This is a genomic window from Amycolatopsis echigonensis, assembly GCF_014174495.1.
GTDB lineage: Bacteria > Actinomycetota > Actinomycetes > Mycobacteriales > Pseudonocardiaceae > Amycolatopsis > Amycolatopsis echigonensis.
In genome coordinates this window covers 114,847-228,127 of record NZ_JACJHR010000003.1, presented here as the reverse complement: position 1 = coordinate 228,127, position 113,281 = coordinate 114,847, and the positions used below count along the sequence as shown (strand labels likewise).

104 protein-coding genes and 1 pseudogene (1 of these 105 cut by a window edge) are annotated in these 113,281 nt (G+C 69.9%); 63 read left to right on the top strand and 42 right to left on the bottom strand.

Going from position 1 to position 113,281, the window contains the following annotated elements; translation table 11 throughout:
* The first annotated feature begins 172 nt into the window (after positions 1–172).
* Positions 173–3,184 (top strand): helix-turn-helix transcriptional regulator, encoded by a 3,012-nt coding sequence (locus H5411_RS03975; RefSeq protein WP_183122982.1) that lies wholly within the window; start codon positions 173–175, stop codon positions 3,182–3,184.
* Between the two features lie 321 nt (positions 3,185–3,505).
* Here the strand turns inward: H5411_RS03975 and H5411_RS03970 are convergent, their stop codons facing one another.
* Entirely contained in the window at positions 3,506–5,116 is a 1,611-nt protein-coding gene (locus H5411_RS03970) for a succinic semialdehyde dehydrogenase (RefSeq protein WP_183122981.1), read from the bottom strand.
* A 67-nt stretch (positions 5,117–5,183) separates the two neighbouring features.
* Positions 5,184–5,792 carry a TetR/AcrR family transcriptional regulator gene (locus H5411_RS03965; RefSeq protein ID WP_183122980.1) on the bottom strand — a complete coding sequence of 203 codons (609 nt, stop codon included), beginning with the start codon at positions 5,790–5,792 and terminating at the stop codon, positions 5,184–5,186.
* 98 nt (positions 5,793–5,890) lie between these two features.
* On the opposite strand from H5411_RS03965, the gene H5411_RS03960 reads away from it, so the two are divergent.
* Positions 5,891–7,042, top strand: coding sequence for an acyl-CoA dehydrogenase family protein (locus H5411_RS03960; protein ID WP_183122979.1), 1,152 nt, complete (start codon positions 5,891–5,893; stop codon positions 7,040–7,042).
* 28 nt (positions 7,043–7,070) lie between these two features.
* Positions 7,071–8,213, top strand: a complete 1,143-nt coding sequence (locus tag H5411_RS03955) for a CaiB/BaiF CoA transferase family protein (protein WP_183122978.1) — start codon at positions 7,071–7,073, stop codon at positions 8,211–8,213.
* A gap of 113 nt (positions 8,214–8,326) precedes the next feature.
* Here the strand turns inward: H5411_RS03955 and H5411_RS03950 are convergent, their stop codons facing one another.
* Entirely contained in the window at positions 8,327–8,848 is a 522-nt protein-coding gene (locus H5411_RS03950; RefSeq protein ID WP_101434785.1) for a GNAT family N-acetyltransferase, read from the bottom strand.
* A gap of 196 nt (positions 8,849–9,044) precedes the next feature.
* Here H5411_RS03950 and H5411_RS03945 point away from each other — a divergent pair, with 196 nt between their 5' ends.
* The 5 genes from H5411_RS03945 to H5411_RS03925 all read left to right on the top strand — a co-directional run bounded on the left by H5411_RS03945 (position 9,045) and on the right by H5411_RS03925 (position 12,525).
* Complete coding sequence (locus tag H5411_RS03945; RefSeq protein WP_167441848.1) at positions 9,045–9,212, top strand: hypothetical protein; 168 nt, start codon at positions 9,045–9,047, stop codon at positions 9,210–9,212.
* A 339-nt stretch (positions 9,213–9,551) separates the two neighbouring features.
* Positions 9,552–10,034, top strand: coding sequence for a hypothetical protein (locus tag H5411_RS03940; protein ID WP_037356257.1), 483 nt, complete (start codon positions 9,552–9,554; stop codon positions 10,032–10,034).
* 442 nt (positions 10,035–10,476) lie between these two features.
* Positions 10,477–11,388 (top strand): lytic transglycosylase domain-containing protein, encoded by a 912-nt coding sequence (locus H5411_RS03935; RefSeq protein ID WP_101434784.1) that lies wholly within the window; start codon positions 10,477–10,479, stop codon positions 11,386–11,388.
* Between the two features lie 370 nt (positions 11,389–11,758).
* Positions 11,759–12,148, top strand: coding sequence for a hypothetical protein (locus tag H5411_RS03930; protein WP_376772089.1), 390 nt, complete (start codon positions 11,759–11,761; stop codon positions 12,146–12,148).
* 26 nt (positions 12,149–12,174) lie between these two features.
* Positions 12,175–12,525 (top strand): DUF3817 domain-containing protein, encoded by a 351-nt coding sequence (locus H5411_RS03925; protein ID WP_101434783.1) that lies wholly within the window; start codon positions 12,175–12,177, stop codon positions 12,523–12,525.
* A gap of 56 nt (positions 12,526–12,581) precedes the next feature.
* Here H5411_RS03925 and H5411_RS03920 read toward each other — a convergent pair whose 3' ends face one another.
* Complete coding sequence (locus H5411_RS03920; protein ID WP_101434782.1) at positions 12,582–14,183, bottom strand: solute symporter family protein; 1,602 nt, start codon at positions 14,181–14,183, stop codon at positions 12,582–12,584.
* Positions 14,180–14,620: a DUF485 domain-containing protein gene (locus tag H5411_RS03915; protein WP_101434781.1), complete on the bottom strand. Its 441-nt coding sequence runs from the start codon at positions 14,618–14,620 to the stop codon at positions 14,180–14,182. Before H5411_RS03915 ends, H5411_RS03920 begins: the two co-directional genes overlap by 4 nt.
* 992 nt (positions 14,621–15,612) lie before the next feature.
* Here H5411_RS03915 and H5411_RS03910 point away from each other — a divergent pair.
* From H5411_RS03910 to H5411_RS03895, 4 genes are read left to right on the top strand one after another with little or no spacing between them, the layout of a single operon-like run.
* Positions 15,613–19,758, top strand: a complete 4,146-nt coding sequence (locus H5411_RS03910; protein WP_312877534.1) for a sensor histidine kinase — start codon at positions 15,613–15,615, stop codon at positions 19,756–19,758.
* Positions 19,755–20,207: a roadblock/LC7 domain-containing protein gene (locus tag H5411_RS03905; protein ID WP_037809909.1), complete on the top strand. Its 453-nt coding sequence runs from the start codon at positions 19,755–19,757 to the stop codon at positions 20,205–20,207. Before H5411_RS03910 ends, H5411_RS03905 begins: the two co-directional genes overlap by 4 nt.
* 7 nt (positions 20,208–20,214) lie before the next feature.
* Complete coding sequence (locus H5411_RS03900) at positions 20,215–20,988, top strand: DUF742 domain-containing protein (RefSeq protein WP_183122977.1); 774 nt, start codon at positions 20,215–20,217, stop codon at positions 20,986–20,988.
* The gene (locus H5411_RS03895) at positions 20,969–21,583 is read left to right on the top strand and encodes a GTP-binding protein (protein ID WP_093574469.1); all 615 of its coding nucleotides are present in this window, start codon (positions 20,969–20,971) and stop codon (positions 21,581–21,583) included. The genes H5411_RS03900 and H5411_RS03895 overlap by 20 nt, the downstream gene beginning before the upstream one ends.
* A gap of 169 nt (positions 21,584–21,752) precedes the next feature.
* Here H5411_RS03895 and H5411_RS03890 read toward each other — a convergent pair.
* The 3 genes and pseudogenes from H5411_RS03890 to H5411_RS03880 form a co-directional block, all read right to left on the bottom strand.
* Positions 21,753–22,402 (bottom strand): annotated as a pseudogene (locus H5411_RS03890) (DUF899 domain-containing protein).
* 186 nt (positions 22,403–22,588) lie between these two features.
* A complete protein-coding gene (locus tag H5411_RS03885) occupies positions 22,589–22,798 on the bottom strand; it encodes an SRPBCC domain-containing protein (RefSeq protein WP_246368706.1) in 210 nt (69 codons plus the stop codon).
* Positions 22,795–23,127: an ArsR/SmtB family transcription factor gene (locus H5411_RS03880; protein ID WP_101434777.1), complete on the bottom strand. Its 333-nt coding sequence runs from the start codon at positions 23,125–23,127 to the stop codon at positions 22,795–22,797. Before H5411_RS03880 ends, H5411_RS03885 begins: the two co-directional genes overlap by 4 nt.
* A 123-nt stretch (positions 23,128–23,250) precedes the next feature.
* Between H5411_RS03880 and icmF the strand changes: the two genes are divergently transcribed.
* On the top strand, positions 23,251–26,490 hold the full coding sequence (icmF, locus tag H5411_RS03875; protein WP_183122976.1) for a fused isobutyryl-CoA mutase/GTPase IcmF: 3,240 nt from the start codon (positions 23,251–23,253) through the stop codon (positions 26,488–26,490).
* A gap of 3 nt (positions 26,491–26,493) precedes the next feature.
* Here the strand turns inward: icmF and H5411_RS03870 are convergent, their stop codons facing one another.
* On the bottom strand, positions 26,494–27,198 hold the full coding sequence (locus H5411_RS03870; RefSeq protein WP_183122975.1) for a class I SAM-dependent methyltransferase: 705 nt from the start codon (positions 27,196–27,198) through the stop codon (positions 26,494–26,496).
* A gap of 108 nt (positions 27,199–27,306) precedes the next feature.
* Between H5411_RS03870 and H5411_RS03865 the strand changes: the two genes are divergently transcribed.
* A complete protein-coding gene (locus H5411_RS03865; RefSeq protein WP_101434774.1) occupies positions 27,307–28,143 on the top strand; it encodes an LLM class F420-dependent oxidoreductase in 837 nt (278 codons plus the stop codon).
* Between the two features lie 59 nt (positions 28,144–28,202).
* Here the strand turns inward: H5411_RS03865 and H5411_RS03860 are convergent, their stop codons facing one another.
* Positions 28,203–30,203, bottom strand: coding sequence for an acyl-CoA dehydrogenase family protein (locus H5411_RS03860; protein WP_183122974.1), 2,001 nt, complete (start codon positions 30,201–30,203; stop codon positions 28,203–28,205).
* Positions 30,204–30,367: 164 nt separating this feature from the next.
* On the opposite strand from H5411_RS03860, the gene kstR reads away from it, so the two are divergent.
* The 4 genes from kstR to H5411_RS03840 all read left to right on the top strand — a co-directional run bounded on the left by kstR (position 30,368) and on the right by H5411_RS03840 (position 35,752).
* Positions 30,368–30,997: a cholesterol catabolism transcriptional regulator KstR gene (kstR, locus tag H5411_RS03855; RefSeq protein ID WP_183122973.1), complete on the top strand. Its 630-nt coding sequence runs from the start codon at positions 30,368–30,370 to the stop codon at positions 30,995–30,997.
* A 248-nt stretch (positions 30,998–31,245) separates the two neighbouring features.
* Positions 31,246–33,981 (top strand): DEAD/DEAH box helicase, encoded by a 2,736-nt coding sequence (locus H5411_RS03850; RefSeq protein WP_183122972.1) that lies wholly within the window; start codon positions 31,246–31,248, stop codon positions 33,979–33,981.
* A complete protein-coding gene (locus H5411_RS03845; RefSeq protein ID WP_183122971.1) occupies positions 33,981–35,147 on the top strand; it encodes an SWIM zinc finger family protein in 1,167 nt (388 codons plus the stop codon). The genes H5411_RS03850 and H5411_RS03845 overlap by 1 nt, the downstream gene beginning before the upstream one ends.
* A gap of 227 nt (positions 35,148–35,374) precedes the next feature.
* Positions 35,375–35,752 carry a hypothetical protein gene (locus H5411_RS03840; protein ID WP_183122970.1) on the top strand — a complete coding sequence of 126 codons (378 nt, stop codon included), beginning with the start codon at positions 35,375–35,377 and terminating at the stop codon, positions 35,750–35,752.
* Positions 35,753–35,870: 118 nt separating this feature from the next.
* Here the strand turns inward: H5411_RS03840 and H5411_RS03835 are convergent, their stop codons facing one another.
* On the bottom strand, positions 35,871–36,581 hold the full coding sequence (locus tag H5411_RS03835) for a helix-turn-helix transcriptional regulator (RefSeq protein WP_183122969.1): 711 nt from the start codon (positions 36,579–36,581) through the stop codon (positions 35,871–35,873).
* A gap of 141 nt (positions 36,582–36,722) precedes the next feature.
* On the opposite strand from H5411_RS03835, the gene folE reads away from it, so the two are divergent.
* On the top strand, positions 36,723–37,325 hold the full coding sequence (gene folE, locus H5411_RS03830; RefSeq protein WP_101434767.1) for a GTP cyclohydrolase I FolE: 603 nt from the start codon (positions 36,723–36,725) through the stop codon (positions 37,323–37,325).
* Here folE and H5411_RS03825 read toward each other — a convergent pair.
* Positions 37,289–38,527, bottom strand: coding sequence for an alpha/beta hydrolase (locus H5411_RS03825; protein ID WP_183122968.1), 1,239 nt, complete (start codon positions 38,525–38,527; stop codon positions 37,289–37,291). The two genes, folE and H5411_RS03825, sit on opposite strands and share 37 nt — an antisense overlap.
* 59 nt (positions 38,528–38,586) lie before the next feature.
* Here H5411_RS03825 and H5411_RS03820 point away from each other — a divergent pair, with 59 nt between their 5' ends.
* Positions 38,587–39,981 (top strand): WS/DGAT/MGAT family O-acyltransferase, encoded by a 1,395-nt coding sequence (locus H5411_RS03820; RefSeq protein ID WP_101434765.1) that lies wholly within the window; start codon positions 38,587–38,589, stop codon positions 39,979–39,981.
* Positions 39,982–39,988: 7 nt separating this feature from the next.
* Here the strand turns inward: H5411_RS03820 and H5411_RS03815 are convergent, their stop codons facing one another.
* Both H5411_RS03815 and H5411_RS03810 read right to left on the bottom strand, forming a co-directional pair.
* On the bottom strand, positions 39,989–40,228 hold the full coding sequence (locus H5411_RS03815) for a hypothetical protein (RefSeq protein WP_101434764.1): 240 nt from the start codon (positions 40,226–40,228) through the stop codon (positions 39,989–39,991).
* 44 nt (positions 40,229–40,272) lie between these two features.
* Complete coding sequence (locus tag H5411_RS03810) at positions 40,273–41,916, bottom strand: TIGR04141 family sporadically distributed protein (RefSeq protein ID WP_101440669.1); 1,644 nt, start codon at positions 41,914–41,916, stop codon at positions 40,273–40,275.
* A 501-nt stretch (positions 41,917–42,417) separates the two neighbouring features.
* Between H5411_RS03810 and H5411_RS03805 the strand changes: the two genes are divergently transcribed.
* Positions 42,418–42,957 carry a Uma2 family endonuclease gene (locus H5411_RS03805; RefSeq protein WP_101434763.1) on the top strand — a complete coding sequence of 180 codons (540 nt, stop codon included), beginning with the start codon at positions 42,418–42,420 and terminating at the stop codon, positions 42,955–42,957.
* A gap of 51 nt (positions 42,958–43,008) precedes the next feature.
* Here the strand turns inward: H5411_RS03805 and H5411_RS03800 are convergent, their stop codons facing one another.
* Positions 43,009–43,950: an alpha/beta fold hydrolase gene (locus H5411_RS03800; protein WP_183122967.1), complete on the bottom strand. Its 942-nt coding sequence runs from the start codon at positions 43,948–43,950 to the stop codon at positions 43,009–43,011.
* A gap of 127 nt (positions 43,951–44,077) precedes the next feature.
* On the opposite strand from H5411_RS03800, the gene H5411_RS03795 reads away from it, so the two are divergent.
* The 5 genes from H5411_RS03795 to H5411_RS03775 are packed head-to-tail and all read left to right on the top strand — an operon-like array spanning position 44,078 to position 48,789.
* The gene (locus tag H5411_RS03795; RefSeq protein ID WP_183122966.1) at positions 44,078–45,145 is read left to right on the top strand and encodes an acyl-CoA dehydrogenase family protein; all 1,068 of its coding nucleotides are present in this window, start codon (positions 44,078–44,080) and stop codon (positions 45,143–45,145) included.
* A gap of 2 nt (positions 45,146–45,147) precedes the next feature.
* Complete coding sequence (locus H5411_RS03790) at positions 45,148–46,320, top strand: acyl-CoA dehydrogenase family protein (protein ID WP_183122995.1); 1,173 nt, start codon at positions 45,148–45,150, stop codon at positions 46,318–46,320.
* Positions 46,317–47,225: a bifunctional MaoC family dehydratase N-terminal/OB-fold nucleic acid binding domain-containing protein gene (locus H5411_RS03785; protein WP_183122965.1), complete on the top strand. Its 909-nt coding sequence runs from the start codon at positions 46,317–46,319 to the stop codon at positions 47,223–47,225. The genes H5411_RS03790 and H5411_RS03785 overlap by 4 nt, the downstream gene beginning before the upstream one ends.
* Complete coding sequence (locus tag H5411_RS03780) at positions 47,222–47,620, top strand: MaoC family dehydratase (protein WP_101434758.1); 399 nt, start codon at positions 47,222–47,224, stop codon at positions 47,618–47,620. Before H5411_RS03785 ends, H5411_RS03780 begins: the two co-directional genes overlap by 4 nt.
* A complete protein-coding gene (locus tag H5411_RS03775; RefSeq protein WP_183122964.1) occupies positions 47,617–48,789 on the top strand; it encodes a lipid-transfer protein in 1,173 nt (390 codons plus the stop codon). The genes H5411_RS03780 and H5411_RS03775 overlap by 4 nt, the downstream gene beginning before the upstream one ends.
* On the opposite strand, the gene H5411_RS03770 is transcribed toward H5411_RS03775, so the two are convergent.
* Positions 48,777–49,337: a dihydrofolate reductase family protein gene (locus tag H5411_RS03770; protein WP_101434756.1), complete on the bottom strand. Its 561-nt coding sequence runs from the start codon at positions 49,335–49,337 to the stop codon at positions 48,777–48,779. The genes H5411_RS03775 and H5411_RS03770 overlap by 13 nt on opposite strands.
* 150 nt (positions 49,338–49,487) lie before the next feature.
* Between H5411_RS03770 and H5411_RS03765 the strand changes: the two genes are divergently transcribed.
* Positions 49,488–50,045 carry a DUF5134 domain-containing protein gene (locus tag H5411_RS03765; RefSeq protein ID WP_183122963.1) on the top strand — a complete coding sequence of 186 codons (558 nt, stop codon included), beginning with the start codon at positions 49,488–49,490 and terminating at the stop codon, positions 50,043–50,045.
* 1 nt (position 50,046) lies between these two features.
* Here H5411_RS03765 and H5411_RS03760 read toward each other — a convergent pair whose 3' ends face one another.
* Genes H5411_RS03760 through kstD form a run of 6 tightly spaced genes read right to left on the bottom strand, consistent with a single transcriptional unit; the run spans position 50,047 to position 55,561 of the window.
* Positions 50,047–50,514 carry a riboflavin kinase gene (locus H5411_RS03760; RefSeq protein WP_183122962.1) on the bottom strand — a complete coding sequence of 156 codons (468 nt, stop codon included), beginning with the start codon at positions 50,512–50,514 and terminating at the stop codon, positions 50,047–50,049.
* 27 nt (positions 50,515–50,541) lie between these two features.
* Positions 50,542–51,402 (bottom strand): MaoC/PaaZ C-terminal domain-containing protein, encoded by an 861-nt coding sequence (locus H5411_RS03755; protein WP_183122961.1) that lies wholly within the window; start codon positions 51,400–51,402, stop codon positions 50,542–50,544.
* 11 nt (positions 51,403–51,413) lie between these two features.
* Positions 51,414–52,448, bottom strand: coding sequence for a ferredoxin--NADP reductase (locus tag H5411_RS03750; protein WP_183122960.1), 1,035 nt, complete (start codon positions 52,446–52,448; stop codon positions 51,414–51,416).
* A complete protein-coding gene (locus H5411_RS03745) occupies positions 52,441–52,707 on the bottom strand; it encodes a hypothetical protein (RefSeq protein WP_183122959.1) in 267 nt (88 codons plus the stop codon). The genes H5411_RS03750 and H5411_RS03745 overlap by 8 nt, the downstream gene beginning before the upstream one ends.
* On the bottom strand, positions 52,704–53,888 hold the full coding sequence (locus tag H5411_RS03740) for a Rieske 2Fe-2S domain-containing protein (protein WP_101434750.1): 1,185 nt from the start codon (positions 53,886–53,888) through the stop codon (positions 52,704–52,706). The genes H5411_RS03745 and H5411_RS03740 overlap by 4 nt, the downstream gene beginning before the upstream one ends.
* The gene (gene kstD / locus H5411_RS03735; RefSeq protein WP_183122958.1) at positions 53,885–55,561 is read right to left on the bottom strand and encodes a 3-oxosteroid 1-dehydrogenase; all 1,677 of its coding nucleotides are present in this window, start codon (positions 55,559–55,561) and stop codon (positions 53,885–53,887) included. Before kstD ends, H5411_RS03740 begins: the two co-directional genes overlap by 4 nt.
* Before the next feature lie 100 nt (positions 55,562–55,661).
* Between kstD and H5411_RS03730 the strand changes: the two genes are divergently transcribed.
* The 5 genes from H5411_RS03730 to hsaB are packed head-to-tail and all read left to right on the top strand — an operon-like array spanning position 55,662 to position 60,769.
* Complete coding sequence (locus H5411_RS03730; protein WP_183122957.1) at positions 55,662–57,248, top strand: FAD-binding protein; 1,587 nt, start codon at positions 55,662–55,664, stop codon at positions 57,246–57,248.
* Between the two features lie 32 nt (positions 57,249–57,280).
* Complete coding sequence (gene hsaA, locus H5411_RS03725) at positions 57,281–58,450, top strand: 3-hydroxy-9,10-secoandrosta-1,3,5(10)-triene-9,17-dione monooxygenase oxygenase subunit (RefSeq protein ID WP_101434747.1); 1,170 nt, start codon at positions 57,281–57,283, stop codon at positions 58,448–58,450.
* A complete protein-coding gene (gene hsaD, locus H5411_RS03720) occupies positions 58,450–59,295 on the top strand; it encodes a 4,5:9,10-diseco-3-hydroxy-5,9,17-trioxoandrosta-1(10),2-diene-4-oate hydrolase (RefSeq protein WP_183122956.1) in 846 nt (281 codons plus the stop codon). The genes hsaA and hsaD overlap by 1 nt, the downstream gene beginning before the upstream one ends.
* Positions 59,295–60,194 carry an iron-dependent extradiol dioxygenase HsaC gene (gene hsaC, locus H5411_RS03715; RefSeq protein ID WP_183122955.1) on the top strand — a complete coding sequence of 300 codons (900 nt, stop codon included), beginning with the start codon at positions 59,295–59,297 and terminating at the stop codon, positions 60,192–60,194. The genes hsaD and hsaC overlap by 1 nt, the downstream gene beginning before the upstream one ends.
* Positions 60,191–60,769, top strand: a complete 579-nt coding sequence (hsaB, locus tag H5411_RS03710; protein ID WP_183122954.1) for a 3-hydroxy-9,10-secoandrosta-1,3,5(10)-triene-9,17-dione monooxygenase reductase subunit — start codon at positions 60,191–60,193, stop codon at positions 60,767–60,769. Before hsaC ends, hsaB begins: the two co-directional genes overlap by 4 nt.
* A gap of 18 nt (positions 60,770–60,787) precedes the next feature.
* Here hsaB and H5411_RS03705 read toward each other — a convergent pair whose 3' ends face one another.
* On the bottom strand, positions 60,788–61,042 hold the full coding sequence (locus tag H5411_RS03705; RefSeq protein WP_009075408.1) for a Smr/MutS family protein: 255 nt from the start codon (positions 61,040–61,042) through the stop codon (positions 60,788–60,790).
* 79 nt (positions 61,043–61,121) lie between these two features.
* Between H5411_RS03705 and H5411_RS03700 the strand changes: the two genes are divergently transcribed.
* Together H5411_RS03700 and H5411_RS03695 are read left to right on the top strand one after the other, a co-directional pair.
* Complete coding sequence (locus H5411_RS03700) at positions 61,122–61,715, top strand: PadR family transcriptional regulator (protein ID WP_312877489.1); 594 nt, start codon at positions 61,122–61,124, stop codon at positions 61,713–61,715.
* On the top strand, positions 61,712–62,890 hold the full coding sequence (locus H5411_RS03695) for an FAD-dependent oxidoreductase (protein WP_220816459.1): 1,179 nt from the start codon (positions 61,712–61,714) through the stop codon (positions 62,888–62,890). Before H5411_RS03700 ends, H5411_RS03695 begins: the two co-directional genes overlap by 4 nt.
* On the opposite strand, the gene H5411_RS03690 is transcribed toward H5411_RS03695, so the two are convergent.
* From H5411_RS03690 to H5411_RS03680, 3 genes are all read right to left on the bottom strand, one after another.
* Positions 62,887–63,936: an MBL fold metallo-hydrolase gene (locus H5411_RS03690; RefSeq protein WP_183122951.1), complete on the bottom strand. Its 1,050-nt coding sequence runs from the start codon at positions 63,934–63,936 to the stop codon at positions 62,887–62,889. The two genes, H5411_RS03695 and H5411_RS03690, sit on opposite strands and share 4 nt — an antisense overlap.
* Before the next feature lie 10 nt (positions 63,937–63,946).
* Complete coding sequence (locus H5411_RS03685; RefSeq protein WP_183122950.1) at positions 63,947–64,981, bottom strand: fatty acid desaturase family protein; 1,035 nt, start codon at positions 64,979–64,981, stop codon at positions 63,947–63,949.
* A 239-nt stretch (positions 64,982–65,220) separates the two neighbouring features.
* Positions 65,221–66,102 (bottom strand): NAD(P)-dependent oxidoreductase, encoded by an 882-nt coding sequence (locus H5411_RS03680; protein WP_183122949.1) that lies wholly within the window; start codon positions 66,100–66,102, stop codon positions 65,221–65,223.
* A 218-nt stretch (positions 66,103–66,320) separates the two neighbouring features.
* Here H5411_RS03680 and H5411_RS03675 point away from each other — a divergent pair, with 218 nt between their 5' ends.
* From H5411_RS03675 to H5411_RS03660, 4 genes are read left to right on the top strand one after another with little or no spacing between them, the layout of a single operon-like run.
* The gene (locus tag H5411_RS03675) at positions 66,321–66,518 is read left to right on the top strand and encodes a hypothetical protein (RefSeq protein WP_183122948.1); all 198 of its coding nucleotides are present in this window, start codon (positions 66,321–66,323) and stop codon (positions 66,516–66,518) included.
* A gap of 2 nt (positions 66,519–66,520) precedes the next feature.
* Complete coding sequence (locus H5411_RS03670; RefSeq protein ID WP_183122947.1) at positions 66,521–67,954, top strand: sodium:solute symporter family protein; 1,434 nt, start codon at positions 66,521–66,523, stop codon at positions 67,952–67,954.
* Positions 67,951–69,153 (top strand): metal-dependent hydrolase family protein, encoded by a 1,203-nt coding sequence (locus tag H5411_RS03665; protein ID WP_183122946.1) that lies wholly within the window; start codon positions 67,951–67,953, stop codon positions 69,151–69,153. The genes H5411_RS03670 and H5411_RS03665 overlap by 4 nt, the downstream gene beginning before the upstream one ends.
* A gap of 35 nt (positions 69,154–69,188) precedes the next feature.
* Positions 69,189–70,355, top strand: a complete 1,167-nt coding sequence (locus tag H5411_RS03660; RefSeq protein ID WP_183122945.1) for a low temperature requirement protein A — start codon at positions 69,189–69,191, stop codon at positions 70,353–70,355.
* A gap of 9 nt (positions 70,356–70,364) precedes the next feature.
* Here the strand turns inward: H5411_RS03660 and H5411_RS03655 are convergent, their stop codons facing one another.
* On the bottom strand, positions 70,365–71,180 hold the full coding sequence (locus H5411_RS03655; protein ID WP_183122944.1) for an alpha/beta hydrolase: 816 nt from the start codon (positions 71,178–71,180) through the stop codon (positions 70,365–70,367).
* 82 nt (positions 71,181–71,262) lie between these two features.
* Here H5411_RS03655 and H5411_RS03650 point away from each other — a divergent pair, with 82 nt between their 5' ends.
* The gene (locus H5411_RS03650) at positions 71,263–71,775 is read left to right on the top strand and encodes a pyridoxamine 5'-phosphate oxidase family protein (RefSeq protein WP_101434734.1); all 513 of its coding nucleotides are present in this window, start codon (positions 71,263–71,265) and stop codon (positions 71,773–71,775) included.
* Between the two features lie 476 nt (positions 71,776–72,251).
* On the top strand, positions 72,252–72,629 hold the full coding sequence (locus tag H5411_RS03645; protein ID WP_101434733.1) for a VOC family protein: 378 nt from the start codon (positions 72,252–72,254) through the stop codon (positions 72,627–72,629).
* 130 nt (positions 72,630–72,759) lie between these two features.
* Here H5411_RS03645 and H5411_RS03640 read toward each other — a convergent pair whose 3' ends face one another.
* Positions 72,760–73,890 carry a steroid 3-ketoacyl-CoA thiolase gene (locus H5411_RS03640; protein ID WP_101434732.1) on the bottom strand — a complete coding sequence of 377 codons (1,131 nt, stop codon included), beginning with the start codon at positions 73,888–73,890 and terminating at the stop codon, positions 72,760–72,762.
* A gap of 255 nt (positions 73,891–74,145) precedes the next feature.
* Between H5411_RS03640 and H5411_RS03635 the strand changes: the two genes are divergently transcribed.
* From H5411_RS03635 to H5411_RS03625, 3 genes are all read left to right on the top strand, one after another.
* Entirely contained in the window at positions 74,146–75,372 is a 1,227-nt protein-coding gene (locus H5411_RS03635; protein WP_101434731.1) for a cytochrome P450, read from the top strand.
* A gap of 66 nt (positions 75,373–75,438) precedes the next feature.
* Positions 75,439–76,224, top strand: coding sequence for a transglutaminase-like domain-containing protein (locus H5411_RS03630; protein ID WP_183122943.1), 786 nt, complete (start codon positions 75,439–75,441; stop codon positions 76,222–76,224).
* 43 nt (positions 76,225–76,267) lie between these two features.
* Positions 76,268–77,299: a YhjD/YihY/BrkB family envelope integrity protein gene (locus H5411_RS03625; RefSeq protein WP_101434729.1), complete on the top strand. Its 1,032-nt coding sequence runs from the start codon at positions 76,268–76,270 to the stop codon at positions 77,297–77,299.
* 32 nt (positions 77,300–77,331) lie between these two features.
* Here the strand turns inward: H5411_RS03625 and H5411_RS03620 are convergent, their stop codons facing one another.
* The 3 genes from H5411_RS03620 to H5411_RS03610 are packed head-to-tail and all read right to left on the bottom strand — an operon-like array spanning position 77,332 to position 80,534.
* A complete protein-coding gene (locus tag H5411_RS03620) occupies positions 77,332–78,495 on the bottom strand; it encodes a thiolase domain-containing protein (RefSeq protein WP_101434728.1) in 1,164 nt (387 codons plus the stop codon).
* Positions 78,492–79,544, bottom strand: coding sequence for a thiolase domain-containing protein (locus H5411_RS03615; protein WP_101434727.1), 1,053 nt, complete (start codon positions 79,542–79,544; stop codon positions 78,492–78,494). Before H5411_RS03615 ends, H5411_RS03620 begins: the two co-directional genes overlap by 4 nt.
* Positions 79,545–79,550: 6 nt before the next feature.
* Entirely contained in the window at positions 79,551–80,534 is a 984-nt protein-coding gene (locus H5411_RS03610) for a Zn-ribbon domain-containing OB-fold protein (protein WP_101434726.1), read from the bottom strand.
* Between the two features lie 81 nt (positions 80,535–80,615).
* On the opposite strand from H5411_RS03610, the gene H5411_RS03605 reads away from it, so the two are divergent.
* Positions 80,616–82,145, top strand: coding sequence for an acyl-CoA synthetase (locus tag H5411_RS03605; RefSeq protein ID WP_183122942.1), 1,530 nt, complete (start codon positions 80,616–80,618; stop codon positions 82,143–82,145).
* 229 nt (positions 82,146–82,374) lie between these two features.
* On the opposite strand, the gene H5411_RS03600 is transcribed toward H5411_RS03605, so the two are convergent.
* Positions 82,375–83,163 carry a crotonase/enoyl-CoA hydratase family protein gene (locus tag H5411_RS03600; protein ID WP_101434724.1) on the bottom strand — a complete coding sequence of 263 codons (789 nt, stop codon included), beginning with the start codon at positions 83,161–83,163 and terminating at the stop codon, positions 82,375–82,377.
* Between the two features lie 65 nt (positions 83,164–83,228).
* Here H5411_RS03600 and H5411_RS03595 point away from each other — a divergent pair, with 65 nt between their 5' ends.
* Positions 83,229–84,824, top strand: coding sequence for an acyl-CoA synthetase (locus H5411_RS03595; RefSeq protein ID WP_183122941.1), 1,596 nt, complete (start codon positions 83,229–83,231; stop codon positions 84,822–84,824).
* An 8-nt stretch (positions 84,825–84,832) separates the two neighbouring features.
* Positions 84,833–85,939: an NAD(P)H-dependent flavin oxidoreductase gene (locus H5411_RS03590; protein WP_101434722.1), complete on the top strand. Its 1,107-nt coding sequence runs from the start codon at positions 84,833–84,835 to the stop codon at positions 85,937–85,939.
* A gap of 3 nt (positions 85,940–85,942) precedes the next feature.
* On the opposite strand, the gene H5411_RS03585 is transcribed toward H5411_RS03590, so the two are convergent.
* Entirely contained in the window at positions 85,943–86,836 is an 894-nt protein-coding gene (locus tag H5411_RS03585; protein WP_183122940.1) for an alpha/beta hydrolase, read from the bottom strand.
* A 61-nt stretch (positions 86,837–86,897) separates the two neighbouring features.
* Here H5411_RS03585 and H5411_RS03580 point away from each other — a divergent pair, with 61 nt between their 5' ends.
* Positions 86,898–87,359: a MarR family winged helix-turn-helix transcriptional regulator gene (locus H5411_RS03580; RefSeq protein ID WP_183122939.1), complete on the top strand. Its 462-nt coding sequence runs from the start codon at positions 86,898–86,900 to the stop codon at positions 87,357–87,359.
* A 491-nt stretch (positions 87,360–87,850) separates the two neighbouring features.
* Here H5411_RS03580 and H5411_RS03575 read toward each other — a convergent pair whose 3' ends face one another.
* The gene (locus H5411_RS03575) at positions 87,851–88,657 is read right to left on the bottom strand and encodes a S1 family peptidase (RefSeq protein WP_246368703.1); all 807 of its coding nucleotides are present in this window, start codon (positions 88,655–88,657) and stop codon (positions 87,851–87,853) included.
* A gap of 986 nt (positions 88,658–89,643) precedes the next feature.
* Here H5411_RS03575 and H5411_RS03570 point away from each other — a divergent pair.
* The 10 genes from H5411_RS03570 to H5411_RS03525 all read left to right on the top strand — a co-directional run bounded on the left by H5411_RS03570 (position 89,644) and on the right by H5411_RS03525 (position 98,148).
* Positions 89,644–90,420 (top strand): GntR family transcriptional regulator, encoded by a 777-nt coding sequence (locus tag H5411_RS03570; protein WP_183122938.1) that lies wholly within the window; start codon positions 89,644–89,646, stop codon positions 90,418–90,420.
* A gap of 226 nt (positions 90,421–90,646) precedes the next feature.
* Positions 90,647–91,765, top strand: a complete 1,119-nt coding sequence (locus tag H5411_RS03565; protein ID WP_183122937.1) for a TIGR03364 family FAD-dependent oxidoreductase — start codon at positions 90,647–90,649, stop codon at positions 91,763–91,765.
* Positions 91,759–92,451 (top strand): phosphonatase-like hydrolase, encoded by a 693-nt coding sequence (locus H5411_RS03560; protein ID WP_183122993.1) that lies wholly within the window; start codon positions 91,759–91,761, stop codon positions 92,449–92,451. Before H5411_RS03565 ends, H5411_RS03560 begins: the two co-directional genes overlap by 7 nt.
* A complete protein-coding gene (locus tag H5411_RS03555; protein ID WP_183122936.1) occupies positions 92,448–93,482 on the top strand; it encodes a 2-aminoethylphosphonate ABC transporter substrate-binding protein in 1,035 nt (344 codons plus the stop codon). The genes H5411_RS03560 and H5411_RS03555 overlap by 4 nt, the downstream gene beginning before the upstream one ends.
* Positions 93,479–94,546 carry an ABC transporter ATP-binding protein gene (locus H5411_RS03550; RefSeq protein ID WP_183122935.1) on the top strand — a complete coding sequence of 356 codons (1,068 nt, stop codon included), beginning with the start codon at positions 93,479–93,481 and terminating at the stop codon, positions 94,544–94,546. The genes H5411_RS03555 and H5411_RS03550 overlap by 4 nt, the downstream gene beginning before the upstream one ends.
* The gene (locus H5411_RS03545) at positions 94,543–95,406 is read left to right on the top strand and encodes a 2-aminoethylphosphonate ABC transporter permease subunit (protein ID WP_183122934.1); all 864 of its coding nucleotides are present in this window, start codon (positions 94,543–94,545) and stop codon (positions 95,404–95,406) included. The genes H5411_RS03550 and H5411_RS03545 overlap by 4 nt, the downstream gene beginning before the upstream one ends.
* A complete protein-coding gene (locus H5411_RS03540; RefSeq protein ID WP_183122933.1) occupies positions 95,384–96,181 on the top strand; it encodes an ABC transporter permease in 798 nt (265 codons plus the stop codon). Before H5411_RS03545 ends, H5411_RS03540 begins: the two co-directional genes overlap by 23 nt.
* Before the next feature lie 74 nt (positions 96,182–96,255).
* Complete coding sequence (locus H5411_RS03535) at positions 96,256–96,747, top strand: hypothetical protein (protein ID WP_183122932.1); 492 nt, start codon at positions 96,256–96,258, stop codon at positions 96,745–96,747.
* 44 nt (positions 96,748–96,791) lie between these two features.
* On the top strand, positions 96,792–97,298 hold the full coding sequence (locus H5411_RS03530) for a hypothetical protein (RefSeq protein WP_220816453.1): 507 nt from the start codon (positions 96,792–96,794) through the stop codon (positions 97,296–97,298).
* A gap of 412 nt (positions 97,299–97,710) precedes the next feature.
* On the top strand, positions 97,711–98,148 hold the full coding sequence (locus H5411_RS03525) for an SRPBCC family protein (RefSeq protein ID WP_101434710.1): 438 nt from the start codon (positions 97,711–97,713) through the stop codon (positions 98,146–98,148).
* A 21-nt stretch (positions 98,149–98,169) separates the two neighbouring features.
* Here H5411_RS03525 and H5411_RS03520 read toward each other — a convergent pair whose 3' ends face one another.
* The 4 genes from H5411_RS03520 to H5411_RS03505 all read right to left on the bottom strand — a co-directional run bounded on the left by H5411_RS03520 (position 98,170) and on the right by H5411_RS03505 (position 103,902).
* Positions 98,170–99,831 carry a fumarate hydratase gene (locus tag H5411_RS03520; protein ID WP_183122930.1) on the bottom strand — a complete coding sequence of 554 codons (1,662 nt, stop codon included), beginning with the start codon at positions 99,829–99,831 and terminating at the stop codon, positions 98,170–98,172.
* Between the two features lie 834 nt (positions 99,832–100,665).
* Positions 100,666–101,697: a sigma-70 family RNA polymerase sigma factor gene (locus tag H5411_RS03515; protein WP_101434708.1), complete on the bottom strand. Its 1,032-nt coding sequence runs from the start codon at positions 101,695–101,697 to the stop codon at positions 100,666–100,668.
* Between the two features lie 277 nt (positions 101,698–101,974).
* Positions 101,975–102,400, bottom strand: coding sequence for a D-aminoacyl-tRNA deacylase (dtd, locus tag H5411_RS03510; protein WP_183122929.1), 426 nt, complete (start codon positions 102,398–102,400; stop codon positions 101,975–101,977).
* Positions 102,397–103,902 (bottom strand): DUF7782 domain-containing protein, encoded by a 1,506-nt coding sequence (locus H5411_RS03505; RefSeq protein WP_376772087.1) that lies wholly within the window; start codon positions 103,900–103,902, stop codon positions 102,397–102,399. Before H5411_RS03505 ends, dtd begins: the two co-directional genes overlap by 4 nt.
* A gap of 19 nt (positions 103,903–103,921) precedes the next feature.
* Here H5411_RS03505 and H5411_RS03500 point away from each other — a divergent pair, with 19 nt between their 5' ends.
* Entirely contained in the window at positions 103,922–105,214 is a 1,293-nt protein-coding gene (locus tag H5411_RS03500) for an amidohydrolase (RefSeq protein ID WP_101440664.1), read from the top strand.
* Positions 105,215–105,222: 8 nt separating this feature from the next.
* Positions 105,223–105,567, top strand: coding sequence for a DUF3099 domain-containing protein (locus H5411_RS03495; RefSeq protein WP_101434706.1), 345 nt, complete (start codon positions 105,223–105,225; stop codon positions 105,565–105,567).
* A 265-nt stretch (positions 105,568–105,832) separates the two neighbouring features.
* On the opposite strand, the gene H5411_RS03490 is transcribed toward H5411_RS03495, so the two are convergent.
* From H5411_RS03490 to H5411_RS03480, 3 genes are read right to left on the bottom strand one after another with little or no spacing between them, the layout of a single operon-like run.
* Positions 105,833–106,702 carry a carbohydrate kinase family protein gene (locus H5411_RS03490; protein WP_183122927.1) on the bottom strand — a complete coding sequence of 290 codons (870 nt, stop codon included), beginning with the start codon at positions 106,700–106,702 and terminating at the stop codon, positions 105,833–105,835.
* The gene (locus tag H5411_RS03485; RefSeq protein WP_101434704.1) at positions 106,699–107,613 is read right to left on the bottom strand and encodes a pseudouridine-5'-phosphate glycosidase; all 915 of its coding nucleotides are present in this window, start codon (positions 107,611–107,613) and stop codon (positions 106,699–106,701) included. The genes H5411_RS03490 and H5411_RS03485 overlap by 4 nt, the downstream gene beginning before the upstream one ends.
* A gap of 9 nt (positions 107,614–107,622) precedes the next feature.
* The gene (locus H5411_RS03480) at positions 107,623–108,279 is read right to left on the bottom strand and encodes an HD domain-containing protein (protein ID WP_101434703.1); all 657 of its coding nucleotides are present in this window, start codon (positions 108,277–108,279) and stop codon (positions 107,623–107,625) included.
* A gap of 84 nt (positions 108,280–108,363) precedes the next feature.
* Between H5411_RS03480 and H5411_RS03475 the strand changes: the two genes are divergently transcribed.
* Positions 108,364–108,606, top strand: a complete 243-nt coding sequence (locus H5411_RS03475; RefSeq protein WP_020657970.1) for a DUF3039 domain-containing protein — start codon at positions 108,364–108,366, stop codon at positions 108,604–108,606.
* Between the two features lie 128 nt (positions 108,607–108,734).
* Positions 108,735–109,583, top strand: a complete 849-nt coding sequence (locus H5411_RS03470; RefSeq protein ID WP_167441847.1) for a hypothetical protein — start codon at positions 108,735–108,737, stop codon at positions 109,581–109,583.
* Between the two features lies 1 nt (position 109,584).
* Here the strand turns inward: H5411_RS03470 and H5411_RS03465 are convergent, their stop codons facing one another.
* A complete protein-coding gene (locus H5411_RS03465) occupies positions 109,585–110,847 on the bottom strand; it encodes a YihY/virulence factor BrkB family protein (RefSeq protein ID WP_167441846.1) in 1,263 nt (420 codons plus the stop codon).
* Between the two features lie 212 nt (positions 110,848–111,059).
* On the opposite strand from H5411_RS03465, the gene H5411_RS03460 reads away from it, so the two are divergent.
* Positions 111,060–112,805 (top strand): DEAD/DEAH box helicase, encoded by a 1,746-nt coding sequence (locus tag H5411_RS03460; protein ID WP_183122991.1) that lies wholly within the window; start codon positions 111,060–111,062, stop codon positions 112,803–112,805.
* Between the two features lie 359 nt (positions 112,806–113,164).
* A protein-coding gene (locus H5411_RS03455) for a sugar ABC transporter substrate-binding protein (protein WP_101434701.1) crosses the window boundary here: on the top strand, positions 113,165–113,281 show its start. It continues 1,020 nt past the right edge of the window; the window shows 117 of its 1,137 coding nt (coding positions 1–117); it begins with the start codon at positions 113,165–113,167; its stop codon lies off the right edge, out of view.

The window sequence follows — 113,281 nt, the reverse complement described above, 5'->3', positions numbered from 1 at the left end:
CCAGAAGCTCGCCGCGGTCCGTGCGCCGATCAGTCTCGGGACCAACCGGCCGGACCGGCTCCGGAAAGCGCCGCACGGCACCCGCTTCGTCCGTCGACCAGGACGGAGATCACTGGCCGATCCGGCCGCCACGAGGAAATCCATGTCGGAACTGTCGGGGGTGTAGGTGAGAATGCATCTCGTGCCTCGTCTCGGTTCCGGTATTCCGCTCGTCGCCCGCACGCAGGAGATGCGGCGGCTGCGAGCGGCCTTCGCGCGCGCTGAACGCGGAGAGGCAGGTGCGGTGCTGATCGCGGGCGACGCCGGGGTCGGCAAGACCCGCCTGCTCACCGCGCTCGGGGAGCATGTCGCCGCGTGCGGAGGGCTCGTGCTCACCGGCCGGTGCATCGACGTGCGCGACGGCGGTCTGCCCTATCTGCCGTTCGCCGAGGCGCTGGCTCCGCTCGGGTCGTCGGCCGATCCGGCGGTGGCGGCCGCGGTGCGGGCGCGCTCCGCGCTCGGGATGCTGCTGCCGCAGGGCGGCGATCCGCGGCCGGCGGTCACCGGCGACCACGGGCAGGTTTCGGAAGGGGAACGCGAGGGCGTCCGCCGGGTCCGGCCTGAACAGGACCTGGGCCAGCTTCAGCTGTTCGACGCGGTGCTGGGGATGCTCACCGAGGTCGGCCAGGAGCGGCCGGTGGTCCTCCTGCTCGAAGACCTGCACTGGGCGGATTCCTCCACCCGCAACCTGCTGTCCTTCCTGCTGAGCCGGTTGCGCGCGCAGCGGCTGCTGGTCGTCGGCAGCTATCGCGAGGAGGACGTCCACCGCAGGCATCCGCTGCGCGGCCTGCTGTCCGAACTGGTCCGGCTGAACACCGTGGAACAGCTCACGCTCGCCCCGTTCGGACCGGCCGACGCGCGGGCGTTCGTGGCGGCGCTGGCCGAAGAGCCGCTTTCGCCGGACGTGGTCGCGGACATCGCCAAACGCTCCGAAGGCAACCCGTTCTTCGTCGAGGAACTCCTCGCCACTGGCGCCGATTGCCAAAACCTCCCCGCCGGGCTCGCCGAAGTCCTGCTGGCCCGGCTCGAACGCTTCCCGGCGGAGACGCGCCGGGTGCTGCGCGTCATTTCGGTCGCCAACGAATCGGTGTCGCACGCCGCGCTCGCGCAAGTGGCGGGGCTCGGCGATCTGGAGCTGGACGAAGCGCTGCGGGAAGCCGTGCAGCACCACGTCCTGGTCATCGAGGACGGTTTCTACACCTTCCGCCACGCCTTGCTGCAGGAAGCGGTGTACGCGGACCTGCTTCCCGGCGAGCGCACGCGGATGCACGCGGGGTACGCGGCGCGGATCCAGTCGATGCCGCAAGGCCGCGGTCACGACGCGAAGCTGGCCTTCCACAGCCTGGAAAGCCGGGATTTCGAAACCGCCCTGCCCGCCTTGCTGCGTGCCGCCGACGAAGCGGAAAAACTCGGCGCGCCCGGCGCTGCTCTGCGACACATCGAGCAAGCACAGTCCATTTGGGACGCCGTGGCTCCGGAGAAGCGCCCGGAAGGCGTCGACGAACTGAAACTGCTCAGCGAGGCCTCGTACTTCGCGGGCACGTCGGGCGAGCCGGAGCGCGCGGTGGCGTACGCGCGATCGGCGACCGAAGCGCTCAAGCCGGACGCGTCGCCGGAACACGCGGCGAAGGTCTGGCGTCGGCTGGCCGAAACGCTGCTCACGCTGGAAGGCACGTTCGACGAGGCGGTGCGGGCGATCGAGCGGGCCTGGGAACTGGTCGCCGACCGGGAGCCGAGCGGGGCGCGGGCCTGGGTGCTGGCGTCGCGGGCCGGATTCCAGCGGCTGCTCGACCAGCCGGACGAAGCGTTGGCCAGCGCGCACACCGCAGTCGCCGACGCGCGCGCCGTCGGGGCGGTCGGTGCTGAGGCGTCGGCGCTGGTCACGCTGGGCACGTTGGCTGACACCGCAGGCGATCCGGTCGAGGCCCGCGAGCGGTTGTGCGAAGCCGAACGCAAGGCGCACGACGCGGGCGCCTTGAACGTCGAGATCCGCGCGATGTACTTCCTCGCCCTCAGCTACGACGACCAGGCCGAGATGGACCTGGCGCTGGCCCACGCCGCGCGCGGGGTCGAGAGGGCCGAGGCGGTCGGGCTGACTTGGAGCGCGTACGGGCTGGAGTTGCGCGCCCGCCTCCTTTATCTGCGCTACCTCAGCGGAGACTGGCCGAAGGAGGACGCCGCGGGCCGCGCGCGGCGAGGCGTGTCGAGTGCGGTCGCCGCGCGGATCTTGGCCAATTGGGTGCTGTTCCTGGTGGGACGCGGCCGGTTCGCCGAGGCGGCCAAGGCGTTGCCCGGACTCCGGCAACAGTGGATGGCGGACCTGCAGATCGCCTTGGCAGCGGGCGATGCCGCGATCGAACTGGCTGCCTGGCGCGGCGAGCACGCTGAAGCGCTCCGGATCACTGAGGAATTGGTGTCGTGGCTGGAGAAAGTCGAGCCCGGGCTGCTCGGCGGGATCCGGATCGTGACGCTGGCGATTCCGTCGGCCGCCGCGTTGGCCGCCGAGGCCCGGGCCAAGGGGGACCAGGCCGCGGCGGAAGCGTTCGTGGCTGCTGGGCGACGGCTCTTGGAGCACGGTCGCCGTTGTGCTGCTGAGGGGCATCCCCGTTCCGGAACCATGGGGCCGGAAGGGCGGGCGTGGCTGGCCCGGTTGGAAGCTGCCGCGTCGGGGCTGGAAGGACCGGCGGATCCGGATCTGTGGGCTGAGGCAGCCGAGGCGTATTCCTACGGTGCGGTTTACGAGCAGGCCGTATGCCGGTGGCGGCAGGCGGAAGCGTTGCTGGCCACTGGACGGCCGGGGGCGGCGGAAGCGTTGGAGGCCGCGCATGCGGTCGCGGTGAAGCTCGATGCCGTGCCGTTGCGGGACGCGGTAAGGGATGTGGCGCACCGGGCTCGGGTCGAGCTGTCGGGGGTGCTGGCGCCGGTCGTGCGGCCGCAGGTGAATCCGTTGACGGACCGGGAGCGGGACGTGCTGGAGCGGGTCGCGCTGGGGCGGACCAATCGGCAGGTGGGGGAGGAGTTGTACATCAGCGAGAAGACGGTGAGCGTGCATCTTTCCCGGGTGATGGCGAAGCTGGGGGCCAGCCGGAGGGCGGAGGCGGTGGCGATTGCTTATGACCGGGGGTTGTTGAGCGCGCCTGAGTGAGGGGGGCGGCTCGTCGCCCTGGCGGGCGACATTGCGGTCCTCGCGTGGGGCACCCCGAAGCCCAAGTGTGCTGACGGTCTGGGGGTGCTTGTCAAGGCGGGAAAGATGCCTTGACAAGCACCCCCAGACCGCAGAGGAGGCTTCGTATCGGGGTGCGGGGGTGGTGTGTGTGCCTCGATTGTTGGGTGCGCTGGTGCGGTTTTGGGGTGGGTTGCGCGGGTTGGGTGCATCGCGGCGGTGGGGGCGGCGGGCGGTGCACTGTGGTCCGTGAAGGGGTCCTTGAGGGAATCTATGTCCCTGAAGGGGCCCTTGACGGACAGCTCATCGTCCGGGGAGGCGGCGCAGCAGTTTCATGCTCAGCGTCATGAAGCGGGCCCACAGCGATCCCGGCACTCGCTTCGGCGGGCGCAGGGCCAGGCCGCGTTGTACGGCGATCGATTGGGGTTCCGTGTACTTCAGGAGGCCTTCTGCGCCGTTGCGGCGTCCGGCGCCGGAATCTTTCATGCCGCCCATCGGGACGCCGACTGTTCCGAAGGTAGCTGCGTAGCCCTCGTTCACGTTGACCGTGCCCGCCTTCAGACGCGCGCCGATTTCCCAGCCTGCTCGGCCGTTTCGGGTCCAGACGCTTGCGTTCAGTCCGAACGGGGTGTCGTTCGCTCGCTCGATCGCGTCGTTGACATCGCTGAACCCGTAGATCGACACCACCGGGCCGAACGTTTCCGACGCGAACGGCGTCATTCCCGGGCGCACGTCTGTCAGCACCGTGGGCTCATAGAACAACGGCCCGAGGTCTGGCCGAGGTCGTCCGCCGGTCAGGACGCGGGCGCCCTTTGCTCGGGCGTCCTCCACGTGCGCTGTCACGGTTTCCAGCTGACTCTGTGAGGTCAGCGAACCCATTCCGGCGTGGTAGTCCAGCGAGCCGCCGAGTCGCAGGGCTGCCGTTCGCGCCACGAATTCGCGGGTGAATTCCTCGCGGATGCTGTCGTGCACGTAGATCCGCTCCACCGACACGCACAGCTGGCCCGCTGACGAGAAGCACGCCGTGACCGCGCCGGCGGCGGCCTTGGCGATGTTCGCGTCCGGCAGGACGATCATCGGGTTCTTGCCGCCCAGTTCCAGCGAATAACTGGTGAGCCGCTGCGCGATCCGGCCCGCCAGGTCCTTGCCGGTCGGCGTGGAGCCGGTGAAGCACAGGTAGTCGCATTCTTCCAGCAGCGCGGTGCCGATCCGCGAGCCTCGGCCCAGCACGATCTGCCACAACCCAGCGGGCAGCCCGGCCTCCTCGGCCAGTTCCTGCAGCCACAGAGCGGACAACGCGGTCTGGTTGTCCGGCTTCTGCACGATCGCGTTCCCGGCGACGAGCGCGGGGAAGACGTCCATCGCGGTCAGTGCCAGCGGGTAGTTCCAGGGGGAGATGATCCCGACGACGCCCTTGGGATGCCGCAGTTCGCCTGCCCGGGTCAGGCCCGGGATCACGCCGGGTGCGCGCCGCGGCGAGAGGATCTTCGCGCTGTGCTTGCCGTAGTAGGCCGCGACCAGCACGGTGGCGCTGACCTCGTCGAACGCGTCGATCCGGGCCTTTCCGGCCTCCACCTGAACGAGGTCGAGAACTTCCGCCTGTCGCGCGAGCACCAGGTCGTGCAACCGCACGAGGAACTGCTGGCGCCGGGCCACCGGCAGCGCTGCCCACTCGCGCTGCGCCTCGCGCGCGGAGGCGAACGCGGCGCGTACTTCGGCGTCGTCGGCCTGGGGGAGCGAGGCGATCGGCTGCCCGGTGAACGGCGCGGTCATCTGCACCGGCGCGTTGTCGGCGCCGCCGGTCACGCGGGCCACGAGCGCGGCCGCGCGGGCCGCGGACGGAGCGCCTGCCACGCCGCCCACTGTCGCGGGCAGGGGCTGGCCGGTGAGGTTCGCCGGGGTCGTACTCGTCATCGAGCGCACCTTCTTCCGTGCGGGGCCGGGTGTTACCGACGAGTACACCATACCGGCGGTATGGAAACTAGTCGCCCGAGTACAGCAGCACGGCGATCCGCTTCCACTCCTCCAGCAGCTGACGGCGACGGCGGGGGTCGCCGCCCAGTTCGGCGTCGAGGGCGAGGCCCCGGGTGAGGTTCACGGTGAGCCAGAACAGCATCTCCGCACGCTCTTTCGGCAGGTCGCCGGCGACTTCGCTGATGTTTTCCAGCGTCGCCCGGCCCAGTGCGCGGTCCACCGGCCGGATCGCCGCGCGCAGCTCCGGGTCGGTGCGGGCGGCCACCCACAGCTCGGTGACCGCGGTGGACAGCGTGCCCGAGTAGCCCTCCCAGAGCAGGTCGATCGCCGCCGCGACGCCGGACGCGCCGCCCGGCAGCGAGCCGAGCGAAGCGGCGAGCTGGGTGCGCAGCTTCGTGGTGAGGTGCTCGACCGCGGCCGCCATCAGCTCCGCTTTCGTGGCGAAGTAGTGCTGCACCGCGCCCTTCGAGACGCCCGCGCGGGTGCAGATCTCCTGCACCGACGCCCGTGAGTACCCGATGTCGACCAGGCAGTCGATCGTCGCGTCCAGCAGGGCGGTGCGCGTCTGCTCGCGGCGTTCGGCCTGGGTGCGGTGTCCCCGGGCGACCTCAGTCATCGCGGCTCCTGCTTTACGTACCGGACGGATGGCATGTACATTCCGGCTAGAACTTACCTGCCAAGCGTCATGTTTTCCAGTTCGCAGGAGGCGTAGCCGTGCCGTTGCAGATCCAGAAGAGCTCGTGGAGCACCACCGAACTCGAAGACCTCCGGGAGCTCGCCCGGTCGTTCCTGCAGAAGGAGTTCGTGCCGAACCAGGAGCGCTGGGCGGCGGAGAAGAAGCTCGACCGGGAGATCTGGACCAAGGCGGGCGAGCTCGGGCTGCTGTGCCTGTCGATCCCGGAGGAGTACGGCGGGGGCGGCGGCACGTTCGCGCACGAAGCCGTGCTGTACGAGGAGCAGGCCCGTGCCGGGGACAGCGCGTGGGGCGTCACCGTCCACAGTGGAATCGTGGCGCACTACATCCTGGCGTACGCGTCGGAAGAGAAAAAGCGCGAGTGGCTGCCGAAAATGGCCACCGGCGAGATGGTCGGCGCGGTCGCGATGACCGAGCCGGGCACTGGTTCAGACCTCCAGAACATCAAGACCCGCGCGGTCCGCGACGGCGACCACTACGTGATCAACGGCGCGAAAACGTTCATCACCAACGGTTTCCACTCCGACCTCGTCGTGGTCGCGTGCAAGACCGACCCGGACGCCGGCGCGCAGGGCGTCTCGCTGATCGTGGTCGAAACCGACACCCCGGGCTTCCGCCGCGGCCGCGTCCTCGACAAGGTCGGGCTCAAGGGGCAGGACACCGCCGAGCTGTTCTTCGACGACGTCCGCGTGCCCGCCGCGAACCTGCTCGGCGACGCCGAGGGGCAGGGCTTCATCCAGCTGATGCTGCAGCTGCCGCAGGAACGGCTGATCATCGCGGTGACCGCGGTGGCCGGCCTGGAAGCCGCGGTGGACCTGACCATCGACTACACCAAGGAACGCACGGCGTTCGGCCGCCCGATCTTCAACTTCCAGAACACGAAGTTCAAGCTCGCCGAGGCGGCGACGGAAGCCGCGGTGTCGCGCGCGTTCCTCGACCAGTGCATCGAACGGCACCTGCGCGGCGAACTCGACGTGCAAGGCGCGGCGATGGCGAAACTCTGGACGACCGAGCGGGTGAACAAGGTCGTCGACGACTGCCTGCAGCTCTTCGGCGGCTACGGCTACATGACCGAGTACCCGATCGCGCGGGCCTGGGCGGACGTGCGGATCTCGCGGATCTTCGGCGGCACCAGCGAGATCATGAAGGAAATCATCTCCCGCACGCTCTGAAAACCCGTTGCTGCGAAAGGACTTCCCCGTGAAACAAGGTCCGCTCGCCGGGCTGCGGGTGGTGGAGCTGGCCGGGCTCGCGCCGGCCCCGTTCGCCTGCATGATCCTGGCCGACCTCGGCGCCGACGTGGTCCGCGTCGACCGCGCCACCCCGGGCGCGGACGTGCTCGGCATCCCGAACGACCCGCTCGCCCGCGGCAGGCGGTCGGTCGGGGTGAACACGAAAACGCCCGAGGGCGTCGAGCTCGTGCTGAAGCTGGCCGACCGCGCCGACGTGCTGATCGAAGGCTTCCGGCCGGGCGTCGCGGAGCGGATGGGCATCGGCCCGGAGCAGGTGCACGCGCGCAACCCGCGGCTCGTGTACGGCCGGATGACGGGCTGGGGCCAGGACGGTCCCCTCGCGTCGGCGGCCGGGCACGACATCAACTACATCGGCGTCGCCGGCGCGCTCGACCCGATCGGCCGCGCGGGCGAACGTCCGGTGCCGCCGCTCAACTTGGTCGGCGATTTCGGCGGGGGCGGCCTGATGCTCGCGATGGGCGTGCTGGCCGCGTTGCACGAGCGCTCGACGTCCGGCCGCGGCCAGGTCGTGGACGCGTCGATGGTGGAAGGCGCCGCGCTGCTGACCACGAGCCTGCACGGGATGCGCGCGTCCGGCGTATGGCCGGGGGAGCGCGGCGAGAACCTCCTCGACGGCGGCGCCCCGTTCTACGACACCTACGAGACCGCAGACGGCAAGTACGTCGCGATCGGCGCGATCGAGATGCGGTTCTGGGCCGATCTGGTCAAGGTGCTCGGGCTGGAGGACGAAAACCTGCCGTTCCACTTGGACCAGCGCGAGTGGCCGCGGCTGCGCAAGATCCTGGAGGAGGCGGTCGGCCGGTTCACGCGCGACGAACTGGTCGCGCGGGCGGAAGGCACCGACGCGTGCCTCACCGCGGTGCTGTCGCCGTGGGAGGCCGCGGAGCATCCGCAGAACGCGGCGCGCGGGACGTTCGTGGACATCGGCGGCACGGTGCAACCCGCGCCGGCGCCGCGGTTCGACCGGACGCCCGCCGCCACGCCGGAAGCACCGCACGAGACGGGCTCGGACACCGCGGAAGTGCTGGCGGAGCTGGGCTACGACGACGCCGGGGTCGCGGCACTGCGGAAGGCGGGCGCGATCGCGTGAAGGCGGTTGTGCGCCCGGCAGGCCGGAACCGGCGAGGGCCGATCGGCAAGGCGGCCGGCGGGGCTTGATCGCTCCGCGCGGACGCTCGCGCCGAGCTGCCGCCGCGAACACCGTCAGAGCGGCAGATCGGAACGGATCACTGAGTAGAGGATGTGATCGCGCCACTGCCCGTCGCGGAAATCGAACCCGCGCAGGATGCCCTCGCGGGTGAACCCGGCCTTCTCCAGCGAACGCTGGCCGGCCCGGTTGCCGACCTCGGTGCTGGCCTCGACGCGGTTGAACTGCGTGTGCGCGAACAGATAGCGCACGAGCTGTCGCTGCGCCTGCGCGCCGAGGCCGTGCCCGCGCGCCTCCGGCAGCAGGACCATGCCGATGTTCCAGCAGTAGGTGTGCGGGCCGGTCCGCGTGCGATGCCACGACACGAGCCCGAGCGGGCGCTCGTCGAGCGTCGGGACGAGCATGCCGTTGTCGGTGGTCAGCATGCCGTTTTCGCGCCAGAGCCGCCGGACGTAGCCGGGGTCGTGCCAGCCGAACCATTGGTGTTCGCCGACCGTGTCCGGGTCGTTGGTCAGGGCTTCCAGCAGACCGAGGTCGGACTCGCGCACCGGGCGGAGAGTCACTGGGCCGTCGTCCATCGCCGGAGCGTACCGGGGGAGCCGTCCGGGCCCTGCTCACCCGATGGTGACCGGGGTCACCCGGACGTGAGCTTTCCGGCCGGATCGGGGCCTGCGACGGGCCATTCCGGCGCTTCCTCACTAGAGTGGTAGCCGACTCTGCCGAGGCGGGGCCGGCGTCCGCCCGGGTGCCGGGGGAGCGGAGGGGGACGGAACCATGTCGAGCGGCCTGAAGAAGATCATCGTCGTCGGAGTGGTCGCGCTCGTGCTGTTCTTCCTGATCACGCAGCCCACCAACTCCGCGGACTTCGTGCACCGCGTGCTCGGCTGGCTCAAGGACGGCGCCGAAGCGATCGTCACCTTCTTCAAGAGCCTCTTCGCCTGACCCGCTTTTCCTCGCCCGCCGGACCGCTTCCGGGTGCCGTCCGGGCACCTAGTCACGCTTTGTCACCGGATCCCGGGATTCGGGCACTTCGCTCGACCATCCGGGTGGATTGGCCCCTGAAACCGCCTGGTCACGGAATTTCCGGGGTCCGGGGTATGGCGGAGAAAGCGGGTGCCGCCCTACGGTGCTCACATTGCGTGATCAGCCGGTTCTCCGGTCCCCCGGGAGCCGGGTCACGGCGGGTTTTCGGCCCGGTCACGCGTGGGGAGCCAATCGTGGACGCGCAACGGGGCAGGCGGTCGAAATGCCTGCCCGTCGGGGACCGATGAGGAGGCAGGGATGACCGGAGATCCCGGAGTGGACGCGTTGATCCGGCAGTGGTCGGCCGAACGCGAGAAGACCCCTGAGGAGCAGGAGGTCGACCGCATCGCCTCGGCCTGGCTGGCCGACGCGCCGGCCGCTCCGCCCGGCATCCCCGGCCAGCGCGCCCGGTCCGGACCCGCCCGCTGGGCCCCGGTCGAGGCCGCCGACCCCGGCTACCTCGACGCGATGCGCGCCCGGCTGCCGGAGGTCCCGGAAGAACTGCTCGTCGCCGCCGCCGGCTGGTGGCAGATGGTCGGCGACGTCGCCGAAGCCGAACAGTGGTGGGACGCCGGCATCAGCCCGCTGGACCAGCGCGCCCTGGACTACCGGGCGGCCGGTCTCGCGCCGTCCGACCTGGCGCGGCGGCTCGGCCCGATGACGGTCCTGCAGCACCTCCGCCGGGGCAGCGCGCCCGCGTGGTGCGTCGCGCGGCTGGCGCGGCAGCAGAAGCCTGCCTGACCTGTTCGACGGGCCGTCTGGGGGTTTTCGGGCGGTTCGCGCGGCGGAAGAAGCCTGTGTGACAGCTGTGTTGCCTGGTCGGTGAATCGGCCAGGCAACACGGCGACGCGGCTCCCGCCGTGGAAGCACTCCTTGAGGGACCTGCCGGACGCGACTGAGCGCGGCAGTTTTTCAGCCGGTGTTCCTGGCCGAAGCCGGACACCGCATCGAGACCGCGCGGCCGGTCGGCGAATCGAAACAGCTGCACGCGAGCGGCAACGGAAGCCGCTTCGACGTGGGATTCGTGGTGTTTGTGCGGCGTCGCCCGTCCACCTGACGGGACCCGATTACCCGGCCGGGTGAACCGGCGTGGCGGGGGCCATGGCGATGCGTGCGTAACGCTAACCTGCGCGGGCTCGTTGTGTGTTGCGAACCCCAAGCCACGCTGGAGGACCGGAGTTTCGTGCCCGCCACCGGACAGACCCCCGACACCGCGCGGACCGGGGACGAGACCGCGGCTCCCGCTGCCGCCCCCTCGCCCGCCCGTCGCGGTCCCGGCGCCGCGCTCGCGGTGCGGCTCGCCGTCGTCGTCGCGGTGCTCGCGGTCGCGGGCGGCGGGGTCTGGATCGTCACCAGGGCGGCCGCCCCGGAAGCCAGCCCCACCACCACGGACATCCCGGCGCTGAGCGTCAAGGCGGTCGACGTGAAACCCGGTTCGATCGCGCCGGTCAACGCCGTCGTCGCGGGCGGGGCGGCGGAGCAGGGCACCGCGCCACAGGCGGCGCGCCCGACCGGCGGCGACCCGCTGCGGGCCTGGGCGGACAGGGTCGCGCCGGTCACCGGCATCCCGGCGCGGGCGGTACGCGCGTACGGCAACGCGGAACTCGCGATGCGCGAGGTCGACCGCGGCTGCCACATCTCCTGGGCGACGCTCGCGGGCATCGGCCGCATCGAGTCCAACCACGGCCAGTACGGCGGAGCGGTCCTCGGCGAGGACGGCCGCCCGTCGAAACCGATCATCGGCGTCCCGCTCGACGGTTCCCCCGGCGTCCGGGCGATCGGCGACACCGACGGCGGCCAGCTCGACGGCGACCCGCTCGCGGACCACGCGGTCGGCCCGATGCAGTTCATCCCGAGCACGTGGCGGAAATGGGCCTCCGACGCCACCGGCGACGGCCGCGCCGACCCGCAGCAGATCGACGACGCCGCCCTGACCGCCGCCCGCTACCTGTGCGCGGGCGGTCGCGACATGGCCAGCCCGGCGGGCTGGTGGGCGGGGATCCTCTCGTACAACAACTCGACCGAGTACGCGCAGAAGGTCTTCGGCCTCGCCGACGGCTACGCGAAGGCGGCGCAGAAGGTGCAAGCGGGCTGACGTCCGGGCCCTTGCCGTTCGCGCTGGTCCCCTGACCTGCGGTCGGTGAGGGGCCTTTCACGGATTCTGAGTCCTCAGGGCTCCCCGCATATCGTGCCGCCGTCCGTGAAGGACTCCTTACCGGACCACTGCCGCTGCCGTCCGGAATGCCCTCAATGTGGCATTGGATGCGTTTGACCGAGCTGAGCTGCGGAGCCATCCGATGCGATTGCGGGTGCGATGAGAGGACGCAGCGCGGTGTTCGATGGGGCAGAGGCGAGCCAAGACCCGGCCGCCTCCCGAATCCGGCCGCAAGCGCCGGATGGGGCCCCGGTCACGACCTCGCCGCCTCTCAGCAACGCATTCCCCGGCCAGTGCTAGCGTCGATACCGTGCCCGCAGATCCCGGCCCGGCCGCGTCCCCGCTCGGGCGCCGGCTCTTGATCGTCGCCACGAGCGTCGTGAGCCTGGCGCTGTGCTGCGGGCTGGCCTGGTGGCAGTGGGACCGGTTCACGTCCGCCACCGGCACCTTCCAGAACCTCGGCTACGTGCTGCAATGGCCGCTTTTCGGGCTGTTCCCCGCGTTCATGTTCTGGCGCATCAAGAAGCTGCGCGAACGCGAGGAGCAAGCCGCCGACCAAGGCGAGCAGACCGCATCCGCCCCCGCGCCGGTGCGCGTGCCCGCCCCGCGACCGGCCGCGGCGCCCGTCGAAGAGGACGACGAACTCGCCGCCTACAACCGCTACCTGCGCGAGCTCAACGCCCGCGACCAGCAGTCCTGAACGCCCGCGGAAGTGAGGACGCTCCCATGACGACCAGCACCGACGGTGCCGCCCCGGCTCGCCAGTCGAAGGTGACCGGCTCGCTGACCCGGTTCCGGGCCAGCGCGTACGTGACCGGTGTCGGCCTGCTCGCCCTGTGCGCCACCATGATCATCGAGTACGGCTTCGGCAACGCCACGCCCGCCCAGGTGTACTCGCCGATCCACGGCGTGCTCTACATGATCTACCTGGTGCTCACCATCGACCTCGCGATCAAGGCCCGCTGGTCGATCAAGAGCACCGTCCTGGTGCTGCTGGCCGGGTGCGTCCCGTTCGTGTCGTTCGTCGTCGAGCGCCGGGTGACGCACCGCGTGCAGGCCGGGCGCGACATCTTCTGAGCAGTAAAAAACCGCGGCGCCGGAAGTCCGGCGCCGCGGTTTTTTTACTGCCAGGATCAGGAGCCGAAGCCGACACCGGTCAGCGACCGGACCTCCATCTCCGCGTGCTTGGCCGGGTCGCCCTTCGAGCGGCCGACGAACGTGCCGATCGCGCCGCACAGGAACGACACCGGGATCGACACCAGGCCCGGGTTCTTCAGCGGGAACCAGTGGAAGTCGACGCTCGGGAAGATCGAATCCGAGGCACCCGACACCACTGGCGAGAACAGCACCAGCACGACGCAGGCGATCAGCCCGCCGTAGATGCTCCACAGCGTCCCGGTGGTGTTGAACCGTTTCCAGAACAGCGAGTACAGCAGGGTCGACAGGTTCGCCGACGCCGCCACCGCGAGCGCGAGCGCCACGAGGAACGCGATGTTCTGCCCGTTGGCGAGGATGCCGCCGACGATGGCGAACACGCCGATCACGACCGCGGTCAGCCGGGCGACGCGGACCTCGTCCTCCGGCTCCGCCTTGCCGCGCTTCAGGACGTTCGCGTAGACGTCGTGCGCGAAGGAGGCGGACGCCGTCAGCGTCAGCCCGGCCACCACGGCGAGGATCGTCGCGAACGCGACCGCCGAGATGATGCCCAGCAGCACCGTCCCGCCCACGTGCAGGGCCAGCAGCGGCGCGGCGGAGTTCTCGCCGCCGGGCGCGGCCTTGATCTCGTCCGGGCCGACGATCGCCGCCGCGCCGAAGCCGATCACCAACGTGCACAGGTAGAACACGAACATGCACGCGGTCGCCCACACCACCGAGCGGCGCGCCTCGCGGGCGTTCGGCACGGTGTAGAAGCGCATCAGCACGTGCGGCAGCGAGGCGACGCCGAGCACCAGGGCCAGCGACAGCGAGACGAAGTCGAGTTTCGTCGTCCCGTTCTTGCCGTAGGAGCCGCCGGGGGACAGCAGGTCCTTGCCCATGTGGCTGCGGTCCGCGGCCGCGCGCAGCAGGCTCGAGAAGTTGAAGCCGTACTTGCCCATCAGGAACACCGTGATCAGCGAGGCCGCGGTGAGCAGGATGGTGGCCTTGATGATCTGCACCCACGTGGTGCCCTTCATGCCGCCGAGCAGCACGTACGAGATCATCACCAGCCCCACGACGGTGATCACCAGTGCCTGTCCCCACTTGGAGTGGACGTCCAGCAGCAGCGCGACCAGGCCGCCCGCGCCGGCCATCTGCGCGAGCATGTAGAAGAAGGAGATCACCAGCGTCGACGTGGCCGACGCGGCGCGCACCGGACGCTGCTTCATCCGGAAGCTGAGCACGTCGCCCATCGTGAACCGGCCGGTGTTGCGCAGCAGTTCGGCGAGCAGCAGCAGGTCGACGAGCCACGCGACGAGGAAGCCGATGGAGTAGAGGAAACCGTCGTAGCCGTTGATCGCGATCGCGCCGGCGATGCCGAGGAACGAGGCCGCGGACAGGAAGTCGCCGGACAGCGCGACGCCGTTCTGCCTTCCGGTGAAGGCGCTGTCGGCGGTGTAGTAGCCCGACGTGGACGAGCGGCGGTTGCCCGCGCGGTAGACCACGTAGAGGGTGATCGCGACGAACAGCGCGAACACCCCGGTGTTGATCAGGGGATTGCTCGTCGAAGCTCCTTCGGCGAGCCAAGCGGTAGTCACTGACGGGTTCCTTCCGGGACAGCGGCGGCCTGCGCGCGGATTTCGGCGGCGCGCGGGTCCATCTCGCGGTCGGCGAAGCGGACGTACAGCGCGGTGATGGCCGCGGTGGTGACGAACTGGCCGAGGCCGAGCAGCATGCCGACGTTGACCAGGCCGAAGACCGGCGTGCTCATGAACTCGCCCGCGTAGGCGGCGAGCACGACGTAGGCGAGGTACCAGACGAAGAACCCGATGCTCATCGGGAACACGAACCGGCGGAAGCGGCTGCGCAGCGAGCGGAACTGGGGGCTGCGCTGGATCTGCTCGTAGTCCGGACCGGGCTTGCGGCGCCTGCCGCGCGGGGCGGCGTCGCCTCCTTCGCGGTCGAACAGCGCGGGCATCTGGCCGGTGTCCTCGGCCGACACGGCCGGTCCGGTGGTGCGCGCGACGTTGTGCATGGCTGCCTCCGGCAACTTGCGCGGTGGATGGCGGCGGGCATCGTTCGAGAAAGCGCCCGGATCGCCCTTGCGGACTGGGAGGCGGCCATAGTAACGACGTCGCCGGAACGCGGAAAAAGCCGGTTCGCGCGGGCACCGGAAATTCCTTTTCGCCCGGGAAATAGCGCGAAACGGCGCGTCCGAGCAGATCACAGGCCGATCACTCGGAATAGTGAGCACCGATGTCACGGGGAGTTGCCGGGTCCGGTCCGGGTTGCGGCAGACGGCGGAGTGACGGGCCGGTCATGATCCACTACGGTGACCGGTCGTAGCCGCCGGGCGGGGCGGCCGCTCCGCTTCGGCGGGCAGGTCGCCGGCCGGGCGGGGATTCCCAGGCAGGGAAGGGAGGCTGGCAAAAATCACCGGGTCGGGCGGCGCGTCGCTGCATCTCCACAACATCGGGTTCAACTTCCGGCCGCACCCACCCGATGGGGGCACGGAGCGTAGTCCTATCGAGGGTGTTGCTTACCCTGTGTGGGCTAATCGGGTGACCGCCGGATGCCGAGGCCGAGAGCGGCGGGTAACCGGAATTCCCGCGCCGGGCGTTCCTTGCCGAATCCGCGGCTCCGAGTTCGCGCGGTCCGACTATTTTCCCAGGTCAGCACCCCGATGCGGAACGCAATAACTCGGGCGGCGATTGGTGTACGATTCTTTGGCCCCAGCCGCCCGCAGCGATCGATAGGCGCAGACAAGTTGATCTCGACCACCGCCGTGCAGTCCGCAAGTTGCGTCGTGCACGTGCATAGTCCCGGGAAGCCGATCGTCTCCCGGACCGGTGCCGGATCAGCCCGGTCGTGCCCGCCTCCGGTCGGACGCGCGGGCAGGCGGACCGCGGGACTCCGCGCCGGGAACGCTGAGCGCACCGGGAGCACGGAGAGCCGAGGGCACCGCCGACGGGCCGCCACGACGCCGGACAGGGAGTCACTTTCGTGACCGTTGCAGGAGAAGGCCAAGTGCCTGTGGAGAAGCTGCTCGGCCGCCCGCCCAAGCGGTCGCGCTGGTCGTCGGGCTGGCGGGCGGCGTTGCGCTGGCGGGACTGGAGCCTGCCGGTCAAGCTGTCCGCGGTCACGCTCGTTCCCATCGTGCTCGCGCTCGTCCTCGGCATCACCGCCATCTCGGGCCAGGTCTCGCGGTCGAGCGACTACCAGCGGATCGACCGGCTCGTCGCGCTGAGCACCCAGCTGCGCGCGCTCATCGACGGGCTGCAGCGCGAACGCACCCAGACCGCCACCCAGCTCATCGCGGGCACCTCGGGCGTCACCCCGGAACTGAAGGCGGCCCGCGCGGCCACCGACGCCGCGGTCGCGCCGTTCACCGAGGCGGCCGCCCGGGTCGGGGCCGACGGCTCGAGCGTGTCCGGCGCGGTGAACTCGGCGACCGCCCAGGTCAACGAGATCGCGGTGATCCGCCAGCAGGTCGGGGCCGGCCTGCTGAACGCGGCCGAGGCCGCCGGCGACTACAACGCCGTCACCAGCGCGCTGATCGGCGCCGACACCGCGGTGTCGGCGGGCGCGAGCGCCGACGCGCTCGGCAGCACCCCGAGCGCGCTGCACGACCTCGAAGCGGCCAAGGAACAGGCGTCGGTGACCCAGTCGCTGGTCGCCTACGGCATTTCCGCGGGCACGCTCACCCCGCAGCAGCTGAGCGACGTGCGCGACGCGGAACTGCGTTTCGACGACCGCCTCGCCGACTTCAACGCGGCGGCCACCGCGCCGCAGCGCCTCGACCTCGAGAGCACGCTCAAGCCGGACACCTCCTACGACCGCAAGCGGATGCTCGGCACCGTGCTCGGCGGACAGGGCGTCTCCTCCGACGACGCGCTCAAGCGGATCCCGCCGCAGGAGTGGGCCAACGCCTCGAACGCGGTGACCGCGCAGCTGACCGAGGTCTCCGGCCGGATGAGCGCCGACCTCACCGCGGCGTCGTCCTCGCTGGTCGAAGACGCCGGCAGCAGCGCGGGCCTGCTGGCCGTGCTGCTGTTCGCGGCGCTCGCCGCGGCCGCCGCGGTCGTGTTCGTCATCTCCCGCCAGCTGCTGCGCTCGCTGAAGATCCTGCGGCGCAGCGCGCTCGAAGTCGCGGAGAAGGATCTGCCCGAGGCGGTCCGCAACATCCAGGAGGGCCGGGCGCAGAGCGTCGAGGTCGAACCGGTGCCGCTCCAGGTGCAGGACGAGGTCGGCGAGGTCGCGCGGGCGTTCGAGAAGGTGCACAGCCAGGCCCTGCGGCTGGCGACCGAGCAGGCCGCCATGCGCGCCGGCTACTCGAGCGTGTTCGTCAACCTGTCGCGGCGCAGCCAGAGCCTCGTGCAGCGGCAGCTGCAGCTCATCGAGCGGCTGGAGCGCGACGAGGAAGACGCCGACCAGCTCGCCACGCTGTTCCAGCTCGACCACCTCGCCACCCGGATGCGGCGCAACAACGAGAACCTGATGGTCCTCTCCGGCGCCGAGCCGGGCCGTCGTTCCGGGCAGCCGGTCGCCACGCGCGACGTGTTGCGCGCCGCGGTGTCGGAAATCGAGCAGTACCAACGGGTTTCGGTGCAGCACCCGCCCGACGTGAAGATCGTCGGGTTCGCCGCGAGCGACGTCCAGCGGCTCATCGCGGAACTGCTGGACAACGCGACCGCGTTCTCCGCGCCGGAAACCCAGGTGACGGTCGCGACGCGGCTCGCCGAGGACGGTTCGCTCAACGTCGACATCCTCGACAAGGGCATCGGCATGAACGAGTACGAGGTGGTGGAGGCCAACGGCCGCCTCACCGACTCGGGCTCGGTCGACCTCGCGACCTCGCGCCGGATGGGCCTGTTCGTGGTCGGCCGCCTCGCCGGCCGCCACCGCATCGGCGTTTCGCTGCACGGCGGCAAGGACATCGTCGGCGTGCGGGCCACCGTGGTGGTGCCGCCGGAGCTGGTGATGACCGGTCTGGCCGCGACGCCGGGCGACCGGTCGGAGCCCGGTCAGCTGCCCGGCCCCCAGGCGAGCGTCGCCGCCCCGCCCGTCGCGCCCGGCGGACTGCCGCGGCGCCAGCGTCCGGCCAACGGGTCGGCCGTGCCGGGTCTCGTTCCGCAGCAGGGCAGCAAGTCCGAGGAGACGCAGCGGTGGCCGTCGGCGGGCGACCTCGCCGGCTTCTCCGGGGACCAGGTCGCGCGTCCGCCGTCCGACCTCGAGGTGTCGGGCACCGCGCTGTTCAGCCCGATCCCGCGCGACGACGACACGCCCGCCCCGCGGCCGCCCGCGCCGAAGCTGCCGCAATCGGTCGACGTCCCGCCGCCGCGTCCGGAGCCCGAACCCGAGCCGGCCGCGGAAAGCCGCGACGAGCGCGACGGCGAACTGCCCTCGGGCAAGGACCTTTTCTCCGCGGCCAACGCGACGACGCTGAGCGACTGGTGGAACCAGGCCGCGCAGCAGGTGCCCGAGGTCCCGCCGCCGTCCGCGGCCGAGACGACGATCGAGAACACGCCGATCTTCGACGAGATGCTGTCGGCCTGGTTCCGTTCGCCGGCGCAGCCCTCGTCCGCCGCGTCGGGCAAGGCCGCGGCCGAACCGGAAGCGGACTCCGAACAGCAGCAGCGCAACTGGGATTTCGCGAGCGACGAAAACTGGCGGACAGTGCAGGCACTGTCCCAAGTGGAGCCGACCGCGTTCACCAAGTCGGGCCTGCCCCGGCGCCGCCGCGGCGAACAGCTCATGCCGGGCAGCGCCACGCCGGAACCGGCGGCCACCGCGGCCGAAACGCAGGGAAGCGACCTCCCGGTCCGCGACCCGGCGGACGTGCGGGGACGGCTGAACAGCTTCCAGCGCGGTGTCACGCGCGGCCGGCAGGAGGTCCGCGGCACCGCTGCCACGCCGGAAACCCCTGCTGCCACAGCGGATTCGAGTGCCGCGGACACTTCGAGCGCCACGACGACGCCGTCGCCCGAGCGGGCTCGCGCCCACGACGCGGCGATCCGGCGGCGGCAGACGGTCGCGGGTGCGTTCGGCGTTCCGGCGGAGCAGAACCGTCCCGGCGGGATGCCGCAGCGCTCCCCGGGTTCGGCCACTCCGTTCGGCGGCCAGTCCGGTTCCGGCGCGACGGACGCGCCCGCCGGATTCGGCGAACGGCCCGCGGACGCGAAATCGGCCGGCGAGACGGCTCCCGTCCCGGCCGTGCCCCCGGCGTTCGACCCGGACGGCGGCTGGCCGCGCCAGGAGCCCGCCGCGCGCACGGAACTGCCCGCGCCGCAACCGGACCGGACCGTCCGGCCGGAGAAGCCGGACAGCCTGCCGACCCGCCGCAAGGGCGCGAGCAGCCTCCCGCCCGCCCCGCCGACCGCCGACCCGAACCAGGTCCCGGCGGCCGTGGCCGGGCTCGAAGCCGCGGTCTCCGGAACGGGACAGACTCCCGCGTCGCAGGCGGCACAGGCTTCGGCCAACGGCCAGACCGCGGCGCCGGAGAAGACGGACAGCCCGGCTTCGGCAAACGGACAGGCTTCGGCGCCCGCCGAGAACTCGGGCACGGCTTCGCCGCTGACGACGTGGCGCGCCGCGCAGACGCCGGCCGCCGCGCCGGGGCGCCCGACGGAGAACGCCGAGCAGTCCAGCACGACGGCGGACCAGGCCCCGGCTTCGGACGAGGGACTGGGCCAGACCCGGGTGCCCGGCCAGAACGCCCCGGGCCAGTCCGGGACGTCGGGGCAGACCGGGTTGTGGGGCCAGCCGCTGGTGCCGGGACAGGCTCCGTCGCGGGAGTCCTCCGCGGGACAGGACGCCCCGCGGACCCCGGCCGCGCCGACCGGTTCAGACGGCTCGGCAAGCCCCTCCACGACTCCTGCCGAAGGCGCCACGGAATGGAACTTCGGTTCCGACGAAGAGTGGCGGACCGTCCAGTCGGTGTCCCAGTCGACACCCGCTTCGTTCACTTCGGCAGGATTGCCTCGGCGCCGCCGAGGCGAACAGCTTCTTCCCGGCAGCGCACCGCCGCCTGCCGGGTCGGCGAGCCCCCGTCCGTCCCGCGATGCGCACGACGTGCGCGGTCGCCTGAGCAGTTTCCAGCAGGGGATCCAGCGCGGCAGGCACCGCACCGCGCAGGCCGCTGAGAAGAACCACGAAACATTGGAGGGTGAATGACCTCGCCGAATGCGGCCCAGCCGCAGCAGAACCAGTTCGGCTGGCTGGTGAACGACTTCGCCGACCGCGTCCCCGGCGTCGCGCACGCGGTCGTCGTGTCCGCCGACGGTCTTCTGCTGACGGCCTCCAACCGGCTGCCGCTCGACCGTGCCGACCAGCTCGCCGCCGTGGCGTCCGGGCTGGTCAGCCTCACCCAGGGCGCCGCGCGCTGTTTCGAGGCGGGCTCGGTGCGCGAGACCGTCGTCGAGATGGAACTCGGCATCATGGTGCTGATGTCCATCAGCGACGGCTCCTGCCTGGCGATCCTCGCCGCGCCCAACTGCGACATCGGGCAGGTGGCCTACGAGATGACGATGCTCGTCGACCGCGTCGGCCAGATCCTGACCCCCGAGCTGCGCGCGCAGCTGCAGGGCGCCGGGGGCTCGCTGATCGGCGAACCGGTGGGATGATGGCGCGATGAGCCAGGGGTCCGGATTGTTCGGCGAAGAGCCCGGTACCGGCGGCGAACCCCCGCGCGGGGACAAGCCCGCCGCCGCCGGGGACGACGGCACGTTCGCCGACGTCCTCAACGGGTTCAGCCTGGATTCGGGCCGCTCGCGCAGAAAACGGAAGAAGAGCGGCAAAGAAAAGAAGGAATCCCAGTCCCCAGCGCCGCCCGCCGCGGGAGCGCACGCGGCAGCGGACCCGCCGGCGGCACCCGTGCCGCCGGCCGACCAAGGAGATGGTGTGACCTCTCTCGTCTCTCCACCGGGCAGTACGGACTCCGACGGCCCCAGACCAGGCGGGCTCTTCGACCCGGGACCGCCGAGCGGGGAATTCTCGATGCCGTCGGCGATCGTCCGGCCCGAGCGCCACGATCGGGTGGACCCGGCCGAGGAGACGTCGATCGTGCGCCCGTACGCTCTCACCGGCGGGCGCACCCGGGCGAACTACGCGCTCGAACTGGAGACTTTGATCTCCACCAAGGACCATGTCGCCGCGGGGGGCTTCCCCCAGGCGGCGGCGGAGCAGATCGAGAGCATCTCGATCATGGAAGCCTGCCGGACCCCGCGTTCGGTGGCGGAGATCGCCGCGGTGCTGTCGGTGCCGCTGGGGGTGGCGCGCGTGCTGATCAGCGACGCGGCCGACGCCGGTCTCGTCACCGTGCACCGGACGATCTCGGGCCAGGACGGCGCCGAAGCACACTTGATGTTGATGGAAAGGGTTTTGAGTGGACTCCGTCGGCTTTAAGGCACCGCGGGAAACCGCGCCCCCGACCATGACATCGGCGAAGATCGTGGTGGCGGGCGGCTTCGGAGCGGGCAAGACGACCTTCGTGGGTTCGGTGTCGGAAATCGTTCCGCTCACCACCGAGGCGATGATGACCGACGCCAGCCGCGGCATCGACAACCTCGACCAGACCCCGTACAAGACGACCACCACGGTCGCCATGGACTTCGGCCGCGTCTCGCTCGACGCGGACCTGATCCTCTACCTGTTCGGCACGCCCGGCCAGCAGCGGTTCTGGTTCATGTGGGACGACCTGGTGCGCGGCGCCATCGGAGCGGTCGTGCTCGCCGACACCCGGCGGCTCGCGGACTCGTTCGCGCCGATCGACTTCTTCGAGGACCGCGGCCTGCCCTACATCGTCGGCGTCAACACGTTCGACGGCGTGCTGGAGCACGACATCAACGACGTGCGCGAGGCGCTGTCGATCGATTCGAGCATTCCGATCGTCCGGTGCGACGCGCGCGAGCGGGAATCGACCAAGCAGACGCTGATCACGCTGGTCGAGTACGCGATGCGGCAGTGGATCGCCTTGCGGGCAGCGAAGGCGCACCAGTGACATGGCGCCGGCTCCGCCGTCGCGTGCGGGATCGCCTTTAAGTCGGCGTCTGAGGGGCAGTGCACCCGGCCTGGGGGCCGTGCGCACTGCCCCTCAGACGCCGACGCGATCCCGCGGTGGGGCGGCTTAGGCGGGGTGCGTTAGCCGGGATTGGGTTGGCGGGGGAGTTTCAGTACTCGTCGTGGCGGCGCCACCAGCTGCTGGGGGCGTCGGTGCCGCGGGGTTCTTCTTCCCACGCTTCCTGGCGTCCGAGCGGGGTTACGTCCAGGTACCGCAGGGTCGACACGAACTGGTCTCCGCCGCGGCCGTCGGTGAAGTAGGTGCGGTAGACGTCGTCGCCGTCGCGGAGGAACACGCTCACGCCGAAACCGCCGTCGATTCCGCAGTCGGCTGGGAAATCCGTGCCTGCCGCGGAAACCCAGGGGATTGTCCAGCCCATCCGGTTCCAGTAGCGCTCGATCTCCGGCGCTGTCGCGGGCGCTACGACCTTGAGCGTGACGTCGCGTGCGTGCAGATGCGCGGGGTGGGCCATGTTGTCCACCAGCAAGGAACAGCCAGGGCATCGGCTTCGTCGCCAGGGTGCTGCATGAAGTGGTAGACGATCAGCTGACGGCGGCCCTCGAAGAGGTCCAGCAGGCTGTGGGTGCCGTCCGGGCTAGTGAATTCGTACCGCTTCGAGTACTGCACCATCGGCATTCGGCAGCGCTCGGCCGCGAGCCGGCCGCCCGCTCGGGTGTGCTCCTTTTCCTTGCGCAGCAAGGCTTCGCGCGCAGCGGTCCATTCTTCGGCCGAGACAACGCGGGGGAGTGCGATGGTCATTTCATTGCCTCCAGAATGCGGTCGAGATCTTCGAAACCGGACTGCCAGCCGTCGATGTGGCCGTCGCGCTCGGCTTCGGTGTCTTCGGCGCCGGCTCCGGTGTCTTCGGCGCCGGCTCCGCCGTCGCGGGCGGGATCGCCTTCAAGTCGGCGTCTGGACGAAGCGGCGCACCCGGCCGGGGGCCGGTCACACCGCTCCGTCCAGACGCCGACGCGATCCCGCGGTGTAGTTGCCTGGGGTGATCCGGCTGTGCCAGGCACCGCCGGGGCGCGGGTCCGTGCTGGTTTCGGACGCGACGAAACCGTGCGGGCCGAACCAGGCGGCCAGGTGCGCCGGGTCGGTCCAGGCCTGGAACCGCGGTGCGTCGAAGACCCGCACGATGGTCAGCTCGGTCATTCGGCTCCCTCCTGCACCTGCCGCAGGTGTTCGTCCAAGCGGTCGAAGCCGGACTCCCAGAACCGCCGGTACTCCGCGACCCAGCCGGCGACGTCCGCCAGCGGTCCGGCTTCCAGCCGGCAGGGCCGCCATTGCCTGGTGCGGCCCCGGCTGATCAGCCCGGCCTGTTCCAGCACCTTCAAATGCTTCGACACCGCCTGCAGGCTCACCTCGAACGGCGCGGCCAGCTCGTTGACGGTGGCCTCGCCACGGGCGAGACGGGCGAGGATCGCGCGCCGGGTCGGGTCCGCCAGCGCGGCGAAGGTGGTGCTCAGCGGATCTGTCGGCATCCAGTACTCAACTCATAGGTTAATTAACTAATCGGTTGAATATAGCTCGGATGTCAACCCTTGAGAGCCGGGTCACTCAGGGCTCCGGTTTCCAATAGTAGGAAGTCCTAGTAAATTGAGAGGATGAGCGCCAGCGACCTGTACCGTCCCGCGAACCCGGTCCGGTTCGTCACGGCATCCAGCCTGTTCGACGGCCACGACGCCTCGATCAACATCATGCGCAGGATCCTGCAGTCCCAGGGTGCGGAGGTGGTGCACCTCGGCCACAACCGTTCGGTCGACGAGGTGGCCACCGCCGCGATCGCCGAGGACGTGCAGGGCGTCGCCATCTCCGCCTACCAGGGCGGCCACGTCGAGTACTTCAGCTACCTCGTGGAGCTGCTGAACGAGCGCGGCGCGGGGCACATCAAGGTGTTCGGCGGCGGGGGCGGCGTCATCGTGCGCGAGGAGATCGACCTGCTGCATTCGCGCGGCGTGGCGCGGATCTTCTCGCCGGAAGACGGCTACGAGATGGGCCTGCCGGGCATGATCAACATGATGATCAAGGCCTGCGACAGCGACCTGTCCGCACAGCCGCCCGCCTCGGTCGACAAGCTGCTGTCCGGCGAGGTGCCGGCGCTCGCGCGGGTGATCACCCAGCTGCAGCGCGAAAACCTGCCTGCCGAATGGCTGTCGGCGATCACCGAGGCCGCCGAAAAGCGGCGGGTGCCGGTTCTCGGCATCACCGGCACCGGCGGTTCCGGCAAATCGTCGCTGACCGACGAGCTCATCCGCCGCTTCCGCCTCGACCAGGAAGACAAGCTGCGCATCGCCGTGCTCGCGGTGGACCCGTCGCGGCGCAAGGGCGGCGGCGCGCTGCTCGGCGACCGGATCCGGATGAACTGCCTCGACGGCTCGCCGGTGTACTTCCGTTCGCTCGCCACCCGCACCACCAGCGGCGAAATCCCGGCCGGGCTCAAGGAATCGATCCTGGCGTGCAAGGCGGCCGGGTACGACCTGGTGATCGTGGAGACGCCGGGCATCGGCCAGGGCGACGCGGGCATCGTCGACTACGTGGACGAATCGCTGTACGTGATGACGCCGGAGTTCGGCGCCGCGTCGCAGCTGGAGAAGATCGACATGCTCGACTTCGCCGACGTGGTCGCGATCAACAAGTTCGAGCGCCGCGGCGCCGAGGACGCGCGTCGTGACGTAGCGCGCCAGTTGGTGCGCAACCGCGAGGCATTCGGCTCCGCGCCGGAGGACATGCCGGTGTACGGCACGAGCGCGGCAAAGTTCAACGACGACGGCGTGACCGCGTTGTACCAGCACCTGCGCGACGTGCTCGCCGACCGCGGGCTGTCGGTGTCGGCCGGTACGCTGCCGGCGGTGTCGGGCAAGGTCTCGACGGACGCCAGCACGATCATCCCGGGCAACCGGGCGCGCTACCTCGCGGAGATTTCCGAGACGGTGCGCGGGTACCACGAGCAGACCGAGAAGCAGGTCGCCGCGGTCCGCAAGCGCGAGCACCTGGCCGCGGCCAAGGCCGCGCTGGCCGAAGCGGACGCGAACACCGACGCGCTGGACGGGCTGCTCGCCGCCGCGGAGTCCGATGTGGACGGCGAGACGACCAAGCTCCTCGAGCGGTTCCGGGCGCTCGCCGCGGACTACCGGCAGGACGAGCTGGTAGTGAAGATCCGGGACAAGGAGCTGCACACCCAGCTGTGGCGGGAAACCCTGTCCGGCAACCGGATCCCGCGCGTCGCGTTGCCGCGCTACACCGAGTCCGGCGAGCTGCTTTCCTTCCTGCGCCGGGAAAACCTGCCCGGCTACTTCCCGTACACCGCGGGCGTGTTCCCCTTCAAGCGCGAGGGCGAGGACCCGGCGCGGATGTTCGCCGGCGAGGGCGACGCGTTCCGCACCAACCGCCGGTTCAAGCTGCTGTCCGCCGATTCCGAGGCCAAGCGGCTGTCGACGGCGTTCGACTCGGTCACGCTCTACGGCCACGACCCGGACACCCGCCCGGACATCTACGGCAAGGTCGGCACCTCGGGCGTCTCCATCGCGACGCTGGACGACATGAAGGCGCTCTATGACGGTTTCGACCTGACCGCGCCGAACACCTCGGTGTCGATGACGATCAACGGCCCCGCCCCGACGATCCTCGCGTTCTTCCTGAACACCGCGATCGACCAGAAGTTCGCCGCGTTCCGCGAGGAGCACGGACGCGAGCCGTCCGAGACCGAGGCCGCCGAACTGCGCGAGTGGACGCTGCGCAACGTCCGCGGCACCGTGCAGGCGGACATCCTCAAGGAAGACCAGGGCCAGAACACCTGCATCTTCTCGACCGAGTTCAGCCTCCGGATGATGGCGGACATCCAGGAGTGGTTCATCGAGCACGGGGTGCGCAACTTCTACTCGGTGTCGATCTCCGGCTACCACATCGCGGAGGCCGGGGCGAACCCGATCTCGCAGCTGGCCTTCACGCTCGCCAACGGGTTCACCTACGTGGAGTCGTACCTGGCGCGCGGCATGGACATCGACGATTTCGCGCCGAACCTGTCGTTCTTCTTCTCCAACGGGATGGACGCGGAGTACTCGGTGCTCGGCCGGGTCGCGCGGCGGATCTGGGCCGTGGCGATGCGCGAGCGGTACGGCGCGAACGACCGGTCGCAGAAGCTCAAGTACCACGTGCAGACCTCCGGCCGTTCGCTGCACGCGCAGGAGATGAGCTTCAACGACATCCGCACCACGCTGCAGGCGCTGTGCGCGCTGTACGACAACGCGAACTCCTTGCACACCAACGCGTTCGACGAGGCGATCACCACGCCGAGCGAATCGTCGGTGCGTCGCGCGATGGCCATCCAGATGATCATCAACAAGGAATGGGGCCTGTCGAAGAACGAGAACCCGCTGCAGGGCTCGTTCATCATCGACGAGCTGACCGACCTGGTCGAGGAGGCCGTGCTCACGGAGTTCGACCGGATCTCCGAACGCGGCGGCGTGCTCGGCGCGATGGAGACCGGTTACCAGCGCGGCCGGATCCAGGACGAATCGCTGCTGTACGAACGCAAGAAGCACGACGGCTCGCTGCCGATCGTCGGCGTCAACACGTTCCGCAACCCGAAGGCGGGGGAGGACGACGTCGAGGTGGAGCTGGCCCGCGCGACCGAGGACGAGAAGCAGTCGCAGTTGCGCAGGCTCGCCGATTTCCAGCAGGGGCACCGCGAGGAGGCCCAGCAGGCGCTGAAGGCGCTGCGCGACGCGGCCACCCGCGGCGGCAACCTGTTCGACGTGCTGATGGATGCCGCGCGGGTGTGCTCGCTCGGTCAGATCACCGAGGCGTTCTTCGAGGTCGGCGGCCAGTACCGGCGCAACGTCTGACCGTCACGCCCGGTCGGCGGCCAGCCGCCACATCGGGACGAGGACCCGGCCCTGCTCGTCGACGTCCAGCGAGTCGAGCGAGGTCGGGTCCGGTTTCTCGTCCGGGGAGACAGCGGAGACCGCGGCGATGAGGCCCTCGCGGCTCATCGCGGTGGTGTAGACGGCGGGTTCGAGCACGCTGATCGTCCAGCCGTTGCCGACCGTTTCGCGCAGATTCTGCTCGGTGATCCGGTACGGCACCGGGAAGTTCGCCGGTACCTCGTCGGAGAAGCAGAAGATGTTCAGCCGTGCGCCGGGCTTGGTCGCGCGCACGAGTGCCGCCACATACGCGTGCCGCTGTTCTTCGTCGAGGCAGTGGTAGAGCGCGCTGTCCAACACCGAGTCGAAGCGGCCTTCGTACCCTTCGAGGCGGGTTGCGTCGGCCTGGTCGAAGGTGACGTCCAGGCCGCGCTTCGCGGCAGTTTCGCGGGCCCGTGCGAGCGCGGTAGGCGCACCGTCGAGACCGGTTACCCGGTGTCCGCGGGACGCGAGGTACATCGCGTTTTCGCCGAAGCCGCACCCGATGTCGAGCACTTCGCCGTGGAATCCGCCGTCCGCTTCGAGCGCGACCACCGCGGGCTGCGGGCCGTCGATGTCCCACGGGACCTTCTCCCCGATCGGGGTCTTGCCTTGGTACATCTCCTCGAAGTCGACGTCCGTCACGTCCATCCGGAGCCTCCCTATTCAACGGGTGATGATTTAACGCTAGCGGACGGGACGGGTGATCTGTCAACAGCCGGCGGGAATACCTGCCCGATCCGCGGAGTAGAAGGAGGCATGGATTTCGGGATCTCGACGTTCGTGACCGACGAAGGCATCCGGCCCGACGTGCTGGGCGAGGCAGCGGAGGAGCGCGGGTTCGCGTCGCTCTTCCTCGCGGAGCACTCGCACATCCCGGCGAGCCGCGAAACGCCGTACCCCAGCGGAGGCGAGCTGCCGCGGGTCTACTACCGCACCCTCGACCCGTTCGTGGCGCTGACCGCGGCCGCGGTGAACACTTCCAACCTGGTGCTGGGCACCGGTGTCGCGCTGCTGATCCAGCGCGACGTCATCCACACCGCCAAGGAGGTGGCGTCGCTCGACCTGGTGTCGCGCGGGCGGGTCGTCTTCGGCGTCGGAGCCGGCTGGAACCGGGAGGAAATGGTCAACCACGGCACCGATCCGAAGACCCGCGGCGGGCTGCTGAACGAGCAGATCCAGGTGCTGAAGGAGATCTGGACGCAGGAGCAGGCCGAGTTCCACGGCAAGCACCTGGACTTCGACCCGTTCTTCGCGTGGCCGAAGCCGGTGCAGACGCCGCATCCGCCGATTTACGTCGGCGGCGCGAGCGACGCGGCGCTGAAGCGGCTGATCGAGCACGGCGACGGCTGGATCCCGAACCCGGCGGTGACGCCGGACGAGGTGCGCCGCGTGCGGCAGCGGCTGGCCGAAGCGGGGCGCGCGGACATGCCGTCGCAGCTCTTCGGCGGACCGGCCGACGCGGACGCGATCAAGCAGTACGCCGACGCCGGGCTGAACCAGTACGGGTTCATGCTGCCGACGCTGCCGGAGGCGGAAACGCTGGAGCTGCTGGACGAATACGCCCGCCTCGCCGCCGCTTTCCGAGCCGAGTGACGCGCCGTGAAGGGCTCCTTGAGGGAATCAGATTCCCCCAAGGAGCCCTTCACGGACCTTCAGCGGGGGAGGCCGAGCACGCGTTCCGCGGCGGCGGACAGCAGGACTTGCGTGGTGCCGCCCGCGATGGACAGGCAGCGGGTCAGCAGGAACTCTTGTGCCGCCGGGGTTTCCGCGACTAATTCCGGCTCGAGATCGAGGGCGAACTCGGCCGTTTCCTGCCGATGCCGTACCCCGAGCAGCTTCGCCACCGACGATTCCGCGCCCGGCCCGAGGCCGTCCAGCCGGCGCAGGGTGGCTCGCAGGTCGAGTACCGAGCACGCGCTGCCTTGTGCGATCAACGCGCCGAGCCGGTCGCGATCCACGTCCGCGGGCGCGGATTCCAGCAGTGCCTCCACGTTCTCGCCCACCGCCGAGCCGCGGCCCAGTGCGACGCGTTCATTCGCCAGTGTCGTGCGCGCGAGCTTCCAGCCCGCGCCGGGTTCGCCGACGACATCGGCGTCCGGAACGAACACGTCGTCCAGGAAGACCTCGTTGAAGACGCTCCGCCCGGTGATCTCGCGCAGCGGCCGCGTCGTGATTCCGGCTGCGTGCATGTCGACCAGGAAGTACGTGATTCCCTTGTGCTTAGGCACATCTGGGTCGGTGCGAGCGAGGCAGATCGCCCAATCCGCTTCGTGGGCGAGCGACGTCCACACCTTCTGCCCGGTCAGCAGCCACCCGCCGTCCGTCCGGCGCGCGACGGTGCGCAGCGACGCGAGATCCGAGCCGGCACCGGGTTCGCTGAACAGCTGACACCACGTCACCTCGCCGCGAAGGGTCGGCTTGGCGAAACGTTCGCGCTGGTCGTCGGTGCCGTGCGCGAGAATGGTCGGCACCGCCCAGCCGCCGATCACCAGGTCCGGCCGCCGGATGTCCGCCGCTGCCAACGCGGCGTCGATCCGCAGCTGCGTCGCCGCGTCCGCGCCCAGGCCGTAGGGCTCGGGCCAATGCGGGGCCAGCAATCCCGAGTCCGCGAGTGCGGTGCGGCGGTTTTCTTCCGGCAGCGCAGCGATTTCCGCGACCCGCCGCGTCACCTCGGCGTCCTCGCCGACCTCGACGCCGAGTGTCCGCCGCTTCCCGGCCAGCGCCAGGTCCGCGGCTCGCTTCCGCCAGCGCTGCGAACCGCCGAGCCACTGCCGCAACGCCAACGCGCGTCGCAGATACAGGTGCGCTTCGTGCTCCCAGGTGAACCCGATTCCGCCTAGTACCTGGATGCAGTCCTTCGCGTTCTCGACGGCAGCGTCCAACGCCACCGCCGCAGCGCTCGCGGCGGCCAGCGGATCGCCGACCGCCGAAGCCGCGTCCCACGCCAATGCCTCGGCCGCTTCGGTGCGGCACAGCATCTCCGCGCAGAGGTGTTTCACCGCCTGGAAAGCGCCGATCACCTGCCCGAATTGCTCGCGGACCTTGGCGTACTCGACCGCCGTCGTCAGGCACCAGCGCGCCACGCCCGCCGCTTCCGCGACCGCGAGCGTCGCCGCGAGATCGCGGACGTCCGGCAGGTCCAGGACCTCGCCCGGCACGTCGGCCTTCACGCGCCCCAGCGACCGGGAAAAGTCGAAGGGGGCCAACGGTTCCACCGCCTGCCCGGGCGGGGCCAGGACGTACTGTTCGCCGCGCGGCACGAGCAGCCACGACTCGGCGTCCGCGCCGGGTATGGTCGCCGATTCTTCCAACTGCACCGCGACCTGCGCGGTGCCGTCGGCGATCTCGGCGGCGAGTTCCTTCGAATGCTCCGCGAGCAACAGCCCGGCCAGCGCGGTGCTCAGCAGCGGCCCCGGCACCAGCGCTTCCGCCGCGGCTGCGAGCCCGGCCGCGAGATCCGCGACAGTCCCGTCCGCGCCGTTCACCGACGCCGGCAGCGCGATGCCAGTGAGGCCGAGCGCGGTGAACCCCTCCGGCAGGCTGGCACCAGTAGTTTCGGCCGCGCGCACCGCGCCGACGGGATCGTGCGCCGCCGCCCAGTCCCGCACGGCGGCGGCGAGCGCGGATTGTTCCTCGGTGAGCGCGACCGGCATCGGTCTCCTCCTCGCGGGGTACAGAGCTACTCGCGAGTGTAGAACGTGTTGCAGTTTTTCCGCCAGGCGGTCGAGAGTTGAACCTTTCTTCAGGGCAGGTACGCTAAGCCGGAAACTGGAACGAGTTCCGCAAGGCTGCTTGCGTGGCGACGGAGGGGAATGGCATGCCGGGGAAGGCGAAGACGCCGGCGAAAACGCGGGCGAACGGCCTCGGCGCGATGGGCGAGGAACTGGGCTCCGCGGCCCAGCGGGACCGCCGCCGCCGCATCATCGACGCGACGCTCTCGCTGGCCTCCAAGGGCGGCTACGACGCGGTGCAGATGCGCGCGGTCGCCGAGAAGGCCGACGTCGCGCTGGGCACGCTGTACCGGTATTTCCCGTCGAAGATCCACCTGCTCGTGTCGGGTCTGGCGCAGCAGTTCGAGGCCGCGCACGAGAAGATCCAGCGCAGCGCGATCCCCGGCGAGACCCCCGCCGAACGCCTGATGTTCGTGCTGGGCCGCAACACCCGCCTGATGCAGCGCGATCCGCACCTCACCGAGGCGATGGTGCGCGCGTTCATGTTCGCCGACACGTCCGCGGCCGCCGAGGTCGAGCTGGTCGGCCGGCTGATGGAGGACATGTTCGCGAGCGCGATGGGCATCGAGGACCCCACCGAGGCGGACCGCGACATCTTCCACGTGGTGGCCGACGTGTGGATGGCGAACCTGGTCGCCTGGGTGACCCGCCGCGCCTCCGCCGCCGACGTGGCCAGCCGCCTGGAGCTCTCCGTCCACCTGCTCCTGGACAAGTAGCCGTCCACGCCCCACCCGCAAACCGCAACCGCTGCACCCAACCATCGAGGCACCCAGCCCCTCCCCCGCACCCCGATACGAAGCCTCCCTGCGGTCTGGGGGTGCTTGTCAAGGCATCTTTCCCGCCTTGACAAGCACCCCCAGACCGTCAGCACAATCCAGCTTCGGGGTGCCCTACGCACCATTCACGGCAATGTCGCCGCCAGGCGACGAGCAGAATTGTCGGCCCCACCCGTTACCGTGCGTGGGTGGAGTTCGACCAGACCACCCAAGCCACCTACCTCCCCTCTGATCCCCCGCGAGAGGGAGTCCTGGCGCTGTGGGGCGACGAGATCGAGGGGGACACCCCGATCCAGCTCGTCCTGCCCGGCGGCGGGAAATTCGCCCGCACCGAGGTGGTGGCGCGGCTCGTGCCGCTGGCGAAGGCCATCCCGCGGCTGCTCGCCGTGCCGGATGAAACCAGTCCGGCGCTGGCGGCGTGGTCGGCGGTGGTCAACGCCGGGGTGAATCTCGTGGCGCGCGGGCGGTTGCGTCCGGCTGCCACCCCGAGCGGGCTGGGCACCTGGCGAGTGGGTCCGCTCGACGCGGCCGACGAAGAACTCCTGCGCGGGCTCGCGGCCGCGCTGCCGCCGGAAGCGCACGCGTTGCCGCTGTCCGGCGTCAAGCGGATCCGGCTGCACTCGCCGGAATCGCTGGTTCGCGCGGTGTGGGACGCGGCGGCGGACGTGCTGGTGCGCAGTCCGGCGGCGGCGGTCGGGTCCGGGGGAGGGGCGTTCGCGGAATCTCAGCCCACGCTGCTGGATCCGGACGGCGCGGCCTGGCTCACCGAGTTGGAAGCCCGCCGCCCGGACGGCGCGCAGCTGCTCCTGCGGATCGAAGCGACCGACGAGGAATTCTCCGGAGTCCTGGCCGTCCGCTCCACTCTCGAACCGAGCCTGGTCGTCGAAGCAGCCACTCTCTGGGACGCCCCGGAAGCGGTCTTGCACCGGCTGGGCGACCAGGTGGAAACGCAGCTTCTGCTCGGCCTGCGGCGAGGCGCCCGAGCGTGGCCGCCGCTGGGCCGGGTCCTGTCCGAACCGGCGCCCACCACGCTCCCGCTGTCCGACGACGAGGTCGTCGACCTGCTCGGCACCGGCGCCCGCGATCTGGGCGGCGCGGGCATCGAAGTCCTCTGGCCCAAGGATCTTTTCTCCGGCGAGGTGCGGGCGAAGGCGAGCGTCACGCAGTCCCCGGCGAGCGAAGCCGGTCCCGCGTTCCCGCTCAACGGCCTGCTGGAATTCCGCTGGCGGCTCAGCCTCGGCGGCAGCGAACTCACCGACGAGGAGGTAGCGGCGCTCGCCGAGGCCAAACGTCCGCTGGTCCGGCTGCGCGGCCAGTGGGTGAAACTCGATCCCGCTCTGCTGGCGCGGATGCGGGCACGGCGGTCGCGGCTCACCGGAGCCGAAGCGTTGGCCGCGGCTCTCACCGGCGAACTGGAGGTCGACGGCGAACGAGTCGAGTTCGCGCCGCAACCGGCGTTGTCCGGGCTTGCCGAACGCCTGCGGCAAAGGGAGCCCGCGCCCGTCGCGGAACCGGAAGGACTCACCGCCACCCTGCGTCCGTATCAACGTGCCGGTCTGGGCTGGCTTGTCGCGATGACCGAACTCGGCCTTGGCGCCTGCCTCGCCGACGATATGGGGCTGGGCAAGACAATCCAGCTCATCGCCTTGCACCTGCACCGCCGCGCGCGGGCAGCGGGGCCGACGCTCGTGCTGTGCCCGACGTCGTTGCTGGGCAACTGGGAACGGGAGTTCGGCAAGTTCGCCCCCGACGTGCCGGTGCGCCGGTTCCACGGCGGCGGACGGCACCTCGACGACCTGGCCCCGGACGAGGTCGTGCTGGCCACGTACGGGGTGCTGCGCCGGGACCGGGAGCTGCTGTCCGAAGTGGACTGGGGCATGGTCGCCGCGGACGAGGCGCAGCATGTCAAGAACCCGTTGTCCGCCACGGCGAAAGAGCTGCGACAGGTGCCGGCGGCGGCCCGCGTGGCGCTCACCGGCACGCCCGTGGAGAACCGGCTCACCGAATTGTGGTCGCTGCTCGACTGGACCACGCCGGGGCTGCTCGGCCCGCTGGAGAAGTTCCGCCGCACCGTCGCGCGGCCGATCGAACGGGACCGGGACGAGACGGTCACCGGAAGGCTCGCCGCGACGGTCCGGCCGTTTCTGTTGCGCCGCCGCAAAACCGACCCGGACATCGCACCGGAACTGCCCCGCAAAACCGAGACCGACCGGTACGTTCCGCTCACCGCTGAGCAGACCACGTTGTACGAGGCGGTGGTCCGGGAGAACCTCGCGCAAATCCGGGAGGCGCAAGGGGTGCAGCGGCGCGGCCAGGTGCTGAAGCTGCTCACCGAACTCAAGCAGATCTGCAACCATCCGGCGCACTACCTCAAGGAAAGCGCCGGAGTGCTGACCGGACGGTCGGGGAAGCTCGCCGCGTTCGAGGAACTGCTGGACGTCATCCTCGACGAGGGCGAGAGCGTGCTGGTGTTCAGCCAGTACGTGCGGCTGTGCCGGTTGCTGGAGAGGCGGCTCGCCGAACGCGGGCTGCCCACCGCGCTGCTGTCCGGAGAAGCCGGGCCGAAGCAGCGCGACGAGATGGTGGCGGCGTTCCAGTCCGGCGAGGTGCCGGTGTTCCTGTTGTCGCTGAAGGCGGGCGGGGTCGGGCTCAACCTCACCCAGGCCACCCACGTGATCCACTACGACCGCTGGTGGAACCCGGCGGTGGAGGACCAGGCCACCGACCGCGCGTACCGGATCGGCCAGGACCGGCCGGTGCAGGTGCACCGGCTGATCGCGGAGGGCACGCTGGAGGAACGCGTCGCCGCGGTGCTGGAAACCAAGCGCGGGCTGGCCGACGCGGTCGTCGGGGCGGGGGAGGACTGGATCACCGAACTGTCCGACGACCAGCTCGCCGACCTCGTCCGGCTCGGGAGCGCCTGATGCCGCCGCGGCGGACGTTCGGGCAGCGGTGGTGGGGCCGGGCGTGGGTGGAAGCGCTGGAGCAGCGCGCCAAACTGGACCCGAACCGGCTGCCGCGCGGGCGGACGTACGCGCGCAAGGGCGTCGTGGACCAGCTGGCGATCAGCGCGGGCGAGATCACCGCGTGGGTGCGCGGAAGCCGCCCGGATCCGTACCGCGTCGCCATCCGGATGCGCCAGTTCAGTGCGGAGGAGTGGGAGAAGCTGCTCGACGTCGCCGGTCGCCGGCTCGGGCACGCCGCCGCGTTGCTCGACGGCGAGCTGCCGGAGGAACTGGCCGTCCAGTCGCGCGAGGCCGGGGCCGATTTGCTGCCCGGTCCCGGCGATCTGCGGCCGCGGTGTTCCTGCCCGGACAGCGCGAATCCCTGCAAGCACGTGGCGGCGGTGTACTACCTGGTCGCCGACGAGGTGGACGCCGATCCGTTCGTGCTGTTCACCCTGCGCGGCCGGGGCCGGGACGAGGTTTTGGCTCAGCTGCGCGAATTGCGGACCCCCAGCGCCGCTCGGCCGGCTCGCGCGCCGGAGGTCGGCCTGACGCCGAAAAAGGCGTACTCGCGGCGGATCGCGCCGCTGCCGCCGTTGCCCGCCGTCCCCGGCGAGCCCGGTCCGCCCGCGGTGCTCGACCTCGATCCGCCCGCTCGCTCAGGCCTGACGTCCGCCGCCCTCGCCGCACTGGCGGCCGATGCCGCGTCGCTCGCCCTCGACCTGCTGCAGACGCGAGATGCCTTGGCGGACTTGACTTTCGCCGAGGACCTGGCCCGCCGCGCCGCCCGGCCGGGTGCGGACGTGTTCGGGCTGGCCGCTGCCGCGGAGGTCGCGCCGTCGGAGCTGATCGTGTCGGCGCAAGCCTGGCGGGAAGCGGGCCGGACCGGACTGGCGGCGCTGCGGGACGTGTGGAATCCCGGGCCTGGCCCGTTGGCGGTGGCGCGCGCGGAACTGGCGGAATTGCCAGGGGAGGTGAAGGTATGGCGCAACCGGGTGACGGCCGGGCCGGTGCAGCTGCGGTACGGACGGGACGGCCGGTGGTACCGCTTCGTGCGCGTCGCGGGGCAATGGTGGCCGGACGGGCCTCCGGCTGAGCAGCCGGTCGATCTCGCCTATCCCGCGGAGGACGCCAGCACGAGCTGAAACGAGACGGTCCGTGTCGTTGTGTGCTGCGGTCTGCACCGCGACGGGTGATCGCCGGAAGCGGGCGACCGGGTGCTGGCGACCGTCCGCACGCCGGAACACCGGAACGTCGTGAAGCACCTGCTCGACGTGCGCAGCCGGGCAGCTGCGCGGTGTCATCCGGCCGCTCGTTTTGCTCGAAAGGAAAATGACCTGTCTCCTGGCCACCTGTCTGGCACAGTGCGGCGATGACTCGCGATGAACCCGCAGCCGCTGGGCGCGAGCAGGGAGCCGGGGTGCGGTCCGAACCCCGCAGGTGGGCGCAGCAACGCCCGTTCCTGCTCGACCTCTGCCGAGCTTGGAAAGCCGACCTCGAAACCCGCGGCCTGGCGCGGAGCGTCGTCGTGGAGCTCTACCCGGAATCGGCGCGTGCACCGACCACCCCGTGGGACTGGTGGCTTTCCTTCGACCTCGACGGCACCGAGTTCGATGCCCTGGTCGTCCCCGATCACTCCGTAGCCGTCTTCGAAGACAGCACCGGCGTTTTCGACGATCACGTCAAGCTCGGCGACGTTCCCGCCTACCTGGAGCGCAGGATGAAGGAGTCCCGGTCAGCTCCGGCCTGAGTCGGTCCCTCGAAGCTCGACACGGTGCCCTCTGTCGTGCGGCGTGACTTGGGTTGTCGGTCGCGGTGTCGCGGAGTTCGGTCACGTCGCCGCTCGCCTCGAGCGCAGGCTAAACCGGTCAGCTCCCAGCTGACTCCGTCCCCCGAAGTTCCACGCAGCATCCGCCGTCGCGTGGCGTGACTCGGGCCGTCGACACGCCCGGCACCTGCAGGCCTTCCACGACCCCGCTCAGGAACCGGTCCGTCATCCCGCACACCAGGTCCGGCGCGCGGCCCGCCAGCGGCTGGAATGGGCAGTTCCGCAGTCGCAGGCACACCGGCGTCTCGCGGTTCGGTTCGAAACCGTGGCGGGCCAGGACCGTGCTCGTCAGCGTCAGCCCGCGTTCCGTGCCCAGCCTGCCCGGCCGGGAGCGTTCGCGTTCGGCCGCGCCGGCCGCGGCACCGTGCCGTCCGGCCTCGCGCAGGGCGGCGTCCCGGGCCGGTTCCCCGGGGGCCGCCGACGCGACCGCGTCCACCAGGATCGCGGCCAGGACGTCCGGGTGCCGGGGCGGGATGGTGATCGCGAAGTCGGTCGCCGCCGGTTCGTAGACCTTCGGGGCGCGGCCCACCTTGCGGACGCCGCCGACGGTCTCGTAGCGGGCGCGCAGGAGGCCGGCCGTCACGAGTTTGTCCAGGTGGAACGCGGCCAGCTTGCGCGAGATGCCGACCGCCGCGGCCGCCTCCTCGCGCGTCACCGGGCGGCCTGCGTCGCGGATGAAGGCGTACATCCCCCGGCGCAGGTCCTCGTCCAGCGCCGCTACCGCGCGGATGGTCGCCAGGTCGCTCGTCACCCACCCACGATAACGCCCAGCGAGGTTCCCCGAACCCGCCACCTGGCTTGTTCACCTGGTCACATTGACTCCACCGGGCAATAAGACAAAGATTTATCGGCGAAACCCTGTCCCGCCGCCCCCGAAGCCCGAGGATCGCCCATGCAGTCGTCCGGAACCGCCCTCCGCGTCGTCCACGAGCCCGTCCCCGGCTTCGACCTGGCCGCGGCCGAAACCGCGGCGGGCGACTTCCTGCGCGCGCTCGGCATCAGCCTCGATTCGGAGAGCCTGCGCGGCACCCCCGGCCGGATGGCCCGCGCGTACGCCGAGCTGTTCACGCCGCGCTCGTTCGACCTCACCACGTTCCCCAACGACGAGGGCTACGACGAGCTGGTGCTGGCCCGCGACATCCCGGTCCGGTCGGTCTGCGAACACCACCTGCTGCCGTTCACCGGGGTCGCGCACGTCGGGTACCTGCCGGGCGAGCGGATCCTCGGGCTGTCGAAGCTCGCGCGCGTGGTCGAGCATTTCGCGTGCCGTCCGCAGGTGCAGGAGCGGCTGACGAAGCAGATCGCGGGCTGGCTCGGCGACCAGCTGTCGCCGAAGGGCGTCGGCGTGGTGATCGAGGCCGAGCACACCTGCATGACCCTGCGCGGCGTGCAGGCGACCGGCTCGTCCACGGTCACGTCCACCCTGATGGGCACCCTCCGCGAGGACGCCCGCTCGCGTCAGGAGTTCTTCTCGCTGACCGGCGTCAACGCCTGAGCGTGCGCCCAGTCGAGGAAATGCTCGACGCCGCGCACCACGTGCGTGCTGCGGATTGACGGGAACACGTCGAACGCGTGCTGCGCGCCGGCGAGTTCCGCGTACGCCACCGGATGGGCGGATTTGGCGCGCAGCCGGGCGACGAACTCCCGCGCCTCCGCGACCGGCACGAGCGAATCGTGCTTGCCGTGGATCACGAAGAACGGCGGCGCGTCCTCGGCGACGCGGTCCATCGGGGACGCGGCGAGGTAGTCGTCCATCCGGTGCTCCGGGGCGAACACCCGCCGCGCCATCAGGCTTTCCAGCCGGTAGCGGCTTTCCGCTTCGCCGGTCGACGCGGCGATGTCGTACACGCCGTAGTGCGGCACGCAGGCCTGTACGCTCGTGTCCGCCTCCTCGAATCCGGGCTGCAGCGCCGGATCGTTCTGGCTCAGCGCGAGCAACGCGGCGAGATGCCCGCCCGCCGAACCGCCGGTGACCGCGACGAACCGCGGGTCGCCGCCGTACTCGGCGATGTGCTCGCGGATCCAGGCGAGCGCTTGTTTGGCCGCGACGATGTGCGCGGGCCAGCGCGAGGCGGGGGAGAGCGGGTAGTTGATAGCCACGCAGACCCAGCCGCGGCGGGCGAGGTGGCGCATCAGCGGCAGACCCTGCTGTTCCTTGTTGCCGATGGTCCACGCGCCGCCGTGGATCTGCAGCAGGACCGGTGCGTCCCGGACCGTCTCGCGCGGACGGTAGACGTCCAGCAGGAACCGTTTGCCGCCAGGGGCGTACGCGACATTCCGGTCGCGCACGACGTCCGGCTCGTGCATCCGGAACGGCATCAGCAGGCGTCCCCACGGCGTCGAGAAGTCCGAAGGGTTCTCGAGGTGGTCCCGGTAGTCCTCGCCGAGCGCTTCGACGAGCGCGGCCTCGACCTCGAGGCGCGCCTTCAGCGAGGTTCCGATGAGCGACGCGAAACCGGCCGCGGACAGCCCGGCCAAAGCCAGCCCGACCCGGTCGCCTCGGCGGCGTACCCCGTGGCGCGCGACGTGCTGCGCGGTGTCGGCCGCGGTGAGCGCGAGCAGGTGCGGCGCGAGTTCGCCGGTGAGCCAGCCGGCGAAGAACACCGGGATCGAGGTCGGCCGCGGTTTCGGCGGACGCAAGGCGAGCGCGGCGAGGCCGAGCTGCGCCGCCCGGCGGGTCACGAAGTCCGGTTTCACCTGCCCGATGCTACCTCCGCCGAGCGCCCCGGCCCGGGTTCTGCCTTACGCTGGAAGACATGCAGCGACTGAGCGGGCTGGACGCGAGCTTCCTCTACCTGGAGACGCCCTCGCAGGTCCTGCACGTCTGCGGCCTGCTCACCCTCGACGGCTCGACCATGCCCGGCGGCTACGCGTTCGGGGAGTTCAAGCGCCGCCTCGCCGAACGCGTCGCGGTGATCCCGGCGTTCCGCCGCAAACTCCACAATCCGCTCTGGAACCTGAACCATCCGGTGTGGGTCGAGGACGAGGATTTCGACCTCGACAATCACGTGCACCGGATCGGCCTCCCGGCACCGGGCGACGACCGCGAGCTCGCCGAGATGTGCGCGCACATCGCCGGGCAGCGGCTGGACCGTTCGCATCCGCTGTGGCAGCTGTACGTGATCGAAGGACTGTCGGACGGACGGCTGGCGGTGCTGCTGAAAATGCACCACGCGAGCGTCGACGGCGTCGGCGGGGCCAGCCTGATCGGCTACCTCGCCGGGCTCGAACCCGACGCGCCGCTGCCGGAGCTGCCCGCCGGCGAACAGCACAACGACGGCCTGCCCACCCGGCTGCGACTGCTGCGCGAGAGCGCCGATTCGCTGCTGCACCGGCCGTTCGAGATCGCCCGGCTGCTGCCGGAGCTGCTGGAACTGGTCCCGCGGTGGCTCGGAAAAGCATTGCGCGGCAAGGGGATGCCGGTGCCGTTCACCGCGCCGCGGACCTCGCTGAACGGCACCATCACCGGACACCGTTCAGTCGCGTTCGCGCAGCTGGACCTGGATGCGGTGAAGCAGGTGAAGAACGCGTTCGGCGTCACCGTGAACGACGTGGTGCTGGCGCTGGTTTCCGGCGCCCTGCGGCAATTCCTGCTGAGCCGAGGCGAACTGCCGGGCGACCCGCTGGTGGCGACGGTTCCGGTGTCCGTGCACGAACGCACGGAACGCGACCGCGGCAGCAACCGGGTGTCCGCCTTTTTCGCTTCGCTGCCCACTCATTTGCCGGATCCGGCCGCGCGCGTGTTCTTCCTGGCCGAGGCGAACCGGCGGGCGAAGGACCACCATTACGACATCGACGCCGACATGCTCGCCGACTGGGCCCAGTTCTCCCCGGCGACGGTGTTCGGGCTCGCCGTGCGCGCGTATTCGGCGCTGCGGCTGGCCGAACGGCATCCGGTGGTGCACAACCTGATCATCTCGAACGTTCCCGGCCCGCCGATGCCGCTGTATCTGCTGGGTGCGCGGATCACCGGGCTGTACCCGCTGGGGCCGGTCTTCCACGGGGCGGGGCTCAACATCACGGTGCTGTCGAACGACGGCAAGGTGGGGGTCGGGTTGCTCGGGGCCAAGGAATTGGTGAAGGATCTGTGGCCGCTGGCGGACGCGTTGCCGGAGGCGCTGGACGAGCTGAGCAAGGCCGCGCCGGTGTGACCGGGGGCTAGGAGCACTGCAGCATCGCGGCCCGGCAGTCGGAGTCCATCGTGCTGGCCAGCGCTGTGGCTCCCTCGAAATCGTGATTCTCGAAACCGCTCGCGACGATCCGGATCTTGCCGCGTACCCGGCTGGTGGCCGCCTCGTCGGCGGCCCGGTCGAACTCGGCGGCGTAACCGCGGAGTTCGGCCGCCGCCGACCGGGCGTCGGCGGGCCCGGCGGTGTCGTTCTCAGACGTTTCAGACATCGCCCCCATCCGGAGAGCCATGCTGTCAGCTTTCGCCCGTTTGGTCACCCTCCGCCGCGACGGTGCCGTTGCTTCGCCGTGTGCGGGATGTCGGCGAATTTCAGCGTCGCGCGCAGGCTGCGCACCGCCCGGTCCAGCCGCAGCAAGGCGACCTGCGAGAGTGTGAACAGCTCGTCCACGTTCCACGCCCGTCCGGCGGCGGCGAGCACCACGGTGTCCGGCGCGCCGCCCAGCACACGGCCGCGATCCAATGTGGACACTTTATCGGCCAGCTGCGCCAACGCTTCCGGCTCGTCGTGCAGAGCTTCGGCGGACACTAATGCTTGGGTGTAGAGGTGGCTCGCCGCGGTGGCGCGACCCAGCCATTTGACGTGGATCAGCTCGTCGCCAGGCCCCAGCAAATCGCACAGCTCGAACCGCGGATGCAGGGGAGTGCTCGCGAAGTCCTTGTCCAGGCAGAGATATCCCGGCGCGAGAGCGGCGACTCGCTGGCAGTACCGGTGCTCGTCATCGGGTTGCCCGCTCGGTTTCCACGTGACCTCTGGCCAGACATGCTTGCGTGCCAGCAGATCGCGCACCTGATCGCGCATCTGTGCCACATAAGTCTCGCCGATCCGGTACCAGCGCGACTGGTGGTAGACGTACCGCGTGTGCTCGACAGTCGTCTCGAACACCAGCCAGCGAGCGGCGGGCAGCGGTGCTCCGGTCGGTTCCGTACCCGCCTCGTCGGCGCACGTCGTGATGCGGCCCGCCCGCAGGGCTTTCAGCCGCCGCTCAACGGGAATCCCGCCGAGCCGCGTGGTCAGGTGCTCCAGTTCCAGGCGGCCGGGGACGTGGATCGGGCCGCCGGGGCCGAGGCCGGTGATCCGGAAGGAACCGGCGTTCTCCGCGTCGTTCGCGGCGCTGGACGGCCACGCCAGGCCGAGCGCGTCGCTGCCGCCGAGTGCTTCGGCGAGTTGCCGTTCGAGTTCGGGCACGAGCGGATGGTGCCGGTCCATCGGGCGGGTCTGGGAAATGAACCGCAGTGCGGAATCCTCGTCCGGTTCGTCGACCACGGCTCCGACCGCGTCGAGGTCGGCCAGGAACGCCTCGGGATCCTTGGCCAGCGGCGCCCACAGCGAGGTGCCGACGCGGATGCGGTAGCGCTTGCCGGTCACCCGGCCGTAGGTCAGGTCCGTGAGATCCGCCGAACCGGCGAGCCGGTGCACGAGATCGCCGTACGGTTCGAGCCGGAATGCGGACAGGTCGCCGCCGCCCGGAATGGAGACTTGCGTGGCCCGCGCGGAAATGTCCAGCGCGGCGCTCGCGACCAGGCCGAGGTCGAACGGGTCGAGCCGGCGGATTCCGAAGCGCAGCCCGAAACCCTGCTCGACGTGTTCGTCGTTGAGCACGAGATGGCCCGCGCCCCAGGTGACCGCGTAGGTCCACGGCGGGCGCGGCACGAGCAGCACGGCGAAGGGCAGCGTCGAGGGCAGGTCGAGCGGACCGCCGCCGAGCGCTTCGGCGTGCTGCAGCCATTGCGGGGCCTCGGTGCGGAACGCGCCCGCGACGAGCCGGCCGCGCGTGCCGGGCAGGTCGACCGGGCGGTCGGCGCTGATCTGTTCGGGGGAGAGCGGGGTCAGCAGGTCGGTTTCCGCCGCGGAGCCGTCGAGACGGAAGAGGGACGCCGGACGGCTGGGGGCAGGCATGACCACCACCGAAGGAAGGAATTCCGGGACGTCCGATCAGCCTAGGAGCCGCGTCGGTCCAGCCGGTTAATCACGGAGCGCGAATGGCGTGCGAAATGGTGAAATTCCGCTGAATCACCCATTCACGGGACGCGCGCACGGCCGATGATAGGGTTTCCTTTCGGGATGCGCCACAGCGGGTTGTGCGAGGGTTTTGCGAGGCCAGGCAACGGTCAGGTGATCCCGTGATGGCCGTTTACTGGACGCGGAATGGCGATTCAGATAAATCGCTCCGCCGCCGCGAAAGAACCTGTTCGCCGGGCACGACTGGGCTGTCCGAGGCGATTTCTCCGCGTTGTGGTGACCTACCGTGAGCGATTCGCCGGGCGCGCGCGGCGGCGAATGGGCTGGCCGGGTCGGCGGCCCGCCGCGGGGCGGTTCGCGCTGCCGCGCGTGCCCGACTACCCTGGCTGAGTCGTTTCCGGTCGGCCCGCCTGCGGGGGCAGCATGATGACAGTCCCGATGTTCGCGCACGGCGACCGTCTCACGCGTCGGGACCTGGAGACGATCTCGGATGAACACCGCCGGTACGAACTGGTGGACGGGACGCTTCTGGTGAGCCCGTCCCCGCGTCCGCTGCATCAGCGGGTGGTCGCGCGCCTCCTGGCCGCGCTCACCCCGGTCTGCCCTGCCGACTGCGAGGTCCTCCCCGCGCCGGTGGACGTGGTGCTCGACGAGTTCACCGTGATGATCCCGGACGTCGTGGTCGGCCGGCGCGAGACGTTCACCGAACGCGCGCTGGTCGGCGTCCCGGTGCTGGCGGTCGAGGTGGTCTCGCCGTCGAGCAGGCACATCGACCGCTTCCTGAAGCCGGCCCGCCTCGCGCTCGCCGGCTGCCCGTACTACTGGGTGATCGAGCCGAACGAGCCGACGCTGAGCTGCTACCGCCTGGCGGACGGCGAATACGTGCTGGACGGAGAGGCGACAGGCGACGAGGTCGTGCGGCTTGAGGTGCCGTACCGGATGGAGCTTCGTCCGGCGGATCTGGTGTCGACGTACTAGGACCTCGTGAGTGGCGATCACGGTTCTAACCGGCATTGCCACTCACGACTGCTAGGCCGAGTCCGGGATCTCCGCCGCCCTCTCCTGTACGCCGATCGCTGCCTGTACCGAAGTGCACGCTGCCATCAGCGCGGCCACGAACTGGTCCGCCGCGAAAACACACGCGGTATGTCCCGCCGGGATCTCGTACGTCGCCGCATCGGCGATCCGTCGCGCGAGACTCCGCTGGTGCGCCGGAGCGATGAACCCGTCCCGCGAGGTCACCACGACCGCTGTCGGCAGGGTGAGGGTGTGCAGCCACGGTGTCGAATCGAAGCGGCCGATCTCGTCCAGTGCGACCGCGATCGCCCAGGGGCTCGTCGAGCGGAATTCCTCCAGTGCCCACCGGTGGTCCTCCAGCCGGGCGAGGCGTGCGCGGCGGGGTTCGCCGGGGACCAGGCCGATACGCGCTTGGTCGCGCAGGAGGTGGAGCGTGCGGCCGAACAGGTCGAGCGCCACGCGTTGCCGGATGCCTCGGCGGAAGTTGCTCGCCGTCGAGCACAGGACCAATCCGGTGACCCGCTCCGGGAAGCGGTGGGCGGTCAGCTGGCCGACCATGCCGCCCATCGAGTAGCCCGCGACCATGAACCGGCCGATCCCCAGCGCGTCCGCGACCGCCGCCACGTCGTCCGCGCAGTCTTCGAGGCTGAACTCCTGCGAGCGGATGCCCTGGCCGTGCCAGCGCTGGTCGAACACCACGACCCGGTGGTTCTTCGACAGCCGCTCCAGCGCGGGATACCAGGTGAGCAGCCCGGTGCAGGCCACCGAGTGCAGCAGGATCACCGCGGGCGCGTGCCGCGGGCCGACGTCCACCACGACCGTTTGGCCCCGGCCGGGCAGCGACAGCGGCTTCGGATCCGGGACGCCCGCGGTGGACGGGATGGTCGCGAGCTTCCGCGTTGCTTGCCAACCGACGTCGCCCAGCGCTGATTTGAGAACTTGTTCCGCACCCACGTCGGCGTGCCGCCCCTCTCCGCTCGCCCGGTCGATCCACAGCCCGGCCCCGGGTTCTGGGGGTTGCCGAGCCAGCCCATACCGGCTAACAATAGAACGTGTTCCACCTAGGTGGAAGGAGACCGGAGTGGACTTCACCCCCGACGATACGCAGGGCGAGATCGCCTCGCTCGCCGCGCAGGTGCTCGGGAAGGCCGACGAACCCGCGGACCAGTGGAAAGCGCTGGCCGACGCGGGCCTGCTCGCCCTGCCCCTGCCCGCCGACCTCGGCGGCGACGGGCTCGGCGTCGGCCACGTCGGCCCGGTGCTCACCGAGGTGGGCCGGGCCGCGGCGGCCGTGCCCGCGTACGCCGTGCTGGCGCTCGGGATCCTCCCGATCGAGGCGCTCGGCACCCCGGCGCAGCGCGCCGAGTTCCTGCCGCCCGCGGCAGCGGGGGAGACCATTCTCACTGCCGCCTTGCACGAACCGTCCGCGCCGCTGACCTCCCTCCCCGGGACCAGCGGGGCGGCGGCGGACGGCGCGTGGGCGGTCACCGGCGTCAAGACGCACGTGCCGTACGCGGCGGAGGCAGTGCGGATTCTCACGCCGATCGCGTTGCCGGGCGGCACCGGTGTCGCGCTCGTGGATCCGCGCGCGGACGGGGTCGAAGTGCTGCCCGCGTACAACGCGACCGGGACGCCGGAATACACCGTGCGGTTCGACGGTGCCCGGGTGAGCGAAGCGGACTTCCTGCGTGACCGTACGGCCGGGCATGCAGTGCAGACGCTGCACCGTTACGCGTTGGCCGGAGCAGTCGCGCTCGGCGACGGGCTGCTCGCCGGAGCGCTGGCGTTGACTGCCCAGCACGTCGGCGAGCGCACGCAATTCGGCCGTCCCCTCGCGACTTTCCAAGCGGTGGCACAGCAAATCGCGGACGTCTACGTCGCTTCCCGCACCGTGCACCTGGCCGCGGTGTCGGCGGTATGGCGGCTGGCGTCCGGCTTGGACGCGGACACCGAACTGGACATCGCCGCGTACTGGCTGACCGAGGAAGCGCCGTCCGCGCTGGCGATCTGTCATCACCTGCACGGCGGCGTCGGCGTCGACCGCACCTACCCGCTGCATCGGTATTCCTCGGCGGTGAAGGACCTCGGCCGCGCGATCGGGGGAGCAGCGCACCGGCTCGGCCGGCTGGGCGAACGAGTGGCGGGGTGAGCATGCACATCGAACTGACGGCCGCACAACAGGAACTGCGGGCGCAACTGCGCGAGTACTTCGCGGGCCTGCTGACCGCCGACGAGCGCCGGGCGTTGCTGCGGGAGCGGCACGGCCAGGTGTACCGCGACGTCGTGCGCCGGATGGGCCGCGACGGGAAGCTCGGCGTCGGCTGGCCCAAGGAGTACGGCGGCGGCGGTTTCGGCGAGATCGAGCAGCACATCTTCGTCGACGAAGCCGCTCGCGCGGACGTCCAGCTGCCGTCGGTGACGCTGCAGACGGTCGGGCCGACGTTGCAGGCCTTCGGCACCGAGGAACAGAAGGCCCTGTTCCTGCCGAAGATTCTGGCCGGGGAGGTGCATTTCGCCATCGGGTACACCGAGCCGGAAGCCGGGACGGACCTCGCCTCGCTGCGCACGCGCGCGGTGCGCGACGGCGACGATTACGTGATCAACGGCCAGAAAATCTTCACCACCGGCGGGCACGACGCGGACTACGTCTGGCTCGCCGTGCGCACCGACCCGGACGCGCCGAAACACAAGGGCATCTCGATTCTCATCGTGGACACCCGCGACCCCGGCTATTCGTGGACGCCGATCATCACCTGCGACGGCGCGCACCACGTCAACGCGACCTTCTACGAAAACGTCCGCGTGCCGGCCAACATGCTGGTGGGAGAGGAAAACCGCGGCTGGCGGCTGATCACCACGCAACTCAACCACGAGCGCGTGATGCTCGGTCCGGCCGGGCGGATCGGCGGCCTGCACGACCGCGTCTGGGCGTGGGCGGCGGCGCGCCGGACCCCGGACGGCACGGCGCTGCTCGACCTTCCGGACGTGCGCGCGGTGCTGGCCGAGACGTTCGCGGTCGCGCGGGTCAACGAACTGCTGAACTGGCAGGTCGCGGCGGCAGCGGCGCACGGGTCGGTCGAGATCGCCGACGCGTCGGCGACGAAGGTGTTCTCCTCCGAGCGGATCCAGCGGATCGGGCGGCTGCTGGAGGAGCTGGTCGGACGGCACGGCGACCTCGCCGACCCGGACACCGCGGAACTCGCCGAATGGCTCGACGTGCTGGCGAAACGGAACCTGGTGCTGACGTTCGGCGGGGGCGTCAGCGAGATCCAGCGCGAACTGATCGCCTCCGCCGGACTGAACCTGCCGAGGGTGCCGCGATGACGATCGAGGAAGCCGCCGCGAAAATCGCCGCACAGGGCGAAAGCGCGCCGAGGTACGCGCGCGATCCGGTGAACCAGGCGATGGTGAACAACTGGGTCGAGGCGATCGGCGACGCCAATCCGGTCTACACCGACGAGGAGTTCGCCGAGACGAGTGTCCACAAGGGACTCGTCGCGCCGCCGGCGATGGCGCAGGTGTGGACGATGCCGGGGCTGCACGGCGTGCGCGGCGACGACGACCCGCTCGGCGCGATCCTCACCGTGCTCGACGAGGCCGGGTATACGTCCATTGTGGCCACCAACTCCGAGCAGACCTATCACCGCTACCTGCGGCCCGGCGAGCACGTTTCGACCACGAACCTGCTGGAGGACGTCACCGGCCCGAAGCGCACCGGGCTCGGCGAGGGCTGGTTCGTCACCACCCGGACGAATTGGTACGTCGACGGGGAACTGGTGGCGGACATGGTGTTCCGCGTGCTGAAGTTACGTCCGCGCGAACCGGAACCGCCGCCGTCGCCCGTGCTGCGGCCGGTGATCAGCCACGACACCAAGTTCTTCTGGGACGGCCTGCGCGAGGGCGAACTGCGCATCCAGCGCTGGGGCGACGTGCTGCGCCATCCGCCCGGCCCGATGCCGCCGGACGGATCTCTCGACACGGTTCCGGACTACGTCGTCGCCAGCGGCCGCGGAACGGTCTACAGCTTCGTCGTGCACCACCATCCGGCGGTGCCGGGCAAGCGGTTGCCGTTCGTGGTCGCGCTGGTGGAACTCGAGGAAGGCGTGCGGGTGATGGCCGAACTGCTGGACGCCGAACCGGACGAGGTCCACATCGGACTCCCGGTGACCGCCGCGTTCGTGCGCGTCGACGACGAATTGACCCTGCCCGCGTGGAAGGTGGCGCGATGACTGCCGCAGTCGGCACCGAACTGCCGCCGATGGTGCTCGAGGCGACTCCGACGTTCGTGATCAGCACGGCGCTGGCGACCCGGGATTTCCAAGACGTGCACCACGACCGGGACGCCGCCGTCGCGCGCGGGTCAAAGGACATCTTCCTGAATATTCTCACCGACACCGGGCTCGTGCAGCGGTACGTGAGCGAATGGGCCGGTCCGCAGGCGCTCATCCGCTCGATCAAGATCCGGCTCGGCGTGCCGTGCTACGCCGGGGACACGCTCACTTTCACCGGCCGGGTCACCGCCCGCGACGGTGCCGACCTCGAACTCGAAGTGTCCGCTATGGACAGTCTGGGCGCGCACGTGACCGGCACGGTTTCGCTGACGCTGCCGCGGGAGGACGCATGACGTTCACCGGGACCACCGCCATCGCCGGGATCGGCGCGACGGAGTTCTCCAAGGATTCCGGACGCAGCGAGCTGCGGTTGGCGGCCGAGTGCGTGAGCCACGCATTGGCGGACGCCGGGCTGACTCCGTCCGATGTGGACGGAATGGTGTCGTTCACCATGGACGGCAACGCGGAAATCGCGCTCGCCCGCGAACTGGGCATCCCGGAGCTGACATTCTTCAGCCGGGTGCATTACGGCGGCGGCGCGGCGGCGGCGACCGTGCAGCAAGCGGCGATGGCGGTCGCCAGCGGGATCGCCGACGTCGTGGTGGCGTACCGGGCATTCAACGAACGGTCCGGCATGCGGTTCGGGCGGGTGTCGGCGGCCGCGGCCCAGCAGGTGAACACCTCCGGTGTGGACAATGCGTTCCACTACCCGATGGGCATCGCGACCCCGGCCGCGACGGTGGCGATGGTCGCGCAGCGGTATCTGCACGAATACGGGGCCACCAGCGAGGATTTCGGCAAGATCGCGGTCATCGACAGGGCGCACGCGGCGACCAACCCGAACGCCTGGTTCCACGGCCGGCCGATCACGCTGGAGGAGCACCAGGCCTCGCGCTGGGTCGCGGAACCGTTGCACCTGCTCGATTGCTGCCAGGAAAGCGACGGCGGCGTCGCACTGGTGATCACCAGCCTCGAACGCGCGCGCGACCTGCGGCAGGAACCGGTCGTGGTTTCGGCGGCGGCGCAGGGGAGCGGACCGGACCAGTACGTGATGACCAGCTACTACCGCGACGATCTCGCCGCGCTGCCGGAAATGGGCGTGGTCGGGCGGCAGCTGTGGGCGCAGTCCGGGATCGGACCGTCCGATGTGGACGTCGCGGTGCTGTACGACCACTTCACCCCGTACGTGCTGATGCAGCTGGAGGAACTGGGCTTCTGCGGGCGCGGCGAGGCGAAGGACTTCATCGCGGGCGACACGCTGACCCTCGACGGGAAGCTGCCGCTCAACCCGCACGGCGGCCAGCTCGGGGAGGCGTACATCCACGGCATGAACGGCATCGCGGAGGCGATCCGGCAGCTGCGCGGCACAGCGGCGAATCAGGTCTCGAACGCCGGTACCGCGGTGGTCACGGCGGGAACCGGCGTCCCGACGAGCGGGCTGGTGCTGACTCAGGCTCGCTGAGGCTTCTTCGGCACGTAACGCAGCGCTACCGCTCCCGCGGCGAACTCCTGCCGGTCCACGAGCTTCAGGTCGAGGTACTCGGGCAGCCCGGCGAACAACGTCGGCCCGTGTCCCGCGATCCGGGGGTGCACCACGAACTCGTACTCGTCGATCAGCCCCATCGAAGCCAGCGCGAGCGGCAGCTGCACCCCGCCGGTGTACAAACCCTCGCCGGGCTGGTCTTTGAGCCGGAGCACCGCTTCGCGCAGGTCGCCGCGCACGAGTTCGGCATTCCAGTCGACGCGCTCGAGAGTGCTCGACACGACGTACTTCTTCGCCGCGTCGATCGTCCGGGCGAACGGTTGCATCCAGTCCGGTCGCTCGCCGGCCGGCGCGGACGGTCCCCACGCGGCTTCCATCATCTCGTAGATCACCCGGCCGAACAGGAGAGCGTCGGCGCTGGCGATGATCTCGGTCGCGTGCCGGTGCAGTTCCTCGTCCGGGAGGCCGGCCCGGTGATCGCAACAACCGTCCAGCGTGATGTTGATGGAGTACCGAAGCGGGCGCATCGGACAAGAGTAGCGGGGCTTGCCCCCGGGCGCATAACCCTTGTGGGTCAACGCGGATCACCTCATTGCTGGCTGGTGCCCCGCACCTGGCGCGTGTCACGGTGGTAAGGACCAGGTGACGCTGCGTGTCCAGAGGAGTGAGGTGCCGAGGTGAATGTCCCGCTGGCCTGGCTGTTCACCGCACTGTTCGCGTTGCTGGCCCTGCCGTGCGTGCTGCGGCTGGTGAGGCTCGATTACGTCCGCCTCGGCCATCGGGTGCGCAACGGCGATCTCGCCGAGCTGCTCCTCGTCGTGGCGATGGTGGCGATGCTGTCCCCGGTCGGCGGCCCGATCCCGGCGGCGGGCTGGCAGGCGGTGCTGGTGCTGACCGCGGGCTGGTTCGCCTGGTCCGCCTGGCAAGGCCGCTCGGAAGGACACAGCTGTGCGCATCACGCGCTGTCGGCGGCGGCGATGCTGTACATGGTCACGGCGATGCCGCACGGCGGAATGGCGCACGGACCGTGGCTGACGATGTCCACAATGGACGCCAAACTGGCGTGGCCGGTGCTCGCGATAGCCGCGGCGGCCTACTTCGTGGTGGACGCGGTCCGCTCCGGCGTGGTCGCGATGCGGTCGCGCGGCACGACGGTGCCGGGGCACGCGTCGCGCACGCTGTGCCGCGCCGCGATGGGCGCGGGCATGGGAGTCATGCTGCTGGCGGCAGTCTGACTCAGCCCAGGCGCCGGACTTCGCCGTCCGGCGGGAACTCGGCCAGCTTCGGCAGCGCCTCTGCGGGGTGGGCGGCGACCCATTCGCGCGTCGCGGCGACATCGTGGCCCAGCGCGTCGATCAGCTCCTGCGAGGAGCCGTAGGCCTGCTGATTGCGCAGGTGCTTGCCGAGCCAGACGGTGAGGCGCTCGCCGTACAGGTCGCCCTCGAAGTCGAGCAGGAAGGCTTCGACCAGCCGGTAGCCGTCGGCCCCGTAGTACGTCGGGCGGCGGCCCACGGACACCGCGGCGGCCACGCGCGTGCCGTCCGCGCGCTCCGCCCAGCCGGCCCACACCCCGTCGCCGAGTTCGCCGCGCTGGTCGCGCAGCGCGATGTTCGCGGTGGGGAAGCCCAGCTCACGGCCGCGCTTGTCGCCCGGCTCGACTGGCCCGCGCACCACGAAGAAGGTGCCGTCTCGCTCGTCCGCCATGGGACAACCGTATAACGGTCCCGATGCTCAGCGGGGCGTCAGCACTGTGTCGGCCAGCACAGGAGCGTCGTCGCGCTCCGGTGCGGTGGTCGTGACCAGCAGACGTCCGTTTTCGCGCCACACGCGCACGCGCAGGTTTTCGCCGGGGAACACGACGCCGGCGAACTTCGTCCCGAATGCCGAGACGCGTTCGGGATCGCCGTCGAGGAACGCGTCGACCACGGCCTTCGCGACCACGCCGTACGTGCACAGCCCGTGCAGGATCGGCCGGTCGAATCCGGCGGCCTTGGCGAACTCCGGGTCGGCGTGCAGCGGATTGCGGTCGCCGCACAGCCGGTACAGAAGCGCCTGCTGGGGCAGCGTCGGCACGTCGAGCACCGCGTCCGGTTCGCGGCCGGGCCACTCGATCTTGTCGGACGGCCCGCGTTCGCCGCCGAAGCCGCCCTCGCCGCGGGCGAAGATGCTGGACCGGGCTGTCCACAGTGGAGCGCCGGACTCGTCGGCGACCTCGGTCTCCTGCACCAGCACCGCGGCCTTGCCCTTGTCGAAGACGTCGGCGATCCGGGTGCGCGCGACCGCCTTGCCCTCGACCGGGATCGGCCGGTGCAGTTCGATCTCTTGCTTGCCGTGCAGGACTTTCGCCAGGTCGATGTCGACGCCGGGGAACTTCAGCTTCGGCGGCTCGAAGGTGCGCAGGTTCGCCGCGACGGTGGCGAAGGTCGGCAGCACGCGCAGGTCGCGCTCGTAGGTGTAGCGCAGTTCGCGTTCGGACACCGGATCCGCGCCCGCACCCACGGCGAGGTGATAAAGCAGCACGTCGGACGGCGTCCACGCGAAAGGGACCTCGCCGAGATCGGCGCCGATCGCGAGCGCGGGGTCGATGGGCACGGGCTCTCCACTCACTCGTAACTGACGGACACCTCGTCGGTCAACGGTACCGACTGGCAGGCCAGCACGATCCCGTCGGCGATGTCCTCGGCGTCCAGCACCTCGTTGTTCAGCATTTTCACCTCGCCGGAGGTGATGCGGCACGCACACGCGCTGCACTGGCCCTCGCGGCAGGAGTACGGCGCTTCGAGGCCCTCGGCGAGCAGATGGTCGAGCAGCTTCCGCTGCCGCGGCCAGGACAGCTGCCGGGTCTCGCCGTCCAGGTCTACGGTGAGCTCGGTGGTCTCGCCGCCGGCGTCCCCTGTGTCGGCTACGGGTTCCGGTTCGTCCGCGAAGGGATTTCCGGTGAGCGAGTGGAACTTCTCCACGTGCACGCGTTCCCGCGGCGCGCCGAGTTCGCGCAACGCGTCCTGTGCGGCGGCCATGAACGGAGCCGGGCCGCAGAGGAACGCTTCGTGCCCCGCGTAAGGCTGGGCGAGCGCCCGCAACGCGGCGACAGTCGGCAGGCCCTGCAGGCTTTCCAGCCAATGCACCACGGTGAGCCGGTCGCCGAACCGCTCGGCCAGCTCGCGCAATTCCGCGGCGAAAATCACCGACTGTTCATCGCGGTTCGCGTAAACCAGCACTACGTGGCCGCTGCCCTCTTCCAGCGCGGACTTGAGGATCGACATCACCGGCGTGATCCCGCTGCCCGCGGCGAACAGCAGGAAGTCGCTATCCAAAGAGGACGGACAGAACACGCCGGACGGTCGCAGCACGTCGATCGTCGCGCCCACCCGAAGCTCGTCGCACACCCAATTCGAGCCGTACCCGTCGGCGGTCCGCTTGACCGTGACCTGCACCCGGCCCTCGTGCGGCGCGCTCGAAAGCGAATAGCAGCGCGCGACGGAACCCGTTTGGTCGCTCGGAATCCGCAGCGTGAGGAATTGCCCGGGGGAGTAGGCGAACCGGTCGAGATGCTCCTCCGGGACGGTGAACACAATGGACCGGGCGTCCGCGGTTTCCTCGATCACCTCGGCGACGGTGAGCGTGACGACCTCAGTCATGGCGCACCTGCCCGAAATCGCCGTCCCGCACCGCGCTGTCGATGCTGTCCGCGAGTTTCTCGCAGGTGTCCAGCAACGCGGTGTTGCCGCCCGACGCGGCGTGCGCGGCGAACACCGGGCAGCTCGTCGCGGCGTCGGTGGTCCACTGGATGCTGGTGTGCTTCAGGCTGTTTTTCTTGACCAGCACACAGGTTCCGCAGCTGCGGCATTCGTGCGGCCGCAGCCCGGAGGTGAGGAATTCCGTGGCTTCGGCCGTCACACCCCAGCCTCCTCCGACGGGGCCGACGCGGCCGCCGCCTCGGCCTCCGCCCGCTGGCGCGCCAGGTTCTCCTGCACCTCGGCCGCCCACGCCTCGTTCGCCTTCGTGGTGTCCACTTCGAACTCGAACCGGCGCGTCATGTCCTCGGTGACGTCCGCGGCGTCCACGTAGAACTGTTCGTACCAGCGGCGCAGCTGATAGACCGGGCCGTCCTCCTCGCACAGCAGCGGGTTGTCGATCTTGGTCTTGTTCTTCCAGATCTCCACGTCCTGCAGGAAGCCGACGCCGATGCCCTTCGCGAGCTTCGCGGCGATCTTGTCCGCGTGCTCGTCGGAAACGCCGGGCATCTTCTTCACCATGATGCCCCACTGCAGCACGAACGACGTGGGCGAAACCGGGTAGTGGCAGTTGATCAGCACGTTCTCGATTTCGAAGCCCTGGAAGGAGTTCACCAGCCAGTTGATCATGTAGGAGGGCCCGAAATACGAAGCCTCCGAGCGCAGCAGGTTTTCCTCGCCGCCGTAATTGGACGCCATGCCCATGTCCGGGCGGCCCTTGGTGTTGAGGTACTGGGTGGCGATGTGGCCCTCGAACACGTTCTTGAAATACGTCGGGAAGGCGTAGTGGATGTAGAAGAAGTGCGCCATGTCCACCACGTTGTCGATGATCTCGCGGCAGTTGGCGTTCTCGATCAGGATCGAGTCCCAGGTCCAGTTGCTCCACTCGTCGCTGAACGCGCCCTCGACGCGCGGGATCACGACGTTCTCCGGCGGCGGGTTGCCCTCCGGGTCGTGCCAGACGAACAGCTGCTTGTTCTCCTCCAGCACCTGCCACGCCCGCGTGCGCGCCCGCAGCGGAACCCGCTTGGCGTACGGGATCGACTTGCACTTGCCGTCGCCGCCCCAGCGCCAGTCGTGGAACGGGCAGGCGACCTCGTCGCCCTTCACCGAGCCCTGGGTCAGGTCGCCGCCCATGTGCCGGCAGTATCCGTCGAGCACGTTCAGCTTCCCGGCGGTGTCGGCGAACACGACGAGCTTCGTGCCGAATGCCTGGATGGCGTGCGGGTTGCCGTCGCGGAAGCTGTCGGCGAGCCCGAGGCAGTGCCAGCCGCGGGCGTACCGCGCCGGGGGCGCCCCGGCGTCGATCGTGCGGATCTGCGATCCATCGGTCTTCGGCGTCACTGCCTGCCTCCCGTGCCGGTCTGATCTTCGTTGGCCAGCGCCTGTGCCGCAAGGTAGCCGAACACCATCGCCGGGCCGATGGTCGCGCCCGGCCCGGCGTAGGTCCGGCCCATCACCGGTGCGCTGGTGTTGCCCGCCGCGTAGAGACCGGGCACGACCGTGCCGTCCTCGCGCAGGACGCGGGCGTTCTCGTCGATGCGCAGCCCGCCCTTGGTGCCCAGGTCGCCGGGCGCCACGCGGACCGCGTAGTACGGGGCCTTGGCCAGTTCGCCGAGGCTCGGGTTGGGGCGGTTGCGCGGGTCGCCGTAGTAGTGGTCGTAGGCGCTGAGCCCGCGCTGGAAGTCGTCGTCGACGCCCTTGCGGGCGAAGCCGTTGAACCGCGTGACGGTCTGTTCCAGCGCTTCGGCGGGCACGTCGATCTTCTCGGCGAGCCCGGCCAGCGTCGCGGACTTCGCCACGATCCCGGCCTGGTACCAGCGCCCGGGCAGCGGCTGCCGCGGGCCGAGGCCGGTGAACAGGTAGCGGTCGCGGTAGCGCTGGTCGAACACCAGCCACGCCGGGACGTGCTTGCCCGGCCCGTCGCCGTCGCCGTACATCGCGTGCACGGCCTCGACATACGGCGCGGATTCGTTGACGAACCGCGTGCCCTGGGCGTCGACCATCAGGCAGCCGGGCCGGGAGCGTTCCGCGAGCGCGAACCACGGGCCGCCGGTGAGCGGGAACGTCGGTCCCCACCAGGCGTCGTCCATCAGTTCGGTCGCCGCGCCGAGCTTGAGTCCGGCGTTGATGCCGTCGCCGGTGTTCGCCGCCGCGCCGACGGTCCATTCGGTGCCGATCGGCGCGCGCTGGTACTTGGTGCGCATCTCTTCGTTGTGCTCGAAGCCGCCGCAGGCCAGCACCACGCCGCGACGCGCGCGGAACAGCGTTTCGGTGCCGTCGCGGCGGGCCACGATGCCGGTGACGACGTCGTTCTCCACCTGCAGGTCGACCAGCGGCGTGTCCAGCAGAATCTCGACGCCCGCATCGCGCAGGCCCTTCCGCAGCCCGGCCGCAAGCGCTTGCCCCATGGACAGCAGCTGCTGGCCGCGGACGCGTCCGACCAGCCATTTCCTCCCGAGCGACAGCATCCGGGCGAATCCGCGCGGATGCCGGGCGATCAGGCTCAGCCAGCGGTAGTCCGACTGGGTGATCGGCACGCCGAGCGGCGGTGCGCTGTACGGCGGTTCGAGCTGCGCCAGGTCGCTGCCGAGCAGTTTGCCGTCGAGCGGTTTCGGTTCGACGGACCGGCCGCCGGGACGTCCGCCGGGCGCCTCGGGGTGGTAGTCGCTGTAGCCCGGGACCCACTGGAACTCCAGCGGCGTGTGCCGCGTGACGAACTCCAGCACCTCGGGGCCGTGGTCGAGGAAGGCCGTGCGCAGGTGCTCGGGCACCACGTCGCCGACGATCGATTCCAGGTACTGCCTCGCGCGTTCGGGTGGTTCTTCGATGCCCGCGGCGCGCAGCGCGTGGTTGCCGGGCAGCCAGACGCCCCCGCCGGAGCGGGCGGTCGAACCGCCGAAGCAGGCTGCCTTTTCCAGCACCACCACGGAAAGGCCGCGATGGGCGGCGGCGAGCGCGGCGGTCATCCCGGCGGCGCCGCTTCCGGCCACCACCACGTCGTACTCGTCCGACATGCCACCTCACATGCAACGTGTTATCGGCTAAAGCTGGCCTGCTCGGGGCCACTTCCGTCACCATAGACGAGAACGTGTTCCAGTTCTAGGGTGGCGGGCTATGGACGAGTTCGGGGCGGACGTCGTGATCATCGGAGCCGGCGCGGCCGGCGTGTGCGCGGCCATCGAGGCGGCCGACGCGGGCGCCAGCGTGCTCCTAGTGGACCGGTTTTCCGGCGGCGGGGCCAGCCGGGTGAGCGGCGGCGTGGTCTACGCCGGGGGAGGGACGCCGCAGCAGCGCGCCGCGGGCGTCGACGACAGCGTGGACGCGATGTACGCGTACCTGCGGATGGAAACCGGCGACGTCGTGTCGGAACGGACGTTGCGGCGGTTCTGCGAGGAAAGCGCCGACATGGTGGCGTGGCTCGAGCGGCAAGGCGTGCCGTTCGAGGGCAGCATGTGCGACTACAAGACGTCGTATCCCAGCAACAAGCATTACCTCTACTACTCCGGCAGCGAACTGTCCGGCGGCTTCCGCGACGTGGCGAAACCCGCGCCGCGCGGACACCGGGTCAAGGGGCCGGGCACCTCCGGGAAGCTGCTGATGAAGCAGTTGCTGGCGACGGCCCGCCGACGCGGGGTGCGGGTGCTGCCGCAGACGCAGGCGATGAACCTGATCACCGATGATTCGGGCACTGTCACGGGGGTGCTGACACGCACTTTGCGGGACGCGCCTCCGTGGGTGCGGGCGCGGCACGCGCGGCTCGCGGATTGGGCGGCGAAGCCGGGTATCTACGTGCCCGCGATGCGTCGATCGCTGCACCAGCGGGTCGAGCGGATCGAGCGCAAGCACGCGCGTGAGCTGCGGATTGTCGCGCGGCGCGGCGTCGTGCTGGCCGCGGGCGGGTTCATCGTGAACCGGGCGATGGTGCGCGAGCACGCGCCCGCGTATCGCGGCGGGCTGGATCTCGGGACTTCCGCCGACGACGGGTCCGGCATCCGGATGGGCGTGGAGGCCGGCGGGCGCACGGCGGAGCTGGACCGGGTGTCGGCGTGGCGGTTCCTCACGCCGCCGTCGGCGTTCCTCGGCGGCCTGCTGGTGGGCGCGGACGGGCGTCGGATCATCGACGAATCCCGGTACGGCGCGGCGATCGGCGAACGCATGATCGCCGAGCACGGCGGACGCGGCTGGCTGCTGGTCGACGAGCCGATCGTCGCCGAGGCCCGGCGGGACGGGCGGAAACAAGGCCAATGGTTCGCGACGCTGCAGCTGCGATATCTGCTCGGCAAGGGCCGGGTGACCGGCGGGACGATCGAAGAAGTCGCCACGCGTGCCGGGATCGACCCGGCCGGGTTGGCGGCGACGTACGCCGAGTACCAGCGCGGTCCGGATCCGGCGGGCAAACCGGCGGACTTCGCGCGCCCGCTGGAGACGCCGCCGTACTCGCTGATCGACGTGTCGGTGAAACCCAATCTCGGCTACCCGTGCCCGATGCTGACGCTGGGCGGCCTGGTGGTCGACGAGGACACCGGCGCGGTCGCCGGCGTGCGTGGTCTCTACGCGGCCGGGCGCACCGCAGTAGGAATCTGTTCCAGGTCGTATGTCAGCGGTCTCTCGCTGGCTGACTGCGTGTTTTCCGGCCGCCGGGCGGGGTTGCACGGGGCGCGCGGGACGGACCGCGTCGACAAAAACGAGAACGTGTTCTAGTCTTGAGCGTGTCGAGCGAGAGAGGACGGCCGATGAGCGAGCTGGCTGCCGTGATCGCGGGGGTGCGCGACCTCCTTCCCGTGCTGCGGGAACGCGCACAGGAGACCGAGGACGCCCGTCGGATCCCCGCCGAATCAGTGAAAGCGCTGCAGGAGACCGGATTTTTCCGCCTGCTGCAACCGAAACCGTACGGCGGCCTCGAAGCCGACCCGGTCACCTTCTACACCGCGGTCAAGCTCATCGCGAGCGCCTGCGGGTCCACCGGCTGGGTCGCGTCGATTCTCGGCGTGCACCCGTGGCACGTCGCGTTGTTCGACGCGCAAGCCCAGGCGGACGTGTGGGGCGAGGACCACGACGTGCGGATTTCTTCGTCGTACGCGCCGATGGGCAAGGCGACCGTCGTCGAGGGCGGTTACCGGCTGTCCGGGCGATGGAGCTTCTCGTCCGGAAGCGACCACTGCACGTGGGCACTGCTGGGCGGGCCGGCGTTCGCCGACGGCAAACCGGTGGACTTCTGCACGTATCTCGTGCCGATCTCGGACTACTCCATTGTGGACGTCTGGGACACGGTCGGGCTGCGCGGCACCGGGTCCAACGACATCGTCGTCGAGGACGTTTTCGTGCCGCAGCACCGCGCGCTGAGCTTCATGGCGACGTCGAAATGCAAGACCCCGGGCCAGGAAGTCAACCCCGGCCCGCTGTACCGGCTCCCGTACGGTTCCGTGCACCCGAGCACTATCACCGCGCCGATCATCGGGATGGCTCAGGGCGCGTACGACGCGCACGTGGAGCACCAGGGCAAACGGGTGCGGGCGGCGTACGCGGGCGAACAGTCCAAAGAGGACCCGTTCGCGAAGGTGCGGATCGCCGAGGCGGGCAGCGAGATCGACGCGGCCTGGCTGCAGCTGACGCACAACATCGACGAGCTGTACCAGCTGGCCTGCAAGGGCGAGAAGCTGCCGTTCAGCACGCGGTTGCGGGTGCGCCGGGACCAGGTGCGCGGCACCGAGCGGGCGATTTCCGCGATCGACCGGCTTTTCGAGAACTCCGGCGGCCGCGCGCTGCAGCGGGGCACGCCGATCCAACGGTTCTGGCGCGACGCGCACGCGGGCCGGGTGCACGCGGCGAACGACGCGGAGCGCGCGTACGTCATGTTCGGCACCGGCGAGTTCGGCTTGCCCGTCGAGAATGCGATGGTCTGATGGCACCCGAAGGTTCCTATGTAGACACTGCGGGCGGGCTTCGCCTGCACTACCACGAGTCCGGCGCGGAAAACGCCGAGACGGTGCTGTTGCTGCACGGCGGCGGCCCCGGTGCCTCGGCGTGGAGCAATTTCGGCCGGAATCTGCCGGTGTTCGGGAAGTCCTATAGGACGCTGGCGATCGACCAGCCCGGGTTCGGCCGGTCCGACAAGCCGACTGAGCACCCGCAGTACTTCCGGCACAGTGCGAACGCGGTCGTCGGCCTGATGGACCGGCTCGGCATCGAGCGGGCGCATCTCGTCGGCAACTCGCTCGGCGCGGGCGCGTCGGTCCGGCTCGCGCTGAACCATCCCGATCGTGCGGGACGGCTGGTGCTGATGGGCGCGGGCGGGTTGAGCGTCAACCTGTTCGCCCCGGACCCGACCGAAGGCGTGCGGCTGCTGTCCCGGTTCGCCGCGGATCCGACCCGGGAGCGGATGGAAGCGTTCCTCCGGATCATGGTGCACGACCAGGCGCTGGTCACCGACGAGCTGATCGACGAACGTTTCGAGATCGCGCGTTCGCCCGAGTCGCTCGCGGCGATGCGGGCGATGGGCAAGTCGTTCGCCCTGCCGGATTCCTTCGAGGAAGGCATGTTGTGGCGCGAGGCTTACCGCCTGCGGCAACGGGTCCTGCTCGTCTGGGGTCGGGAGGACCGGGTCAACCCGCTCGACGGCGCGCTGCTGGCGCTGAAGACGATTCCGTGTGCGCAACTGCACGTGTTCGGCGGCTGCGGCCACTGGGCGCAGCTGGAGAAGTTCGACGAGTTCAACCGACTCGCCCTCGACTTCCTCGGGAGTTCGTGATGGCTATCCGTTCGCTGGGATATCTGCGCATCGAAGCCACGGACATGGACGCCTGGCGCGTCTATGGGCTGAAGGTGCTCGGCATGGTGGAGGGTTCGGGCGCCGACCCGAACGCGCTCTACCTGCGCATGGACGATTTCCCGGCGCGATTGGTGATCGTGCTGGGGGAGAAGGACCGCCTGGCGCAAGCGGGCTGGGAGGCGGCCAACGCCGCGGAACTGGACGACGTCCGCACCCGGCTCGACGCGGCTTCGGTGCCGTACAAGGAAGGCACGCCCGAAGAGCTGGCTGACCGCCGCGTCGCGGAGATGATCAGCTTCACCGATCCGTCGGGCAACACCCTGGAGGTGTTCCACGGGGTCGCGCTGCAGCACCGGCGCGTGGTGAGCCCGTACGGCCACCGGTTCGTCACCGGCGAGCAGGGCCTCGGCCACGTGGTTTTGTCGACCCACGACGACGCGGCGGCGCTGGCGTTCTACCGGGACGTGCTGGGCTTCCGTCTGCGCGACTCGATGCGCCTCCCGCCGCAGATGGTGGGCCGCCCGGCCGACGGCGATCCGGCGTGGCTGCGGTTCTTCGGCTGCAACCCTCGGCACCACAGCCTGGCGTTCCTGCCGATGCCGACGCCGAGCGGGATCGTCCACCTGATGGTGGAGGTCGAGGAGACCGACGATGTCGGGCTGTGCCTGGACCGCGCGAAGCGCAGGAACGTCCCGATGTCGGCGACGCTGGGCCGGCACGTGAACGACCTGATGCTGTCGTTCTACATGAAGACCCCGGGCGGCTTCGACGTCGAGTTCGGCTGCGAGGGCCGTCAGGTCGAGGACGAGGCGTGGATCGCTCGCGAGAGCACCGCGGTTTCGTTGTGGGGCCACGATTTCTCCGTGGGCGCGCAATGACCGCCGCCGTCCCGGAGGTCGTGCCGGACCGGTTTCGCGAGGTGCTGGGGCACTTCTGCACCGGGGTGACGGTGGTGACCGGCTACGTCGAGGGCTCCGCTTCCTTGGCCGGTCCCGCCACGCCCACCGGACCGGTCGGTTTCGCCTGCCAGTCCTTCGCGGCGTTGTCGCTGGACCCGCCGCTGGTGCTGTTCTGCGTCGCCCGGACCTCGCGCACCTGGCCCGCGCTGGCCGCGGCGGGCGCCTTCGCGGTGAACGTGCTCGCCGAAGACCAGCAAGCGGTCTGCGCCGAGTTCGGCCGCCGGGGCGGCGACAAGTTCTCCGGAGTGTCCTGGCGGCCCGCCCCGTCGGGCGCGCCGCTGCTGGACGGAGTCCTGACCTGGGTGGACTGCGAGGTGCAGGCCGTCCACCCGGCCGGGGACCACTACGTGGTGGTCGGGCGCGTGACCGCGCTGGGCGAGACGTCCGACGCCCGCCCGCTGCTGTTCCACCGCGGCCGCTACACCGTCACCGAACCGGTGCCGGACGCGCTCACCGCGCTGATGCCCTGGCCCCGCCCGGACGACTGGCTCTGACGCCTTCGCTCGCGAGGTTTACTTCCAGCGGAAGTGCACGAACACCCGCCCGAAGTTGTCTTTGTCCTTTTCGACGCGGTGGTAGAGCGCCTTCACGTCCTTGCGCTCCAGGAACCGCAGGACGTGCTTCTTCAGTTGCCCGGACCCCTTGCCCGGGATGATCTCCACGAGCGGCGCCTTCTTCGCGACCGCCTCGTCGATGACCGCGCGCAATGCCCGGTCGATCTCCCCGCCGCGGTTGTAGATGTCGTGAAGATCGAGCTTGAGCTTCATAGCTCCTTCCTACCGCACAAACTGATAGTCGACATCGACTACTCTTGTGCGTATAGTCGATCCTGACTAAGGAGCTGTGGTGAAGCGACGCGTGGTGGGAAATCCGCTCGGGCTGGCCGTGCTGGCGGGCTTGCTCGAGGAGCCGATGCATCCGTACGAGATGGCGCGGCGGTTCGTGGAGTACGGCAAGGAGCGGGATTTCAAGTACACCCGCAGCTCGCTGTACATGGTGGTCGGGCAGCTGGAGAAGGCCGGGTTCATCGCGGCGCAGGAGACCCTGCGCGATTCGGCGCGGCCGGAGCGGACGGTCTACGCCATCACGCCGACCGGCCGGCTCGAGCTGTTCGACTGGATGCGCGAACTCGTCGCCGAACCGGCCACCGAATATCCGCTGTTCGGCGCGGCGTTGTCGCTGTTCGTGGTGCTGCCCGCGGACGAGGTGCACGAGTTGCTCCTGCAGCGGCTCGCCGCGCTGACCGCGATCGCCGACGAGATCCGCGCGACGATCGACGCCGGGCGGGAGCAGGGGCTCGCCTGGTGGTTCCTGGTCGAGGAGGACTACCGGCTCACGAAGGTCGAGGCGGAGCGCGGCTTCGTCGAACGCCTCGCCGAGTCGGTTGCCGGGGAGGACTACCGGCAGGCGTGGGAAACCTATTTCAAGGGGAGAACATGAAGGTACTAGTGATCGGCGGCGGCATCGCCGGCGCGACCACCGCGATGGCGTTGCGGCGAGCGGGAATCGAAGCGACCGTTTACGAGGCTTATCCCAAGGCGGCGGACGGAGTCGGCACCGCTCTGACGCTGTCTCCCAACGGCCGCAACGCTTTGCGGCAGATCGACGCCGACGACGCGGTGGCCGCGGTCGGCATCGAGGTGCCCGGAATGGTGATGCAGAACCACAGAGGCCGCGTGGTCGGCAGATTCGACGGGCTGCCGGAACTGCCGTCGAGCCTGCTGCTGCGCCGGGACCGGCTGTACCGCGTGCTGATGGACGAAGCGCGGGGCCGGGGAATCACGGTCGAATTCGGCAAACGGCTGAAGTCCGTCGAGAACAAAGCGGACCAGGTGATCGCGCACTTCGCCGACGGTACTTCGGCCGCTGGCGACATCATGGTCGGTGCGGACGGCATCCGGTCGGCTGTCCGGTCCGCTTTGGACCCGGCGGCGCCCGCTCCGCGCTACACCGGATTGCTCGGCCTTGGTGGCTGGATCCGCAATCCTGGTCTGCCGGTCACCGGGAACTACCAGCATTTCGCCTTCGGCAAGCGCGCGTTCTTCGGCTACTTCATCGACGCCGACGAGATTCTCTGGTTCAGCAACGTTCCCGCGGCCGACCCAGCCGAGGCGAAGACCGCGTCGCCGGAGCACTGGCTCGCGGTGCTCCGGGAACGGCACGCCGACGACATCCCGGCGCGCGACATCATCGCCCTGCTGAAGCCGGAAGACGTTGCCCAGCCGGGAATCCTGGAGGACATCCCGACGGTGCGGACCTGGCACCGCGGCCGGGTCGTGCTGGTCGGCGACGCCGCGCATCCGACGTCGCCGAGTTCCGGGCAGGGAGCGTCGCAGGCGGTCGAGAGTTCTCTCGAGCTGGCTCGCGCGCTGCGCGACAACCCGGACGTGGCAACGGCTTTCGCCCAGTACGAGGCGGCCCGGCGGGAGCGGGTCGAGCGGATCATCGCGCGGGCGGCGAAAATCAACAACGACAAGGCCGCGGGTCCGGTGGCGCGGATTGTGCGCGACCTGCTGATGCCGGTGATGATGAAGACGGTGATGAGCCCGGAGAAGATGTTCGGGGACCTGCATCGGCACCGGATCGAGTTCGCGCCTTCGCGCGCCGCGGTCTAGCCGAGGGTCTGCCACCAGCCGTCGACCGGAGGGGGAGCGGACGCGTCGATCCGTTCCCCGGGTTTCGGGATCGCGAGCGGGAGGTCGTTGGCCTTCGCCTCCCGCCACACCCGGTCCGCGGGGTCCGACCAGGAGTGCATGGCGAGCGTGAACGTCGCCCAGTGCACCGGGATCAGCAGGCCGCCGCGCACGTCCAGGTGGGCGGCGACCCCTTCCTCCGGCGTCATGTGGATGTCCGGCCAGTGCGGGGCGTACGCGCCGACCTGGATCAGCGTCGCGTCGAACGGGCCGTGCTGCTCGCCGATCTCGGCGAAACCGGGGAAGTACCCGGTGTCGCCGCTGTAGTAGACGCGATGCTCCGGACCGGCGATCACCCACGACGCCCACAGGGTGCTGTCGTTCGCGAGGCCGCGGCCGGAGAAATGCTGCGCGGGCGTGGCGACGAACCGGATCCCGGCCACCACGGCGGCCTCGTGCCAGTCGAGTTCGATGATCCGCGCGGCCGGGACGTGCCACCGTTCGAGGTGCGCGCCGACGCCGAGCGGGACGAGGAACGGTGCGTCGGTCAGCGCAATCAGCGCCTGGACGGTGGGCAGGTCCAGGTGGTCGTAGTGGTCGTGGGAGATCACGATCGCGTGCAGCCTGCCCAGTTCGCGCAGCGAAACCGGGGGAGCGTGCAGCCGTCGCGGCCCGGCGAACGCGGCGGGCGAAACCCGGTCGCCCCATACCGGATCGCAGAGCACGCGGGCGCCGTCGATCTCCACCAGTGTGGACGCGTGTCCGTACCAGGTAAGGAAAAGGCCGTCGGCGGAGGAGGCGGCGGGCGAGGAGACCAGCGGGACCGCACCGCCCGGACGGCGGCGGGCGCGGTCTTCGCCGAACAGGAATTCGCGCACGAGCGCACCGGGGGAGGAGGGCGTCGCGCGAGTCGTGGCGGCGTTGCGGAACACGCCGCCGGCGAACTGCGGGGACTGGCGCATCCGCTCCGCACGAGCTCCGGTGGCCCTCGCGCCGAAGGCCACCGGAGTCAATGCTGCGAACGTCATGCCACCGAGTCTACGAAGCGTTCCTGAGAGGGGCCCCAGCTTCGTGCAGGTGCCGCAGCGTCTGCCGGTACGACGACACCAGGCCGGTCCGCAGGTAGGGAATGCCGATCTCGGCGCAGTACGCCTCCACCATCGGCTGGGCCCGCCGCAGATGCACCGACGGCATGCTCGGGAACAGGTGGTGCTCGATCTGGTGGTTGAGGCCGCCGAGCAGGACGTCGACCGCCGGTCCGCCCGCGACGTTCCGGGAGGTGAGCACCTGCTTGCGGAGGAAGTCCAGGTCCGTCTTGCCGGTCAGCGTCGGCATGCCCTTGTGGTTCGGCGCGAAGATCGAACCCATGTAGACGCCCCACAGCCCCTGGTGGACGGCGAAGAACAGCAGCGCGAGGCCCGGCGGGAGGACGATGAAGAGCGCGGCGAGGTAGACCGCGAAGTGGGTGAACAGCAAAGCCGCTTCGATCCCGCGGCGGCGCAGTCCGGGGCGCGCGACCGCGCGGACGCCGGACCAGTGCAGGTTGAGGCCTTCGAGGGTGAGCAGCGGGAAGAACAGCACCGCCTGGTGCCGGCCGATGAACCGGGGCACGCCGCGCGCCTCGCGAGCCTGCCGCTGGGACCAGACCAGGACGTCCGGGTCGACGTCCGGGTCCAGCTCCTCGTGGTTCGGGTTGGCGTGGTGCCGGGTGTGCTTGTCCATCCACCACCCGTAGCTCATCCCGATGCCGAGGTTGCCGGCCAGCCGCCCGGCGATCTCGGCGGGACGGCGCGTGCGGAACACCTGCCGGTGCGCCAGGTCGTGCGAAAGCAGGGCGATCTGCCCGAACAGGAACGCCTGGAACGCGGCGACGGCGAGCTGCCACCATGAGTCGCCGAGCAGCGCGAACGCGACCCAGCCTCCCGCGAACAGCACGGTGACGAGCGCGATTCGAGCGGTGTAGTAGCCGGGGCGGCGGTCGAGCAGACCGGCGTCGGTGATCCGGCGGCAGAGCCGGGCGAAGTCGCTTCCCGGCCGTGGGGGCGAGGGGAGGACGAGCTTTTCGGTGGTCACCCGGGCGAGTATTGCGGCGCGGCGCCCCGGCGGGAAACCTGCAGACCCGACGGATCGTCCTGGGGTTGCCCCTACCCCGTGCTTGTGCGTTCCCGAAGCGGTGCTGCTCAAGCGGGTCGCGAGGCGCGGGCGCCGGTACCGGCGGCGGCTCCCGGGATCGCCGGGTTACTCCGGATGCCGGTGAAATTTCCGTCATTCGGCGGTCTGCCGCCCGTCGCCCCGGCGTTCCCGCCGGCCGCTCACTGCCGCTCGCCGCCGGAGCGTCGCCGGGTGACCTCGGCGATGCTCGCCCAGTCGAGGTCCGCGCCGACCTCCTCGACCGCGGTGGCGAACACGTCCCGCAGAACCGGTCCGGTGGGCAGCTCGACGCCAAGCCCGCTCGCGGAGTCCAGCGCGAGCTTCAGGTCCTTCAACCCCAGCGTGGCGGTGAATCCCGGCGGAGTGTAGGCGCTGTCGGCGATAGCGTCCCCGTAGCCGCGGTAGACCGGGCCGGGAAAGACGGAATCGTTGATCATGTCGATGAACCGCCCGGCGTCCAGTCCGGCGTGCTCCAGCAGGGTGATCGACTCGGACAGCGCCTGCAGCGCGTGGATGATCAGGTAGTTCACCGAGATCTTCGCCGTCGGCGCGGCGTCCGCGGCGTCGCCGAAGTCCCAGACCCGCCGTCCGATCGCGGCGAGCATCGGCTCCGCCTCGGCACGGACGTCCGCGTCGCCGGAGACCAGCACGGTCAGCTTCCCGGCGGTCACGGCTTCCGGGCGGCCGACCACCGGAGCACTGAGGTAGCGGCCGCCCCGCGCGGCGAACTCGCGGGCCGCCTCCGGGCTGATGGTCGCGTGGTTGACATGGACAAAGCCCTCCGGCGCGGAGCGGATCCGCTCGGCGGTGAAGACCTGCCGCACCGCCTCTTCGTCGCTCAGCATGGAAAAGACGGTCCCGGTGGCGATCGCGTCCTCAGGCGTGTCGCCCACGGTCGCGCCGCGTGCGGCCAGCGCGTCCGCCTTGCCTGAGCTGCGGGTCCACACGGTGAGGTCGTAGCCCGCGTCGAGCAGGCGACCGGCCATGGCAGTGCCCATCCTCCCGAGTCCGATGAAACCCACTCGGCGCGATGGTGCGGACATGATCATCCCTCCGTAACGGGGTCTGTGTTGGATGGCGCCGACTCCGTCGGCGCGGGCGGGATCGCCTTCAAGCCGGCGTCTCGACGAAGCTGCGCACCCGGCCGGGGCCGGTCACACCGCTCCGTCCAGACGTCGACGCGATCCCGCGTTGGGGGTTGGGTGCGGCACCAGTATCAAACTAACCTGCCGACCGGCGTTGCTTCTGGCAGCGTGTTCCCATGCGTAGCTACTACCTCCCCCCAGCCGTCCCCGTAGCCGCTCTCGTCCTGATGCCGTTCCTCCCCTTCGTCAACTCCTCCGGACTGTGGCTCGGCTTGCCGAAGATGATGGTCTGGGGCGCGTTCTGGTGTCTCATGTTCACCCCGGCCCTGCTGCTGTCCGAACGGCTCATGGCCCGCGGCGGCGAGGAGGATTGACGATGATCCTCGCGTTCACTCTCGCCGGCATCGTGCTCATCGGCGTGCTCGGCTTCGTCGGCCGCCGCCGTCCCGCCGCGGATCTCGCGGAATGGACTGTCGGCGGCCGGAAGTTCGGCGCGCTGACCATGTGGTTCCTGCAAGCCGGCGAGGTCTTCACGACCTTCACCTTCCTCGGCATGGCCGGGCTGGCGTTCTCCGGCGGCGTGGCCGCGATGTACGCGCTGCCGTACGTGCCGATCGCCTACGTGGTCCTGTTTTTCCTCGCCAAGCGGATCTGGCGGATGGGCAAGGAGCGCGGCTACCTGACCCAGGGCGATTTCCTCGAGGACCGGTACTCGAGCCGCGCGCTCGGCACGCTGTCGGCGATCCTCGGCGTCGTGTTCGTGCTGCCGTACCTGCAGCTGCAGATCACCGGGCTCGGGCTGATCGTCCGGCTCGTGACCGGCGACCGCGCGTCCGGCACGCTCAGCATGATCGCGGGCAGCGTCCTGGTGGTCGCGTTCGTGCTGTGGGCCGGGCTGCGCGGTGTCGCGGCGACGTCGTACTTCAAGGACGCGATCATGCTCGTCGTCCTGGTGGTGCTGATCATCGCGGTGCCCGCGCATTTCGCTGGCGGCGTGTCCGGCGTGTTCCACAAGATCGACCAGCTGCATCCGGAGAAGCTGTTCGTGCACGCCGGGGCCAACGACCACACGTGGTTCATCACGAGCATGCTGGTCAGCGCGATCGGCGTCGGCCTGATGACGCTGCCGCACACGTGGCCCGCGCTGATGTCCGCGCGGGATCCGAAGGTGCTGCGCCGCAACTACACCTGGATGCCGGTGTACGAGCTGTGCCTGCTGCTGCCGATGATCATCGGGTTCGCGGCGATCCTGGTGGTGCCCAAGGGAAGCGACCCGAACGGCGTCTTGCTGACGTTGAGCAAGGACGCGCTGCCGGGCTGGGTCACCGGGCTCGTGGTCGTCGCCGCGACGGCCACCGCGATGGTGCCCGCGGCGGGCATCCTGATCGGCATTTCCTCTTTGGTGGCACGAAACATCGCCCGCGTGCGCAGCGAACGCACCCAGTTCTGGATCAACCACGGGACGGTCGTGCTGGCCAGCGCGCTCGCCCTGGTGCTCGGCATCTTCCGGCCGGATCTGCTGGCGAACCTGCTGCTGCTCACCTATTCCGGGTCGGTGCAGCTGGCCCCGGCGAACCTGCTGGGCTTCCTGAAGAAGGTCCCGGTCGGCAAGGCCCCGGTGTTCGCCGGACTGCTCGCGGGCGAGGTCGTCGTGATCTGGCTGACCTTCGTGGACACCAAGCTCGTCGGCACGGTGAACGTCGGGCTCGTCGGGCTGGCGGTCAACGTGGTCGTGCTCGCGATCGCGGCAGCCATCGAACGGGCCGTGACCCGGTCCGGAGACGTTGTGCGGACAGGAGAACCGGTATGACGCGGACCCTTTTCACCGGCGGCACGGTGTTCGACGGGACGGGCAGCGCGCCCGCGCCGGCGGACGTCGCGGTCGAGGACGGCCGGATCGTCGCGGTCGGGACCGGCCTCGACGGCGATCGCGCGGTGGACTGCGCCGGTGCGACGCTGCTGCCCGGGATGTTCGACTGCCACGTGCACGTCACGGTGTCCGACCTCGGGTTGCTGCAGCGCGTGCAGAAGCCGTTCTCCTACCAGTTCTACGAGGCGGCCCGGAATCTGTGGACGACGCTGAAACTCGGCATCACCACGGTGCGCGACGCCGCCGGGGCCGACCTCGGGATCAAACAGGCGGTCGCGGACGGACTGATTCCCGGGCCCCGCCTGGAAATCGCGATCGGCCTGATCAGCCCGACGGGCGGGCACGGCGACGGGTGGATGCCGTCCGGGCATTGCGTTCCGCTGTCGCTCCCGCACCCTGGCCGTCCGAGTGCGCTCGCCGACGGTCCCGACGAGATGCGCCGGGTCGCGCGCACCCTGTTGCGGGCCGGTGCCGACGTCCTGAAGGTCTGCACCACCGGCGGCGTGTTGTCTCCCCGCGACGATCCGCGGCATTCGCAGTTCACGCCTGAGGAATTGGACGTCCTGGTCGCCGAAGCGACGATGCAGGGCCGCGCGGTGATGGCCCACGCACAGGGCGCGGAGGGGGTCAAGAACGCCGTCCGCGCCGGGATCCGGTCGATCGAACACGGCATCTACCTCGACGACGAGGCGATCGACCTGATGCTGGCGCACGGCACCTGGCTCGTTCCGACGCTGGTGGCCCCGGTGAACGTCATCCGCGCGGCGGCCGCGGGTGCCGCGCTGCCGGACGCGGTGGTGCAGAAGGCGAAAGAGGTCGCCGAGGTGCATCTGGAGTCGGTGCGCCGGGCCGCCGCGGCCGGCGTCCGGATCGCGATGGGCACCGACAGCGGCGTCGGTCCGCACGGGACGAACCTCGAAGAGCTGGAACTGATGCACTCGGCCGGGATGAGCCGGGCGGACGTGCTGGTCGCCACCACGTCGTCGGCCGCTCGGCTGCTGGGCATGGACGCCGAACTGGGCCGCTTGGCTCCGGGGTACCGAGCGGACCTCGTGGTTGTTTCGGGTGATGTGTACGATTTCCCGGCTTTGGCGGGGAACGTTCGGGAAGTGTGGCAGGACGGAGTGCGCGCGGTTTAGGGGCGGGTTGTCCTGATCACGGCATACTGGCCGCCGTGATCAGGAAAACCGAGGAACGCCACGCGTCCTGGCTCGAGCTTTTCTTCGACCTGGTCGCGGTCGCCGGCGTCGCCCAGCTTTCGCACCTCGTGCGCGGAACGACTTCCTGGAGCGACGCCGGCCTCTACGTCGTGTGCTTCCTCGCGTTCTGGACCGCGTGGATGTGCTTCACCGTGTACGGCAACGTCACCGGCGAAGCGGCCCGCACGATGCCGGTGCTGCTGGCGATGGCCGGGCTGGTTTTCATGGCCGGCGCGGTGCACGACATCGGCGAGCACGCGCAGGCCTTCGCGATCGCTTACGTCGCCGTGCGCGGGCTCGCGAGCCGGGTGTGGGAAAGCCGCGAAAACACGCGGATCATCGTCGAATGGCCGGTCGTGCACGCCGGGATGGGCGTCGTGCCGTGGTTCGTCTCGTTCTGGGTCGACGCGCCGTGGAAGTACGCGCTGTGGGCGCTGGGACTGGGAATCGACCTGGTGGCCGGGCTGACCATGTCCGGAGAGCGGGTCGCGGCCAGACTGGCGGACCGGGCGAGCCAGTCGAAGCGGCCGATGCCGGGACTGGCCTTCGCACACCTGGACCTCGCGCATTTCGGCGAGCGGCTGGGACTTTTCACGATCATCGTGCTGGGGGAGGGCGTGCTGACGGTCACCGAGGCGATGACCGAGACCCCAGACTGGGATGGACCGTTGTTCTGGACTGTCCTCGGGGTTCTGGCGCTGCTCGCGGCCTTGTGGGGCGCGGCGTTGTTCCAGGGGTTCGGCGGAATTCCCTATTTGGCGCAGACCGCTTGGGGGCCGCGCATCCTGTTGCCGGTGCACTGCCTGGTGGCCGGGCTGCTGGCGGCGCTGGCGGCCGGGTTCGGGGATGTCGTGGAGTCCGTGTCGCACGGGCACGTCGCGGTGGGGACGCGGTGGTTGCTGTGCGGCTGCGTCGCGGCGTTCACGGTGGTGGGCGTGGTGGCGCGGGTGGCTTCCGGGACGGGGAAGCGGTGGGACTTCGTCGCCGTGCTCGCTGGAGTGGGGATTACGGCCGGGCTGGGCTTTGCCGGCGGCGCGCTCACTCCGGCGCGGTTTTTGTGGGTGCTGGTCGTGGCGGTGCTCCCGGGGCTGGTGCGGGAGTTTCCGCGGCGTCGGCGCGTCGCTGCTCCGGATGGTCCGTGAGGCGGACCTTCATTCGTTGGCGAAGAGATCCTTCAACGCGGCCGCGAACTTGACCGGATTGCGTTGCGGTGCCAGGTGCGCGCCCGGCGTCTCGACGAACGGCAGACCGAGTTCCAGCGCCAGGATCTTGGCGGGCTGGTAGTGGTACCAGCCGCGGCTGCCCTCTCCGGCGACCGGGACGATCTCGGTGTTCGTCCGGCGCAGCGCACGCAAATCCGGCAGATAGTCGAAGAACTCGGTCAGCTCGCGGTCGAACAACCGGAGCCAGTCGCCTTCGTTCGGCAGCCGCAGGTGCGGCAGATCGGGCAGGGCGGCACCGGCGATCCCGTCCGCGAACCGCGTGACCGCGCCCATCAGATCACCCGAACGGGCCAGCCGGACCTGCGCCGCGGCGGCCTCCAGAATCCCGGCGGCGTCCGGCATCAACTGGATCGCGGGCGGCTCGTGCGCGACGAACGCGGCGACCCGATCCGGATAGCGCGCGACGAGATCGAGCCCGATCAGCGCCCCGGCACTGGTGCCGAACATCGAAACCGGCCCGCTCCCGCCGACGTGGTCGAGAACGGCGAGCGCGTCGTCCGCCTGCAGCGGCACCGGCACGGGCCCGGTCGTGGTGTCCGTGCTGGAGAAATGGCCGCGGCGGTCGTAGGTGATCACGGTGAAGTCCGTGCGCAAGAGCTTGACCAGCGCCCGGAACGAGTCCGCCGCACCGGTCCCGCCGGGGATCAGCAGCAGCTGCGGTCCCTCGCCGGTCGTGCGGACGGCCAGTTCGCCGCCCTCGACCGGACAGCGATGCTCGGCAGTCTCCGCATCTTCCGCGATCATGCCGAAAGTCAAGCACAACCCGGGGCACCCGATCGCTCCCGGGACGCGGGTTTTTGTCGGTGGGGGGTGCGAGACTCCGGGAATGACGAGTTGGGATGAGTTCAGTGCCGCCGCTCCGTCACTGGCCTCGCGCGTACGAGCCCGCTTCGCCGCCGCGGATTCGCACGTCCTGGCCACCCTGCGAAGCGACGGTTCGCCGCGGGTAAGCGGTTCGGAGATCGACTTCCGCGACGGCGAGGCCTACGTCGGGTCGATGCTCGACGCCCGCAAGGCCCGCGACCTCCAGCGCGACGACCGCTTCGCCCTGCACGCCTACCCCGGCATCGAGGAAGGCGGCGACGCGAAAATCGCCGGCCACGCGGTGGAGATCACCGACCCGGCGGAGGTCGCGCGCCTCCAGGACGGCCAGGAAAGCCACCTGTTCCGGCTGGACCTGCGAGAGGCGGTGCTGACGTGGGTGGAGGACAACACGCTGTGGATCGAATCCTGGCACCCGGGCAGCTGGGTGCGCTTCGCTCGGCCGGACAACGGTCCGGTGGTGCGGACGGAGCTGGAGTTGGGGGTGAGGGTGCGGGTGAGGGGCCGGATGGGGTGAGGGAGTGGTTGGTTGAAGCGGGCTGGTCGGGTCGCGGGGCGGGAGCGGCTTGTTGAGCGAGTGAGCTGGGAGGCGAGCAGGTTGAGAGGAGTGGGTCAGGGCGTGCAGCGAGGTTGGCCGGTCGAGTGGAGTGGCTTGGGCCGTGCGGCGTGGTTGGCCGGTTGAGGCGAGTCGGTCCGGTCTGGCGGCGACGCGGGTCGGTAGTCGGTCTGTCGGCTCGTGCGTGAGGCTGCCCAGCTTCCACATTCCAGCCACCCTTCGGTTCGCCTAGCCAGCTCGCGTGCGCGCTTCACCGGCCCAGGCGGCCTCGGCGCAGCTGGGCAGGCCTGGTGAGGAGCCGTCGGCGGGAGAGACGGGCTTGGCCGAGGCGAAGGGCCCGGATGGTCGGCATGGAGCAGCCAGCCGGGAGGGAACGCTGGAGGCAGGAGCCCGGAGAAGCGTGGAGCTGAGAGCGCGACGAGTCCTAACCTGGGCTGATGAAACTCACCGCCACCGTGCTCGACGCACCCGATCCCCGGGCTCTGGCGGAGTTCTACCGGGAGCTGCTCGGGTGGCGGATCGGCGCTGACGAGCCGGAGTGGGTCACTCTGCGTCCGCCCGGTGGCGGGGCGGGGTTGTCGTTTCAGCTGGAGCCGCAGTACGTGCCGCCGGTGTGGCCAGCCGACGCCGGACAGCAGCAGATGCAGCTGCACCTCGACTTCGAGGTCGACGGTCGCGCGGCGCTGGAGGCTGCGGTCGCGAAGGCGGTCGCCGCGGAGGCCCGCATCGCAGAGTTCCAGCCGCAGCGGAATGTGCGGGTGTTGCGGGATCCGGCCGGGCATCCGTTCTGTTTCTGGACCGACGACCGGCCTTAGCCAACACCGCGGCAGCGCGAAGGCGGAAAGATCCCCGCGCTGACTCGCCGCCGCGGCTTCCCGTCGGCGACGAGTCGTCATGGCGGAAGGGCCCGCGCGGCAAGAAACCAGCCCGATCCGGGCCAGGGGCTCAGATCCGTTCCAGAATCGTCGCGGTAGCCATCGCGCCGCCAGCGCACATCGACACCAGCGCTGTCGTCGCGTCGCGGCGTTCCAGTTCGTGCAACGCCGTCGTCAGCAGCCGCGCGCCGGTGCTTCCCACCGGATGGCCCAGCGCGATCGCGCCGCCATTGACGTTCACCCGTGACTCGTCCGGATTGTGCATGCGCTGCCACGAAAGCACGACCGACGCGAAGGCTTCGTTCACCTCGAACAGGTCCACGTCGCCGATCTTCATCCCGGCCGCTTCGAGAACCCGCGTCGTCGCCTGGACCGGACCGTCCAGGTGGTAGTACGGCTCCGCTCCGACCAGCGCCTGCCGCCGGATCCGGGCGCGCGGGCGCAGGCCCAGCGAGCGGGCCAGGGAGGCGTCCATGATCAGCACCGCCGCGGCGCCGTCGGAGATCTGGGACGACGATCCGGCCGTGTGGATTCCGTCCGGAACCACCGGCTTCAACCGCGCCAGACCCTCCATTGTGGTCTCTCGCAGCCCCTGATCCCGGTCCACCACCCCGGCTTCTGTCGTGACCGGCACGATCTCCCGGGAGAAATGCCCGGCTGCCCAAGCGGCCGCGGCATTGGCCTGCGACCGCACGCCGAACGCGTCGACGTCCTCGCGCGTGATGCCTCGCCGGATCGCGATCCGTTCTGCCGCACCGTATTGGTCCGGCATGTCGATCGACCACGTGTCCGGCTTGGGGGAGCCGACGCCTTCGCCGCGGTTCGCGCCAAGCGGGACCCGGCTCATCGCCTCGGCTCCGCACGCCACGCCGACGCTGATCGCGTCCGCTGCGATGAGACCGGCGACCAAGTGCGCGGCCTGTTGCGCCGAACCGCATTGCGCGTCGATCGTCGTGGCGCCGGTCGATTCCGGCAGGCCTGCGTGCAGCCACGCGGTGCGCGTCAAGTTGCCGCACTGCTCGCCTGCCTGCGTGACCGCGCCGCCGATCACCTGCTCCACCTCGGCCGGATCGATGCCCGCCCGCTCGACCACGCCGCGCACCGCCGCGCCCAGCAGTTCGGCCGCGTGCAGGCCGGACAGCCAGCCGCCGCGCTTGCCGATCGGCGTGCGTGCCGCGGCCACGATCACCGGTTCGCCCACGAGTGTCCCCTTCCGAAGCTCCGTACCTGGCAAAACTAGAACACGTTTCTATTAATGACAAGCGAGCGCATGGCAGCGGGGAAGTCGATCACTCTCGACTGAGCAACCGCTCACCAGCGCGGATTGGTTCTGGAACGGTCAAGTAAACAGGTTTCACTCAAGCGGGTTCCGTTGGTTAACGCCGTATGCTCTACTGGGGTCATAGAACGCGTTGCAGTTGGGTATCACCGCCGATCCCGCGCAGGAGGCCAAGCCGTGGCAGCTCCGCTTTTGCCCGCCGGTTTCGACTTCACCGATCCGGACCTCTACGCCAGTCGGCTGCCCCTGGAGGAGTTCGCCGAACTCCGCCGCACGGCGCCCGTCTGGTGGAACCCGCAGCCGCACAACACCGCCGGATTCGGCGACGACGGCTACTGGGTCGTCACGCGGCACGCCGACGTCAAGGAGGTCTCGCGCGACAGCGATCTCTACTCGTCGAGGGAAAAGACCGCGATCATCCGGTTCGACGACCAGATGACCGCCGAGGGCCTCGACGCCAACCGGCTCGTCCTGCTGAACATGGACGCGCCGCAGCACACCAAGCTCCGCCGCATCGTGTCGAAGGGGTTCACCCCGCGCTCGATCGCGAAGCTCGAGGACACCTTGCGCGACCGCGCCGAGCGGATCGTGCACGAGGCCAAGAAGAAGGGCTCCGGCGACTTCGTCACCGACGTCGCGTGCGAACTGCCGCTGCAGGCGATCGCCGAGCTGATCGGCGTGCCGCAGGAAGACCGGCTCAAGCTGTTCGACTGGTCCAACCAGATGGTCGCCTACGACGACCCGGAATACGAGCTCGAACCGATCGCCGCGTCGGCGGAACTCGTCGGCTACGCCTGGAACATGGCCGAGGACCGCCGCCGCTGCCCGATGGACGACATCGTCACGAAGCTCGTCCAGGCCGACGTCGACGGAGAATCCCTCGGCTCCGACGAGTTCGGGTTCTTCGTGATCCTGCTGGCCGTCGCGGGCAACGAGACCACCCGCAACGCCATCACGCACGGCATGAAGGCGTTCCTGGACCACCCGGCGCAGTGGGAACTGTTCAAGGAGCAGCGCCCGAAGACCGCGCCGGACGAGATCGTCCGCTGGGCGACGCCGGTCGTCGCGTTCCAGCGCACCGCGACCCGCGACACCGAGCTGGGCGGCGCGCAGATCCGCAAGGGCGACCGCGTCGGGATGTTCTACAGCTCGGCCAACTTCGACCCCGAGGTCTTCGACGAGCCCGGCACATTCGACATCCTGCGCGAGGACAACCCGCACGTCGGCTTCGGCGGCACCGGTTCGCACTACTGCATCGGCGCGAACCTGGCCCGGCTGGAGATCGACCTGATCTTCAACGCGATCGCCGACGCGATGCCCGCCATCGCCGAGGTCGCCCCGCCCGAGCGGCTGCGCTCCAGCTGGCTCAACGGGATCAAGCACTACCAGGTCCGCTACGCCTGAGCAGGCGAAACGCCCGGGCGCACGGCCTGGTCGGCAAGGAGCGCGACGCACCGGCATGATGGCCCCGTGCGCACGACGGTAGACGCGGAATTCGGCGTCCGGGTGACGAAACCCGGTCTCGCCGCGATCTCGGTCGCCGCCGTGCGCGCGGACGCCGGCGAACTCACCGTGTCCGACGCCGGTTCCGCGCGCACCGCCGAGTTCGAACACGGCACCCGCGCAGAGGTTTACGACCTCTCCGAGGGCGAGCATCGCGTCACCTATCACGGCGAACGGGTCCTGCACCGCGGGAACGCCGAACCCGTCACGCTCGCCGACATCGCGCGGTACACGCGGCCGAGCCGGTATTGCCCGTCCGACCGGATGGGCGGGTTGCTGCCGCCGGGCATCGGCGATCTGGACGGCGCGCGGGCGCGAGTGCAGGCGATCGTCGACCACGTGCACCACCGGCTCGCGTACGTCGTCGGCTCCGGCGGCCCCACCCACGACGCCATTGACACGCTCCTCGCCGGCGAAGGCGTCTGTCGCGACTTCGCGCACGTATGCGTCGCGCTGTGCCGGCTCGTCGATGTACCCGCGCGCTACACGTCGGTGTACGCGCCGGGTTTGCAGCCGATGGACTTCCACGCGGTCTTCGAAGCAGGCATCGACGGACGTTGGTACGTCTTCGACGCCACCCGGCTGGCCCCGCGCCAGACCATGCTCCGCATCGCGACCGGACGCGACGCCGCCGACACCCCGTTCCTCGCGACGCTGGGGTGCGAACTCGACTTCCTCGGCGCGACCGTCTTCGCCACGACCGACGAGCCGCTGCCGCGTGACGACGGGCACGCCCCCGTCGTCCTGGCCTGAATGCGTGTCTTTTGCGACAAACAGCGCGTCCGCTGGGTAGACAGTGACAGTGAAGCGTTCCCGCAAGACACCCGGGCCGAGCAGATGGGCCCGCGCGCGTGCCCGGTACCGGTGGCTCGACCACATCGCGCGCGCCACCAACCGGTACATCGACTACGGCGGCTACCACTACGTCGCGTCGATCACCTACTTCAGCCTGCTCTCGCTGGTGCCGATCCTGATGCTGTCCTCGTCGGCGGCCGGGTTCGTGCTCGCGTCGCAGCCGCATCTGCTCGACGCGCTGGTACGCGGGATTTCCGGTTCGCTGCCCGGCCCGATCGGCGCGCAGGTGTCCTCGATCCTGACGGGATTCGTGGAGCAGCGGACCGGCGTCGGGGTCGCCGGTCTGGTCGTGGGCCTGTACTCCGGCTGGAACTGGATGAACGCGCTGCGGGACGCGCTCACCGCGATGTACGGCCAGAACCGGTCCGAGGGGCCGCTGCTGCGCACGATCCTGACGGACGTGCTGGCGCTGCTCGGCCTCGCCGCGGCGCTGCTGGTGTCGTTCGGGATCTCGGTGTCCGGCACGGCGGTCGGCCGCTCGCTGCTCGGACTGGTCGGCGTCGAGGACACGAGCTGGGGACACACCGTGCTGTCGTTCGTCCCGGTGCCGCTGGCGCTGCTCGCCGACTGGCTGGTGTTCCTGTGGGTGCTCACCCGGCTGCCGCGGGAACGCGTCGGCTGGCGCAGCGCGATGCGCGGCGCGGTCGCGGCGGCGGTGGGATTCGAGCTGCTCAAACTGGCCGGCGGGTTCTACCTGAACTTGATCAGCAAATCGCCGTCCGGCGTGGCGTTCGGGTCGGTGATCGGCCTGCTGTTCTTCATCTCGCTGATCGCGCGGATGCTGGTGTACATCACCGCCTGGACCGCCACCGCCCGCGACGCTCCCCGCAAACCGGTCCAGCCCCCGGTCGCGACGCAGCTGCGGCCGATCATCGCGCCCAAGCAGAACAGCGGGAAGGCGGCTCTGCTGGGCGCGGTGGTCGGGGCGCTGGGGACGTTGTTCGCGTTGCGGGGGCGGCGGAAAGACTCGTGAGCGACAATCCCGGTTCTAACCGCGATGAGCACTCACGAGGGCTTCTCCGACCCGACGACCCACATGCTGAAGTACTGCGAGCCGCCGCCGTAGGCGTGTCCTAGCGCGACTCGGGCACCGTCCACCTGGTAGTCGCCAGCGCGGCCCATCACCTGCTTCGCCGCTTCGGAAAACCGCAGCATCCCGGACGCGCCAATGGGATTCGACGAGAGAACGCCGCCCGACGGGTTCACCGGAAGCCGTCCGCCGATCGCGGTGTCGCCGGCTTCGGTGATCTTCCAGCCCTGGCCTTCGGCGGCGAAGCCGAGGTTTTCCAGCCACATCGGCTCGAACCAGGAGAACGGCACGTAGATCTCCGCGACGTCCACTTCGGACAGCGGATCCTTGATGCCCGCGTCGCGCCACAACGCGGCCGCCGCGTCCCGGCCGGCTTGGGGGCTGACCTGGTCGCGTCCGGCGAACGTCGTCGGTTCGGTCCGCATGGCCGTCGCCTGGATCCAGGCCGCGCCGCCCGGCACGGCGTCCCCGGCGGCCTCGTCGCCGAGCACCATCGCGCAGGCCCCGTCGGAGGACGGACACGTTTCGTCGTACCGGATCGGGTCCCACAGCATCTGCGACGCCTGCACCGACTCGACCGTGATGTCGGCCTGCCGCAAGTGCGCGTACGGATTCAGCGCGCCATTGCGGCGATCCTTGGCCGCCACGATCGCGCCGATGTGTTCGGGCGCACCGGAACGGCGGATGTACGACCGGACGTGCGGCGCGAAGTAACCACCGGCTCCGGCGCCGACCGGCATCTGGAACGGCGGCAGGATCGACAGACCCCACATCGCGTTCGACTCGGACTGTTTCTCGAACGCCACGGTCAGCACGCGCCGGTGCGCGCCGGACTGGATCAGCGAGGCGGCGACCAGCGCGGTCGACCCGCCGACCGAACCCGCGGTGTGCACGCGCAGCAGCGGTTTCCCGTTCGCGCCCAACGCGTCCGAGAGGAACAGTTCGGGCATCATGACGCCCTCGAACAGGTCCGGCGCCTTGCCGATCACGACGGCCTCGATGTCGTCCCAGCCGACCTGGGCGTCCGCCATCGCGCGGTCGATCGCTTCGCGGAGCAGACCGGGCATCGACACGTCGGTGCGCTTCGCGCGGTGGTGCGTCTGCCCGGTCCCGAGCACCGCGGCGAGCTGTTTCGTCATCGTGCCTCCAGCACGGCGAGGAGGTTCTGCTGCAGGGCGGGTCCGCTGGTCGCGTGGGCGAGCGCTTTGGCCGCCTCGCCGCGATGGATCCGCGCGGCGGCCTCGCCGATGCGCGCGAGACCGGCGGAGAACATGGGATTGCCGGTGAGCGCGCCGCCGGACGGGCTGATCCGGACGCGGTCGTCGAGATCGAGTTCGCGGCGCAGGATGAGTTCCTGGTGCGTGAACGGCGCGTGCAGTTCGGCCAGTTCGACGCCGTCGAGGTCCAGCCGGGCCGCCGCGGCGGCGGTGGACGGGGATCGGGTGAGGTCGCGCGCGCCGAGGACGGGGGAGTCGATCCGGTGGTCCAGCCCGGAGATGATCGCGGGCCGCTCCACGAGGTCGCGGGCTCGTTCCTCCGACGCGAGAATGATCACCGCCGCGCCGTCCGTCACCGGCGCGATGTCGTGTGCGCGAAGGGGATCGGCGACATACGGGGTGTCGAGCAGCTCGGCGACGTCCACGGTTCCGGACAGCTGCGCGGCCGGATTGTTCACCGCGTCGGCACGTGCTCGGGCGGCGACTTCGGCCAGGTCCTTTTCCGACCACAGCCCGCCTTCGAGACCCAATCGGGCCTGGAGTCCGGCGATCGCCAGCGAGTCCGGCCACAGCGGAGTGACGAGGTACGGGTCCAGCTGCATCGCCATGACCCGGCGGAGCTGTCCGGCACTGGCTTTGCCGAAGCCGTACACCAGCGCGGTGTCGACCTCGCCGGTGCGGATCTTCAGCCACGCCTCGTACAGCGCCCAGGCGGCGTCCATTTCCACATGGGACTCGTTGATCGGCGGGAACGCGCCCAGCGCGTCCACCGCGGCGATGAACGAAAACGCGCGCCCGGCAAGGTAATCCGACGAACCGGAGCACCAGAACCCGATGTCTTGTTTGGACAGTCCGGTCGCGGCGAAGGCCTCGGCGAGGATCGGCACGAGCATTTCCACGCCGTTGGTGGTGCCCTCGGTCTTCCGGACGTTGGGCGCCTGCGCGAAACCGGCTACGGCTACTTCAGGCATGGTTCCTCACAGGTGGTGGGCGAAGGTCTCGTACGCGGCGTCCGGCTCGCCGGTGGGCTCGAAGTGGCTGATGTTCTCCAGCGACGTCCACCACTCCTCGCGCGGCCGCCAGTTGGCGCGCACGCGCATGCCCATCCGGACGTCCTCGGCGGCGCAGCCGAGCACGAGGTGCAGGAAGGCGATGTCGGCTCCGTCGAGCAGGATGTACGCCGCGACGTACGGCGGTTTGATGCGCTGGCCGAGGAACGGCACGTTGACGATGCAGAACGTCGTGACGATGCCGGTGTCGGGCAACTCCACCTCGTCGGTGGTCGGCACGCCGTCCACCGGGCACGCGCCGCGCGGCGGGATGTAGACCTTGCCGCACGACGGGCAGCGCTGGCCGAGCATCCGCCCTTCGGCGAGGCCGCGCAGGTACCGGCTTTCCTCCGGCGACGCGGAATGCTGGTATTTCAGGTGCACCGGCGTGATGATGACGCTGACCGGCGCGCCTTCCTCGCGTTCCGCCACCGGCGGGGGAGCCTCGGTGGGCGTGGTGTCCGGTGCGTCCGCGGGCAGGAAGTACGCGATGTCGCGGATGTGGCCGACCGTTTCGTCCGCCCACCGCACGCGCACGCGCTGTCCGATGTGGACATTGTCCGGGGAACCGGCGTCGAGGGCGTGCAGCAGGCTGGTGTCCGCGCCGTCGAGTCTCACCAGCACCCAGGCGAACGGACGCGACAGCGGCTGGCCGTCGAGCGGATCCGCGCACCAGGACCAGGAAACGACCACGCCTTCCGCGGCGACCGGGACGAACTCCGTCAACGGGTCCGCGGTGGCCGGGTCGTACTCGACCGGCGGCACGTGCACGCGTCCGTCGCTGCCGCGCACGCCTTCGATCCGGCGTTCGCGCAGCGCGTTGACAAACCGGCCTAGCACCGGGCCGGTCGAACGGGTGTAGTCGAAGCCGACGTTGAGCGGCGCCGACAGAGGGGCATCCGAAACCGTCACGGCTCCGAGTGAAACACGTTCTCGAATCCGAGGCAAGGAACCTGTTGTGTCTATGTGGAACGCGTTCTAGATTTGGGAGCTATGGACCTGGGACTGTGGACCATCGCCGCGGCCGAGCCCGCCCGGGTGGCGCTGGTGGATCCGGACGGGCGGGAAATCTCCTACGGCGAACTGACAGCGAAAGCCAACCGGTACGCCTCGGGGCTGCGCGAACTCGGCCTCGGCGTCGGCGACGCGGTGGTGCTGCTGCTGCCGAACGGCGACGACCTGGTCGCGGCGTACTTCGCGGCGATCCAGACCGGCCTCTACGTGGTGGTGGTGAACTGGCATCTCGTCGGACCGGAGGTCGCGTACATCCTCTCCGACAGCGGAGCGAAGGCGTTTCTGGCGCACGAGCGATTCGCCGACGTCGCGGTCGCCGCGGCCGACGAGGCCGGAGTGCCCGCGTCGGCGCGGTTCGCGGTCGGCTCCGTGCCTGGCTTCCATCGCGTCGAAGAACTCGGCGCGGGGCTGGGAGACGGGCGGCCGGACAACCGGACCGCTGGGTCGCCCATGCTCTACACCTCGGGCACGACGGGACGGCCCAAGGGCGTCAAGCGGCCGCTGACCGGAGCGGATCCGGATCAGGTGCCCGCCGCGTCGACGTGGTTCTTCGGGGTGTTCGGATTGCAGCCGTTCGACGATCACGTGCATTTGTGCGGTTCACCGCTGTATCACACGGCGGTGCTCAATTTCGTGGCCATTTCGCTGCAGCTGGGGCACACCGCGGTGCTGATGGACCGGTGGGACGCCGAGGACATGCTGCGGTTGATCGAACGGCATCGGGTGACGCACAGCCACATGGTGCCGACGCAGTTCCGCCGGTTGCTGGCCTTGCCGGACGAGGTGCGCTCGAAGTACGACCTCAGTTCGCTGCGCGTGATGATTCACGGGGCGGCGCCGTGTCCGATCGAGGTCAAACGGCAGATGCTCGAGTGGTGGGGGCCGGTGGTCACCGAGTACTACGCGGCGACCGAAGGCGGCGGGACGGTGATTTCCGGCGAGGACTGGCTGCGCAAGCCGGGATCGGTCGGGCTGCCGTGGCCGGGGTCGACCATCCGGATTCTCGACGACGACGGGAACGAGGTGCCGACGGGCGAGACCGGTGTCGTGTACATGAAGATGGGCGACTCGAAATTCGAATACCACAAGGACAAGGCCAAGACGGAGAAGGCCCGGGTCGGGGATTTGTTCACCCTCGGCGACGTCGGGCATCTCGACGAGGACGGGTATTTGTTCCTGCACGACCGCAAGGCCGACATGATCATTTCCGGCGGGGTGAACATCTATCCGGCGGAGATCGAGGGCGAGCTGGTCATGCATCCGAAGGTCGCGGACGTCGCGGTGTTCGGGATTCCGCACGAGGACTGGGGCGAGGAAATCAAGGCGGTGGTGCAGCCCGCGGAGGGGGTTGAAGGGTCTCCGGAATTGACCGCCGAGCTGCTCGCGTATGCGGAGACTCGGCTGGCTCGGTTCAAGCTGCCCAAGTCGGTGGATTATCTGGCGGAGTTGCCTCGGGATCCGAATGGGAAGCTTTACAAGCGGAAGTTGCGGGAGCAGTACGTGTCGTGAGGGTGGGGGGCCACCACCCCTCAGCCTGATTGTGACTACGGGCGGCGGGTGCTTGTCAAGGCGGGAAAGATGCCTTGACAAGCACCCGCCGCCCGTGTTTTTGGCTTCGTATCGGGGTGCGGGGGTGGTGTGGGTGCCTGGCTGGTTTGGGTGCGCTGGTGCGGTTTAAGTCCGTGAGGGGCTCCTTGAGGGAATTAGATTCCCTCAAGGAGCCCTTCACGGACGGTCGTCAGCGGCCTTGGAAAGTCGGCTTTCGCTTTTCGGCGAAGGCTTTCGGGCCTTCTTTCGCGTCTGCCGAGGCGAAGACTTCGATGCCGTATTTGGCGTCCAGTTTGAAGGCGTCTTCCTCGTGCATGCCCTCGGTGTCGCGGATGGTCTTGAGGATCGCGCGTATCGCGAGCGGGCCGTTGTCGTTGATCAGTTCGGCGAGTTCCAGCGCGCGAGCCAGTGCTTGACCGTCGGGGACGACGTGGCCCACCAGGCCGATGTCGCGTGCCTCCGCGGCGGTGATGTGGCGGCCGGTGAGAAGGAGGTCGGCGGCGACGGTGTACGGGATCTGCCTGGGCAGGCGCACGGCCGAGCCGCCCATCGGGAACAGGCCCCAGCGGGGTTCGGAGACGCCGAATTTCGCGCTCTCCGCGGCCACCCGGATGTCCGTGCCCTGCAGGATTTCCGTGCCGCCCGCGATGGCCGGTCCTTCGACGGCGGCGATGAGCGGTTTGGTGAGGCGGCGGCCCTTCAGCAGGCCCTCGATGCGGCTCGGGTCGAACGAGCCGTTCGAAAAAGACTTGTCGGGAGCGTTGCGGGACATGGATTTCAGGTCCGCGCCGGCGCAGAACGCGCCGCCCGCTCCGGTCAGGACGCAGCTGCGCACCTGGTCGTCGGAATCCACCCGGTCCCAGGCCTCGACCATGATCGAAAGCATCTCGCCGGTGAGGGCGTTGCGGGCTTCCGGGCGGTTCATCGTCACCACGAGCGTGTGGCCTTCGAGGCTGACGAGTGCGTGGGGTTCGGCCACCGGGGCCTCCTTCTCAGCTGGCCGGGGTCATTGCCCAGAACGATAACATGTTCTACTTTGGGTGCGTGGCACTCAACATCGCGGATCTACTCGAGCACGCCGTCGACGCCGTGCCGGAACGCGTCGCGGTCGTGTGCGGACAGCGCCAGGTCACCTTCGCGCAACTGGAGAAGCGCGCGAACCGGCTGGCGCACCACCTGGCCGCGCACGGCGTGGGACCCGGCTCCCACATCGGTGTCTATTCCCGGAACTCCATCGAAGCACTGGAAGCCATGTTCGCCGCGTACAAACTGCGCGCGATCGCGGTGAACGTGAACTACCGCTACGTCCACGGAGAGCTGCGCTATCTGTTCACCAATGCCGACCTGGTGGCCCTGGTGCACGAGCGGCGCTACTCCGACCGGGTGGCGGCGGTACTGCCGGAAACGCCAAAACTGAAACACGTTGTAGTCGTCGAGGATGGCTCGGACACGCCGTACGAGACGGGCGTCGAGTACGAGTCGGCGCTCGAGGGCGAGTCGGACGAACGCGACTTCGGCGAGCGCAGCGCCGACGATCTCTACATCCTCTACACCGGCGGCACCACCGGCTATCCCAAGGGCGTGCTGTGGCGGCACGAGGACATCTGGCGCGCGCTGGGCGGCGGGATCAACTTCGTCACCGGCGAGTACGTGCCGGACGAATGGACTCTCAGCGAACAGGGCAAATCCGGTTCGCTCGTGCGCCTGCCGGCCGCGCCGCTGATCCACGGGGCCGCGCAGTGGGCCGCGTTCGGCGCGCTGTTCACCGGCAGTCCGGTGGTGTTCGTCCCGCAGTTCGACGCGCACGACGTCTGGCGCGCGGTGCAGGAACACAAGGTGCAGGTGCTGACGATCGTCGGCGACGCGATGGCGCGGCCGCTGGTGGAGGCTTACCGCTCCGGCGATTACGACGCGTCGTCGCTGGTCGCGGTGTCGAGCCACGCGGCGTTGTTCTCGCATTCGGTGAAACAGGAATTCCTGGAGATGCTGCCGAACGTCGTGATCACCGACGCGATCGGCTCGTCGGAGAGCGGTTTCACCGGAATCGGCATGGTGGGCAAGGATTCCGACCATTCCGCGGGTCCCCGGGTGAACTTCGGCAAGGACGCCATCCTGCTGGACGACGACGGCAACCTGGTCGAACCGAAACCCGGCGCGGTCGGGTTGATCGGCCGTCGCGGCCACGTCCCGCTCGGCTACTACGGAGACCCGGAGAAAACCCGCACGATCTTCACCGAAGTGGACGGCGTCCGCTACGTCGTGCCCGGCGACTACGCGCGCTACGAGGAAGACGGCACGGTTACGTTGCTGGGCCGGGGATCGCAGTGCGTGAACACCGGCGGCGAAAAGGTCTACCCGGAAGAAGTCGAGGGCGCGCTGAAATCGCATCCGGACGTTTTCGACGCCTTGGTCATCGGCATTCCGGACGAGCGGCTCGGCCAGCGCGTCGCCGCCGTCGTCCAGCCGCGCCCCGGCGTGCGGCCGGATCTGGCTGCTTTGGAAGCGCACGTGCGCACGGAGATCGCCGGATACAAGGTGCCGCGAACGGTGTGGCTGGCCGACGAAATCGGTCGTTCGCCGAGCGGAAAGCCGGATTATCCGTGGGCTCAGCGGTACGCCGCCGAACACGAACCCGCCTAGGAGGGCGCATGCGCACATCGTTGTGCGACCGGTTCGGCATCGAGGTGCCGATCTTCGGATTCACCCCGTCGGAACACGTCGCGGCCGCGATCAGCCGCGCGGGCGGCATGGGCGTGCTGGGCTGCGTCCGGTTCAACGACGCCGCCGAACTCGACGCGGTGCTGTCCTGGATGGACGAAAACACCGACGGAAAGCCTTACGGCGTCGACATCGTGATGCCGGCGAAGATCCCGTCCGAAGGCACCCAGACCGACCTGAACGAGCTGATCCCGCCGGGACACCGAGCGTTTGTCGACAAAGTGCTGAAGGATCTCGCGGTCCCGCCGCTGCCCGACGACACCGACGAACGGGCCGGGGTGCTGGGCTGGCTGCACTCCGTCGCGAGGTCCCATGTGGACGTTGCCCTGAACCACCGGATCAGCCTGATCGCCAACGCACTGGGCTCGCCCCCGGTCGATGTCATCAACCGCGCCCACGACGCGGGCGTCCCGGTGGCGGCCCTCGCCGGAAAGGGATCGCACGCCGCCCGGCACGTCGACAACGGGGTGGATCTCGTTGTCGCGCAAGGGCATGAGGCAGGCGGCCACACCGGCGAGATCGCGACGATGGTGCTGGTCCCGGAAATCGTGGACGCCGTTGGCGACCGCGCCCCGGTCCTGGCGGCCGGAGGCATCGGCTCCGGCCGCCAAGTCGCCGCCGCACTGGCCTTGGGCGCCTCGGGCGCGTGGATGGGCTCGTACTGGCTCGCGACGGAGGAATACCTCCAGACGATGCCGGAATCGGAGGCGATGCAGACCGCGCTGGTGGCAGCGACCTCCGCGGACACCGTGCGGACGCGGATCTACACGGGCAAGCCCGCCCGCCTGCTGAAGACCCGCTGGACGGAGGCCTGGTCGGCGCCGGACGCGCCGGAACCGTTGCCGATGCCGTTGCAGAACCTGCTGGTTTCCCACGCGCACAACCGGATCCACGCCGCCGCCGACCCGTCGGTGGTGTCGATGCCGGTGGGCCAGATCGTCGGCCGGATGGACCGGGTCCGCCCGGTGGCCGAGGTGATGGCGGACCTGGTCCAGGGGTTCGAGGAGACGGTTTCCCGGTTGGACAAGATCCGCTGAGGTTCAGGCGAGGCGCTGCTGGATGAAGAGGGCGGCCCGATCGAGGGCTTGCCCTGCTTCGTCCAGGGTGTCGGTGAAGGTCTGGAACACGTGCGGGACGTCGGCGGTGAAGTCGAGGATCACGTCGACGTCCGCGTCGCGTGCGCGTTTCGCCAGCCGTACCGAATCGTCCAGCAGGACTTCGTTGCCGCCGACTTGCAGCAGGATCGGCGGGAAACCGGTCAGGTCGGCGTGGACCGCCGGGGCGAGGAGCGGCTGGGCGGGATCCGCGCCCGCCAGGTACAGCTCGCCGGTGCGTCCCATGCTTTCCCTGGTGAAGAACGGGTCGATGCCCGCCTTCGTCTCCATGGACGCCCCGGTGCGGGTGTGGTCCAGTCCCGGCGAGAACGCGACGATCCCGGCGGGCATCGGCAGTCCCGCGTCGCGGGCGGCCAGGGTGGTGGTGACGGACAGGCCGCCGCCCGCGGAGTCGCCGGCGAAGACGATCGAGGACGGGTCGGCGTCCTCCAGCAGGCTGCGGTAGGCGGCGAGGCAGTCTTCGATCCCGGCCGGGAACGGATGCTCGGGCGCGAGCCGGTAGTCCAGCGAGAGCGCGCGGATTCCGGTGCGCAGGACCAGGTTCGCCGTCAGCGCCATCGCGGTGTGCGGTGATCCCAGCGAGAACGATCCGCCGTGGAAGTACAGGATCGTGCCCGGCCGCTGGTCTCTCGGCGGCTCGACGAGAACCGCTGGTCGCCCGGCGAGCGTCGTCGGGGTTTCGCGATGCTCGGCGGGGACGGGGTACTGGCTCATCAACGCGGCGAACCCGGCCCGCATCTCGTCGATCGACGACGCTTCGGGCTGCTCCGGCGCCTGCAGAAGCTTCTCGGCGATCGCGCGGCGCTGGTCCCTGCTCATCTGCACTCCTAAGAATTCTGCGGAAGTATCTTCCATGGCATGTAATGCTAGAATATATGCCATGGCAGGTACTTCGGCAAACGAGCAGCTCTTCGACCATCTGGTGCGCTGCGAGACCCGGATCTACAACGCGCTGAGCGACGGCCTCAAGGCCGAACACGGGATCGGCGCGGCGCAGTTCGAGTTCCTGCGGTACCTGGGCCGGCATCCGCGGTCGCGGGTCGCGGACCTCGCGGTGAACTTCGCCGTCGGGATCGGGGCGACCAGCAAGGGCGTCGACCGGCTCGAAGCACGCGGATGGGTGCGCCGGGCGCCGAACCCCGAGGACCGGCGGTCGTCGCTCGTCGAGCTGACCCCCGCCGGGCGGGAGCTGGCCGACGCGATGGAGAAGACCTTTCAGGACCAGCTCGAGGAACTGCTCGGCTCGGTGGTGGGGGACGACCGGGCCGCGACGGTCATCTCGGTGCTCGCCGAGTTGCGGGAGGTTTTGGAGGAGCGGAACGTCGGGCTTCCGGCGGGCTAGGTTCCGCGGGCGGGGCGACGGGATTTCGCGCTGCGCCGTGTTCGCTGACGGCGCGGAATGCCCTGCGTCGCGCCTGCCCCGCGATTTCCCGGCGCAGAGCCCGGTGCTGCTTGCCGTGCCCCGCTCGCCAGAGGCCGGAATGGTCAGCAAGGGGATCTGCGTGCTAGCGAGCCCGCCCGGCGTGCCTCGGCTTAGCTGCCGGTCAGCGGTTCCCAGCGCGCGGGATCCCGTGTCGCTGAGCGCTGGCCGTACTCCCGTGCACTGGAGCGGTCCGCCAGGGCGACTCCCGGCGGGTTGCCAGCGATCTGGCGTCACGGCCATGGCTGCGGAGGGCCCGTGCTCCGCCGTGCATCCTTTCTGCACCGGAAAACGCGGCTCAAACCGGGCACGCAACCGTCGCAGTCCTGCGCCCGACCTGGCGAACCGGAAAACGCCGCTCAAGCCGGGCGCGGAACCTCGGTGGAGTCCCGCACCCGACCCGGCGAAGAGGGTCAGATCTTCCCCGCCGCCTCGGCGATGTCGGAGGCGAACGTGCTCACCTCGGTGTACACGCCGGGTGCGTGGGCCCGGGCGCAGCCGTCGCCCCAGCTGGTGATGCCGACCTGGACCCAGTCGCCCGCTCCGTCGCGGCGGAACATTGGACCGCCGGAGTCGCCTTGGCACGTGTCGACGCCGCCGGTGTCGACCTTGCCCGCGCACAGTTCCGCGTCCGGCTTCAGGTCGGCGTAGTCGCCGCCCTGGGACTGGCACGTCGAGTCGTCCACGAACGGGACCTCGGCCTTCAGCAGGTACCGCTGCTGCGCGCCGCCCTCCTTGGCCGCGCCCCAGCCGGCGATGGTGAACGTGCCGGAGTTGTTGTCGGCGTTCTTCGCGATCGGCAGCGTCGGGACGCCGCTCACCGGGCTCGCCAGTTTGATCAGGGCCCAGTCGCCGCCGGTGGAGTCGTACGTCGGGGAGCGGTAGACGTAGGTCGAGCGCACCTTCTTCGCGCTCGAGCTCTGCAGATCAACGACGCCGAGCGTCGCGGTGATCGACGAGTCCGCTCCGGTGCGGTCGACGCAGTGCGCGGCGGTCAGCACGATCTGGTCGGTGTACAGCGCGCCGCCGCAGCCCATCGAAAGCCGGACCATCCACGGGAATTCTCCCTGGCTGGCGCGAGTCCCGCCGACGATCTGTGTTTCCGCGGGCGACGGAGGCGTCGACGCCACGGCGGGCGTCGCCAACCCGGCGGCGGCCGCGAGCGCCGCCGCGACGGCCAGGACTCGCGTGAGCATGCTGAAGTTTCTCTTGTCGGCCAAGGGGATTGTCCTTCCGGTGTCCACTGTGGAGCTTCCGCTCCCGGGGCGGGGAGGTGTCGTACGGTGATGAATCGACTACACCAGAACGACAGTAAGCGGACAACCAACTTTCTTCGGATCTTCGGGATTCTTCACCAGATCTGGCAGATTTCGACAGTGGAGAGGACCGCGAAAGTGGCCTCGACCTGGGGATAGGCGGTTACCGAGACAATCGCGCGGCGGCGGAGCGAGGGGGACTTTCGCGCACCAGATGCGGCAAACCAACGCTCGGCCAACCGGAATCCCGGCCAGGGAACAAAAACGAGTCAGGTCAGCGTGCGATCTCTCGACGGTGCACCAAGTGCGCCACCGCACCCAATCCGAGTACCAAGCAGCCGCTGATCACCGAAGCGACTGGCAAGCTGAACGCCAGCGCCGCTTACCCCTAGCCATGGCACCGCCGAAGCGAGCGGGTCGGGACTCGCGCCGATCCCATACGGCCCCAATCCACCGCCGCCGCGGCGTACATGGCCAGTGTCAGTCCCGAAGCGAGCGGAATCGTCCGCGCCGGTCGCGGATTTACTCCGAGCGTGGCCAGCCGCGCGCGTAATCGGCGAACGCGAAGAACGGCAATCCGGCCGCTTCGAGCACTCCGTCGCCGTGAAAACGGGGTCCACGGGGAAGCTGGCCGAGTCCGGGCGCGGCGTACGCAACGACGGCCAGCGCCAAAGCCGCGCAGCTCGCCGTTTTCCCGGCGACGAAGTCCCAATCCGCTATGTATCCCCAAAGTTCACCCAGGTGAGCGCGTCCGTACAGGTAGGTGCCACCGGATGCCCGAACCCGCGGCACCTGCAGCCTGGGCGAACGCGGTGCCGATCACCGAACCGAGTCCGATAAAACTTGGCGAGGCCGAGACTGCGGGCCAAAGGCACTGCGACGTCCTCCCATAGGGTCAGTTCGCGAGACGGCGAACCGCGCGCCGCGTGTCTGGCATAGGCTCGGTTCTCGTGCCCACGTCTTCGCCGCTGTCCCGCCTGTCCGCCGACGGACCGGTCCGCGACGGCATCCCGGATCACGGCCGCGTGCCGCGCTACTACGCGGTGAAGGTCGAGCTGCTCGCCGTCATCGCCGAATTGGGCGAAGGCAGCGCGTTGCCCACGGAACGCGAACTGTGCGAACGGTTCGAAGTCTCCCGCGCGACGGTCCGGCAGGCGGTGGGCGAGCTGGTTCTCGAAGGCCGCCTGTCGCGACGGCAGGGCAGCGGCACGTACGTCGCCCCGCCGAAGCTGGTCCAGCCGCTCGCGCTTGTCAGCTACACCGAAGGCCTGCGCCGCCAAGGTATCCGTCCCGGCCGCACGCTGATCACCCTCGAACGCCGCGCCGCGGGCACCGGATTGGCCGCCGACCTGCGGATCGAACCGGACGCCGAGGTGATCCATCTGGAACGCGTGCTGCTCGCCGACGACGAGCGCGTCGGCCTCGAATCGACCTTCCTCCGCGCCGACAGATTCCCCACGTTGCTGGAGGATTTCGACCCGGAGCAGTCGCTGTACGCGCACCTGCGCGACGAACTGGGCGTGGTCTTCGACGGGGCCGAGGAACGCGTGGAAACCGTGCTCGCGACCCCCCGCGAGGCGCTGCTCATCGGCACGAACCCGGCGCTGCCGATGCTGCTGATGCACCGCGTGTCGTGGGGTCCAGACGGCGAGCCGTTCGAGCGCGTCCGGTCGCTTTACCGCGGGGACCGGCTGAGTTTCGTCACGCGACTGAGCCGCGTCGAGTAGTCGAGCAGTCAACCACCGCAGGAACGGGCCCGACGCCCGGCCCGTTCCTGCGGTGGTTGACCAGCACATCCCCGCCCCTGTCGTACTCCTGCCGCGTTTCCCGTGCCTGCCCGAGCCTCGAACATAACAGAACGGTAACTCATCCGGTCCAATATTCGAGGCTGCTTTACCTGGCGTTCCCCGTGCCGACAGCCTCCGTTGAGCGCGGGCGGCGACTGTTGCGGCCGTGCGAATCCTCATCGTTGGCGGCGGCGTGCTCGGCACCCAGCACGCCTGGCAGGCCGTGGAACGCGGCCACGAAGTCCTCCAGCTCGAACGCGAGCCGGAGGCGCGCGGAGCGTCCGTCCGCAACTTCGGACTGGTCTGGGTCGGCGGTCGCGCCGCCGGTCCGGAGCTGGAGACGGCGGTGCGCGCCCGGGAGCTGTGGGAGCGGATCGGAGAACGCGTGCCCGCGCTGGGCTTCCGGTCCAACGGCTCGCTGACGGTTGTCCGCACCGAGGCCGAACTGGCCGTCGCGCAGGAGGTCGTCGCCGGGCCGGGGGCGGCTGAGCGCGGCTTCAAGCTCCTTGACGCGAAGGAGACCCGAGCGCTGAACCCCGCTCTGCGGGGCAACTTCACCGGAGCGTTGTGGTGCGAGCGCGATGCAGCGGTCGAGCCGCGGACCGCGCAGCCCGCGCTCCGCGAAGCCCTCGAAGCGAGCGGGCGGTACCGCTGGTTGCCGGGCCGTGAGGTGCGGAACCTGACCGACCACGGCGTCGTGGACGACCACGGCGAGCGGCACGAAGGCGACGTCGTGGTCTTCTGCACCGGCGCGTGGCTCGGCGGGCTGGTCCGCGAGATCGCGGGCGAGATCCCGGTGCGGCGGGTCCGGTTGCAGATGGCGCAGACCGAACCGCTCGGTGAACCGTTGCCCACCAGCGTCGCGGACGGCGACAGCTTCCGGTACTACCCGGCTTACCGCGGCGCGGCCCTCGACGCGATGAACGAAGGCCAGCCGCAGGGCGAAATCGCCGCGCGGAACGCGATGCAACTGCTGATGGTGCAGCGTCGCGACGGCTCGCTCACCATCGGCGACACGCACGAGTACGCGCAGCCGTTCCCCTTCGACGTCACCGAAGATCCGTACGAACACCTCGCCGAAGTGGCGGGCGCGTTGCTCGGCCGGCCGCTGCCGAAGATCCGCCGTCGCTGGGCCGGCGTGTACGCGCAGGCAACCGACCAGACCGCGGTGGTGCACCGGGAACGGTTGTCCGGCAACGCTTTCCTCGTCACCGGCCCTGGCGGCCGGGGAATGACCTGCTCGCCCGCAATCGCCGAAGACACCGCAAAGGAGCTGGGCTGGTGACCACCGAACTCGTCGTGCTCGACATGGCCGGCACGACCGTCGCGGACGACGGACTGGTCGAACGCGCTTTCACCGCGGCGATCGCCGCCGCCGGAGTGTCCGAAGAGGACGAACGATACGCCGGAATGCTCGACTACGTCCGGGAAACCATGGGCCAGTCGAAGATCACCGTGTTCCGCGCGCTGCTCGGCGACGAGGACCTCGCCCAGCGCGCGAACACCGAATTCGAGGGCTCGTACGGACGGCTGGTCGCGGCCGGGGAGTGCAAGCCGATCCCTGGCGCGGAGGAGACCATCCGAAGCCTGCGCGACCAGGGCGTCCGGGTTGCTCTCACCACCGGATTCGCGCCCGCGACACAGCGTGCGCTGCTGGAGGCGCTCGGCTGGCAGGACCTCGCCGACTTCGCGCTCGCTCCCGGCGACGGCGTGCGCGGCCGTCCGTATCCCGACCTGATCCTCGCCGTCGCGCTGAAACTGCAGGTCACCGACGTCCGCAACATCGCGGTGGTCGGCGACACCCCCACTGATGTCCGCACCGGCCTCGCCGCCGGCGCCGGAATCGCCGCCGGAGTGCTCACCGGCGCCAGCAACCGAGGCGACCTGGAAGCCGCAGGCGCCACCCACGTTCTCGACTCCGTCTCCGCTCTCCCCGCCGTGCTCGATCGTGAAGGAGCCCCCCAGTCATGAACCTTCGGAAAGCGACCGTCGTTGCTCTCGTCGCGGCCCTGGCCGCCCTGTTGTCCGCGTGCGGCGGCACGGCGGGCGGCGCGTCCGGCGACCAGACCGTCACCGTCTACACCGCGGACGGGCTCGAGGACTGGTACAACGCCCGGTTCGCCGAGTTCAAACAGCAGACCGGGATCACCGTCCAGGCCGTCACCGCCGGTTCCGCCGAAGTCGTTTCGCGCGTGGGCAAGGAGAAGGCCAACACCCAGGCCGACGTCCTCGTGACGCTTCCTCCGTTCGTCCAGCAGGCGGCGAAGGAAGGCCTGCTCGCCACGTCCGCGCCGAAGGGCGTCGATCAGGTTCCGGCCGCGCAGAAGGACCCGCAGGGCCGCTACTACGCGATGATGAACAACTACCTCAGCTTCATCTACAACCCGCAGCAGGCGAACCCGGCTCCGAAGACCTGGAACGACCTGCTCGACCCGAAGTACAAGGGCAAGCTCCAGTACTCGACGCCGGGCGAGGCGGGCGACGGCACCGCGGTGCTGCTGCAGGCCCAGCACGTCTTCGGCGACCAGGGCGCGCTCGACTACCTCGGCCGGTTGCAGGCCAACAACGTCGGTCCGTCGTCGTCCACCGGCAAGCTGCAGCCGAAGGTCGCGAAGGGCGAGGTGCTCGTCGCCAACGGGGACCTGCAGATGAACCTCGCGGAGATCGACAAGAGCGGCGGGTTCTCGGTGTTCTTCCCGGCCGATGCCCAGGGCAAGCGGTCCACCTTCGCGCTTCCGTACTTCGCCGGTCTGGTCAACAACGCGCCGCACGCGGACAACGCCCGCAAGCTGCTCGACTTCCTGTTCTCGCCGGAAACCCAGGCCAAGGCCAGCGACGCGTACGGCATCCCGGCCCGCTCCGACGTCAAGCCGCAGGGACCGAAGGCGGAGAAGATCACCGCCGCGATGTCCGGAGTGGACGTGTGGAACCCGGACTGGAACGCCGTCCTCGGCCGCCTCGACGCCGACCTCGCCGCGTACCGGAAGGCCACCGGACAGTGACTCCGGCAGTCGAGTTCCGCGGCGTGTCCGTCCACTTCGGAGCGACGCAAGCGCTTGCCCCGCTGGACCTTTCGGTAGCGCGCGGCGAAACGCTCGCCCTGCTGGGGCCCTCCGGCTCAGGCAAGTCGACCGCCCTCAAGGCGCTCGCCGGGTTCCTCCGGCCGAGCGCCGGACGGGTGCTGCTCGACGGCCAGGACGTCACCGACCTGCCGCCGCATCGCCGTGGCCTCGGCGTGGTGGTGCAGAGCTACGCGCTCTTCCCGCACCAGCGGGTCGCCGACAATGTCGCGTTTGGACTGAAGGCGCGGAAGATGCGCCGGGCGGACGTGACGCGGCGCGTCGGCGAGGTGCTCGAACTGGTCGGGATGAGCGAGTACGCGCGGCGGTATCCCCGGGAGCTGTCCGGCGGGCAGCAGCAGCGGGTCGCGTTGGCGAGAGCGCTCGCGATCCGGCCCAATGTGCTGTTGCTCGACGAACCACTGTCCGCATTGGACGCCGCGCTGCGCGAGGACATGGTCGCGGAACTGCTGCGGCTGCGGGCCGAACTGCCGGACACGACGCTGATCTACGTCACCCACGACCAGGGCGAAGCGCTCGCGCTCGCCGACCGGATCGCCGTGCTGCGCGACTCCCGGCTGGTCGAACTCGGTCCGTGCGAACAGCTTTACCGCCGCCCGGCCACCGAGTTCACCGCGAGTTTCCTCGGTGCGGCGAACCTGATCCCGGTGGAACTGGTGCGCGCGGACGGAACGGTCGCGACGGTCCGGCTGGCCGGGCGCGAACTGTCCGCCGAACCGTCCGGCACTCTCCAGCCGGAGCGGCCGGTGGCGCTCGGCGTGCGGCCGCACCGGATTTCGGTCGGCGAACCCGGACCGGGCACCTTCCCGGCGCTGGTGCGCGGGGTGCAGTGGCGCGGCTCCGGATACCGGCTCGACCTGCGGCTCACCGACGAGGTCTGCGACATCCGCGCCGAGGTGCCGGACAGCCCGGTGCTCCCCGCGGTCGGCGACCGGGTCGGGGTGTCCATTCCGGACGGATGCCCGCTGGTGGGGGTGAGCGGATGACCGGCCTCGCCCTCGACGCCGCCTCGGTCGCCCCCATTCGCCGTGGTACCCGGCCCCGCCGGTACCGGATCGGCTGGCTGCTCCCGCCCGCGATCGTGGTCGCCGGCTTCTTCGGCTACCCGCTGGTGCTGGTGATCCTGCAGTCGTTCACCGCGCAGGACGGCAGTTTCGGGCTTTCGGTGTGGGCACAAGTGCTGTCGTCGCCGGAATTCGGCCGCGCGGTGTGGCAGACGGTGTTGCTGGCCTTGGGGTCCACCGTCGGCTGCGTGCTGCTCGGCGGATTTCTCGCGCTGGTTGTCGCGTTCGTCCCGTTCCCCGGGGCGACGGTGCTGGCCCGGCTGGTGGACACGGTGCTGGCGTTCCCGTCGTTCCTGATCGCACTGGCCTTCACGTTCCTTTACGGCGGTGCGGGAGTCTTTGGCACCGCGGGGTTTCTGTACTCGCCGTGGGGCGTGCTGCTCGCTGAGATCACCTTCTACACGCCGTTCGTGATGCGGCCCGCGCTCGCCGCGTTCAGCCAAGTTCCGTCGGGGCAACTGGACGTGGCGGCGAGTCTCGGCGCGCGGCCAGGTCGCGTGTTGTGGCGGGTCGTGCTGCCGGAAGCGTTGCCGTCGCTGGCGTCCGGGGCGTGCCTGGTGCTGCTGTTGACGATGAACGAGTTCGGCATTGTGCTGTTCCTCGGTGCCAAGGGTGTCTCGACGTTGCCGATGCTGGTGTACGGCAAGGGGATCGTCACGTTCGACTTCCCGTCCGCGTCGGTGGTCGCGGTGGTCAATGTGGTGCTGTCGCTGGCCCTCTACGCGGTTTACCGGCGAGTGGTCGGGGGAGGAGGCCGTCGTGCTGCTGTGGACGCGGCGTAGCCGATTGCTGGTGTGGCTGGTGTTCGGCGTGGTGTTCCTTGCCGTGGTGGCCGCGCCGCTGGTGATGATCGTGCTGGCGTCGTTCGCCGGAAGCTGGACCGGCATGCTGCCGAGCGGGCTCACCGGGGCGCATTACGCCGAGGCGCTGTCCGGCGAGACGTTCGCGAGCCTGTCGGTGAGCGTGCAGACCGGTGTGATCACTTCGCTGGTCTCGGTGCTGATCGGGACCTGGGCCGCGCTGGCCGTCGACCACGCGCCGCCGCGGCTGCGCCGGATCGCGGATTCGCTGTTCCACCTGCCGATCGCGGTGCCGTCGGTGGTGCTCGGCCTCGCGTTGCTGATCGCGTTCAGCCGTCCGCCGCTGGCGTTCAACGGCACGCGCTGGATCGTGCTGGCCGGACACCTGATGATCCTGCTGCCCTTCGCGTACAGCACGGTTTCCGCCGCGCTGCAACGCGTTGATCCGCTGCTCGCGCAGGCCGCGGCGAGCCTCGGCGCGCGTCCGGTGCGAGTGCTGCTGCGGGTCCGGTTGCCGGTGCTGCTGCCCGCGATGTCGGCTTCGGCCGGTTTGGCGCTGGCGATGTCGATGGGCGAATTGGGCGCGACGATGATGCTGTACCCGCCGGACTGGCGGACGCTCCCGGCGACCATTTTCACCCTGACTGACCGGGGACAGGTGTTTCTCGCGTCGGCGAGCACGGTGCTGTTGCTGGTGGTGACGCTGGCCGGAGTGGTGCTGCTGGGGCTGGTGCGAGGGAAGGCTTCGGCTCGGTGAAGCAGTTTTGCGCTCGGGTGCAACCTCCGGGGCCGTAATTCCGTCCGCGTTGCATGCGGACTACAGGGAAAATCGTGGGAGCGAGCGCGCTGCTGCTGACGGTCGCGGCGTGCGGGGGCAACGGAACCGTGGCCGCGCCGAGTTCCTCGGCGTCCCCGCCGTCCAGTTCGGTGTCGGTTTCCTCCCCGCCGCCGTCTTCGTCGTCGGTCGCGCCGCCGCCGACGTCAGCGCCGCCGAATAGCCGTCCTACCCAGGGCGTACCGCCTGGGGATACCTCGCTTGCTCCGGGGCAGATCAACGCTTCGGCACTGCCGGCTGGCTACCCGCACGACGTCACGCTCGCCGAGGGCGGCACGGTCGTCGTGATCCAGGCCGAGGAGGGCGGATGCGACAAGATCAGTGCGAAGGCAGGGGAGCAGACGGCGACTCAGGTCGTCGTGGTGGTGACGATCACCAAGCCGCCGCACGGGCAGATGTGCCCGATGCACGTGCGGGAGATTTCGTTGCCGGTCCGGCTCGCCGCGCCGCTGGGCGGACGCGAATTGGTGCTGAAGCCCGGTCCGTGAAGATCGGGTGCAACCCGCCGCGGCGCTCGTGCCGTCCAAGGATCATGAGGTACTCGAGGAAGCTGATCGGAACGACACGACTGGCAGGCGCGGCACTGGTGCTCACGATGGCGGCCGCGTGCGGCGGCCCGACGAACATGGCGAACGCACCAGCGTCCGGGTCCGAGACCGCTCCGCAGGGCGGCAGCGCAAGCAGCTCGCCCTCGGTGCCGCCGCCGGGCAAACCCCAGTTCGACCCGCCGCGGGGCGCGGTCCGGGTTCCGGACAACCGGGTGGATGGGACCGCGCTGCCCAAGACGTTCCCGAAGGAGGTCTATTCGGACAACGGGGGGACGGTGCTGGTGGTGCGCGCAGAGGAAGGCGGCTGCGGGCACGCGCTCGGGGAAGCTGTTGCGCAGACTGCGCAGAAGGTGGTCGTGGATTTGAGCGAGACCAAGGCGCAGACCGGGCAGATGTGCACGATGGATCTGCGGCATCCGGTGATTTCGGTGGCGTTGGGGGCGCCGTTGGGGGAGAGGACTGTGGTGTTGAAGCAGTCTCCGCCTCGGTGATGCCGGGTTGGTGAGGCCGGGTGGGTGATGGGCCGGACGGTGCTGTCGGGGGATCGTTCGTCTCGTCGCCTGGCGGCGACATTGCTGTGGGGATGGCGTGGGGCACCCCGAAGCCCGAGTGTGCTGACGGTCTGGGGGTGCTTGTCAAGGCGGGAAAGATGCCTTGACAAGCACCCCCAGACCGCAGGGAGGCTTCGTATCGGGGTGCGGGGGAGGGTGTGGGTGCACCGATGGTTGGGTGCGTCGGTGGCGGTTGGGTGCGCGGCTTGGTGCGTGGTCGCGTTGGGTGCGCGGGGGTGGGGTGGCTGGTCCACAGTGGACACTGTGGCGGGTGCGCGCGTTCGAGGAGAGGGACTGTTCGCGGGGGTGCGTCGATGGCCTCGGTGGCGGTAGGGCCCTAGGCTCTGCGGCTATGGGAACTCGCCAGGTTTCGCGCAGTGCCGTTGTCGCTGCTGCGCCGGAGCAGATTTTCGCGTTGCTTGCTGATCCGGCTCAGCATCCGCTCATTGACGGGTCGGGGACGGTGCGGGCCAGTCGGGGGTCGGCGCCTGCGCGGTTGTCGTTGGGGGCGCGGTTCGGCATGGAGATGCGGATGGGTGCGCCGTACCGGATTCAGAACACCGTGGTCGAGTTCGAGGAGAATCGGCTGATCGCCTGGCGGCACTTCTCCGGGCATCGGTGGCGCTGGCTGCTTGAGCCGGCGGGGGACGGGCGCACTGAAGTCACCGAGACGTTCGATTGGTCTACCGCGCGGTCGCCGCTCGCGATTCGGTTGTTGGGGTTTCCCCGGCGCAACGCCGAGGCCATCGAGAAGACCCTCGCCCGGTTGGGCGGGATGTTTCCCGGCTGACCTCGGCGCGCGCGAGGGGAATCAGCGGAAGCTGATCTGCAGCACCGGTTCGCTGGTCTCGGAGAAGAAGTCGTTGCCCTTGTCGTCGATGACGATGAACGCGGGGAACTCTTCGACCTCGATTTTCCAGACTGCTTCCATGCCGAGTTCGGCGTACTCGAGGACGTCGACCTTCTTGATGCAGTCCTTCGCCAGCCGCGCGGCCGGGCCGCCGATCGAGCCCAGGTAGAAGCCGCCGTGTTCCTTGCACGCGGCGGTGACCTGCTTCGAGCGGTTGCCCTTCGCCAGCATCACGAGCGAGCCGCCCGCTGCCTGGAACTGGGCGACGTACGAGTCCATCCGGCCGGCCGTCGTCGGGCCGAACGAGCCGGACGCGTAGCCGTCCGGGGTCTTCGCCGGGCCCGCGTAGTAGACCGGGTGGTCGCGGAGGTACTGGGGCATCTCCTCGCCGGCGTCCAGGCGCTCGGCGATCTTGGCGTGCGCGATGTCGCGTGCCACGACCAACGGGCCGGTCAGCGACAGGCGCGTCTTCACCGGCAGTTGCGACAGCTGCGCGCGGATCTGGTCCATCGGCTGGTTGAGATCGACCGACACGACCTCGTCGGACAGGTCGTCCTCGGTGACGTCCGGGAGGAAGCGGGCCGGGTCGCGTTCGAGTTGCTCGATGAAGACGCCCTCGCTCGTGATTTTCGCCTTCGCCTGGCGGTCGGCCGAGCACGACACAGCGACGCCGACCGGGCAGCTCGCGCCGTGCCGGGGCAGGCGGATCACGCGGACGTCGTGGCAGAAGTACTTGCCGCCGAACTGCGCGCCGATGCCGAACTGGCGCGTCATCTCCAGCACCTGCTGCTCGAGGTCGTGGTCGCGGAACGCGTGGCCCAGCTCGGAACCCTCGGTCGGCAGGTTGTCCAGGTAGCGCGCGGAGGCGAGCTTCGCGACCTTGAGGTTGAACTCCGCCGACATGCCGCCGACGACGATCGCCAGGTGGTACGGCGGGCACGCGGCGGTGCCCAGGCTGCGCAGCTTCTCGTCCAGGAACCGGGCGAGCCGCTTCGGGTTCAGGACCGCCTTGGTTTCCTGGTACAGGAACGTCTTGTTGGCGCTGCCGCCGCCCTTGGCCATGAACAGGAACTCGTACGACGGGTCTGCCGCGTCGGAATCCTTGTGATACAGCTCGACCTGCGCGGGCAGGTTCGTGCCGGTGTTGCGCTCTTCCCAGAAGTTGATCGGCGCCATCTGCGAGTAGCGCAGGTTGAGCTGCTGGTAGGCGTCGAAAATGCCCTTCGACAGCGCGCGCTCGTCGTCGCCGCCGGACAGGACGCCCTCGGTGCGCTTGCCGATGACGATCGCGGTGCCGGTGTCCTGGCACATCGGCAGCACGCCGCCGGCCGAGATGGCCGCGTTGCGGAGCAGGTCCATCGCGACGAAACGGTCGTTGCCGCTGGCTTCGGGATCGTCGACGATCGCGCGCAGCTGCTGCAGGTGTGACGTACGCAACAGGTGCTGGATGTCGGTGATCGCCGTGCGCGCGAGCGTCGTCAGCGCCTCCGGGTCGACCTTCAGAAACTTCCGCCCGGCGGCTTCGACGGTCTCGACGCCGTCGGCGGTGACCAGCCGGTACTCGGTGGTGGTGTCCTTGCCGAGCGGCAGGACTTCGGTGTGCTGGAACGTGGTGGGCGGCACAGCGAGGCTCCTTTGCCCTGATCGGGATTGGCCCACGGTACTCAGCGGGTTCCGCCCGGTCGCACCGGCGCGGGGGCGCTGTGGGATAGCGCACGCCGACGGTGGTTCCCGCGGGTTTTCGCAGGGCAAGGTCGGGAGGCCGGGCCCACCCCGACGGACCCGACCTCCCGGGGAAAGCGGACCGGATGCGCACACACCCGCCCCGCGTGACTAACGGGACCCCGCCGGCGCGTTGACCGGACGCCGCACGGCGGGGATCGCGAACGCTTGCTACCCACTGCCCAGAACGGCCAAACGCGAATGAGCAACGAATTCCACGATCGGGTGCGCGGAGTGGTGACGGGATTGCGGTGGGTGCCAGTAGAACTTGGACAAATCGGATAAATAAAGACAGAAAAGGAGGATCTTGTCCACCAGAAGTGGCTCAAGTGACTCAAGTGGCTTTTGGGGGCTACTGAGGCTGGTGATGGCGATGAGGCGATGTGCCGACAATCCGAACCCCGGTCATCGCCGCGACCGGGCCGGCGAATCCGGGGCCCGGACAAGACAAAACCCCCGGTCCGGAAGCCGAACCGGGGGTTCCGCGCAACCAGCGGCGCGAACCGCTGCCCATCGAAACAATCTTCTGGCCGAAGTCTTCCGTCCCGCCTGACCGGCCCCACCCGGTCCCCGCGGAAAACCGCGACCTGCGTGCCCGCGTGCTCGCCGCGGCCGGGCTCACCGGACCCCGCGCCCGGTCAGTCCGCCGCGGAAGCCTGAATCAGCTCGCGGACCGGCTTCTCCGCCCTCGCCGGAGACCGGGTCCCGAATCCCGGTCCCGGAGAGGGAAGAAACTCAGCTGGCGTACGCCCGCAGCCGGTCGGCCCGCTCGCCCTGGCGCAGCTTCGCCATGACCTCGCGCTCGATCTGCCGCACGCGCTCCCGCGAGAGGCCGAAGTGCTTGCCGATCTGGTCGAGCGTGCGCGGCTGGCCGTCGTCGAGGCCGTAGCGGAGCCGGATGACGTGCTGTTCGCGGTCGTCCAGCGTCGCCAGGACGCGGCGGAGGTCGTCCTGCAGGAGACCGGAGATCACGGCGCTCTCGGCGTCCGTCGCCTCCGAGTCCTCGATGAAGTCGCCCAGCGGGGCGTCCTCCTCGGTGCCCACCGGCATGTCGAGGCTCACCGGGTCGCGGGACTGGTCGAGAAGGTCGGAGATCTTGTGCACCGGGATGCCCGATTCGGCGCTCAGTTCCTCGTGCGTCGCGTCGCGGCCCAGCTGCTGGTGCAGGTCGCGGCGGATCCGGGCCAGCTTGTTGACCTGTTCGACCAGGTGGACCGGCAGCCGGATCGTGCGGCCCTGGTCCGCCATGCCGCGGGTGATGGCCTGGCGGATCCACCACGTGGCGTACGTGGAGAACTTGAACCCCTTGGAGTAGTCGAACTTCTCCACCGCGCGGATCAGGCCCAGGTTCCCCTCCTGGATCAGGTCGAGCAGCGGCATGCCCCGTCCGGTGTAGCGCTTCGCGAGCGACACCACGAGCCGGAGGTTGGCCTCCAGCAGGTGGTTCTTCGCGGTGTGGCCGTCGCGCACCAGCGCGCGCAGTTCCTTGCGGCGCTGCGGCGTGAGGTCCTCGGCGGTGTCGAGCATGTGCTGGGCGAAGACCCCGGCTTCGATCCGCTTCGCCAGCTCGACCTCGTCGGCCGCGGTGAGCAGCGCGGTCTTGCCGATGCCGTTCAGGTACACGCGCACCAGGTCGGCGGCGGGGCTCTGGGCGTCGAGGTCGGCGTCGGTGAGCGCCCCCACGCTCACCCGCTCCTCGGACTGCTGTGCTGGAATCCCGCGCTCGCGAATCCCGCGCGCTTCGCGTTCGAGAGTCTGGACTGACATTCTGCCTCCCCGGTCACGGGCTGAACGTGTCTCGCCGGCGCCTGCGGAACGGGGCCTGTGGAATCCCGTGTCCGCGGGCCCAGCCGGCTTGGCTGGACATCGGTCTCAACGCTCCGGGAAGGTGAAACGTTCCCGGCTCGCTGAAATGAGGACGGGCGTACCCGCCCCGCGGTTGCTCCACCAAAACTGAGGTTTTGCTGAGAACCCGTCCGCTCCGGGAAATGCGTGCGAATCGCGCGCTGTGCCTTCGATGTTACGCGGGCTGATCCAATGTGGTCTAGACCTCAACGAGAACGGTGAACGGGCCGTCGTTCACGCTTTCCACCGCCATCTCCGCGCCGAACCGTCCGGTCGAGACGGTCGCGCCGCGGCCGCGCAGTTCCGCGACCACGGCGTCCACCAGGGGTTCGGCGATTTCCGGCCGGGCGGCGGCGGTCCACGACGGGCGGCGGCCCTTGCGGGTGTCTCCGTAGAGCGTGAACTGCGACACCACGAGCAGCGGGGCGCCGGTCGTCGCGCACGATTCTTCGTCCCGCAGCAACCGGAGTTCGTGAAGTTTGCGGGCCATCGTTTCGGCTTTTGCGGGATCGTCGTCCCGGTGCACGCCCAGCAGCACGAGCAGGCCCGCTTCTTTGATCTCTCCGGCGATCTCCCCCGCGACGGTCACGCTCGCGCGGGTTACCCGCGCCGCAACCGCCCTCACTGCGGCGAACCCGGCACGAGCATGCCGTGTCGCACAAGTTCGCGGACGATCGGCAAAGCGGCGGCGGTCAGTTCAGCCGAATCGAGGCCCTGCGCGGCGGACAACAGGTCCAGCAGATCCGACAGCGGCAGCGCGCCGCGGCAACCCGCGAGCAGCCGCGTGGTGAGTTCGTCGACCTCGTGCTGCCAACCGGGGCCGTCCGTGCGGTGCAACCGGCGCACGGTCGTCTCCCAGCCTTCATCGCCAGGAGAATCGACGCGTTCGAGCAGCACTGTGTCGGGTACCCGAAACGCTACGTCCAACACGTTGTCGCCGTGCGTACGCAGCCACTCGACGCGGTCGAGCCAGTTAGCTGCTTCAGGGCCCAGCGGGTCGTCGTAAGCCTGTCGCAGGTCTTCGCAGACAACAGTCGGCGTCTGGCCGTTCGCGCGCCGCAGCGTCACGAAGCCGAATCCGATGCCCTGTACGTCGTTTTCGGTGAACCAGTCGAGCCACGCCGCAGCCTTGGCGCGGCCTTCGGGCGAGCGCGGGTCGATGCCTTCGTCACGCAGCCAGGTGCCGACGTACAGGCCTGGGTCGGCGACGTCGCGCTGTACGAACCAGGCGTCGGTCTCAGGCGGCAGCCAACGCGAGACGCGGTCGCCCCAGTCTTCGCCGTTTCGGTGCAGCCACGACGCGAGGAGCTGACCGGTGCCGCCGTCGTTGAGGAAGCTCGGCAGCTGACGGACGACCAGCGCGCTCGCGTCGTCGCCGGCCAGGCCGGAGTCGCGGTAGGTGTAGTCGACGCGCGGCGGCCCTACCACGAACGGCGGGTTGCACACCACCTGGTCGAACCGGCGGCGCGCGACCGGCGCGAACCATTCGCCGCGCAGCAGCTCGACCTCCAGCTCGTTCAGCCGGAAGGTGCCCGCGGCCAGGGCGAGCGCGCGGGCCGACACGTCGGTCGCGGTCACCCGCTGTGCGTGTCTGGTCGCGTGCAGTGCCTGGACGCCGTTGCCGGTGCCCAGGTCGAGGAGGGTGCCGACGGGGCGGCGGCTGGTCGCGCGGATCAGGCTCAGCGACGCGTGCCCGACGCCGAGCACGTGGTCCTCGGGCACGACGTGGCCGAGCATGTCGGCGTCGAGGTCGGAGACGACCCACCACGAACCGTCGTCGTCGCCGTGCGGGCGGATGTCGAGCGCGGCGCGGAACTCGTCCCCGACCGCCCGGAGGACGCCCGCGGCCACCGCGTCGTCCGCGGTGAGCGGCGCGAACGCCGACGAGACCGCCTTCTCCGGCTCAGCGAGACCGAGCAGGAACAGCCGGATGAAGACGCCAAGGTCCCCGGCGTCGAGGCTCGCGCGGCGGGCGGGTTCGGGCTCGCCGCGGCCGAGCGCCGTGTGCGCTGCGCCGCCGAGCGCGTCGACGACGCCGTCAGCGTCGTAGCCCGTGCGTCGGAACGCTTCGCGCAGCCGCGCGCAGACGTCGTCGGAAAGGTCGGGAAGAGGCGTGTTGGTGCTCACGGTGGGTAAGCCTGCCACGATGAGCATCGTGACCACCGAGACCACCGAGCGTGTCCTGGCTCCGCTTGAAGCGGCACTGCCGGAGCTTGAAGCGCTGTACGTCGATCTGCACCGTCATCCTGAGCTGGCGTTCACTGAGACCCGTACGGCAGCGGAGCTGGCCCGACGGCTGACTGAAGACGGCTTCGAGGTGCACACCGGCATCGGTCGCACCGGCGTCGTCGGCGTGCTTCGCAACGGCGAAGGACCGACTGTGCTGCTTCGTGCGGACATCGACGCGTTGCCGGTCGAGGAGCAGACGGGGCTCTCGTACGCGAGTACTGCGCGCGGCGTCGACTCCGAGGGGCGCGACGTGCCGTTGATGCACGCTTGCGGGCACGACATGCACGCGACGTGGCTCTCCGGGGCCGCGCATCTGCTCGCCGCTTCGCGGGACGAGTGGTCCGGCACGCTGCTCGCGCTGTTCCAGCCCGGGGAAGAGGCCGGCGACGGCGCTGCCGGGATGGTCCGGGACGGTCTTTTCGAGCGGGTCGGCCGTCCCGACGTGGTCTTCGGCCAGCACATCGTGCCTGGTCCGGCTGGGTGGGTGCTGACTCGTCCCGGCGTGATCATGGCCGCGACCGACACGCTGCGGATCACCCTGCACGGCCGCGGCGGGCATGGTTCGCGGCCGGAAACCACGGTCGACCCGGCGGTGCTGGCCGCGTCTGTGGTGCTCAAGCTGCAAACGATCGTGTCGCGCGAGACCGCTGCGACTGAGCCTGCCGTGGTGACTGTCGGCTCGATGCACGTGGGGACCGCGGCGAACGTGATCGCCGACCACGCGGTGCTGGAGGTGAATACTCGTGCCTTCGACGACGCGGTGCTGGTGCGGCTGCGCAAGGCGATCGAGCGGATCGTGAACGGTGAAGCTGCTGCTGCGGGAGCGCCTCAGCCGCCGACTGTGGAGGTCGTCGCGTCGTACCCGGTCACTGCGAACGACGCCGCCGCGTCAGATGAGTTGACCGAGGTGTTCCGCGGACACTTCGGTGCTGAGGCGACGATGCCGGCGCCGTTGGTGACGGGCAGCGAGGACTTCAGCGAGTTCGGCCGCGCGGCAGGCGTACCGTCGGTGTTCTGGCTGGTCGGTGGCTTCGACGCGCAACAGGTGATCACCGCGATGACCGAGGGACGGTTCGAGACCGACGTGCCGTCGAACCACTCGTCCAAGTTCGCGCCGGTGCTGCATCCGACACTGCGGACCGGGGTCGAGACACTGGTCGTCGCCGCTTTGTCCCGGTTCGCTCGCCCGGGTGTCGCGGAAGGGCGGTGAGTGAGACGATGGAACGCGGAGGTGGTGCTGTGAACGCACCCCACGGAGCCGATCCCCGCCCCGAGCCTGTGCTGATCACCGAGGCCGAGCCGTCGCTGGACGATCAGCTGGCGGCGCGGAAGCGGAAGTACGTCATCATGATGGTGTGCCGGATTCCCTGCCTCGTGCTGGCCGGGCTGACGTATCACACGTGGTGGCTGGCGATTTTGTTCTTGGTGATTTCGGTGCCGTTGCCGTGGATCGCGGTGCTGATCGCCAACGACCGGCCGCCTCGGAAGTCGGAGAAGGTCAATCGGTATGCGCGGGACGCTCGGGCGATTGAGGGGCGGAAGCATCGGGTGATCGACGGGTAGGTCCCGGGGCTGCTCGTCGCCTGGCGGCGACATTGCGCCCGGGTGGTCGCGTGGGGGCACCCCGAAGCCCATTGTGCTGACGGACGGCGGGTGCTTGTCAAGGCGGGAAAGATGCCTTGACAAGCACCCGCCGTCCGCAGTTTGGCTTCGTATCGGGGTGCGGGGGGTGGTGTGGGTGCTTGGCTGGTCTGGGAGCGCCGGCGGCGGTTGGTCCGTGAAGGGCTCCTTGAGGGAATCTAAGTACCTGAAGGGGCCCCTCACGGAATTAGGGCTGGGGGCCGATGCGGCTTACTGCCAGTGCGCCTAGCCGGGTGCCTGCGCGTAGGACGTCCACTGTGGACTTTCCGGCCAGCCAGGTGGTGAGAACGCCTGCGTCGAAGGCGTCGCCCGCGCCGGTCGAGTCGACGCAGTTCGTTTCCACTGCGGGTGCTGAGGCGACGCCGTTCGCGTCGATCCAGCTTGCTCCGGCTAGGCCAGCGGTGACCACGACCGCGCCGACTGCGTCCAGTAGCTCTGTGGCGGAGGACGGGTCTGCGGAGCCGGTCAGGGCGACTAACTCTTCGGTGTTCGGCATGAGCAGGTCGGTGCCGCGTACGTCGTCCAGGAAGGCTGCCGGGTCGTGGATGTGGGCGGCTGCTTGGGGATCCACCGAAGTGGTCAGGCCCGCTTCTTTGGCGGCGGCCAGGGCGGCCAGACCTGCGGGGCGCGAGGACGGGTCGAGCAGGACGTAGCCGGACAGGTGCAGGTGGGTGGAGCCGGTGAGGGCGTCCGCGGTGACGTCCTCGGGGGCGAAGCGCTTGTTGGCGCCTCGGTCGGCGAGCATGCTGCGTTGGCCTTCGCCGTCTACGAGGACGACCACACAGCAGGTCGCGGCCTCGGGGTCGGTCGCGAAGGCGCAGCGGACCCCTGCGGCTTCCAGTTCGGCCCGGATCAGGCGGCCTCCGGAGTCGTTGCCGATCCGGGCGATCAGGGTCGTTTCCGCGCCCAGGGAACGGAGCCACAACGCGGTGTTCGCGCCGGCGCCGCCACCGGTGAAGCGGATTGCCGCTCGGGCGTCGCCGCCGTGGGGGAGGGGTTGGTCGTGCCGGGCGACGACGTCCAGGCCTGCGTCGCCGACTACTACGATTCCGGTCACGACAGGGCCACCGCTACCTCGGTCGCGAGTTTGGCATTCGAGAGCACCAAAGCTTCGTTCGCGTCGATGCTGACGCCTTCGCTGGCGCTGTGGAAGTGCTCCAGCAGCACCGGGGTCACGTCCGCGCCGTGCACGTCGGCGTCGGCCAGTTTCGCCAGGCCTTCTTGCAACAGCCGGTCGTGCAGGGCACGGTCCATTTCGGACTCTTCCGGGATCGGATTGGTCAACAGCACACCGGAATTCGCGTAGCGGCGGTGGGCGGAGATGACCGCCGCGGCTTGTTTCGCGTCCTCGACCCGCCAGCCGACCGGGTGGCCGGAGGAGCGGAGGTAGAACGCGGGGAAATCGTCGGTGCGGTAACCGAGGACGGGCACCGAGTTCGTTTCCAGCACTTCCAGGGTGGCGGCGATGTCCAGCACCGACTTCACGCCGGAGCACACGACCACGGTCGGCACCTTGGCGAGCACGCCGAGGTCTGCCGAGACGTCCCAGCTCTGTGCCGCGCCCAGGTGCACGCCGCCGAGGCCGCCGGTCGCGAAGACGCCGATCCCGGCTGCCGCGGCGAGTGCCGAGGTGCCGGCGACGGTGGTGGCACCGGAGCGGCCCAGGCCGACGGCGGGGCCGAGGTCGCGCAGGGACAGCTTGTCCAGGCCCGCGTCCGGGGCGCAGACGCGCTCGAGTTCGGCGGGGGAGAGGCCGATGACTGGCCGTCCGTCCAGCACGGCGATGGTGGCCGGTACGGCGCCGCCGTCCCGCACGGTTTGCTCGACGCGGCGGCCGACGTCGAGGTTCCGCCCGTACGGAAGGCCGTGCGAAAGGATCGTGCTCTCGAGGGCGACGACGGGGTGGCCGTCACGCAACGCCGAGGCGACTTCCTCGTGCACGAACAGGGGAGTGGTCTGGGTGGTCACAAACGGACATCATCTGCGATCGCCGAGCACAATGCGGCATCGGGTCAGCTCTGCCCGCAGGTTCTGGCGCGCGGCGGCTTCCCAGCGTGAGCGGGCGCTTTCGGTGAGGTACAGCGCGGGCCGGGCGAGGAGGTTTTCCAGAACGGCGGCGCGGCCGGTCGCCCAAGCGTCGTCGGGGTAGCGCGCGTACTCCTCTCGCACGTTGTCCACGTACGCGGCGTGCACGGCGGGCGGTGCGCCGAGGATGGCTAGGTCGGCGTCGAGGAGTGCTGCTGCGGCGAAGTCGCCTTCAGGTGCTTCGTGCGCGGCAGTGGCGAGAACGAGGGCTTCGGCCTGGTCGATGTGCGCGTCGGCAACCCCTGCGCGCGTGAGCCAGCGGCGAAGCCATTCCGCGCTGCGCTGTTCGTCTTCGCCGGGTACGGCGTCGTAGACGACGTCGTGTGCCCACGCGGCAAGTACGACGACGGCGCGTTCATGGAAGGGCAGGTCGGCCGCGAGTTGCTCGGCGTCGTGCGCGACGGCGGAGGCGTGGGCGAGGTCGTGGTAGCGGCGGTGCGGCTCGCGGTAGCGCATTTCGAGGTCGGCCCAGGCGTCCTGGCCGACGTGGTGGTCGCCGCCGAGCCGGGCGAGGCAGGTGTGCCACCGGGGTGCGGACTCGTGCGGCATCCGGGCTCCTGAGGGCTCCCTGGGCAGGTCAGGCGAGCGTATCCGGGCATGACCGCGGGCGCGGCGCTGAGGCATGATGGTGGGGTGAGCACCGAAACGCTGACCAAGCCGGAGACCGACAGCACCGAGTCGACCGACGACGACTCGCCGAAGATGTTCCACTACGTGCGCAAGAACAAGATCGCCGAAAGCGCGGTCATGGGCACGCACGTGGTGGCGCTCTGCGGCGAGGTCTTCCCGGTCACGAAGTCGCCCAAGCCGGGGTCCCCCGTCTGCCCCAAGTGCAAGAAGATCTACGAGGGCCTCCGTCCCGGCGGCGACGACTGAGCGAGTTTCCCGCGTGTCCCGGTGCGCGGGAACAAAGGTGAAAATCCTTCACTCGGTGGCTGTGCACCCGGGGAGGAACTGGTAGACCTGCAGTCCGGCCAGTCGCCTCCCCGCAGGAGTGTCCCCGCATGCGCGCAACCGGGATCGTGCTTTCCCTCGTCGTCCTGCTGTCCGCCTTCAGCGCCGTCGCGGCGGGCGCCGCGGACGCGGTGACCGGATGGACCACCGTCGGCTCCGACCGGGCCCGTCCGCTCGACGAGAGCCAGGGCCTCGCCACCGTCGAACGCCCGTCGGGCACCAGCATCCGCTACACCGGCATCGGCACGATCGACCCGGGTCTGGCCGCCAAGGGCTGGAACCACATCGGCGACCCGGGGTCCGCGAAGGGCTGGTATGTCGAGCCCTACCAGCGGGACGACCGCGGCGCGAAACTCTTCCGCGTCGAGGCCCCGGACGGCTCCCGCGCCGACTACCAGCACGCGCTGGAATCGTGGGAGGCCAACAACAATTCGTTCGCCGCGGTGTCGCCCGACGCGCGCTGGCTGGTGTCCGGCGAATGGGGCACCATGGACCGCCTGCTCGTCTACCCGATGCCCGGCGTCGCGGCCACCGATCCGGGCCAGAACCTGCCGTACGCGTCGGCGATCCGGCTCGACCACCCGGTCCGCGACGTCCAGGGCTGCGATTTCGTCTCCGCCACCCGGCTCATGTGCTCGTCCGATGACCCGGACGGCAGCCTCTTCGGCACCACCAAACCGTTGCTGCAGGTCGATCTCTCCGGCGCGGTCTCCGGCTCCGACGTCACCGGGCACGTCACCTCGCTCGGCCAGCTTCCGCTGGAAAGCGGCTGCAGCGGCACCTTCGAGGTCGAGGGCATCGACTACGACGAGCGCGACGGCACCCTGCGCGTGGTCGTGATGTCGCCGAGCGTCTGCGTCGCCTTCGACAGCAAGACGTGGCGGTTCCGCCAGGGCTGAGTCAGCCTTGCCTCGGACGGCCCTGGCGCGGTTCCGGGCCGGAAGACGACTCGGAACCGGCGCGTTCGTCCGAACGCTCCGGCCTCGCGAGCTGCACGGTCTCCGCTCCGGTGTGGTTCGCCTCGGCGCCGTTCTGTTCGCCGGGGCCGGCGTCGGCGTCGGCGTCGTTCTCGGAGTGCCGTTTCGGCCGCCGCAACGGCATCGTCGTGCGGTCCCACAGCCGGCGGCCCTCCTCGGCGCGCATCCGTTCGTTCGCGCGCTCCATCTCCAGCCGCCGCCATTTGCGCCGCTGCCGCCGGGTCGCCTTCGCCGGCCACAGCTCCTGGATCGCGCTGTTGAAATACGCGCCGCCGACCACCGCGAGGCCGATGAAGAACATCAGCAGCAGGAACGCGATCGGCGCGGCCAGCGCGCCGTAGGTGTAGCCGGTTTTGGTGATCCAGTTCAGGTAGATCCGCAGCCCGATGCTCGACACGAGGAACACCACGCCGGCCAGCACCGCGCCCGGCAGTCCGCGGTGCCAGGGCAGCCGCCGCGGCAGCGCGAGCTTGTACAGCGTCGTCAGCGCGAGCGCGATCATCACGCCCAGCACCGGGTAGTAGAGCGCGCCGACCCACGACGAGACCGTCGGACGCCAGTCGACCGGGAAGAACTCCGGCAGCAGATCCGGCCCGATCGCCAGCAGCGGCAGCCCGATCACGAGCCCGATCAGCGCGCACAGGTACAGCAGCAGGGCGAAAATCCGCTGCCACACCTCATTGCGGACGCCGTACTGGTCGTGCGCGACGGTGATCGCGTCGACGAACGACGACATCGCCGACGAGCCCGCCCACAGCGAGATGACGAAGCCCACCGACACGATCTCGCCCTTGCCGACGGTGAGGATGCTGTTCACCGTCGGTTCGATGATCTCCTGCACCGCGTTGGCGCTGAAAATGGTGTGGCTGAAGGTGATGATCCGGTCGTGCACGGCGGTGACCACGTTCTGGCCGAACCACTCGCCGATGAACCCGACGCTGCCCAGCAGCCCGAGCAGCAGCGGCGGCAGCGACAGCGTCTGCCAGAAGGCCGCCTCGGCGGCTTCCGAGAAGATGTTGCCGTCCCATGCTTTCGCGAGCGTGCGGGTGAGGAGCCGCCACGGCCCCCTGCGCACGGTCTTCTCCGGCACGGTCTTCTCCGGCACGCTCTTCTTCGGCACTGCCTCGCCGTTCGGCACTGCCTCGCCGGCGTCCGGTGTCACCTCGCCCATGGTGTGTTCCAGCATGGTCCATGCGCGCGGTTTTGGCTCGTCACCCCCGCCGAGAGGGGGCGTGTCGGGCGACACCACCCGTGGCGGTGGCGGGCGCCCGGGGACTCGGAAGGTAAGCTGGCCGACGTGCCCTCATCGCGGCGCCCGGCGGCGAAGCCGGTGCCACAGTGGGGGTTTTCGCACGTCACGGCCGCGCTGAGCGGCCCGAGGAGGGGGTGAACCGAGTTTTGTCCGAGACGACCCAGCCGGTCCTCGGGGCGCCGCCCGCAGCGACGGACTCCACCGCGCGCCCGCTGCGCGCCTGGCAGCGCCGAGCGCTCACGAAGTACCTGTCGAGCAAGCCGAAGGACTTCCTCGCGGTCGCGACGCCGGGCGCGGGCAAGACCGTCTTCGGCCTCCGGATCGCCGCCGAACTGCTCTCGGACCGCACGGTCGAGGCGGTCACGATCGTCACCCCGACCGAGCACCTGAAGCACCAGTGGGCGGCCTCGGCCGCGGCGGCGGGCATCCCGATCGACTCGAACTTCCGCAACACCACCGGCGTCACGTCGTCGGACTACCGCGGCGTCGCGGTCACCTACGCGCAGGTCGCCGCGCACCCCACGCTGCACCGGGTGCGCACGGAGAACCGCAAGACCCTGGTGATCCTCGACGAGATCCACCACGCGGGCGACGCGAAGTCCTGGGGCGATGCGACCAGCGAGGCGTTCACGCCCGCGGTGCGCCGCCTCGCGCTCACCGGGACCCCGTTCCGCAGCGACGACTCGCCGATCCCGTTCGTCACCTACGAACCGGACGCGGGCGGGTTCCAGCGCAGCAAGGCAGACCATTCCTACGGCTACGCCGACGCCCTCGCCGACGGCGTGGTCCGGCCGGTCGTCTTCCTCGCCTACTCCGGCGAGGCGTCGTGGCGGACCAGCGCGGGCGAGGAGTTCACCGCGCGGCTGGGCGAACCGCTCACCGCGGAGCAGAACGCGCGGGCCTGGCGCACCGCGCTCGATCCGGCGGGCGAGTGGATCCCGGCGGTGCTGCAGGCCGCCGACACCCGGCTCAGCCAGGTGCGCCAGGGCATCCCGGACGCGGGCGGCCTGGTGATCGCCACCGACCAGGACACCGCGCGCGCCTACGCCAAGATCCTGGAGCGGATCTGCGGCGAAACGCCGACGCTGGTGCTGTCCGACGACCCGAAGGCGTCCGGGCGGATCAAGGAGTTCTCCGAGACCACGGAACGCTGGATCGTCGCGGTCCGGATGGTGTCGGAAGGCGTCGACGTCCCCCGGCTGGCCGTCGGCGTGTACGCGACGAGTGCGTCCACCCCGCTGTTCTTCGCCCAGGCCATCGGCCGCTACGTGCGGGCCCGGAAAAAGGGCGAGACGGCGAGCATCTTCCTGCCGAGCGTGCCTGTGCTGCTGGAGCTGGCCAGCGAGCTGGAAGCGCAGCGCGACCACGTGCTCGGCAAACCGCACCGGGAGAAGGAAGGCTGGGACGACGAACTGCTCGCCCAGGCCAACCGCACCGAGGACGAACCGGGCGAGGAGGAGAAGGCGTTCACCTCGCTGCACGCCTCGGCCGAGCTCGACCAGGTCATCTACGACGGCAACTCGTTCGGCACCGCGGTCTTCTCCGGCTCCGACGAGGAGCAGGAGTACCTCGGCCTCCCCGGCCTCCTGGAGCCGGACCAGGTCCGCGCGCTGCTGCGCAAGCGGCAGGAAGCGCAGATCTCGGACGAGAAGCGGCGCAAGCCGAAGGCCGAGGAGCAGGCCGCCCCGGCGCCCCGGCCGCAGTCGGTGAGCGAACGGCTCGGCGCGCTGCGCAAGGAACTCAACGCGCTGGTCGGCGTGTACCACCACCGCACGAAGAAACCGCACGGCGCGATCCACAACGAGCTGCGCCGCCAGTGCGGCGGCCCGCCCACCGCGATGGCGACAGTGGAGCAGCTGGAAGAGCGGATCGTCACGCTGCGCTCCTGGTAGTTCTCCGGGCCGCGCGGCGGGGCGAAGGCCGTCTCGCCGCGCCTCGCGCACCCTCCTTTTCCTGGTAGAACGGTTCGTCCGGTTCGATCCGGGCGCCTCGACGGGCACCGTCGTGCCCCGGACCGGACAAGTCCGGACACCTTCTCGTTACGCTCAGTGCGTGGCACGGATCACTCCGTCAGTTCAGGGCGCAGATTAGGGCTGCGTTGCCGAACCGTGTCCATTTGGTGTCAGTTACTCGATCCCGCCATCTTCCGCAGAGCCGCTCGGCGGCATATGTTGTCGGCCACAACATATCTGCGACGGTGCACCGGGGCTTCCCCGATCACCCCGCGAGCATGATCGGAGAAGGAACGAGGATGCGCAGCAGAACCCTTACCCTCCTCGCCGCGACGGTGAGCGCCGGCCTGGCGCTTTCGGCGTGCGGCGCCAACAGTGCGGGCTCCGGGAACTCGGGGGGCACCAACAGCTCCGCC

Coding starts and splice junctions, on each gene's coding strand:
- H5411_RS03975 (WP_183122982.1), top strand. CDS start 173: ATGCATCTCGTGCCTCGTCTCGGTTCCGGTATTCCGCTCGTCGCCCGC.
- H5411_RS03970 (WP_183122981.1), bottom strand. CDS start 5,116: ATGACGAGTACGACCCCGGCGAACCTCACCGGCCAGCCCCTGCCCGCG.
- H5411_RS03965 (WP_183122980.1), bottom strand. CDS start 5,792: ATGACTGAGGTCGCCCGGGGACACCGCACCCAGGCCGAACGCCGCGAG.
- H5411_RS03950 (WP_101434785.1), bottom strand. CDS start 8,848: ATGGACGACGGCCCAGTGACTCTCCGCCCGGTGCGCGAGTCCGACCTC.
- H5411_RS03945 (WP_167441848.1), top strand. CDS start 9,045: ATGTCGAGCGGCCTGAAGAAGATCATCGTCGTCGGAGTGGTCGCGCTC.
- H5411_RS03940 (WP_037356257.1), top strand. CDS start 9,552: ATGACCGGAGATCCCGGAGTGGACGCGTTGATCCGGCAGTGGTCGGCC.
- H5411_RS03925 (WP_101434783.1), top strand. CDS start 12,175: ATGACGACCAGCACCGACGGTGCCGCCCCGGCTCGCCAGTCGAAGGTG.
- H5411_RS03915 (WP_101434781.1), bottom strand. CDS start 14,620: ATGCACAACGTCGCGCGCACCACCGGACCGGCCGTGTCGGCCGAGGAC.
- H5411_RS03905 (WP_037809909.1), top strand. CDS start 19,755: ATGACCTCGCCGAATGCGGCCCAGCCGCAGCAGAACCAGTTCGGCTGG.
- H5411_RS03900 (WP_183122977.1), top strand. CDS start 20,215: ATGAGCCAGGGGTCCGGATTGTTCGGCGAAGAGCCCGGTACCGGCGGC.
- H5411_RS03885 (WP_246368706.1), bottom strand. CDS start 22,798: ATGACCGAGCTGACCATCGTGCGGGTCTTCGACGCACCGCGGTTCCAG.
- H5411_RS03880 (WP_101434777.1), bottom strand. CDS start 23,127: ATGCCGACAGATCCGCTGAGCACCACCTTCGCCGCGCTGGCGGACCCG.
- icmF (WP_183122976.1), top strand. CDS start 23,251: ATGAGCGCCAGCGACCTGTACCGTCCCGCGAACCCGGTCCGGTTCGTC.
- H5411_RS03870 (WP_183122975.1), bottom strand. CDS start 27,198: ATGGACGTGACGGACGTCGACTTCGAGGAGATGTACCAAGGCAAGACC.
- H5411_RS03865 (WP_101434774.1), top strand. CDS start 27,307: ATGGATTTCGGGATCTCGACGTTCGTGACCGACGAAGGCATCCGGCCC.
- H5411_RS03860 (WP_183122974.1), bottom strand. CDS start 30,203: ATGCCGGTCGCGCTCACCGAGGAACAATCCGCGCTCGCCGCCGCCGTG.
- kstR (WP_183122973.1), top strand. CDS start 30,368: ATGCCGGGGAAGGCGAAGACGCCGGCGAAAACGCGGGCGAACGGCCTC.
- H5411_RS03845 (WP_183122971.1), top strand. CDS start 33,981: ATGCCGCCGCGGCGGACGTTCGGGCAGCGGTGGTGGGGCCGGGCGTGG.
- H5411_RS03840 (WP_183122970.1), top strand. CDS start 35,375: ATGACTCGCGATGAACCCGCAGCCGCTGGGCGCGAGCAGGGAGCCGGG.
- folE (WP_101434767.1), top strand. CDS start 36,723: ATGCAGTCGTCCGGAACCGCCCTCCGCGTCGTCCACGAGCCCGTCCCC.
- H5411_RS03820 (WP_101434765.1), top strand. CDS start 38,587: ATGCAGCGACTGAGCGGGCTGGACGCGAGCTTCCTCTACCTGGAGACG.
- H5411_RS03815 (WP_101434764.1), bottom strand. CDS start 40,228: ATGTCTGAAACGTCTGAGAACGACACCGCCGGGCCCGCCGACGCCCGG.
- H5411_RS03810 (WP_101440669.1), bottom strand. CDS start 41,916: ATGCCTGCCCCCAGCCGTCCGGCGTCCCTCTTCCGTCTCGACGGCTCC.
- H5411_RS03805 (WP_101434763.1), top strand. CDS start 42,418: ATGTTCGCGCACGGCGACCGTCTCACGCGTCGGGACCTGGAGACGATC.
- H5411_RS03790 (WP_183122995.1), top strand. CDS start 45,148: ATGCACATCGAACTGACGGCCGCACAACAGGAACTGCGGGCGCAACTG.
- H5411_RS03785 (WP_183122965.1), top strand. CDS start 46,317: ATGACGATCGAGGAAGCCGCCGCGAAAATCGCCGCACAGGGCGAAAGC.
- H5411_RS03780 (WP_101434758.1), top strand. CDS start 47,222: ATGACTGCCGCAGTCGGCACCGAACTGCCGCCGATGGTGCTCGAGGCG.
- H5411_RS03775 (WP_183122964.1), top strand. CDS start 47,617: ATGACGTTCACCGGGACCACCGCCATCGCCGGGATCGGCGCGACGGAG.
- H5411_RS03770 (WP_101434756.1), bottom strand. CDS start 49,337: ATGCGCCCGCTTCGGTACTCCATCAACATCACGCTGGACGGTTGTTGC.
- H5411_RS03760 (WP_183122962.1), bottom strand. CDS start 50,514: ATGGCGGACGAGCGAGACGGCACCTTCTTCGTGGTGCGCGGGCCAGTC.
- H5411_RS03750 (WP_183122960.1), bottom strand. CDS start 52,448: ATGACTGAGGTCGTCACGCTCACCGTCGCCGAGGTGATCGAGGAAACC.
- kstD (WP_183122958.1), bottom strand. CDS start 55,561: ATGTCGGACGAGTACGACGTGGTGGTGGCCGGAAGCGGCGCCGCCGGG.
- H5411_RS03730 (WP_183122957.1), top strand. CDS start 55,662: ATGGACGAGTTCGGGGCGGACGTCGTGATCATCGGAGCCGGCGCGGCC.
- hsaA (WP_101434747.1), top strand. CDS start 57,281: ATGAGCGAGCTGGCTGCCGTGATCGCGGGGGTGCGCGACCTCCTTCCC.
- hsaD (WP_183122956.1), top strand. CDS start 58,450: ATGGCACCCGAAGGTTCCTATGTAGACACTGCGGGCGGGCTTCGCCTG.
- hsaC (WP_183122955.1), top strand. CDS start 59,295: ATGGCTATCCGTTCGCTGGGATATCTGCGCATCGAAGCCACGGACATG.
- hsaB (WP_183122954.1), top strand. CDS start 60,191: ATGACCGCCGCCGTCCCGGAGGTCGTGCCGGACCGGTTTCGCGAGGTG.
- H5411_RS03705 (WP_009075408.1), bottom strand. CDS start 61,042: ATGAAGCTCAAGCTCGATCTTCACGACATCTACAACCGCGGCGGGGAG.
- H5411_RS03695 (WP_220816459.1), top strand. CDS start 61,712: ATGAAGGTACTAGTGATCGGCGGCGGCATCGCCGGCGCGACCACCGCG.
- H5411_RS03690 (WP_183122951.1), bottom strand. CDS start 63,936: ATGACGTTCGCAGCATTGACTCCGGTGGCCTTCGGCGCGAGGGCCACC.
- H5411_RS03680 (WP_183122949.1), bottom strand. CDS start 66,102: ATGTCCGCACCATCGCGCCGAGTGGGTTTCATCGGACTCGGGAGGATG.
- H5411_RS03675 (WP_183122948.1), top strand. CDS start 66,321: ATGCGTAGCTACTACCTCCCCCCAGCCGTCCCCGTAGCCGCTCTCGTC.
- H5411_RS03670 (WP_183122947.1), top strand. CDS start 66,521: ATGATCCTCGCGTTCACTCTCGCCGGCATCGTGCTCATCGGCGTGCTC.
- H5411_RS03665 (WP_183122946.1), top strand. CDS start 67,951: ATGACGCGGACCCTTTTCACCGGCGGCACGGTGTTCGACGGGACGGGC.
- H5411_RS03655 (WP_183122944.1), bottom strand. CDS start 71,180: ATGATCGCGGAAGATGCGGAGACTGCCGAGCATCGCTGTCCGGTCGAG.
- H5411_RS03650 (WP_101434734.1), top strand. CDS start 71,263: ATGACGAGTTGGGATGAGTTCAGTGCCGCCGCTCCGTCACTGGCCTCG.
- H5411_RS03645 (WP_101434733.1), top strand. CDS start 72,252: ATGAAACTCACCGCCACCGTGCTCGACGCACCCGATCCCCGGGCTCTG.
- H5411_RS03620 (WP_101434728.1), bottom strand. CDS start 78,495: ATGACGAAACAGCTCGCCGCGGTGCTCGGGACCGGGCAGACGCACCAC.
- H5411_RS03615 (WP_101434727.1), bottom strand. CDS start 79,544: ATGCCTGAAGTAGCCGTAGCCGGTTTCGCGCAGGCGCCCAACGTCCGG.
- H5411_RS03605 (WP_183122942.1), top strand. CDS start 80,616: ATGGACCTGGGACTGTGGACCATCGCCGCGGCCGAGCCCGCCCGGGTG.
- H5411_RS03590 (WP_101434722.1), top strand. CDS start 84,833: ATGCGCACATCGTTGTGCGACCGGTTCGGCATCGAGGTGCCGATCTTC.
- H5411_RS03585 (WP_183122940.1), bottom strand. CDS start 86,836: ATGAGCAGGGACCAGCGCCGCGCGATCGCCGAGAAGCTTCTGCAGGCG.
- H5411_RS03580 (WP_183122939.1), top strand. CDS start 86,898: ATGGCAGGTACTTCGGCAAACGAGCAGCTCTTCGACCATCTGGTGCGC.
- H5411_RS03555 (WP_183122936.1), top strand. CDS start 92,448: ATGAACCTTCGGAAAGCGACCGTCGTTGCTCTCGTCGCGGCCCTGGCC.
- H5411_RS03545 (WP_183122934.1), top strand. CDS start 94,543: ATGACCGGCCTCGCCCTCGACGCCGCCTCGGTCGCCCCCATTCGCCGT.
- H5411_RS03530 (WP_220816453.1), top strand. CDS start 96,792: ATGAGGTACTCGAGGAAGCTGATCGGAACGACACGACTGGCAGGCGCG.
- H5411_RS03525 (WP_101434710.1), top strand. CDS start 97,711: ATGGGAACTCGCCAGGTTTCGCGCAGTGCCGTTGTCGCTGCTGCGCCG.
- H5411_RS03515 (WP_101434708.1), bottom strand. CDS start 101,697: ATGTCAGTCCAGACTCTCGAACGCGAAGCGCGCGGGATTCGCGAGCGC.
- H5411_RS03500 (WP_101440664.1), top strand. CDS start 103,922: ATGAGCATCGTGACCACCGAGACCACCGAGCGTGTCCTGGCTCCGCTT.
- H5411_RS03495 (WP_101434706.1), top strand. CDS start 105,223: ATGGAACGCGGAGGTGGTGCTGTGAACGCACCCCACGGAGCCGATCCC.
- H5411_RS03480 (WP_101434703.1), bottom strand. CDS start 108,279: ATGCCGCACGAGTCCGCACCCCGGTGGCACACCTGCCTCGCCCGGCTC.
- H5411_RS03470 (WP_167441847.1), top strand. CDS start 108,735: ATGCGCGCAACCGGGATCGTGCTTTCCCTCGTCGTCCTGCTGTCCGCC.
- H5411_RS03465 (WP_167441846.1), bottom strand. CDS start 110,847: ATGCTGGAACACACCATGGGCGAGGTGACACCGGACGCCGGCGAGGCA.